The organism is Telluria mixta, from assembly GCF_029223865.1.
Lineage (GTDB): Bacteria > Pseudomonadota > Gammaproteobacteria > Burkholderiales > Burkholderiaceae_D > Telluria > Telluria mixta.
The window spans coordinates 2,746,861-2,856,440 of sequence record NZ_CP119520.1 but is presented as its reverse complement, the minus strand read 5'-3'; the positions used below and the strand labels follow the sequence as shown (position 1 = coordinate 2,856,440).

Annotated in this window: 114 protein-coding genes (2 of these 114 only partly in view); 45 read left to right on the top strand and 69 right to left on the bottom strand. The window is 65.8% G+C overall.

All coding sequences use genetic code 11. The features are described from left to right. The 5 genes from accB to P0M04_RS12780 all read left to right on the top strand — a co-directional run. Nucleotides 1–61 carry the 3' portion of an acetyl-CoA carboxylase biotin carboxyl carrier protein gene (gene accB, locus P0M04_RS12800; RefSeq protein WP_259450841.1) on the top strand. 404 nt of this gene lie to the left of the window's left edge, so only the last 61 of its 465 coding nucleotides appear in the window; the start codon falls outside the window, past its left edge; it ends in the stop codon at nt 59–61. A gap of 73 nt (nt 62–134) precedes the next feature. Beyond that, nucleotides 135–1,529 (top strand): acetyl-CoA carboxylase biotin carboxylase subunit, encoded by a 1,395-nt coding sequence (accC, locus tag P0M04_RS12795; RefSeq protein ID WP_259450840.1) that lies wholly within the window; start codon nt 135–137, stop codon nt 1,527–1,529. Continuing rightward, on the top strand, nt 1,526–2,479 hold the full coding sequence (gene prmA, locus P0M04_RS12790; RefSeq protein ID WP_259450839.1) for a 50S ribosomal protein L11 methyltransferase: 954 nt from the start codon (nt 1,526–1,528) through the stop codon (nt 2,477–2,479). Before accC ends, prmA begins: the two co-directional genes overlap by 4 nt. Nucleotides 2,480–2,482: 3 nt before the next feature. Beyond that, complete coding sequence (locus P0M04_RS12785) at nt 2,483–3,838, top strand: DUF3426 domain-containing protein (RefSeq protein ID WP_259450838.1); 1,356 nt, start codon at nt 2,483–2,485, stop codon at nt 3,836–3,838. An 8-nt stretch (nt 3,839–3,846) separates the two neighbouring features. Further along, nucleotides 3,847–4,785, top strand: coding sequence for a carbohydrate kinase family protein (locus P0M04_RS12780; protein ID WP_259450837.1), 939 nt, complete (start codon nt 3,847–3,849; stop codon nt 4,783–4,785). Nucleotides 4,786–4,857: 72 nt separating this feature from the next. On the opposite strand, the gene P0M04_RS12775 is transcribed toward P0M04_RS12780, so the two are convergent. The 6 genes from P0M04_RS12775 to P0M04_RS12750 form a co-directional block, all read right to left on the bottom strand. Then, nucleotides 4,858–5,385, bottom strand: a complete 528-nt coding sequence (locus P0M04_RS12775; RefSeq protein WP_259450836.1) for a YggT family protein — start codon at nt 5,383–5,385, stop codon at nt 4,858–4,860. A 75-nt stretch (nt 5,386–5,460) separates the two neighbouring features. Beyond that, nucleotides 5,461–6,744 carry a transcriptional regulator gene (locus P0M04_RS12770; protein WP_259450835.1) on the bottom strand — a complete coding sequence of 428 codons (1,284 nt, stop codon included), beginning with the start codon at nt 6,742–6,744 and terminating at the stop codon, nt 5,461–5,463. A gap of 707 nt (nt 6,745–7,451) precedes the next feature. Continuing rightward, complete coding sequence (locus P0M04_RS12765) at nt 7,452–9,107, bottom strand: glycosyltransferase family 4 protein (protein ID WP_259450834.1); 1,656 nt, start codon at nt 9,105–9,107, stop codon at nt 7,452–7,454. Beyond that, the gene (locus P0M04_RS12760) at nt 9,104–10,384 is read right to left on the bottom strand and encodes a glycosyltransferase family 4 protein (protein WP_259450833.1); all 1,281 of its coding nucleotides are present in this window, start codon (nt 10,382–10,384) and stop codon (nt 9,104–9,106) included. The genes P0M04_RS12765 and P0M04_RS12760 overlap by 4 nt, the downstream gene beginning before the upstream one ends. A 128-nt stretch (nt 10,385–10,512) precedes the next feature. Then, the gene (gene pgeF, locus P0M04_RS12755) at nt 10,513–11,217 is read right to left on the bottom strand and encodes a peptidoglycan editing factor PgeF (protein ID WP_259450832.1); all 705 of its coding nucleotides are present in this window, start codon (nt 11,215–11,217) and stop codon (nt 10,513–10,515) included. Nucleotides 11,218–11,284: 67 nt separating this feature from the next. Then, nucleotides 11,285–12,199, bottom strand: coding sequence for a LysR family transcriptional regulator (locus P0M04_RS12750; protein ID WP_259450831.1), 915 nt, complete (start codon nt 12,197–12,199; stop codon nt 11,285–11,287). Between the two features lie 118 nt (nt 12,200–12,317). On the opposite strand from P0M04_RS12750, the gene P0M04_RS12745 reads away from it, so the two are divergent. Then, nucleotides 12,318–13,232 (top strand): alpha/beta fold hydrolase, encoded by a 915-nt coding sequence (locus P0M04_RS12745; protein ID WP_259450830.1) that lies wholly within the window; start codon nt 12,318–12,320, stop codon nt 13,230–13,232. Nucleotides 13,233–13,283: 51 nt separating this feature from the next. On the opposite strand, the gene P0M04_RS12740 is transcribed toward P0M04_RS12745, so the two are convergent. The 9 genes from P0M04_RS12740 to P0M04_RS12700 all read right to left on the bottom strand — a co-directional run bounded on the left by P0M04_RS12740 (nt 13,284) and on the right by P0M04_RS12700 (nt 24,893). Continuing rightward, nucleotides 13,284–14,387 carry a ribonucleotide-diphosphate reductase subunit beta gene (locus P0M04_RS12740; RefSeq protein WP_259450829.1) on the bottom strand — a complete coding sequence of 368 codons (1,104 nt, stop codon included), beginning with the start codon at nt 14,385–14,387 and terminating at the stop codon, nt 13,284–13,286. A gap of 83 nt (nt 14,388–14,470) precedes the next feature. Beyond that, entirely contained in the window at nt 14,471–17,383 is a 2,913-nt protein-coding gene (locus P0M04_RS12735; RefSeq protein WP_259450828.1) for a ribonucleoside-diphosphate reductase subunit alpha, read from the bottom strand. Between the two features lie 436 nt (nt 17,384–17,819). After that, entirely contained in the window at nt 17,820–19,253 is a 1,434-nt protein-coding gene (locus tag P0M04_RS12730; protein WP_259450827.1) for a sigma-54-dependent transcriptional regulator, read from the bottom strand. Nucleotides 19,254–19,255: 2 nt separating this feature from the next. Next, nucleotides 19,256–20,983: a sensor histidine kinase gene (locus P0M04_RS12725; RefSeq protein WP_259450826.1), complete on the bottom strand. Its 1,728-nt coding sequence runs from the start codon at nt 20,981–20,983 to the stop codon at nt 19,256–19,258. An 8-nt stretch (nt 20,984–20,991) separates the two neighbouring features. Beyond that, nucleotides 20,992–21,291 carry a PP0621 family protein gene (locus tag P0M04_RS12720; RefSeq protein ID WP_259450825.1) on the bottom strand — a complete coding sequence of 100 codons (300 nt, stop codon included), beginning with the start codon at nt 21,289–21,291 and terminating at the stop codon, nt 20,992–20,994. Then, nucleotides 21,288–22,091 (bottom strand): cytochrome C assembly family protein, encoded by an 804-nt coding sequence (locus P0M04_RS12715; RefSeq protein ID WP_259450824.1) that lies wholly within the window; start codon nt 22,089–22,091, stop codon nt 21,288–21,290. The genes P0M04_RS12720 and P0M04_RS12715 overlap by 4 nt, the downstream gene beginning before the upstream one ends. A gap of 178 nt (nt 22,092–22,269) precedes the next feature. Continuing rightward, nucleotides 22,270–23,064: an ABC transporter ATP-binding protein gene (locus P0M04_RS12710; RefSeq protein ID WP_259450823.1), complete on the bottom strand. Its 795-nt coding sequence runs from the start codon at nt 23,062–23,064 to the stop codon at nt 22,270–22,272. 2 nt (nt 23,065–23,066) lie between these two features. After that, complete coding sequence (locus tag P0M04_RS12705; RefSeq protein WP_259450822.1) at nt 23,067–23,900, bottom strand: ABC transporter permease; 834 nt, start codon at nt 23,898–23,900, stop codon at nt 23,067–23,069. 18 nt (nt 23,901–23,918) lie between these two features. Then, nucleotides 23,919–24,893 carry an ABC transporter substrate-binding protein gene (locus tag P0M04_RS12700; RefSeq protein WP_259450821.1) on the bottom strand — a complete coding sequence of 325 codons (975 nt, stop codon included), beginning with the start codon at nt 24,891–24,893 and terminating at the stop codon, nt 23,919–23,921. A 250-nt stretch (nt 24,894–25,143) separates the two neighbouring features. Between P0M04_RS12700 and ffh the strand changes: the two genes are divergently transcribed. The 3 genes from ffh to P0M04_RS12685 all read left to right on the top strand — a co-directional run bounded on the left by ffh (nt 25,144) and on the right by P0M04_RS12685 (nt 28,128). Beyond that, on the top strand, nt 25,144–26,511 hold the full coding sequence (gene ffh, locus P0M04_RS12695) for a signal recognition particle protein (protein ID WP_036238185.1): 1,368 nt from the start codon (nt 25,144–25,146) through the stop codon (nt 26,509–26,511). A gap of 234 nt (nt 26,512–26,745) precedes the next feature. After that, on the top strand, nt 26,746–27,150 hold the full coding sequence (locus tag P0M04_RS12690) for an SWIB/MDM2 domain-containing protein (RefSeq protein WP_160409423.1): 405 nt from the start codon (nt 26,746–26,748) through the stop codon (nt 27,148–27,150). Between the two features lie 84 nt (nt 27,151–27,234). Then, on the top strand, nt 27,235–28,128 hold the full coding sequence (locus tag P0M04_RS12685) for a LysR substrate-binding domain-containing protein (RefSeq protein ID WP_259450820.1): 894 nt from the start codon (nt 27,235–27,237) through the stop codon (nt 28,126–28,128). 11 nt (nt 28,129–28,139) lie between these two features. On the opposite strand, the gene P0M04_RS12680 is transcribed toward P0M04_RS12685, so the two are convergent. Both P0M04_RS12680 and P0M04_RS12675 read right to left on the bottom strand, forming a co-directional pair. Next, nucleotides 28,140–28,790 carry a lytic transglycosylase domain-containing protein gene (locus P0M04_RS12680; RefSeq protein WP_259450819.1) on the bottom strand — a complete coding sequence of 217 codons (651 nt, stop codon included), beginning with the start codon at nt 28,788–28,790 and terminating at the stop codon, nt 28,140–28,142. Next, entirely contained in the window at nt 28,790–30,523 is a 1,734-nt protein-coding gene (locus P0M04_RS12675) for a proline--tRNA ligase (RefSeq protein ID WP_259450818.1), read from the bottom strand. The genes P0M04_RS12680 and P0M04_RS12675 overlap by 1 nt, the downstream gene beginning before the upstream one ends. Nucleotides 30,524–30,732: 209 nt before the next feature. Here P0M04_RS12675 and P0M04_RS12670 point away from each other — a divergent pair, with 209 nt between their 5' ends. The 3 genes from P0M04_RS12670 to P0M04_RS12660 all read left to right on the top strand — a co-directional run bounded on the left by P0M04_RS12670 (nt 30,733) and on the right by P0M04_RS12660 (nt 32,525). Further along, nucleotides 30,733–31,431, top strand: coding sequence for an RNA pyrophosphohydrolase (locus P0M04_RS12670; protein ID WP_259450817.1), 699 nt, complete (start codon nt 30,733–30,735; stop codon nt 31,429–31,431). 109 nt (nt 31,432–31,540) lie between these two features. Continuing rightward, entirely contained in the window at nt 31,541–32,029 is a 489-nt protein-coding gene (locus tag P0M04_RS12665; protein WP_259450816.1) for a hypothetical protein, read from the top strand. 70 nt (nt 32,030–32,099) lie between these two features. Continuing rightward, nucleotides 32,100–32,525 (top strand): DUF1841 family protein, encoded by a 426-nt coding sequence (locus P0M04_RS12660; RefSeq protein ID WP_036238314.1) that lies wholly within the window; start codon nt 32,100–32,102, stop codon nt 32,523–32,525. Between the two features lie 73 nt (nt 32,526–32,598). Here the strand turns inward: P0M04_RS12660 and P0M04_RS12655 are convergent, their stop codons facing one another. Both P0M04_RS12655 and P0M04_RS12650 read right to left on the bottom strand, forming a co-directional pair. After that, the gene (locus P0M04_RS12655) at nt 32,599–32,955 is read right to left on the bottom strand and encodes a c-type cytochrome (protein WP_259450815.1); all 357 of its coding nucleotides are present in this window, start codon (nt 32,953–32,955) and stop codon (nt 32,599–32,601) included. Between the two features lie 10 nt (nt 32,956–32,965). Further along, nucleotides 32,966–33,304 (bottom strand): c-type cytochrome, encoded by a 339-nt coding sequence (locus tag P0M04_RS12650; RefSeq protein ID WP_105376421.1) that lies wholly within the window; start codon nt 33,302–33,304, stop codon nt 32,966–32,968. 229 nt (nt 33,305–33,533) lie between these two features. Here P0M04_RS12650 and P0M04_RS12645 point away from each other — a divergent pair, with 229 nt between their 5' ends. The 3 genes from P0M04_RS12645 to P0M04_RS12635 are packed head-to-tail and all read left to right on the top strand — an operon-like array spanning nt 33,534 to nt 36,154. Beyond that, nucleotides 33,534–34,388 carry an AAA family ATPase gene (locus tag P0M04_RS12645; protein ID WP_056124282.1) on the top strand — a complete coding sequence of 285 codons (855 nt, stop codon included), beginning with the start codon at nt 33,534–33,536 and terminating at the stop codon, nt 34,386–34,388. Then, nucleotides 34,385–34,972 carry a GNAT family N-acetyltransferase gene (locus P0M04_RS12640; RefSeq protein WP_259450814.1) on the top strand — a complete coding sequence of 196 codons (588 nt, stop codon included), beginning with the start codon at nt 34,385–34,387 and terminating at the stop codon, nt 34,970–34,972. The genes P0M04_RS12645 and P0M04_RS12640 overlap by 4 nt, the downstream gene beginning before the upstream one ends. Before the next feature lie 12 nt (nt 34,973–34,984). Continuing rightward, entirely contained in the window at nt 34,985–36,154 is a 1,170-nt protein-coding gene (locus tag P0M04_RS12635; RefSeq protein ID WP_259450813.1) for a vWA domain-containing protein, read from the top strand. Here the strand turns inward: P0M04_RS12635 and P0M04_RS12630 are convergent, their stop codons facing one another. After that, on the bottom strand, nt 36,155–36,745 hold the full coding sequence (locus tag P0M04_RS12630) for a CPBP family intramembrane glutamic endopeptidase (RefSeq protein WP_259450812.1): 591 nt from the start codon (nt 36,743–36,745) through the stop codon (nt 36,155–36,157). A gap of 106 nt (nt 36,746–36,851) precedes the next feature. On the opposite strand from P0M04_RS12630, the gene P0M04_RS12625 reads away from it, so the two are divergent. The 3 genes from P0M04_RS12625 to P0M04_RS12615 all read left to right on the top strand — a co-directional run bounded on the left by P0M04_RS12625 (nt 36,852) and on the right by P0M04_RS12615 (nt 39,688). Next, complete coding sequence (locus P0M04_RS12625; RefSeq protein ID WP_259450811.1) at nt 36,852–38,042, top strand: cation:proton antiporter; 1,191 nt, start codon at nt 36,852–36,854, stop codon at nt 38,040–38,042. Beyond that, nucleotides 38,032–39,150: a YbdK family carboxylate-amine ligase gene (locus tag P0M04_RS12620; protein WP_259450810.1), complete on the top strand. Its 1,119-nt coding sequence runs from the start codon at nt 38,032–38,034 to the stop codon at nt 39,148–39,150. The genes P0M04_RS12625 and P0M04_RS12620 overlap by 11 nt, the downstream gene beginning before the upstream one ends. Before the next feature lie 91 nt (nt 39,151–39,241). Then, nucleotides 39,242–39,688 carry an SRPBCC family protein gene (locus P0M04_RS12615; RefSeq protein WP_259450809.1) on the top strand — a complete coding sequence of 149 codons (447 nt, stop codon included), beginning with the start codon at nt 39,242–39,244 and terminating at the stop codon, nt 39,686–39,688. Here the strand turns inward: P0M04_RS12615 and P0M04_RS12610 are convergent. Next, nucleotides 39,678–40,016 (bottom strand): antibiotic biosynthesis monooxygenase family protein, encoded by a 339-nt coding sequence (locus P0M04_RS12610; RefSeq protein WP_259450808.1) that lies wholly within the window; start codon nt 40,014–40,016, stop codon nt 39,678–39,680. The two genes, P0M04_RS12615 and P0M04_RS12610, sit on opposite strands and share 11 nt — an antisense overlap. Then, a complete protein-coding gene (locus P0M04_RS12605; RefSeq protein WP_259450807.1) occupies nt 40,013–40,318 on the bottom strand; it encodes an NIPSNAP family protein in 306 nt (101 codons plus the stop codon). The genes P0M04_RS12610 and P0M04_RS12605 overlap by 4 nt, the downstream gene beginning before the upstream one ends. Before the next feature lie 73 nt (nt 40,319–40,391). On the opposite strand from P0M04_RS12605, the gene P0M04_RS12600 reads away from it, so the two are divergent. Further along, nucleotides 40,392–41,066, top strand: coding sequence for an ArsR/SmtB family transcription factor (locus tag P0M04_RS12600; protein WP_259450806.1), 675 nt, complete (start codon nt 40,392–40,394; stop codon nt 41,064–41,066). Here the strand turns inward: P0M04_RS12600 and P0M04_RS12595 are convergent, their stop codons facing one another. Both P0M04_RS12595 and P0M04_RS12590 read right to left on the bottom strand, forming a co-directional pair. Then, on the bottom strand, nt 41,067–41,414 hold the full coding sequence (locus P0M04_RS12595) for a hypothetical protein (protein WP_259450805.1): 348 nt from the start codon (nt 41,412–41,414) through the stop codon (nt 41,067–41,069). 81 nt (nt 41,415–41,495) lie between these two features. Continuing rightward, the gene (locus P0M04_RS12590; RefSeq protein WP_259450804.1) at nt 41,496–42,110 is read right to left on the bottom strand and encodes a LysE family translocator; all 615 of its coding nucleotides are present in this window, start codon (nt 42,108–42,110) and stop codon (nt 41,496–41,498) included. 81 nt (nt 42,111–42,191) lie between these two features. Between P0M04_RS12590 and P0M04_RS12585 the strand changes: the two genes are divergently transcribed. Continuing rightward, nucleotides 42,192–42,644 (top strand): Lrp/AsnC family transcriptional regulator, encoded by a 453-nt coding sequence (locus tag P0M04_RS12585; RefSeq protein WP_259450803.1) that lies wholly within the window; start codon nt 42,192–42,194, stop codon nt 42,642–42,644. Here P0M04_RS12585 and P0M04_RS12580 read toward each other — a convergent pair whose 3' ends face one another. Next, a complete protein-coding gene (locus P0M04_RS12580) occupies nt 42,645–43,622 on the bottom strand; it encodes a gamma-glutamyl-gamma-aminobutyrate hydrolase family protein (protein ID WP_259450802.1) in 978 nt (325 codons plus the stop codon). It lies immediately after the preceding gene. 295 nt (nt 43,623–43,917) lie between these two features. Between P0M04_RS12580 and P0M04_RS12575 the strand changes: the two genes are divergently transcribed. Further along, nucleotides 43,918–45,918 carry a DNA topoisomerase IV subunit B gene (locus P0M04_RS12575; RefSeq protein WP_259450801.1) on the top strand — a complete coding sequence of 667 codons (2,001 nt, stop codon included), beginning with the start codon at nt 43,918–43,920 and terminating at the stop codon, nt 45,916–45,918. A 115-nt stretch (nt 45,919–46,033) separates the two neighbouring features. Continuing rightward, nucleotides 46,034–48,373, top strand: a complete 2,340-nt coding sequence (gene parC / locus P0M04_RS12570) for a DNA topoisomerase IV subunit A (protein WP_259450800.1) — start codon at nt 46,034–46,036, stop codon at nt 48,371–48,373. 55 nt (nt 48,374–48,428) lie between these two features. On the opposite strand, the gene P0M04_RS12565 is transcribed toward parC, so the two are convergent. The 7 genes from P0M04_RS12565 to P0M04_RS12535 all read right to left on the bottom strand — a co-directional run bounded on the left by P0M04_RS12565 (nt 48,429) and on the right by P0M04_RS12535 (nt 54,156). After that, nucleotides 48,429–49,786, bottom strand: a protein-coding gene (locus P0M04_RS12565) for an IS3 family transposase (RefSeq protein WP_259450799.1) whose coding sequence is annotated in 2 segments (ribosomal slippage) — nt 48,429–49,307 and nt 49,310–49,786 — 1,356 coding nt in all. Because the reading frame shifts where the segments join, the coding sequence is not laid out codon by codon here. A 76-nt stretch (nt 49,787–49,862) separates the two neighbouring features. Beyond that, complete coding sequence (locus P0M04_RS12560; protein ID WP_259450798.1) at nt 49,863–50,399, bottom strand: hypothetical protein; 537 nt, start codon at nt 50,397–50,399, stop codon at nt 49,863–49,865. A gap of 154 nt (nt 50,400–50,553) precedes the next feature. After that, nucleotides 50,554–51,066, bottom strand: coding sequence for a hypothetical protein (locus P0M04_RS12555; protein WP_259450797.1), 513 nt, complete (start codon nt 51,064–51,066; stop codon nt 50,554–50,556). 85 nt (nt 51,067–51,151) lie between these two features. Then, nucleotides 51,152–52,564, bottom strand: coding sequence for an IgA Peptidase M64 (locus P0M04_RS12550; protein WP_259450796.1), 1,413 nt, complete (start codon nt 52,562–52,564; stop codon nt 51,152–51,154). 14 nt (nt 52,565–52,578) lie between these two features. Further along, nucleotides 52,579–53,247: a hypothetical protein gene (locus P0M04_RS12545; RefSeq protein WP_259450795.1), complete on the bottom strand. Its 669-nt coding sequence runs from the start codon at nt 53,245–53,247 to the stop codon at nt 52,579–52,581. Between the two features lie 32 nt (nt 53,248–53,279). After that, entirely contained in the window at nt 53,280–53,762 is a 483-nt protein-coding gene (locus P0M04_RS12540) for a GNAT family N-acetyltransferase (protein ID WP_259450794.1), read from the bottom strand. Beyond that, entirely contained in the window at nt 53,752–54,156 is a 405-nt protein-coding gene (locus P0M04_RS12535) for a rhodanese-like domain-containing protein (protein ID WP_259450793.1), read from the bottom strand. Before P0M04_RS12535 ends, P0M04_RS12540 begins: the two co-directional genes overlap by 11 nt. 89 nt (nt 54,157–54,245) lie before the next feature. On the opposite strand from P0M04_RS12535, the gene ftrA reads away from it, so the two are divergent. Continuing rightward, a complete protein-coding gene (gene ftrA / locus P0M04_RS12530; protein ID WP_259450792.1) occupies nt 54,246–55,208 on the top strand; it encodes a transcriptional regulator FtrA in 963 nt (320 codons plus the stop codon). A 73-nt stretch (nt 55,209–55,281) separates the two neighbouring features. Next, on the top strand, nt 55,282–55,923 hold the full coding sequence (locus tag P0M04_RS12525) for a DNA-3-methyladenine glycosylase I (protein ID WP_259450791.1): 642 nt from the start codon (nt 55,282–55,284) through the stop codon (nt 55,921–55,923). Here P0M04_RS12525 and P0M04_RS12520 read toward each other — a convergent pair. From P0M04_RS12520 to P0M04_RS12510, 3 genes are all read right to left on the bottom strand, one after another. After that, the gene (locus tag P0M04_RS12520; RefSeq protein ID WP_259450790.1) at nt 55,892–57,112 is read right to left on the bottom strand and encodes a cyanophycinase; all 1,221 of its coding nucleotides are present in this window, start codon (nt 57,110–57,112) and stop codon (nt 55,892–55,894) included. The genes P0M04_RS12525 and P0M04_RS12520 overlap by 32 nt on opposite strands. A 67-nt stretch (nt 57,113–57,179) precedes the next feature. Further along, on the bottom strand, nt 57,180–57,623 hold the full coding sequence (locus tag P0M04_RS12515) for a GNAT family N-acetyltransferase (RefSeq protein ID WP_259450789.1): 444 nt from the start codon (nt 57,621–57,623) through the stop codon (nt 57,180–57,182). Between the two features lie 94 nt (nt 57,624–57,717). Then, nucleotides 57,718–58,317 (bottom strand): hypothetical protein, encoded by a 600-nt coding sequence (locus P0M04_RS12510; RefSeq protein WP_259450788.1) that lies wholly within the window; start codon nt 58,315–58,317, stop codon nt 57,718–57,720. A gap of 152 nt (nt 58,318–58,469) precedes the next feature. Between P0M04_RS12510 and argH the strand changes: the two genes are divergently transcribed. Genes argH through P0M04_RS12495 form a run of 3 tightly spaced genes read left to right on the top strand, consistent with a single transcriptional unit; the run spans nt 58,470 to nt 60,832 of the window. Further along, nucleotides 58,470–59,867, top strand: a complete 1,398-nt coding sequence (argH, locus tag P0M04_RS12505) for an argininosuccinate lyase (protein WP_259450787.1) — start codon at nt 58,470–58,472, stop codon at nt 59,865–59,867. Between the two features lie 37 nt (nt 59,868–59,904). Continuing rightward, a complete protein-coding gene (locus P0M04_RS12500) occupies nt 59,905–60,144 on the top strand; it encodes a hypothetical protein (RefSeq protein WP_259450786.1) in 240 nt (79 codons plus the stop codon). Between the two features lie 16 nt (nt 60,145–60,160). Then, nucleotides 60,161–60,832 carry an HAD-IA family hydrolase gene (locus P0M04_RS12495; RefSeq protein ID WP_259450785.1) on the top strand — a complete coding sequence of 224 codons (672 nt, stop codon included), beginning with the start codon at nt 60,161–60,163 and terminating at the stop codon, nt 60,830–60,832. Nucleotides 60,833–60,848: 16 nt separating this feature from the next. Here the strand turns inward: P0M04_RS12495 and P0M04_RS12490 are convergent, their stop codons facing one another. Genes P0M04_RS12490 through paaA form a run of 13 tightly spaced genes read right to left on the bottom strand, consistent with a single transcriptional unit; the run spans nt 60,849 to nt 73,066 of the window. Beyond that, nucleotides 60,849–61,442 (bottom strand): cupin domain-containing protein, encoded by a 594-nt coding sequence (locus P0M04_RS12490; RefSeq protein ID WP_259450784.1) that lies wholly within the window; start codon nt 61,440–61,442, stop codon nt 60,849–60,851. Between the two features lie 42 nt (nt 61,443–61,484). Then, nucleotides 61,485–63,536 (bottom strand): phenylacetic acid degradation bifunctional protein PaaZ, encoded by a 2,052-nt coding sequence (paaZ, locus tag P0M04_RS12485; protein ID WP_259450783.1) that lies wholly within the window; start codon nt 63,534–63,536, stop codon nt 61,485–61,487. Nucleotides 63,537–63,546: 10 nt separating this feature from the next. Beyond that, the gene (gene paaY, locus P0M04_RS12480; RefSeq protein WP_105376452.1) at nt 63,547–64,140 is read right to left on the bottom strand and encodes a phenylacetic acid degradation protein PaaY; all 594 of its coding nucleotides are present in this window, start codon (nt 64,138–64,140) and stop codon (nt 63,547–63,549) included. Nucleotide 64,141: 1 nt separating this feature from the next. Continuing rightward, entirely contained in the window at nt 64,142–65,347 is a 1,206-nt protein-coding gene (gene pcaF / locus P0M04_RS12475; protein ID WP_259450782.1) for a 3-oxoadipyl-CoA thiolase, read from the bottom strand. Between the two features lie 12 nt (nt 65,348–65,359). Beyond that, the gene (paaK, locus tag P0M04_RS12470) at nt 65,360–66,670 is read right to left on the bottom strand and encodes a phenylacetate--CoA ligase PaaK (protein ID WP_259450781.1); all 1,311 of its coding nucleotides are present in this window, start codon (nt 66,668–66,670) and stop codon (nt 65,360–65,362) included. A gap of 16 nt (nt 66,671–66,686) precedes the next feature. Next, complete coding sequence (gene paaI, locus P0M04_RS12465; RefSeq protein WP_259450780.1) at nt 66,687–67,118, bottom strand: hydroxyphenylacetyl-CoA thioesterase PaaI; 432 nt, start codon at nt 67,116–67,118, stop codon at nt 66,687–66,689. Beyond that, on the bottom strand, nt 67,111–68,598 hold the full coding sequence (gene paaH, locus P0M04_RS12460; protein WP_259450779.1) for a 3-hydroxyacyl-CoA dehydrogenase PaaH: 1,488 nt from the start codon (nt 68,596–68,598) through the stop codon (nt 67,111–67,113). The genes paaI and paaH overlap by 8 nt, the downstream gene beginning before the upstream one ends. A gap of 1 nt (nt 68,599) precedes the next feature. Further along, nucleotides 68,600–69,391 (bottom strand): 2-(1,2-epoxy-1,2-dihydrophenyl)acetyl-CoA isomerase PaaG, encoded by a 792-nt coding sequence (paaG, locus tag P0M04_RS12455; RefSeq protein WP_259450778.1) that lies wholly within the window; start codon nt 69,389–69,391, stop codon nt 68,600–68,602. 13 nt (nt 69,392–69,404) lie between these two features. Continuing rightward, nucleotides 69,405–70,484: a 1,2-phenylacetyl-CoA epoxidase subunit PaaE gene (gene paaE / locus P0M04_RS12450; RefSeq protein WP_259450777.1), complete on the bottom strand. Its 1,080-nt coding sequence runs from the start codon at nt 70,482–70,484 to the stop codon at nt 69,405–69,407. A gap of 7 nt (nt 70,485–70,491) precedes the next feature. Continuing rightward, the gene (gene paaD / locus P0M04_RS12445; RefSeq protein WP_259450776.1) at nt 70,492–71,019 is read right to left on the bottom strand and encodes a 1,2-phenylacetyl-CoA epoxidase subunit PaaD; all 528 of its coding nucleotides are present in this window, start codon (nt 71,017–71,019) and stop codon (nt 70,492–70,494) included. Then, complete coding sequence (paaC, locus tag P0M04_RS12440; RefSeq protein WP_259450775.1) at nt 71,019–71,774, bottom strand: 1,2-phenylacetyl-CoA epoxidase subunit PaaC; 756 nt, start codon at nt 71,772–71,774, stop codon at nt 71,019–71,021. The genes paaD and paaC overlap by 1 nt, the downstream gene beginning before the upstream one ends. 7 nt (nt 71,775–71,781) lie before the next feature. Continuing rightward, nucleotides 71,782–72,066, bottom strand: coding sequence for a 1,2-phenylacetyl-CoA epoxidase subunit PaaB (gene paaB / locus P0M04_RS12435; protein WP_036238302.1), 285 nt, complete (start codon nt 72,064–72,066; stop codon nt 71,782–71,784). 10 nt (nt 72,067–72,076) lie between these two features. Next, nucleotides 72,077–73,066: a 1,2-phenylacetyl-CoA epoxidase subunit PaaA gene (gene paaA / locus P0M04_RS12430; RefSeq protein ID WP_259450774.1), complete on the bottom strand. Its 990-nt coding sequence runs from the start codon at nt 73,064–73,066 to the stop codon at nt 72,077–72,079. 103 nt (nt 73,067–73,169) lie between these two features. Between paaA and paaX the strand changes: the two genes are divergently transcribed. Then, nucleotides 73,170–74,096 carry a phenylacetic acid degradation operon negative regulatory protein PaaX gene (gene paaX, locus P0M04_RS12425; RefSeq protein ID WP_259450773.1) on the top strand — a complete coding sequence of 309 codons (927 nt, stop codon included), beginning with the start codon at nt 73,170–73,172 and terminating at the stop codon, nt 74,094–74,096. Here the strand turns inward: paaX and P0M04_RS12420 are convergent, their stop codons facing one another. Beyond that, nucleotides 74,097–74,351, bottom strand: a complete 255-nt coding sequence (locus P0M04_RS12420; protein ID WP_259450772.1) for a DUF2442 domain-containing protein — start codon at nt 74,349–74,351, stop codon at nt 74,097–74,099. It abuts the gene before it with no gap. 106 nt (nt 74,352–74,457) lie between these two features. On the opposite strand from P0M04_RS12420, the gene P0M04_RS12415 reads away from it, so the two are divergent. Then, a complete protein-coding gene (locus tag P0M04_RS12415; RefSeq protein WP_259450771.1) occupies nt 74,458–75,594 on the top strand; it encodes a M14 family metallopeptidase in 1,137 nt (378 codons plus the stop codon). 3 nt (nt 75,595–75,597) lie between these two features. Here P0M04_RS12415 and nfsB read toward each other — a convergent pair whose 3' ends face one another. From nfsB to pmbA, 3 genes are all read right to left on the bottom strand, one after another. Then, nucleotides 75,598–76,251 carry an oxygen-insensitive NAD(P)H nitroreductase gene (nfsB, locus tag P0M04_RS12410; RefSeq protein ID WP_259450770.1) on the bottom strand — a complete coding sequence of 218 codons (654 nt, stop codon included), beginning with the start codon at nt 76,249–76,251 and terminating at the stop codon, nt 75,598–75,600. Between the two features lie 68 nt (nt 76,252–76,319). After that, on the bottom strand, nt 76,320–77,327 hold the full coding sequence (locus tag P0M04_RS12405) for a DUF4214 domain-containing protein (protein ID WP_259450769.1): 1,008 nt from the start codon (nt 77,325–77,327) through the stop codon (nt 76,320–76,322). 92 nt (nt 77,328–77,419) lie between these two features. Further along, nucleotides 77,420–78,772 (bottom strand): metalloprotease PmbA, encoded by a 1,353-nt coding sequence (gene pmbA, locus P0M04_RS12400; RefSeq protein WP_259450768.1) that lies wholly within the window; start codon nt 78,770–78,772, stop codon nt 77,420–77,422. A 94-nt stretch (nt 78,773–78,866) separates the two neighbouring features. Between pmbA and yjgA the strand changes: the two genes are divergently transcribed. Genes yjgA through P0M04_RS12380 form a run of 4 tightly spaced genes read left to right on the top strand, consistent with a single transcriptional unit; the run spans nt 78,867 to nt 80,939 of the window. Further along, nucleotides 78,867–79,469: a ribosome biogenesis factor YjgA gene (gene yjgA, locus P0M04_RS12395; RefSeq protein WP_259450767.1), complete on the top strand. Its 603-nt coding sequence runs from the start codon at nt 78,867–78,869 to the stop codon at nt 79,467–79,469. Further along, the gene (gene mog / locus P0M04_RS12390; RefSeq protein WP_259450766.1) at nt 79,453–80,073 is read left to right on the top strand and encodes a molybdopterin adenylyltransferase; all 621 of its coding nucleotides are present in this window, start codon (nt 79,453–79,455) and stop codon (nt 80,071–80,073) included. The genes yjgA and mog overlap by 17 nt, the downstream gene beginning before the upstream one ends. Continuing rightward, nucleotides 80,070–80,738, top strand: coding sequence for an alpha/beta hydrolase (locus P0M04_RS12385; RefSeq protein ID WP_259450765.1), 669 nt, complete (start codon nt 80,070–80,072; stop codon nt 80,736–80,738). Before mog ends, P0M04_RS12385 begins: the two co-directional genes overlap by 4 nt. A gap of 3 nt (nt 80,739–80,741) precedes the next feature. Continuing rightward, nucleotides 80,742–80,939 (top strand): hypothetical protein, encoded by a 198-nt coding sequence (locus P0M04_RS12380; protein WP_259450764.1) that lies wholly within the window; start codon nt 80,742–80,744, stop codon nt 80,937–80,939. Between the two features lie 6 nt (nt 80,940–80,945). On the opposite strand, the gene P0M04_RS12375 is transcribed toward P0M04_RS12380, so the two are convergent. From P0M04_RS12375 to P0M04_RS12355, 5 genes are all read right to left on the bottom strand, one after another. Continuing rightward, nucleotides 80,946–81,971 carry a S41 family peptidase gene (locus P0M04_RS12375; protein WP_259450763.1) on the bottom strand — a complete coding sequence of 342 codons (1,026 nt, stop codon included), beginning with the start codon at nt 81,969–81,971 and terminating at the stop codon, nt 80,946–80,948. A 25-nt stretch (nt 81,972–81,996) separates the two neighbouring features. Then, nucleotides 81,997–82,734 (bottom strand): LytR/AlgR family response regulator transcription factor, encoded by a 738-nt coding sequence (locus P0M04_RS12370; RefSeq protein ID WP_259450762.1) that lies wholly within the window; start codon nt 82,732–82,734, stop codon nt 81,997–81,999. Then, nucleotides 82,731–83,762: a sensor histidine kinase gene (locus tag P0M04_RS12365; RefSeq protein WP_259450761.1), complete on the bottom strand. Its 1,032-nt coding sequence runs from the start codon at nt 83,760–83,762 to the stop codon at nt 82,731–82,733. The genes P0M04_RS12370 and P0M04_RS12365 overlap by 4 nt, the downstream gene beginning before the upstream one ends. A gap of 8 nt (nt 83,763–83,770) precedes the next feature. After that, nucleotides 83,771–84,334, bottom strand: coding sequence for a transcriptional regulator (locus P0M04_RS12360; protein WP_259450760.1), 564 nt, complete (start codon nt 84,332–84,334; stop codon nt 83,771–83,773). Nucleotides 84,335–84,451: 117 nt separating this feature from the next. Continuing rightward, complete coding sequence (locus P0M04_RS12355) at nt 84,452–85,006, bottom strand: carboxymuconolactone decarboxylase family protein (RefSeq protein WP_259450759.1); 555 nt, start codon at nt 85,004–85,006, stop codon at nt 84,452–84,454. A 101-nt stretch (nt 85,007–85,107) separates the two neighbouring features. Between P0M04_RS12355 and P0M04_RS12350 the strand changes: the two genes are divergently transcribed. Continuing rightward, on the top strand, nt 85,108–86,442 hold the full coding sequence (locus tag P0M04_RS12350) for an aspartate aminotransferase family protein (protein WP_259450758.1): 1,335 nt from the start codon (nt 85,108–85,110) through the stop codon (nt 86,440–86,442). 20 nt (nt 86,443–86,462) lie between these two features. Here P0M04_RS12350 and P0M04_RS12345 read toward each other — a convergent pair whose 3' ends face one another. From P0M04_RS12345 to P0M04_RS12335, 3 genes are read right to left on the bottom strand one after another with little or no spacing between them, the layout of a single operon-like run. Continuing rightward, nucleotides 86,463–87,314, bottom strand: coding sequence for a fumarylacetoacetate hydrolase family protein (locus P0M04_RS12345; protein ID WP_259450757.1), 852 nt, complete (start codon nt 87,312–87,314; stop codon nt 86,463–86,465). Next, the gene (locus P0M04_RS12340) at nt 87,283–88,590 is read right to left on the bottom strand and encodes an MFS transporter (protein ID WP_371877352.1); all 1,308 of its coding nucleotides are present in this window, start codon (nt 88,588–88,590) and stop codon (nt 87,283–87,285) included. The genes P0M04_RS12345 and P0M04_RS12340 overlap by 32 nt, the downstream gene beginning before the upstream one ends. 16 nt (nt 88,591–88,606) lie before the next feature. Beyond that, on the bottom strand, nt 88,607–90,013 hold the full coding sequence (locus P0M04_RS12335; protein WP_259450755.1) for a KamA family radical SAM protein: 1,407 nt from the start codon (nt 90,011–90,013) through the stop codon (nt 88,607–88,609). 297 nt (nt 90,014–90,310) lie between these two features. Between P0M04_RS12335 and P0M04_RS12330 the strand changes: the two genes are divergently transcribed. Both P0M04_RS12330 and P0M04_RS12325 read left to right on the top strand, forming a co-directional pair. Further along, nucleotides 90,311–90,769, top strand: coding sequence for a cache domain-containing protein (locus P0M04_RS12330; protein WP_036240497.1), 459 nt, complete (start codon nt 90,311–90,313; stop codon nt 90,767–90,769). Between the two features lie 82 nt (nt 90,770–90,851). Next, entirely contained in the window at nt 90,852–92,555 is a 1,704-nt protein-coding gene (locus P0M04_RS12325) for a methyl-accepting chemotaxis protein (RefSeq protein WP_259450754.1), read from the top strand. A 4-nt stretch (nt 92,556–92,559) separates the two neighbouring features. Here the strand turns inward: P0M04_RS12325 and P0M04_RS12320 are convergent, their stop codons facing one another. Continuing rightward, nucleotides 92,560–93,129 (bottom strand): DNA-3-methyladenine glycosylase, encoded by a 570-nt coding sequence (locus tag P0M04_RS12320; RefSeq protein WP_259450753.1) that lies wholly within the window; start codon nt 93,127–93,129, stop codon nt 92,560–92,562. A 150-nt stretch (nt 93,130–93,279) separates the two neighbouring features. Here P0M04_RS12320 and P0M04_RS12315 point away from each other — a divergent pair, with 150 nt between their 5' ends. Together P0M04_RS12315 and P0M04_RS12310 are read left to right on the top strand one after the other, a co-directional pair. Next, a complete protein-coding gene (locus P0M04_RS12315) occupies nt 93,280–94,152 on the top strand; it encodes an HDOD domain-containing protein (protein ID WP_259450752.1) in 873 nt (290 codons plus the stop codon). A gap of 82 nt (nt 94,153–94,234) precedes the next feature. Continuing rightward, the gene (locus tag P0M04_RS12310; protein ID WP_259450751.1) at nt 94,235–95,413 is read left to right on the top strand and encodes a tetratricopeptide repeat protein; all 1,179 of its coding nucleotides are present in this window, start codon (nt 94,235–94,237) and stop codon (nt 95,411–95,413) included. Between the two features lie 51 nt (nt 95,414–95,464). Here the strand turns inward: P0M04_RS12310 and infA are convergent, their stop codons facing one another. Continuing rightward, a complete protein-coding gene (infA, locus tag P0M04_RS12305; RefSeq protein WP_259450750.1) occupies nt 95,465–95,728 on the bottom strand; it encodes a translation initiation factor IF-1 in 264 nt (87 codons plus the stop codon). A gap of 266 nt (nt 95,729–95,994) precedes the next feature. Here infA and P0M04_RS12300 point away from each other — a divergent pair, with 266 nt between their 5' ends. After that, nucleotides 95,995–96,480, top strand: a complete 486-nt coding sequence (locus P0M04_RS12300; RefSeq protein WP_259450749.1) for an RICIN domain-containing protein — start codon at nt 95,995–95,997, stop codon at nt 96,478–96,480. A 5-nt stretch (nt 96,481–96,485) separates the two neighbouring features. Here the strand turns inward: P0M04_RS12300 and P0M04_RS12295 are convergent, their stop codons facing one another. The 6 genes from P0M04_RS12295 to P0M04_RS12270 all read right to left on the bottom strand — a co-directional run bounded on the left by P0M04_RS12295 (nt 96,486) and on the right by P0M04_RS12270 (nt 104,263). Continuing rightward, nucleotides 96,486–96,977: a DNA-deoxyinosine glycosylase gene (locus tag P0M04_RS12295; RefSeq protein WP_259450748.1), complete on the bottom strand. Its 492-nt coding sequence runs from the start codon at nt 96,975–96,977 to the stop codon at nt 96,486–96,488. 100 nt (nt 96,978–97,077) lie between these two features. Continuing rightward, nucleotides 97,078–98,583: an efflux transporter outer membrane subunit gene (locus tag P0M04_RS12290; protein ID WP_259450747.1), complete on the bottom strand. Its 1,506-nt coding sequence runs from the start codon at nt 98,581–98,583 to the stop codon at nt 97,078–97,080. Nucleotide 98,584: 1 nt separating this feature from the next. After that, a complete protein-coding gene (locus tag P0M04_RS12285; RefSeq protein WP_259450746.1) occupies nt 98,585–101,800 on the bottom strand; it encodes an efflux RND transporter permease subunit in 3,216 nt (1,071 codons plus the stop codon). Between the two features lie 27 nt (nt 101,801–101,827). Continuing rightward, the gene (locus tag P0M04_RS12280; RefSeq protein WP_259450745.1) at nt 101,828–103,039 is read right to left on the bottom strand and encodes an efflux RND transporter periplasmic adaptor subunit; all 1,212 of its coding nucleotides are present in this window, start codon (nt 103,037–103,039) and stop codon (nt 101,828–101,830) included. 139 nt (nt 103,040–103,178) lie between these two features. Further along, on the bottom strand, nt 103,179–104,039 hold the full coding sequence (locus P0M04_RS12275; RefSeq protein WP_259450744.1) for an alpha/beta hydrolase: 861 nt from the start codon (nt 104,037–104,039) through the stop codon (nt 103,179–103,181). Further along, the gene (locus P0M04_RS12270) at nt 104,036–104,263 is read right to left on the bottom strand and encodes a hypothetical protein (RefSeq protein ID WP_259450743.1); all 228 of its coding nucleotides are present in this window, start codon (nt 104,261–104,263) and stop codon (nt 104,036–104,038) included. The genes P0M04_RS12275 and P0M04_RS12270 overlap by 4 nt, the downstream gene beginning before the upstream one ends. A gap of 157 nt (nt 104,264–104,420) precedes the next feature. Between P0M04_RS12270 and P0M04_RS12265 the strand changes: the two genes are divergently transcribed. The 6 genes from P0M04_RS12265 (at nt 104,421) to P0M04_RS12240 (ending at nt 108,234) form a co-directional block, all read left to right on the top strand. Beyond that, nucleotides 104,421–105,371, top strand: a complete 951-nt coding sequence (locus tag P0M04_RS12265) for a LysR family transcriptional regulator (protein WP_259450742.1) — start codon at nt 104,421–104,423, stop codon at nt 105,369–105,371. Between the two features lie 45 nt (nt 105,372–105,416). Beyond that, nucleotides 105,417–105,848 carry an Mpo1 family 2-hydroxy fatty acid dioxygenase gene (locus P0M04_RS12260; protein WP_259450741.1) on the top strand — a complete coding sequence of 144 codons (432 nt, stop codon included), beginning with the start codon at nt 105,417–105,419 and terminating at the stop codon, nt 105,846–105,848. 16 nt (nt 105,849–105,864) lie between these two features. Continuing rightward, a complete protein-coding gene (locus tag P0M04_RS12255; RefSeq protein WP_259450740.1) occupies nt 105,865–106,320 on the top strand; it encodes an outer membrane lipoprotein in 456 nt (151 codons plus the stop codon). 48 nt (nt 106,321–106,368) lie between these two features. Further along, on the top strand, nt 106,369–107,310 hold the full coding sequence (locus P0M04_RS12250; protein ID WP_259450739.1) for a DMT family transporter: 942 nt from the start codon (nt 106,369–106,371) through the stop codon (nt 107,308–107,310). Then, entirely contained in the window at nt 107,307–107,798 is a 492-nt protein-coding gene (locus P0M04_RS12245; protein WP_259450738.1) for a GNAT family N-acetyltransferase, read from the top strand. Before P0M04_RS12250 ends, P0M04_RS12245 begins: the two co-directional genes overlap by 4 nt. Before the next feature lie 244 nt (nt 107,799–108,042). Next, a complete protein-coding gene (locus P0M04_RS12240) occupies nt 108,043–108,234 on the top strand; it encodes a hypothetical protein (RefSeq protein WP_259450737.1) in 192 nt (63 codons plus the stop codon). Here the strand turns inward: P0M04_RS12240 and P0M04_RS12235 are convergent. Then, nucleotides 108,222–109,580 carry the 3' portion of an ABC transporter permease/substrate-binding protein gene (locus tag P0M04_RS12235; protein ID WP_259450863.1) on the bottom strand. 186 nt of this gene lie beyond the right edge of the window, so 1,359 of the gene's 1,545 nt are visible here — the last part of the coding sequence; its start codon lies beyond the right edge, outside the window; its stop codon occupies nt 108,222–108,224. The two genes, P0M04_RS12240 and P0M04_RS12235, sit on opposite strands and share 13 nt — an antisense overlap.

Genomic DNA, 109,580 nt, shown 5'->3' with positions numbered 1-109,580 from the left:
GATCCTGGTGGAAAACGGCCAGCCCGTCGAATTCGGCCAGCCGCTGTTCGTGATCGGCTAAACGTCTCCGGCGCGGTCGTCCGACCGCGCCCTCCCGGCATGCTGCCGGCACTCAAAGAAACACCGAACTTACCATGTTTGAAAAAATTCTAATCGCCAACCGTGGTGAAATCGCGTTGCGTATCCAGCGCGCCTGCCGCGAGATGGGCATCAAGACGGTCGTCGTGCACTCCGAGGCGGACAAGGACGCCAAGTACGTGAAGCTGGCCGACGAGTCCGTCTGTATCGGCCCGGCTCCGTCCGCACAAAGCTACCTGAGCATGCCGGCGATCATCAGCGCGGCGGAAGTCACGGACGCCGAAGCGATCCACCCCGGCTACGGCTTCCTGTCGGAAAACGCCGACTTCGCCGAACGCGTCGAAAAATCGGGCTTCGTGTTCATCGGCCCCCGTCCGGAATCGATCCGCATCATGGGCGACAAGGTCGCGGCCAAGCAGGCCATGATCCGCGCCGGCGTGCCGTGCGTGCCCGGTTCGGACGGCGCCCTGCCCGACGATCCGAAAGAGATCATCCAGACCGCGCGCCGCGTCGGCTACCCGGTGATCATCAAGGCCGCCGGCGGCGGCGGCGGCCGCGGCATGCGCGTCGTGCACACGGAAGCCGCGCTGCTGAACGCCGTCGCGATGACCAAGACCGAAGCCGGCACCGCGTTCGGCAATCCGGAAGTCTATATGGAGAAGTACCTGGAGAATCCGCGCCACGTGGAAATCCAGATCCTCGCCGACGAGCACAAGCAGGCCGTCTGGCTGGGCGAGCGCGACTGCTCCATGCAGCGCCGCCACCAGAAGGTCATCGAGGAAGCGCCGGCACCGGGCATCCCGCGCAAGCTGATCGAGAAGATCGGCGACCGCTGCGCCGAAGCGTGCCGCAAGATCGGCTACCGCGGCGCCGGCACGTTCGAATTCCTGTACGAGAACGGCGAGTTCTACTTCATCGAGATGAACACCCGCGTGCAGGTCGAACACCCGGTCACCGAAATGATCACCGGCATCGACATCGTGCAGGAACAGATCCGCATCGCCTGCGGCGAGCGCCTGCGCTTCCGCCAGCGCGACATCATGCTGTCGGGCCATGCGATCGAGTGCCGCATCAACGCGGAAGACCCGTTCAAGTTCACGCCGTCGCCGGGCCGCATCACCGGCTGGCACCCGCCGGGCGGCCCCGGCATCCGCGTCGATTCGCATTCGTATGCCGGTTACTACGTGCCGCCGCACTACGACTCGATGATCGGCAAGGTCATCGCCTACGGCGCCACGCGCGACCAGGCGATCCGCCGCATGCAGATCGCGTTGTCGGAAATGGTCGTCGAGGGTATCCTGACCAACATCCCGCTGCATCGCGAACTGATGGTCGACGCCCGCTTCATCGAAGGCGGCACCAACATCCACTACCTGGAGCAGAAGCTGGCCCACAAGCCGGACCTGCCGAAGGATGGCGCGATCGGCGCCAAAGCCGAGGCCGAACAATGAGTTGGACCGAAGTCATCATCGAGATCGCACGCGAGCATGCCGAGGGGCTCTCCGACGCCCTGATGGAAGCGGGCGCGCTGTCGGTCTCGGTGGAAGACGCGGACGAAGGCACGGACGCGGAAAAACCCCTGTTCGGCGAACCGGGCATGGTGCCCAAGGAAGCCGCCTGGGACCACAGCCGCGTCGTCGCGCTGACGGACGAGGATGCCGACCAGGGCGCGATCGTGGCAGAAGCTGCGGCCGCCATCGGCTTGCAGCAGGCGCCCGCGTTCGCGACGCGTCCCGTCGCGGACGCCGACTGGGTGCGCCTCACGCAATCGCAGTTCGAGCCGATCCACATCGGCAAGAACATCTGGGTCGTGCCGAGCTGGCACGAAGCCCCGGATCCCGATGCGCTGATCCTCGAAGTCGACCCCGGCCTCGCATTCGGCACGGGCAGCCATCCGACCACGCGCCTGTGCATGGAATGGCTGGAAGCCCACCCGGCGCCCGGCAAATCCGTGCTGGACTACGGCTGCGGCTCGGGCATCCTCGCGATGGTCGCGAAGAAGCTCGGCGCGGCGGACGTCACGGGTGTCGACATCGACGAGCAGGCGATCGAATCGGCGAAGCTGAACGCGGAACGCAACCGCTGCGAGATCGACTTCTACGTGCCGGACGACTTCGTCGCCTCCACGCACGGCAACGAACGTTTCGACATCGTCGTCGCGAACATCCTGTCGAGCCCATTGAAGCTGATGGCGCCGATGCTGTCGGGACGCGTGGCCGACGGCGGTTTCCTGATCCTGTCGGGCGTGCTGGCGCGCCAGGCCGAGGAAGTGGCTGCCGCGTACGCACCTTTCATCAAGCTGGGCGTCTGGGCCGAGTTGGACGGCTGGGTCGCCCTCCACGGGCAGCTCGGCGCGGCGTCTGCACCGGGAGCACGTGCTACGGCCGACGGCAGCAAATAAGGCATGGCGCTCGCCACCCAGTGCCCGCATTGCCACACCACGTTCCGCGTCGCCGCGGACCAGCTCAAGCTCCGCGGCGGCATCGTCCGCTGCGGGTCTTGCCAGCGCATCTTTGACGGCAACGCCCACCTGATCGACCTGGACAAGCCGGCCACGCCGGCGCCCGTCCAGGAAGACGACGCGCTGCCCGTCTACACCCTCGACTTCGACCACACCTTCGATCCGCTCGGCATCCTGCCGAAGCCTGCCGACGACGTGCCCGAGCCCCCGCGCGCGCACGTGTGGCGACGCGCGCCCGAGGCCGAGGAAGCGCCGGAAACGGCCGCAGTCGAAGCGCCGGTTGCGGCGGACTACGCCCCCGCGGACCGCGTCGAACCGCAACTGGAAGCGGTGGTCCACGCGGCGCCCGATACCGAACCGGAGCCCGAGCCCGAGCCCGCCGAAGACGTCGTCGCCGAACCGCCGCCTGCAAGCGCGTACGCGCCCGCCGACCGCATCGAACCGAGTTTCGACCTGCCGGTGACCGAGGAAATCGTCGCCCAGCCGCTGCCGGACTACGAACCTGAAGCGGAGCCGGAGCCGGAACCGGAGCCGGAGCCGCAACCCGAGCCCGTCCCTGAACCGCCCGCGCCGCCATCCGACGCCCCGCCCTTCCTGCCGCTGCGCGCATCGGCCGCGAGCGAACCGCCCGCGCCGGCACCGGCGATGATCCCGCCCGTGGTGAAGCCGGCGCGCAGCAAGGCCGCGCGTGCCACCGAAGCGCGCGGACGGCGGTCCAAGCTGACGCCGACGAAGATCGAACCGCCGAAGCTGCGCCTCGCGGCCGAGGGCGATACCGACGAGCCGGAGTTCGTCAAGCGCAGCCGCCGCCAGGAACGCATGGGCCGCACGCAGCGCATGCTGATGGCGGCGGGTGCCGTCGTGCTGCTCCTCATGCTGCTGGCCCAGGCGGTACTGGGCTTCCGCAACACGCTGGCCGCGCAGCATCCGGGCCTGAAACCGGCGCTGGGGGCCGCGTGCGCTGTCCTGGGCTGCCGCGTGGAGCTGCCCGCGCAGGCCGAGAACCTCGTCATCGAGACGGGCGAACTGACCACGCTCGGCCCGAACACGTACGCACTCAATACGCTGCTGCGCAACCAGGGCAGCCTCGTGCTGGCCTGGCCCAGCATCGAGCTCGAGCTGACCGACGCCAGCGACAAGCCGGTGCTGCGCCGGGTGCTGGCGCCCGCCGACTACCTGCCGCGCGGCACGTCGCCGGCCAGCGGTTTCGGCCCGCATTCGGAGCAACCGGTCACGCTGCATTTCACGCTGGATGGCCTGCAGCCGTCCGGCTATCACACTTTCGTTTTCTATCCTTGAGACTTCCAATGACCAAGACCTCGCTGATCTGCGGCTCGATCGCCTTCGACAAGATCATGCAATACCATGGCCGTTTCGGCGAAACCCTGCTGGCCGACCAGCTGCACCGCGTGAACGTCTCGTTCCTCGTGCCGACCTTGCGCACGGAATACGGCGGCTGCGCCGTCAACATCGCCTACAACCTGAAGCTGCTGGGCGGCGAGCCGCTCATCATGGGCACCATCGGCCAGGACGGGGGCGACTACCTCGACCGCATGGAGCAGCAAGGCCTCGCCACCAACGCGATCCGCACCATCGCCCACGCGTACACGGCCCAGTGCTTCGTCACGGCCGACCTGGACGGCAACCAGATCAACGCGTTCCACCCGGGCGCGATGCAGTTCTCGCACGAGAACAGCCTGGCCGACTACCTGCCGCTGCGCGTGGCGATCGTCGCGCCGGACGGCCGCGACGGCATGATCAAGCACGCGCGCGACTGCGCGGAACGGGGCGTGCCGTTCATCTTCGACCCGGGCCAGCAGCTGCCGATGTTCAACGGCGACGAACTGCTGGCCTTCATCGGCCAGGCCAGCTACCTCGCCTGCAACGACTACGAATTCGAGATGGTGATGGACCGCACGGGCCTGCCGCTGCAGGACATCGCGGCGCGCCTGGACGCGCTCATCGTCACCCGCGGCGAGCACGGTTCGGACATCTATGCCGGCGGCGAGCACCACAAGATCCCGGCCGTGCCGGCGGCCAGCGTGGTCGATCCGACGGGCTGCGGCGATGCCTACCGCGCCGGCCTGCTGTTCGGCATCGCCAATGACCTCGACTGGCCCACGACGGGCCGCCTGGCCAGCCTGCTGGGCGCCATCAAGATCGCCCACCAGGGCGGCCAGAACCACAGCTTCACGCCTTCGGAGATCGCGGATAAATTCGAAGCAGCCTTCGGCTACCGCTTCTAACGCTCGAGGCAAAAGAAAAAGCGCGCCGTCCCTCGCGGGACCGGCGCGCTTTTTTATCGGCAGTGGCCAGGGTCAGATGTAGAACACCTGACGCAGCAGATACTGCGCGATCTGGATCAGGATGAAAGCCACCAGCACCGACAGATCGAGGCCACCGACCGGCGGGATCACGCGGCGCAGCGGGCGCAACAGCGGGTCGTTGAGCGCGTGGACGAACGGCGCCAGCGGCGCATGCGGATTGACCCAGCTGAAGATCACCTCGATGATCAACAGGCCCATGAAACCGTACAGGATCCAGTCGAGCAGGCGGACCACGGCGATCAGCACGACGGCCTGGCCGCTCGTCCCGGCCAGCAGCAGGATCGAAGACGCCACCAGCACCACGAGAAACGCGCCCAGCAGGCTGGCCCAGTCGTAACCGCCCGCGCCCGGCACGATTCGGCGCAGCGGGCGCACGAGCCAGTCGGACAACGTGAACGTAAATTGCGCGATGGAAGCCGGCGGACGCACGCGGGTCACCTGCATCCAGAAACGCAGCAGCAAGACGCCACCCAGCACACCGGCCGCGGTATCGACGATCAATTTAAGAATGGGCAGCACGAGGACTCCTTGAAAAAAAAACCGCTGTGTGAAAGCTCACACAGCGGTATTTTGCCTGAACCAGGCAGGAATGGCTTACGGACGGCTGCTGGTCGGGAACGGCCATGCTGCCGGTGCGATCACCGACTTGGCGGCCGGTGCCGGGGCTGCAGCTGCGCCGCTGTCCTTGCTGTCGGTCTTGGCTTCGGCTTTCGTCTCGGCCTTGGTGTCGGCCTTGGTTTCAGCTTTCGACTCGGCCTTGGCTTCCGGCTTGGCTTCAGCCTTGGCTGCGGTCTTGCTTGCGGTCTTCTTGGCGGCCGGCTTCTTCGCAGCAGCAGCGGCTTCCGGCTTCGCTTCAGCCTTGGCGGCCGGCTTGGCGGCGGCTTTCTTCACTGCCGGCTTGGACTCGCTTTTGGCGGCAGGCGCTGCGGCCTTGGTGGCTGCGGTCTTGGTCGCTGCAGTCTTCTTGGCAGCCGGCTTGGCGGCGGCGGTCGACTTGGCGGCGGTCTTGGTTGCAGCCGGCTTGGCGGCGGCGGTCGACTTGGCAGCGGTCGACTTGGCAGCGGTCTTCTTCGCAGCCGGTTTGGCGGCGGCGGTCGACTTGGCGGCAGTCTTGCCTGCTGCTTTCTTCGCAGCCGGTTTGGCGGCAGCCGTCGACTTGGCGGCGGTCGACTTGGCAGCGGTCTTCTTCGCAGCCGGTTTAGCGGCAGCGGTCGACTTGGCGGCGGTCTTGCCTGCTGCTTTCTTGGCAGCCGGTTTGGCGGCAGCGGTCGACTTGGCAGCGGTCTTTTTGGCGGCCGGTTTGGCAGCAGCGGTCGACTTGGCAGCAGTCTTCTTGGCAGCCGGTTTAGCGGCGGCGGTCGACTTGGCAGCAGTCTTCTTGGCAGCCGGTTTGGCGGCGGCGGTCGACTTGGCGGCAGACTTCTTGGCTGCCGGTTTGGCGGCGGCTTTGGTTGCGGTCGACTTGGCTGCGGTCTTCTTCGCTGCCGGCTTGGCGGCGGTGGTCGACTTGGCTGCAGTCTTCTTCGCTGCCGGTTTAGCGGCGGTGGTCGACTTGGCGGCGGTCTTGGTTGCAGCCGACTTGGTCGCGGTCGACTTGGTTGCAGCGGCTTTCTTTGCAGCCGGTTTAGCGGCGGCGGTCTTGGTTGCTGCGGCTTTCTTTGCTGCCGGTTTGGCGGCGGCGGTCGACTTGGCGGCGGTTTTGGTTGCTGCCGATTTAGCCGGTGCTTTGGTAGCGGCGGCTTTCTTTGCAGCCGGCTTCGCAGCGGCTTTAGCGGCTACGGTTTTGGTTGCGGGTTTATCTGCTGCTGCCTTAGCGGCCGGTTTGGTGGCGGCTTTTGCAGCCGGTTTTGCTGCTGGTTTCTTCGCGGCGGTTGCCATTTTCTGTTCTCCTTCTCTGCGATGAGAAATTACGCTACATGGTTTGAACCCGTCCAACCCGGTCTGCTTGGTCGGGCGAATTATTCATCGGCGCAAACGCGGCGTTTGCGTCAATGAATCCGGCACCAGCCGAACTGCCGCGGCAATTCGATAAAACCCGTAAAACATCCGGGCATTCATCGCCGATTTACGCTATACTGTGTTTTCATACAGTATTCGCTCAATCGCTCACTGCGGCACCTCGGCTAATCGTCGTCGCCGACGACCTAAACGACTAAAGTCCGATGGCTCACTGCGCTGTCCACATCGCAGCCCGCTGGCCGCGAAAAGAAAAAGCCGCCATACCCGACGTTTATCAGGCAATGCGGCTTGTTCTTTTCGCTAAGCTTACGTGCATACTGAATGAATCAGCGTCCCATTTATGATCGGTTTGTTTCCCGTTGAACGCCTCGAAAATCGGCGTCTTCACGTTTTGACAAATTCAATCACGTAAAGTACACGAAAACCTTGTCAGTGCGCAACCCGCACACAGTATTTTTCATGTCTTTTACAGGTGAACCAGCGATAACCTCAACCGAAACGATCGCTGCGATAACGTTTGATTCCTTCCTCGTCTTGCTTGGTCTCCAAAAACAAGCGCGCAAAACAATGCGCATTACGTTACTACGATTTCGCATAAAGCCTTTATTTAAAGGCGATATTCGAAATCAGTCCTCCACTGCGGTGATACGCAGCAAGTCCATCTTGCACAGCCACGCGAGTCCGCGCAGCAAAGTGGGCCGGTCGCAAGGTCCGAGCGCGTCGAGCAGCTCGTCGACCTGCGTGGGCCGCGATTCGATCGATCCGAAGATCTGTCCAAACTCTTCCAGCGTCGGCAGCGACGCGTGCGCGAAGCGGTTGATCGCGAGCTCGCGATACTGGCGCAGCAGCGCGAGCGATGCGTCCGGCGCGAGTTCCACCATCGACGCCGGCGTGATCCGCATCGTCGGATACGTGGCGAACAACTCGAACGGATCGAGCCGGTCCGGCACGACCGTGGGCAGCGCGGGACCCAGCGCCGCATCGGCGCGGCGCCGTTCGTCGAGCTCGCGCCACAACGCGCGGTAGCGCCCGAACACGACGGCCCAGTCGAATTCCGCGCGCACGCGCCGGCGTGCGTTCTCGCCCAGTTCGCGGCGCAGCGCGGCATCGCCGACGAGGCGCGCGCATGCCTGCGCGAGGGCCGGTCCATCCACCGCGACCGCCTGGCTCGTGTGGCCGCAGTACGCGTCGTAGCTGTCCACGCCATCGTCGTAGCGCTGCGCGAGATCGAGCCCGGCGCCCGCATCCGGCATCACGGTCGGGATGCGATAGCCGTCCACGCCGTCGCGCACGGTGTCGCGGTAGCCGTTCCAGTCGCTGACGATGCACGGCAGGCCCGCCGCCATCGCTTCCAGCGGCGTCAGGCCGAAGGTCTCCTGCACGTTGTCCGCGAGCGAGATGAAGACGTCGGCGGCGGCCCAGGCGTCGAGCTGGTTCGCGGCCACGCGGCCGTTCAGCACCGACAGCGTCACGGATGGACACAGTTGCGCGGCCGCCTCGTGGAAGGCCCTGTCGATGGCCTCGTTGGCGAACCAGCCGCACAGCACCAGGTGCACGCGCCCACCACCCTGCGCCGCCGCTTCGAGCGCCGCGAACATCTGTTGCGGATGCGCCTTCGCGTGGAACGACAGGCGGCCGAGGAACAGGAACGCGACGTCGCCGGCCTCGAGCCCCAGGCGCCGGCGCACGGCGTCGCGGCGGGATGCGTCGACGTCGAAGTCGGCGGCGTGCACGCCGAGCGGGATCAGGGGCAGCTGCGGCATTTCGAAGCGCTGGGCACCGAGGCGCGCACTCAAATACTCGGCCTGGCGCTCGAGCACGCGGCGCACGCTGTCGCGCACGACGCGCGACGTGCAGATCACGGCATCCCAGCTGCGCACGGGCGCCACGAGCAGGCCGGCGAGACTCGTCATCACGGCATGGCTGGCCGTCGTGTGCGTAATGCCGCACAGGCTGTAGCGGCGCTCGCCGAGCCCCTGGCGGCGCCACGCGAGGCGTTCGATGCCGGGCGCGGGGTGATACAGCGTGCCGTAGCGCTCCAGGTCCTGCGGGCGCCCCTGCGCGATCCAGTCGACCTGGCCCTTGTAGCCGTGTTCGCGCAGCAGGCGCTCGCCTTCGGCCGCGTGGGCCTGGCCGCCGGCGAAGCAGCCGACCGACTCGAGTCCGGGCGCCGTCGCGATCGCGCGCAGCAACCCGGCGCCGGCGGCCTGGCGGCCCATCAGGCGCGGGCCTGCCGTCGAGTAGCCGTCGGGGGCGTAGTGGAAGGCGAAGCGGTCCGTCATGCGCCCTCCTCCGCCTGCGTGCGCTCGTCCTTGCGCTCATCCAATGGCTTGAGCAGGTCGAGGTAGACCGGCAGGCCGACCGTTTCGAAATCGTAGCGCGTGCGCACCGTCTCGCGCCCGGCCTGGCCGATGGACGCGATCTCGGCGCGGCGCGCGATGAGGTCGAGCGCGCGGTCGGCGAGCAGCGCCGCGTCGAAGAACGGCGTCAGGAAGCCGTTCTCGCCGTCGCGGATCACTTCCCGCACCGGCGCGGTATCCGAGCCCAGCACCGGCACGCCGACGGCCATCGCCTCCAGCATCGACCAGGACAGCACGAACGGATACGTCAGGTAAACGTGCAGACTCGATACCTGCAGCGCGCTGCGGTAGGTGGCATACGGCACCTTGCCGAGGAAGTGCACGCGCGACCAGTCGACGGCGTCGCCGTGCCCGTCCAGCTCGGCCTTGAGGGCCTCGCGGTAGCTCGCATGGCCCTGCGGCGGACGGCGGCCGTAGCTGACGCCGTCGCCGCCGATGACGACGACCTGCAGCGCCGGATTCCCGGCCAGCAGCCGCGGCAGGCTGCGCATGAAGATATGGAAGCCGCGGTAGGGTTCGAGGTTGCGCGCGACGAACGTCAGCACCGGCTGCGCGCGCGTGAGCACGGCGCCGCCGGGCAGTTCCAGCCGCGCGTGCGGGTCGGGGCTCAGTTGCTGGGTGTCGATGCCCTCGTGGACTTCGCGGATCTTGCCGCGCAGTTCAGGCGGATGCACGCCGCGCTGCCAGGCCGTGGGCGCGACACCGTCGTCGGCGGCCAGCAGCGACTGCATCAGCACGGAATTCTTGATGCGGATGCGCAGGCGGTCGTCGAAGCTCACCGGATACTCGGGATCGAAGCCGACGTCCAACCCGCTTGCCGCCCACCAGAACTCGCAGAACACGACGAGGCGCGCCTGCGGGAACACGTCCTTGACGAACAGGGCTTCGCCCCAGCCGGGGTGGCACACGACGACGTCGGGCGCGAAGCCGTCCTGCTTCAGCGCCACGCACACGCGCGCGACGGCCTGGCCTCGGCGCACGCATCCTTCGAAGTGACGCAGGTAGTGATGGGTCTTCTCGCCCGGACCGTCCGGCCTGGCGTAGCCGATCGTCCGCACCTTCGGCCCCGCGCTTTCGCGCCGCACCGCAGTCTCTTCGCCGATCGCGACGACGTCGAAGTCGGGCCGCGTCTGCAGATACCGCATCAGCCGGCGAAACTGGCCCGGCAGATTCTGGTGGATGAAGAGGACTCGGATCATGACGTTCGGTTCGCGTGACGACGACGACAAGTTGGAATTGAACGCATGATAGCCTCAGACTCCGCGTCGTGGCGCGACGCACGTGCAAAATCGTGAAGAATGCGTGCGTTGGACCACGCAAGATGGCATCAACGTATCGTCGAAGGTACGGACTCACGGTCCGCGATGGCGATCGCGGACCAGTGCACATCGACCACGGGCGTGCGCGTTGCGCGGTCGCGGCGGTAGCTGTGGAAGGTCCAGCGTCCATCGGCGCGCGTGTGGCACATCGTGCATTCGCCCCGCCTCGCCACGGCCTCCACGCCCGCGCGTTCGAGCTGGCGGCGCACGATCGCGGGCAGGTCGAGCCGGCGCGGCTGCGGCGCGACAAAGCCGGGCGCAAGGTCCCAGCGCTCGACGAAACCGTCGATGACTTCCTGTCCCACTTCGTAGCAGCACGCGCGCGCGGCCGGACCCAGCGCCGCGATCCAGTCGCCGGGATCGCCGCCGCGCGCACGCACGAGGTCCGCGAATGCCGTGACGATGCCGCCCAGCGCGCCGCGCCAGCCCGCGTGCAGCGCCGCCACTTCGCGCCCGTCGCGCCGCGCCAGCAGCACCGGCACGCAGTCGGCGGTGGCGATGGCCAGCAACAGGCCGGGCCGGTCGGTCAGCATGCCGTCGGCCTCGCCGCAATCCTCTTTCGCCGCCGTCACGACCGCGATGCGCGTGCCGTGGCGCTCGTGCTGGATGGGGCGGCGCGGCCAGTACCCGGGCAGCAGCGCGGCCATGTCGTCATGGCGCGTGCCGAAGCCGTGCACGATGGCGGGATGGTCGAGGAGCGGGCTGGTGAACATGGCGGACTGCGGAGGGCGAGGTCGAAGTGGCGGCAGCATAGCATGACCGCGGCCGGGAATTCCTGTACTACATAGAGTCCTTGCACTCGGCTTCCCAGTACGGCGGATCGCCGAACGCCTCCCTCAGCCACGCGCCCAGTGCGCGCAGCTTCGCGGACGGATGCTGGCCGTCCGCGTGCGCCATATAGATGTATTCCTGCTCGGCCTCGACGCCGACGTCGATGACGCGCAGCGTCCCGGCCCTGAGTGCGCCGCTGACGATGAAGATCGGCAGCAGTGCGATGCCCAGCCCGGCGAGTGCAGCGTCGCGCATCATGTCGCCATTGTTCAGCACCATGCCGGGCCGTCCGCGCACGATGCGGGTGTCGCCCTGCTGCGCGAAGCGCCAGTCGGCCCCGCCGCGGTGCATGTAGAAGATGCCGCGGTGACCTTCGAGTTCTTCCGGCGAGCGGGGCGTGCCGTGCCGGTCCAGGTAGGCGGGCGCAGCGACGAGCACGCGCCGGCTGGTCGCCAGCCGCCACGCGACGAGGTAGTTATCTGCGATCGGGCCGTGGCGGACGATGGCATCGAATCCGTCCGAGGTCGCGTCGACCCGGCGGTCGTCCAGCTCCAGCGTCAACTGGATGTCGGGGTGTTGCGCGAGAAACGGATAGAGCGCGGGCCCCAGGTGCATGCGGCCGAACGTCACGGGCGCGGAGATGCGCAGCGGACCGCTCAATTGCCCGCGCCGCTCGGCCAGGTCGGCCGCGGCCTCCTGCACGTCGCGCACGATGCGCACGGCGCGCGCGAGGAAGGCGACGCCATCCTCGGTCAGCGACAGCTTGCGCGTGGACCGCTGCAGCAGGCTGGCGCCGAGCGACCGCTCCAGCTCGACGAGGCGCTCGCTGACGACGGAACGCGACACGCGCAACCGGCGCGCCGCTTCGCTCAGGGACCCGCTTTCGGCCACCATGACGAACGTGGCGATGCCTTCCAGTTTCATGGCCGTTCCCCTTTGTTCGGCGTTTCCGAATTGCTGTTGCGGTATTTGGTGACTAGTCCGGCCGCTCATCCTAAACCATAGTGGCAGTCACCCCAACGTCCATCAACCAGGAGCCCCCATGTTCTACCGTATTGCAGCCGTTCTCTCGCTTGCCGTGGCACTGAGCCATCCCGCCACCGCCGCCGTCCAGCCCTTCCCACCCGCTTTCAAGGCGCAGACCATCCAGGCCGGCGACGCCGCGCTGCACGTGGTCAGCGGCGGCCACGGCCCCGCCGTCGTGCTGCTGCACGGCTTCGGCGACACCGGCGCCATGTGGTCGCCGCTGGCCGCCCGCCTGGCGGCACACCACACTGTCGTCGTGCCGGACCTGCGCGGCATGGGCCTGTCCTCGCACCCGGCCGGCGGCTACGACAAATGGACGCAGGCCGGCGACGTCCGGGCCGTCCTCGACAAGCTCGGCATCGACCACGCGGTCGTCGTCGGCCACGACATCGGCACGATGGTCGCGTTCGCCTACGCCTCCCGCTATCCCGACAAAACGGACCGGTTGGTTGTCATGGACGCGCCCGTGCCCGGGATTCCGCCGTGGGAACAAATCCTGCGCAATCCGCTGCTGTGGCACTTCTCGTTCGGCGGCCCGGACGCCGAGCGCCTCGTCGCCGGCCGTGAGCGCATCTACCTGGACCGCTTCTGGAACGAATTCGCCGGCGACCCGAAGAAGGTCGACGAAGCGACCCGGTCTTATTATGCGAAGCTGTACGCCCGCCCCGGCGCCATGCACTCGGCCTTCGCGCAATTCCTCAGCTTCCCCAAGGATGCCGAGGTCAACCAGAAAGTCGTCGCCAATAAACTGACTATGCCCGTGCTGGCGATCGGCGGCGCCAAATCGTTCGGCGCCAACGAGGCCGTCGTGATGCGCAATGCGGCCACCAACGTCACCGAAGCGGTCATCCCGGATGCGGGGCACTGGCTGATGGAAGAGGCGCCGGAGGCGACCATGAAGGCGATCCAGGGGTTTGTCGACGGAAAATAAAAAAACCCGCCAGTTGGCGGGTCTTATCCTGGGTGGGCGGACGCGCCGGGATCAATCCCAGTTCAGCGCGCCACCGGTCTGGTACTCGGTCACGCGCGTCTCGAAGAAGTTGCGCTCCTTCTTCAGGTCGATCATCTCGCTCATCCACGGGAACGGGTTTTCCTCATTCGGGAACAGCGCATCCAGGCCGATCTGGACGGCGCGGCGGTTGGCGATGAAGCGCAGGTAGCCCTTGAACATGGCCGCGTTCAGGCCCAGCACGCCGCGCGGCATCGTGTCTTCGGCGTAGCGGTATTCCAGGTCGACGGCCTGCAGGAACAGCTGCTTGATCTCTTCGCGGAATTCCGGCGTCCACAGCTGCGGGTTTTCCATCTTGATCGTGTTGATCAGGTCGATGCCGAAGTTGCAGTGCATCGATTCGTCGCGCAGGATGTACTGGTACTGCTCGGCGGCACCCGTCATCTTGTTCTGGCGGCCCAGCGCGAGGATCTGCGTGAAGCCGACGTAGAAGAACAGGCCTTCCATCAGGCAAGCAAACACGATGATCGAGCGCAGCAGCTTCTGGTCGTTTTCCAGCGTGCCGGTGTGGAACGTCGGATCGTTGATGACTTCGATGAACGGGATCAGGAACTGGTCCTTGTCGCGGATCGACGGGATCTCGTTGTAGGCGTTGAAGATTTCCTTCTCGTCCAGGCCCAGCGATTCCACGATGTACTGGTACGCGTGGGTGTGGATCGCTTCCTCGAACGCCTGGCGCAGCAGGTACTGGCGGCATTCCGGCGCCGTGATGTGGCGGTAGGTGCCCAGCACGATGTTGTTGGCGGCCAGCGAGTCGGCGGTCACGAAGAAGCCCAGGTTGCGCTTGACGATGCGGCGCTCGTCTTCGGTCAGGCCGTTCGGGTTCTTCCACAGTTCGATGTCGCGCTGCATGTTCACTTCCTGCGGCATCCAGTGGTTCGCGCAGCCGGCCAGGTATTTGTCCCACGCCCATTTATATTTGAACGGGACCAGCTGGTTGACGTCGGTCTTGGCGTTGATGATGCGCTTGTCGTCCGCGTTCACGCGCTTGGCGACGTCGGCGGCGCTGGCTTCAGGATTGACGGCGGCGGCGGAGGCCGGTGCGGCGGCCGGTTCATCGTCCCAGGAGAGAGCCATGATGTTTTTCCTTCTTGAATTCTTTTAGCGGCATCGCCCGGGAGGCCGGGCGATGCGGGGTTACGTTTAGGGGTCTAATCTATTTACTGGCAGGCTTCGCACTCGTCGAAGCCCGCATCGCCCGGCCGCAGGTAGCAGGCCGCGCCGTCCACGACGTCCGGAGCAGCTGCTGCCACCGGTGCCGCCGGTGCAGCGGCCGCAGGGGCAGCCGACAGACCGCCATCGACCGCCACGGCGTTCAGGGCGCCGGTACGGGTGGTCGACTTCTCCATGTGCGTCGCGGCGATCGTGCGCAGGTAGTAGGTCGTCTTCAGGCCGCGCAGCCAGGCCAGTTTATAGGTCTCGTCCAGCTTCTTGCCGGAAGCGCCAGCCATGTAGATGTTCAGCGACTGGGCCTGGTCGATCCACTTCTGGCGGCGCGACGCGGCTTCCACCAGCCACTTCGGCTCGACTTCGAACGCCGTGGCGTAGATGTCGCGCAGGTCTTGCGGGACGCGGTCGATGCGCGACAGCGAGCCGTCGAAGTATTTCAGGTCGTTGATCATGACCTCGTCCCACAGGCCGCGCGCCTTCAGGTCGCGCACCAGGCAGGCATTGATCTCGGTGAATTCGCCCGACAGGTTCGACTTCACGTACAGGTTCTGGAACGTCGGCTCGATGCAAGCCGACACGCCGATGATGTTCGAGATGGTCGCGGTCGGGGCGATCGCCACGCAGTTCGAGTTGCGCATGCCGAACTGTTTGATGCGGTTGCGGACGATGCTCCAGTCCATCGATTCCGACGTGTCCTGCTCGAGGTAGCCGCCGCGCTCTTCGGCCAGCAGCTTGATCGAGTCCTGCGGCAGGATGCCGCGGTCCCACAGCGAACCTTCGTACGACTGGTAGCGGCCGCGTTCCTCGGCCAGCTCGGTCGATGCCAGGTAGGCGTAGTAGCAGACGGCTTCCATCGAACGGTCGGCGAATTCCACGGCTTTATCCGATGCGAACGGCACGCGCATCATGTGCAGGCAGTCCTGGAAGCCCATGATGCCCAGGCCGACCGGACGGTGGCGCATGTTCGAATTCTTGGCCTTGTCGACGGCGTAGTAGTTGATGTCGATGACGTTGTCGAGCATGCGCATCGCCGTGCGGATGGTCTTCTGCAGCTTGACCACGTCCAGCCCGTCGCCCTTCATGTGGGCCGGCAGGTTCACGGAACCCAGGTTGCAGACGGCGATTTCCTCTTCGTTCGTGTTCAGCGTGATCTCGGTGCACAGGTTCGACGAGTGCACGACACCGACGTGCTGCTGCGGCGAGCGGATGTTGCACGGATCCTTGAACGTGATCCACGGGTGGCCCGTTTCGAACAGCATCGACAGCATCTTGCGCCACAGGTCGAGCGACTGCACTTTCTTGTACACGGTCATCTCGCCGCGGGCGGCCTTTTCTTCGTACTTCAGGTAGGCTTCCTCGAACGCCTTGCCGACCTTGTCGTGCAGGTCCGGCGCTTCCGACGGCGAGAACAGGGTCCACTCGCCCTTTTCCATCACGCGCTTCATGAACAGGTCCGGAATCCAGTTCGCGGTGTTCATGTCGTGCGTGCGGCGGCGGTCGTCGCCCGTGTTCTTGCGCAGGTCGAGGAATTCCTCGATGTCCAGGTGCCACGTTTCCAGGTAGGCGCAGACGGCGCCCTTGCGCTTGCCGCCCTGGTTGACCGCGACGGCGGTGTCGTTGGCGACCTTCAGGAACGGCACGACGCCCTGCGACTTGCCGTTCGTGCCCTTGATGCGCGAGCCGAGCGCACGCACCGGGGTCCAGTCGTTGCCCAGGCCACCAGCGAATTTCGACAGCAGCGCGTTTTCCTTGATGGCGTCGTAGATGCCTTCCAGGTCGTCGGCGACGGTGGTCAGGTAGCACGACGACAGCTGCGAGCGGCGGGTGCCCGAGTTGAACAGCGTCGGGGTCGAGCTCATGAAGTCGAACGTCGACAGCAGGTTGTAGAACTCGATGGCGCGCGCTTCGCGGTTCTCTTCACGCAGCGCCAGGCCCATCGCGACGCGCATGTAGAACGCCTGCGGCATCTCGATGCGGGTTTCGCGGATGTGCAGGAAGTAGCGGTCGTACAGGGTCTGCAGGCCGATGTAGCCGAATTGCAGGTCGCGGTCGGCGACGATCGCCTTGGCCAGCTTCTGCAGGTCGAACTTGCCCAGTTCCTCGTCCAGCAGCTCGGCGTCGATGCCCTTGGCGATGTATTGCGGGAAGTAGGTGACGTATTCGGCGGCGGCGCCGGCCTGCGGCACGTCCTTGCCGAAGATCTCCTTGCGGATCGAGTGCAGCAGGATGCGCGCGGTGACCTGGCTGTAGGCCGGGTCCTTTTCCATCAGCGCGCGCGCGGCCAGCACGGCCGACTTGTGCAGTTCCTCGACCGGCACGCCGTCGTACAGGTTCTTGACCGTCTCGGCCAGGATCGCGTCGGCGTCGACGTGCTTTTCCAGGCCGGCGCAGGCGGCGTTGATCAGGGACGACACTTCGTTCATGTCCAGCAGGCGGCGTGCACCGCCGTCGACCACGTGGATCTGCGGCGCGGCGATCTGCGTCGTGCCGGCGGCTTCCTTGGCGGCGCGGCGCTCTTCCATGCGCTTGGCACGGTACAGCACGTATTCACGCGCGACGTCATGCTCGCCCGAGCGCATCAGGGACAGTTCCACCTGGTCCTGCACATCCTCGATGTGGAAGGTACCGCCGTTCGGCTGGCGGCGCACGAGCGCCGCGACCACGTTGTTCGTCAGTTGCGCGACCAGTTCGCGGATGCGCGCCGACTCGCGGCCCTGCTCGCCATTGACGGCCAGGAACGCCTTGGTCATCGCGACGGCGATCTTGCTCGGCGCGAACGGCACCACGGCGCCGTTACGGCGGATGATGCGGTAGTCGCTGCCCGCGACCAGTTCGTCCGCGCTCTTGCCTGCCGTCGTAGCTGCCGCGACGGGGTTGATGGAAATGTCCGAAGATGTTTGCATTGAGCCTCCCAGCATTGGCGTCACAGACTGCCACCGCCTTCACGAATAAGGTAGATATGGACCCCTCGGAGTGAATCCAGGGAACGCTGCCAACTCATCAAAATTGGCAACTCGATAACTTTCTGCCGATAAAAAATAGGAGCTGCAATGTTGAGAAAACGCTTTTGCGCTCCTACTCCGTCTGTTCGGCATTAAGGCCGTTGACCACTAGATGTAGTAGACAACGGCCTTACAGACCTAATTGTAGTCGATGTCCGCGATTTTTATGAGCTCTGCGAGTAAGATTTTTTTCTTGACATCGATCAGTGCCGATACCTGAAGCCTCCACGGCGAAGTAAGCACTAACATTGAATTTGTAGCGCGAATTCGTGTGCTTATTAATCGTGCAAAATCGGCCCATTTGGCGTTGCTGCGTTGGCGAAAAGACCACGCAGGTTTAAGGCTCCGGCGCGTGGATGTCCAGTTTCTGCATCTGGTAGCGCAGCTGCCGGACACTGATGCCGAGCAGGCTGGCGGCCTGCGTACGGTTGAACTGGGTCTGGTTCAGCGCGCGCAGGATGATGTCGCGCTCGACCTGGCTCAGGTAGTCCGGCAGGTTGCTCGGCAGCGCATCGTCGGCCAGCTGCGGCGGCGGCGCGGCCTGCTCCAGCTCCAATTTCGGCTCCGGTGCCGCGCTCACTGGCGTCTGCGGCGGCGGCGGCACGACGGCCGCGTCGCCCAGCTTCGCGCCCTTCAGCAGCAGGTCGCCCGCCTCGATCACGCCGTCGTCGGCAAACGCGAGCGCGCGCTCCAGCACGTTTTCCAGCTCGCGCACGTTGCCCGGGAACGCATAGCCGCGCAACGCTTCCAGCACGCCGGGACCCAGTCTCGCCCCGCCCGGCCCGGCCAGGCGCGCGAGGATGGCGTCCACCAGCAGCGGCAGATCGTCCAGGCGCTCGCGCAGTGGCGGCAACGTCAGTTCGATGACGTTCAGGCGGTAGAACAGGTCCTGGCGGAAGCTGCCGTTTTCCACACACTTCGCGAGATCCTTGTGCGTGGCGCTGATGATGCGCACATCGACCGGTTCCTCGACCGTGGCGCCGATCTTGCGCACGCGCCGCTCCTGGATCGCGCGCAGCAGTTTCACCTGCATCGCGAGCGGCAGGTCGGCCACCTCGTCGAGCATCAGGGTGCCGCCGTTGGCGGCCTGGAAGAAGCCGTCGCGTTCGTCGTTCGCGCCCGTGAACGCGCCCTTGCGGTAGCCGAAGAACTCGGCCTCCATCAGCGCCTCGGGAATCGCGCCGCAGTTCACGGCGACGAACGGTTTGCCCGCGCGCGCGCCCTGGGCGTGGATTTCGCGCGCGGCCAGTTCCTTGCCGCTCCCGGATTCGCCGTTGATGGCGATCGGCGCCTGCGAGCGGGCCAGCCGCGCGATCTGGGCACGCAGCGCCTGCATCGCGGGCGATTGCCCGATCAGGCGCGACGTTTCTCCGGCCTGGCTGGCGGCCGGCGCGGCCGCCGGCTCGGACAGTTTCAATGCCGCGCGCACCATCGCACGCAGGTCGTCCAGCACGACGGGCTTCGACACGTAGTCGAACGCGCCGGCCTTCAGCGCCACGACGGCATTCTCGGCGCTGCCGTACGCGGTGATCACGGCGATGGGCGTGCTTTTGTGATTGGCCGCCACCTCGCGCACGAGCTCCAGGCCCAGGCCGTCGGGCAGGCGCATGTCGGTCAGCACCAGCGCAAACGACTTTTGTCCCAGCAGCGTACGCGCCTCGCGGACGGTCGCGGCGCTGTCCACGTCGAGCCCCATCTTGAGCAGGGTGATCTCGAGCAGCTCGCGCAGGTCGGGTTCGTCGTCGACCACCAGGATGCGGGGTGAGCTCATGCCTATCTTTCCGTGACGTCGTCTCTAATAGTATTGTCTTGCCCGGACGAGGCGGCGAACGTGATCACGAAGCGGCCGCTGGCCTCGCCCATGCCGTCGGGCGCGCCGGGCCGCACGTCCTCGGTGCGGTATTCGTAGTCGAGCCTCGCGCCGTTGTTCAGGCACAGCTCGCGCGCCAGGTACAGGCCCAGGCCCGTGCCCTTGCTCGACGTCGTGTAGAACGGTTCGAACAAATGCGCGCGCACTTCCGGCGTGATCCCGGGGCCGTCGTCCTGCACGTGCAATTCCATGCGGCCCGTCGCATCGAGCACCGGCACCACGCGGATGCTGGCCGGCTTGCCGCTCGCGTAGCGGATCGCGTTGCCGAGCAGATTCACGAGCACTTCGCGCAGGTGCAGGCCGTCGAAACGCACGGACCGCCCGCCCGCATCGCCCACCCACACTATATCACCGGCCATGTCGTGCATTTCCGTGAACTCGGCGCGCAGCTCGGGCAGGAAGTCGTCCAGCGCCACGGGCGTGCCGTTCGGCTGCACCTTGCGCGACAGTTTCAGGATGTCCTCGACCATGCGGTTCACGCGCGCCACGTTGTCGTTCACGATGCGCAGCAGGCGTGTCTCCGCCTGGCCGTGCATGTCCTCCGCCAACAGTGACGTCGCATGCCCGATCGCCGACAGCGGATTCCTCACCTCGTGCGCGATGCTGGCCGTCAGACGGCCCATCGATGCGAGCTTGAGTTGCTGCGCCTGGTTTTCGATGGCACTCACGTCCTGCAGGAAGACGAGGCTGCGCTCGGCCGTGCCCTCCGGCGTGTCCACGCGCGCGAAGCGCAGCTTCAGGTGCACCGGCTGGTCGAGGCGGCCGCGCACCGGACCGTCCGTCTCGTGCCAGCGCTTGACGGTGACGAAGCCGCCCGTCACCGCCGCCGGCGCGTCCATGCAGCGGCCGACCCAGTCCGTGAAACGCTGTGCCACCGGCTCCAGCGCCGGCACGTCGGTCAGCCGGAAGGTGTTACCGTCCTCGCCCGGCTGCATCTCCAGGCCGAGCATGCGGCGCGCCGCCGGATTGCCGCCGAAGACGGTGCCGTCGCGTCCCAGCACGAGGATGCCGTCATCCACGTCATCGACGACGATGCGGTAGATCGCCTGCTGGATGCGCAGGTCGGCGCCGCGCCGCGCGGCCAGCTCCTCCTGCTTGATGAGACGCGCGGCCAGGCGGTTCACCACCAGCACCACCGCGAAGAACGCGGCGCCGGTGAGCCCGGCCTGGGTCAAGGGCGGCTCGTCCGCGCGCACGAAGATCACCCAGGCGCTCTCGCCCAGCACGAACAGCGTGGCCAGCGCGGCCGAGAACAGGGCCAGCACCAGCGGCGCGAGGATCGCGGCGCCCGCCAGCGGGAACAGGTACAGCAGCGCGAGGCCGCTGCGCATGCCGCCGGCGGCAAGGTACAGCAGCGAGATCGCGACGATGTCGACGATGACCTGGGCCGACAACTGCCACAGGAAGCGCCGCCGCCAGCGCTGGGCGACGACCGCGAACAGCAGCGCGGCGAGCACGTAGACGATGCACGTCTCGGCATACGCGGTACCGTCGACGCGTCCGCGCCGCACGTCGATCGACAGGTACAGCAGCAGCACGAACGCGATCACGATGCGCGTGACCGTCAGCGTTTGCAGCGAGCGCCAGAACGTCGAGCGCGACTCGGCGGAAAGGGAAAGCCGGCTCGCCATGCGGCGGCTTACCGGGCCTGCTGGTGCGCCTCGCGCGCGTGCGCCGTGCCGCAATAATCGCGGCCATCGGCCCGCACGGCTTCCGACGCCGGGAAATAGACGCCGCAATGGGCGCAGCACAGCATCGTCTCGGACTGGTCCTCGACGCGGCGCCACGCCCTGGTGTCCCCGCCGCTGGATGCCGGCGCCGGCCCGGAGGCCGGATTGACTGCGGGGCCTTGTGCGCGCGTCATCGCGGCGCGCAGTTTGCTGCGGATGGCGGCCACCACGAGGATGACGAGCGCAATCCAGAAAAGCAGTCGCGTCATACGAACCCCCGGTGCAGAACGACTTCGAAAACGAACCGGCTGCCGACGTAAGCCAGCGCCAGCGTGGCGAATCCCGCCAGCGTGAAGCGCAGCGCGGTCTTGCCGCGCCAGCCGCGCCAGCGGCGTCCGGCCAGCAGCGCGGCGAACAACACCCACGACAGCAGCGCGAAAAAGTTTTTATGGTCCCAGCGCAGCGCGCGGCCGAACAGCTGTTCGGAGAACACGATGCCCGACAGGACGGTGAGACTGAGCAGGATGAAACCGATGCCGATCATGCGGAACAGCAGCCGCTCCATCGTCAGCAGCGCCGGCAACTGGTCGAGCGCGCCGGTGAACCAGCCCTGCTTCGCGCTCTTCGTATGCAGACGCGCCTCCTGCAGCGCCATCAGCACGGCGTGGAACGCGGCGATCGTGAGGGTGCTGTACGCCGACACGGCAACCGCGACGTGCCAGCCGAACGCGGGCGACTGGGCCTGCACGGGCATCAGGTTGCCGGGGAACAGCGGCGGCAGGATCGCCGCGACGGCCGCGCACGGCATGACCATGCGGCGCATGCCGTCCAGCGCGAAGTTGCGGTTTTCGATCCAGTAGGCGGCGACGGAAATCCACAGCGCGGCCGACAGCATGAAGGCAAAGCCGACGCGCAAGGTGCCGTTCGACACGATGTCCGGCCACAGCGCGGCGCCGTGCACGGCCCAGGCCACGGCGGTGACGGCCGAAATGGCCGAGCCCTGCCGCGACGGCAGCAGGGCACATACCGCGTACAGGATTGCCGCGGCGATGAATAGGGTGAGTTGCATACGCGCGAGTCTACACCATCCGACAGGGGGAAGGTTGGGTTGTCAAAGGGATAACCTGAACCCGTCGTTCCCGCGCAGGCGGGAACCCAAGTTCGTCGCGGACCACAAGCTTTGGTTACGGCTGTTCACGCAAATTAGGTTCCCGCCTTCGCGGGAACGACGTTTCAAGTTACGTGGCTCAGTCGACCGCAGCCGCCTTGATTTCGGCATCGTGATGGCGCTGCTGCTCCTCCATCACCATGAGCCCCAGTTCCCGCTTGAGCGCATTGAACTCGGGCGCGGCCGGATCGCGCAGGCGCGGCAGGTCGACGAGGATGTCGCGCTTGATCGTGCCCGGCCGGTACGTCATCACGACGATGCGATCGGCGAGGTAGATCGCTTCCTCGATGCTGTGCGTGACGAAGATGACGGTCTTCCTCAACTCGGCCCACAGGCGCAGCAACTCGTCCTGCAGGTTGCGCCGCGTGAGGGCGTCGAGCGCGCCGAACGGTTCGTCCATCAGCAGGATCGGCGAATCCAGCGCCAGCACGCGCGCGATCGCCACGCGCTGGCGCATGCCGCCGGACAGGTCCTTCGGATAGCGCTTCGCGAAATCCTCGAGCGACAGAAGTTTCAGGAGCTCACCCACGCGCGCGGCGATCTGGGCGCGCGGCATGCCCTTGATCTCCAGGCCGAAGCCGACGTTCTGCTCCACCGTCATCCACGGGAACAGCGCATATTCCTGGAAGACCATGCCCCGCTCCGGCCCGGGGCCGGCGACGGGCACGCCGTCGGCCAGCACCCTGCCCGACGTGGGCGGCGCGAAGCCGGCGATGGCGTTCAGCAGGGTCGACTTGCCGCAGCCGGACGGTCCCAGCAGACAGACGAACTGCCCGTGCGGGATTTCGAGCGAGATGTCCTGCAGCGCGACCATGCGGCGGCCGTCGCCGTCGAACACTTTACTGACGTTGTCGATGACGATGTGCGCAGTCATGTTCAGTGCTCCAGGCCGCGGTGCCAGCGCAGCAGATAGTTGTTCAGCTTGTTCATCCCGGCGTCGATGGCGAGGCCAAGGAGGCCGATCGTGATCATGCCGGCGATGATCTTGTCCGACCAGAAGTACTCGCGCGCCTCCGAGATGCGGAAACCGAGCCCGTTGTTCACGGCGATCATCTCGGCCACGATCACGACGATGAACGCCGTGCCGATGCCGATGCGCATGCCGGTCAGGATGTACGGCACGGCCGCCGGCAGGATCACGCGCAGGAACATCGTCGGCCCGCTCGCGCCCAGGTTGCGCGCCGCGCGCAAATAGATGCCGTCGACCTGGCGCACGCCCGCGATGGTATTCATCAGCACCGGGAAGAAGGCGCCCAGCGCGATCAGGAAGAAGGCCGGGGGGTTGCCGAGGCCGAACCACAGCATCGACATCGGGATGTAGGCGATGGGCGGGATAGGGCGCAGCAGCTGGAACAACGGATTCAGCCAGGCATACGCGATGCGGCTCGCGCCCATGGCGAGGCCGATCGGCAGCGCCAGCGCGGCGCCGACGAGGAAGCCGACGATCACGCGGTACATGCTGCCGATGGCGTCGGTGATCAATTCGCCGGAAACCATCCACGCGAGCCGCCCGCCGCCGTTGGCCTCGTGCCAGGCCGGGTAGTCCTGCAGCGGCAGCAGGTACGCGATCCACTTGTGCCAGACCTGCAGCGGGGACGGCAGGACGTTCCCGTTGACCCATCCCATGCTCGCCACCCACTGCCAGATCGCGATCGCGACGACCGGCACGACCAGGCCGATCGCGATGTCCTGCCACCTGCGTTTCACCATCTCCGCTCCTCGCGTGGTTTACTTGATGTTCAGGCTCTTTTTCGCCTCATCCAGCAGATCGGTCTTGACCCAGTCCTTCGCCACCGGCGGCTTGGCCATCCGGCCGACGCCCGTCTTGACCATGATGTCGGTGGTCGTCTGGATGTGTTCCGGCGTGATGTCGTAGGTATAGGGCGAATTGCTGATCGCGTCGTCGAAGTCGTCCTTCGTGATCTGACCCTTGAACACGACTTCGCGCACGTATTTCTCGGCCAGCGCGCGGTCGCGGATGAAGGCGCTCGTGGCCATCACGAAGCAGCGCATGAATTTCTCGGCCACCGGGCGCTTCGTGTCGTGGAATTTCTCGGTCATGACCATCGTCCGCACCGGTTCGCCGATCGGCGTGTCGTACGGTTTCAGCACCTCGACGCCGAAGCCCTTGTTGATCGCCTGCGACGACTGGGGCTCGGATTGCATCATGACGTCGATGTTCTTGCCCAGCAGCGCCTGGTTGAGATCGGCGTACGCCAGGTAGATGATCTGCACGTCCTTGCCGGGCGCCGCGTCGGCGGTGAGGCCCGCCTTCTGCAGCTCGGCCATCAGGAGCACTTCCTGGATGCCGCCGCGCGTCACGCCCACCTTCTTGCCCTTCAGGTCCTTCACGCTCTTGACGTTGGCGTCCGCCCGCGCGACGAGCCGGGCGCCGCCCTTCGCGAAGCCGGCCACGACATAGATCGGGGCACCGCCGGCGCGGCCCGAGATCGCGGCCTCGGACGCCGTCGTGCCGACGTCGAGCTCGCCCGCGATGATGGCCTGCATCACGTCCAGGCCCTTCGCGAAGATGCGCTCCTCGACCTTGATCCCGCACTTGGGCGCGATCTCCTTGATATATGACACCGCGCCGTAGTGCGCGAACTTGAGGTTGCCGAGGCGGACCACGTCCTGCGCCTGGGCGCCGCTCGCGGCCAGCAGCGCGGCGATGGCGAGGGTCTTGCCGAACACGTGTGCTTTCATTGCCTGTCTCTCCGATTGGGGGTAGAACTTTTATTGGAATGAACTGCGTGACGCCTCTGGAACATAAACTCGAAGCAATACATTGTCAAACCGCCCAATCAGGTTTTACCAAGAATCAAATCGATAGGTTGACTGGACGCGTTGCGAATGGCTGAATTGGGGTCTTGACCGGGGAAAACCCGCCCCGACATGGGGTAAAATGGCGTGTTGCGCGCCCGCCGCTTATATATATCAGTACAAAAGGTAGAACATGCTGGATAACCTGACACAACGCCTTGCCAAGGTCGTCAAGACGATGCGTGGCGAGGCCCGCCTCACCGAGGCGAACACCGCAGAGATGCTGCGCGAAGTGCGCCTGGCGCTGCTCGAGGCCGACGTCGCGCTGCCGGCCGTGCGCGAATTCATCGCCAAAGTGAAGGAAAAGGCACTGGGCGAGGAAGTCATCGGCTCGCTGTCGCCGGGCCAGGCCCTCGTCGGCGTCGTGCAGAAGGAACTGGGCGCGCTGATGGGCGCCGACCTCGGTCCGGACGCGTCGCAGCTGTCGTTCGCGCAGCAGCCGCCGGCCGTGATCCTGATGGCCGGCCTGCAGGGTGTCGGTAAAACGACCACCACCGGCAAGCTCGCCAAGTACCTGAAGGAAGAGAAGAAGAAAAAGGTCCTGACTGTCTCCGCCGACGTCTACCGCCCCGCCGCAATCGCGCAGCTGGAATCGGTGACGAAGCAGGTCGGCGCCGACTTCTTCCCGTCCACCGCCAGCGACAAGCCGGTCGACATCGCGAAGAACGCGATCGACTGGGCGAAGAAGCACTATCACGACGTCGTCATCATCGACACGGCCGGCCGCCTGGCCATCGACGAGGCGATGATGCAGGAGATCGCCGCCGTGCACGCGGCCGCGAACCCGATCGAGACGCTGTTCGTCGTCGACGCCATGGTCGGCCAGGACGCGATCAACACGGCGAAAGCCTTCAACGACGCGCTGCCGCTGACCGGCGTGATCCTGACGAAGCTCGACGGCGATTCGCGCGGCGGCGCGGCGCTGTCCGTGCGCCACGTGACGGGCAAGCCGATCAAGTTCGCCGGCGTGTCGGAAAAGCTGGACGGCCTGGAAGCCTTCGATCCGGCCCGTATGGCCAACCGCGTGCTGGGCATGGGCGACATCCTCGCGCTGGTCGAGGAAGCGCGCAAGGGCGTGGACATGAAGGCCGCGGCCGACATGGCCAACAAGATCAAGTCGGGCGGCAAGTTCGACATGAACGACTTCCGCGCCCAGCTCGCGCAGATGAAGAAGATGGGCGGCATGGCCGGCCTGCTCGACAAACTGCCGGCCCAGTTCCAGCAGGCCGCGAGCGGCGCCAACATGGACCAAGCTGAAAAACAGGTGCGCCGCATGTGCGGCATCATCGATTCGATGACGCCGCTCGAGCGCGCCAAGCCGGAACTGATCAAGGCCAACCGCAAGCGCCGCATCGCGGCCGGTGCCGGCGTGCAGGTGCAGGAAGTGAACCGCATGCTGACCCAGTACGAGCAGATGAACACGATGATGAAGAAGCTCAAGGGCGGCGGCCTGATGAAGATGATGCGCGGGATGAAGGGCATGATGCCAGGTATGCGCTGATCATTGATCCATCTCTAAAAAGCCGTGCGCGACCACCGTCCCGCACGGCTTTTTTGTACTTGGGATGCCTGTTTTTTCGCTCTAGAGAGGCCCGGGTAACACAACGGGCTGTTTTAGGGCTTGTAAGAGTGAAAAAATTTCGAAAAAGACTTGCACGAACACTAAAACCCTACCAATATAAGCCGGGTGCGCTCACGCGCAAATTTCCATGTGTTCCGTTTAGGAGGCTCGAAGATGGCAACAGCCAAAAAAACCACCGCAGCGCCCGCGAAGAAAGCCGCTGCCAAGCCTGCTGCGGCGGCAAAGCCGGCAGCGAAAAAGGCAGCAGCTCCTGCCAAAGCAGCAGCACCGAAAGCAACCGCAGCAGCAAAGAAGCCTGCCGCGGCACGCAAGCCCAACGCCGCTTTCATGAAAGAGATGACCCCGTCCGCAACGCTGGCCGCCGTCGTCGGCGCGAAACCGCTGCCGCGCACGGAAGTGACCAAGAAGGTCTGGGATTACATCAAGGCGCAAAACCTGCAGGACGCGGCCAACCGCCGCATGATCAACGCCGACGACAAGCTGAAAGCCGTCTTCGGTGGCAAGGCGCAGGTATCGATGTTCGAAATGACCAAGCTGATCTCGGATCACCTCAAATAAGAACATCCGGCTGGTTGCCCCACTGGCCCCGATATAAAAAGCCCCGGCGAGCCGGGGCTTTTTGCTTTGCATGACATGCCTCATATGAGATTCGACCTGGTCGACCTGCAGCTGTTCCTGCACGTGCTGGACGCCGGCAGCATCACGGCCGGCAGCCGGCGCGCCCACCTGGCGCTGGCGTCCGCGAGCGAGCGTATCCAGCACATGGAAGAAACGCTGGGCGTGCCCCTGCTCGTGCGCGGCCGGCGCGGCGTGCAGCCGACGGCCGCGGGCCTCGCCCTGCAGCGCCACGCCCGCCTCGTGTTCCAGCAACTGGCGCGCCTGCGCGCGGAACTGGGCGAGCACGCGGCGGGCCTCAAGGGCCAGATCCGGCTGCTGTGCAATACGGCGGCGCTGTCGGAATATCTGCCGGAGCGGCTGGCCGGCTTCATGGCGCGCCATCCGGACGTCGACATCGACCTGGAAGAACGCACCTCCAGCGACATCGCGCGCGCGGTGCGCGAAGGCGGCGCGGACCTCGGCATCGTGGCCGACACGGTCGACCTGTCCGGCCTCGAGACCTTCCCGTTCTGCACCGACCGCATCGTGGCCGTCGCACAGCCGGCATTGGCGCGCACGCTCGTCACGCAGGAGGGACAAGCGGTGACGTTCGCGCGCCTCGTCGATTTCGACCACGTCACGCTGACGGGCGACAGCGCCCTGTTCCGCTACCTGAGCCAGCTGGCCGAACGCGCCGGCCGCACGTTGCGCGCACGCGTGCGCCTGCGCAGCTTCGACGCCGTGTGCCGGATGGTGGAGAGCGGGGTCGGGATCGGCCTGGTGTCCGAACCGGCCGCGCGGCGCTGCGCCCGCACGATGGACATCGCCGTGCTGGAGCTGGCCGACGCGTGGGCGGTGCGCCAGCTGTCGCTGTGCATGCGCAGCTTCGAGGGGCTGCCGCGGCATGCGCAGCAGCTGATCGAGGAAATCAGGGCGTAGGGTGAGAAAAATCAGCGGCTGGACACCATCAAGCCCTGCTTGAATTCCCAGTTCTTCCACGCCGCGAGCACCGCATTCGGATACTCGGGCTTGCCGCGGCTGCCGTTGTAGCGGCCGAGGGCGAGATACAGGTTGCCGCCTTCCATGTCGATGTACATGCGCAGGATCGAGCAGCCGTAGCGCAGGTTCGTCTGCATGTCGAACAGCGCGCGGCGGTTCGAATCGCCGATCACCTTCGTCCAGAACGGCATCACCTGCATGTAGCCGCGCGCGCCGACCATCGACACGGCGTACTTGCGGTACGCCGACTCGACCTGGATCAGGCCCAGCACGAGCCCCGGATCGAGGCCCGCGCGCGTCGCTTCGTACCACGCGATCTCGAGGAATTCCGTGCGCGTCTGGTCGTCCGGCAGGCGGCGCTTGAGCCGCGCCGACATCGCGTCGAACCATTGCTGGTAACGGACGCGCGCGACCTCGTCGCGGAAGGCCGGCTTGGGCGGCCGGCCATCGCGGATGGCGTTTTCGAGCGCGAGCCGGACCGAATCGGCAAGCGCTTCTTCTTTCTGGTTGCCGGCCTGCGCCGCGCCGCTGCTCATCAGTGCAGCGGCGAGCAAGACCGGGCCGAGCCGGGCTGCTGCCCGGCCAATCAACCGTCGTGCCATCACTTGCCCAGCTTGCCCTTGATGAAGCCGACCATGTCCGCGGCGGGAACGGCGGTCGCTTCGGCATCGCGGCGACCCTGGTATTCCAGGTTGCCTTCCTTGAGGCCACGCTCGCCGATCACGACGCGGTGCGGCACGCCGACCAGTTCCCAGTCGGCGAACATGGCGCCCGGACGCAGGCCGCGGTCATCGACGATGACGTCCACGCCGGCTGCCTGCAGCTCGGCATACAGGCGATCGGTTTCGGTCTTCACCAGATCGCTGCGGTCATAGCCCATCGGGCACAGCACCAGCTCGAACGGCGCGATGGCGTCCGGCCAGATGATGCCCTTGTCGTCGAAGTTCTGTTCGATGGCGGCGCCCAGGATGCGGGTCACGCCGATGCCGTAGCAGCCCATCTGCATCGGCGCCGGCTGGCCCTTCTCGTCCAGGTAGACGCAGTTCATCGCGGCGGAGTACGCGGTACCCAGCTGGAACACGTGGCCCACTTCGATGCCGCGCTCGATCGCGAGCTGGCCCTTGCCGTCCGGCGAAGCATCGCCTTCGACGACGTTGCGCAGGTCGGCGACGAGAGGTTCGGCCACGTCGCGGCCCCAGTTGGCGCCGGTCAGGTGGTACTCGGCCTCGTTGGCGCCGCACACGAAATCGGCCATGTTGGCGACGGTGCGGTCGGCCACGACTTTCACCGGCTGCTTCGTGCCGATCGGACCCAGGTAGCCCGGCACGGTGCCGTAGGCTTCCAGGATCTCGGCTTCGCTGGCGAAGCGGAAGTCCTTCAGGCCCGGCACTTTCGTGACCTTGACTTCGTTCAGTTCATGGTCGCCGCGCAGCAGCAGCAGCCAGTTTTCCTTGACCTGCCTGCCGTCGACGTCGTTCTCGACCGTCAGCGCGATCGACTTGACGGTCTGGTCTAGGCCGATGCCCAGCAGCTTGGCGACGTCTTCGCACTTGGTCGTCTTCGGCGTGGAGACTTTCGTCAGCGGCTGCGTCGCGGCGCCGCGCTGGGCGATCAGCGGCAGCGCCTCGGCCGCTTCCATGTTGGCGGCGAAATCGGAGTTCGGGCAGTAGACCAGCGCGTCCTCGCCGGTGCTGGCGATCACGTGGAATTCGTGCGAGCCCGTGCCGCCGATGGCGCCGTTGTCGGCCGCCACCGCGCGGAACTTCAGGCCGAAGCGGTTGAAGATGCTGACGTAGGCGTCGAACATCGTCTGGTAGGACTTCTGCATGCCTTCGACGTCACGGTCGAACGAGTACGCGTCCTTCATCGTGAATTCGCGGCCGCGCATCAGGCCGAAACGGGGACGGCGCTCGTCGCGGAACTTGGTCTGGATGTGATAAAAATTCAACGGCAGCTGGCGGTACGACTTGACTTCGGTGCGCACGACGTCGGTCACGACTTCTTCCGAGGTCGGCTGCAGCGCGAAGTCGCGGCCGTGGCGATCCTTGAGGCGCAGCAGTTCCGGCCCCATCTTGTCCCAGCGGCCCGTCTCCTGCCACAGCTCGGCCGGTTGCACCAGCGGCATCAGGAGTTCGATCGCGCCTGCCTTGTTCATCTCTTCGCGGATGATGCCCTCGACCTTGCGAATCACACGCAGGCCCAGCGGCATGTACGTGTAGATGCCGGAGCCGAGTCGCTTGATCATCCCGGCGCGCATCATCAGTTTATGGCTGACGATCTCGGCGTCGGAGGGCGCTTCTTTGAGCGTTGAAATAAAAAATCGTGAGGCGCGCATATCGGTGAATTCTTTTTAAAAAGAGAGGGTTATAATCGACCTAATTTTAAAGGATTAGCTGGCTGATGCATCCAATCTTTATACAAATGGGTCCTAAACACGTGGTGCATGCTGTTGTTCCTGTGCAGGTTGCGCGACAGACGTATCTGGATTGCTAGGTAAAAACGTAAGTAAGAGGGATCAGCCGGCAGAAAGTTTCGAGGTGAATTATGCTCGATCGTGAAGGGTTTCGCCCCAACGTCGGCATCATCCTGCTGAACGCCAACAACGAGGTGTGGTGGGGCAAGCGGGTGCGTGAGCATTCTTGGCAATTTCCGCAAGGGGGTATCAAATACGGCGAGACGCCGGAACAGGCGATGTACCGCGAGCTCGAGGAAGAAATCGGCCTGCGCCAGGAGCACGTCAAGATCGTGGGCCGGACCCGCGACTGGCTGCGCTATGAAGTGCCCGACCACTTCATCAAGCGCGAAGTGCGCGGTCACTACCGCGGCCAGAAGCAGATCTGGTTCCTGCTGCGTATGGTGGCACGCGACAACGACGTCAACCTGCGCCTGACCGACCATCCCGAGTTCGACGCCTGGCGCTGGCACGATTACTGGGTCCCGCTGGACGTGGTCATCGAATTCAAGCGCGACGTGTACCAGCGCGCCCTGCAGGAACTGTCGCGTTTCATCACGTGGCCCGCGAACGGCGAACGCCGCCACAGCTCGCGCTACCTGCGCCAGCCGCACGAGCGGCGCAGCCAGGGCGGCAATGGCAACGGTGGCAGCAAGCCGGCGGCGAATGCCGCGAACGCCAACGCCAACGCCAGCAGCAAGGCGGTGGCGGTGGCCAGCAAGGCCATCGCCGACGCGGCCGGCAGCTCCAAGATGGTGTTGGCGCAACAGGGTGTGACGCGCAAGGAGTGACCGGCGCGAGTAGCGCAGAAGCAACGCAACAAAGGCAAAGCAGCCGTGCGAGCGGTTGTCTTTGCCTTTTTTACGTTTAATGTTTCAATTTTGTTAAAGTTTCTCTCTTATGAAACTGATCGCCACCCGCCGCGGCCGCACCGATAAATACGACGACCTTCTCTGCGTGCGCCGCGACGGCAGCACGACCGGCTGCGCGATGCCGCGCCAGGGCATCCTGCCGCACGACCTCGTGCACTACGTCGTCGAGTCCACGCTCGGCTGGTGCCACGCCTTCTACGGCATGATCGCAGCGGGTGCCGACATCGGCCCCGCGATGGAACAGGCGCACGATCCGGGCAACGCGGCGCTTGCCGACCAGGCCATCCATGCGGAAGCCGTCGTCGAGAGCCTGCAGGCGCAGCTGTGGAGCGGCACGTTCGACGCGGCGATGTTCGACGAAGGCGTGCGCACGGCGTGCACGGGACGCGGCCGCAGCGTGCCGACACTCCCCGCGGATATCGGCAGGCGGCTGTTCGACGCGGTGCTGGCGCTCGACGCGCGCTGGCAGCAAGTGCCCTGGCACGGCACGCTCGAGCTGGACCTGCCGGATCTCTGACCGCGCAGCGAGGCCGGCGCCATCGCGCTACAATGACGCCCTTCCTCCTGGTTTTCCGACGGTTTTCTCCATGTTCACCCCCTCCTCCAACGACGTCCGCCGCTTTTTCTGCGAGGCCTTGCGCAAGCGCCGCGCGGGCGAGATCCTGACCCCGATGGACGCCATCGCCGCCGACTGGATCGAGCAGCATCCCGAATACCACGACGAGCTGACGGACGCGGATGCGGCGGTGGCGCGCGACTATTCCGTCGAAGGCGGCAAACCGAATCCGTTCCTGCACCTGTCGATGCACCTGTCGATCACGGAACAGGTGTCGATCGACCAGCCGCGCGGCATCCGCGCCGCCTACGAGGCGCTGGCCGCGCGCGTGGGCGAGCACGAGGCGCACCACGGCATCATGGAATGCCTGGGCGAGATGATCTGGTCGGCGCAGCGCCACGGCACGCAGCCGGATACCGACGCGTACGTGGAGTGCGTGCGCAAGCGCGTGCGCTGAGCAGACACTCCCGTAAAAAAATCCCTCGACCCGGCCATGCCGGTGCGAGGGATTTTTATTGGACGAAGCCTGATCAGCGCTTCGTGACGAGCGCTGCAGGCAGGCTTTGCAGGTAGGCGGCGATGTCGGCCATGTCGCGATCCGACAACGGCTGGGCCATGCCGGCCATGATCGGGTTGTTGCGGCCGTTGGCGGCTTTGTTGCCGCGCTTGTACGCCGTCAGCGCGTGCACGAGGTAGTCGGCATGCTGGCCGGCCAGCTTCGGATAGCTGGGATCGATCGGGGTCTTGTAGTCGGCGCCGTGGCAGGACGCGCAGTTGTATTTTTTCGCCAGTTCGGCGCCGTTGGCGGCATTGCCCGAAGCCAGTGCCTGGCCGGACAGGGCCAGCGAGGCGGCGCCCAGGGTCAGCGCGACGATCAGTTTATTCATGGCGCGCTCCTTACTTGGACGGGGTCTGTTGCGAATAATAGGCGGCGATGTCGGCGATGTCCTGGTCGGACAGGCTGGCCGCGATACCACGCATGGACGGGTGGTTGCGGTCGCCTTTCTTGTATGCCTGCAGCGCTGCTTCGATGTACTTCGCCGACTGGCCGCCGATCTTCGGTACGCGATAGACTTCAGGGAACGTGCCCTTGTATTCGGGGATGCCGTGGCAGCCGATACACTGTTCGATCTTGTTGGGTGCTGCCTTCGGATTGCCGACGATGTCGGCTGCGCCGGCCGTGCCGGCCATCGAGGCGCCGGCTGCCAGCACGAGTAATGCTGTTGAAATTTTCATGGATGACCTATCGTTGGGTTGAATCGATAGGGCGCCTTGCGACCCGTGCGGCGGCAGCAGGTTTTCTAGACCCCCGGTACTGCAACTGCAATGGCATTTTTGCCACGATCCAATCGATTCTATCCGAAGAATATAGTCGAGTCCATTGGGCAGCGCAGCATGGACGCCCTGCCCGCGTCGCGGTTCTGGCATATACTCGTCGGCATCTCCCTAGCACCGAGTCAGGCCCATGCACGCACCCCGACGCTTCGAAGGCAGCGACAACTACGTCGCCACCGCCGACCTGAAACTGGCGGTCAACGCCGCCCTCACCCTTGCCCGGCCCCTGCTGATCAAGGGCGAACCCGGCACCGGCAAGACCATGCTGGCCGAAGAGGTCGCGGCCGCGCTGGACATGCCGCTGCTGCAGTGGCACATCAAGTCCACGACGAAGGCCCAGCAGGGCCTGTACGAATACGACGCCGTCTCGCGCCTGCGCGATTCGCAGCTGGGCGACGAGCGCGTGCGCGACATTCATAACTACATCGTCAAGGGCGTGCTGTGGCAGGCATTCACGGCGCCGGAGCCGGTCGTGCTGCTGATCGACGAGATCGACAAGGCCGACATCGAATTCCCGAACGACCTGCTGCGGGAACTGGACCGCATGGAGTTCTACGTGTACGAGACGCGCGAGATGGTCGTGGCGAAGCACCGCCCCCTCGTGATCATCACGTCGAACAACGAGAAGGATCTGCCGGACGCCTTCCTGCGCCGCTGCTTCTTCCACTACATTAAATTCCCCGACCGTGACACGATGGCGGAAATCGTCAAGGTCCACTACCCGACCCTGAAGGCCGACCTGCTGTCCGCCGCGCTGCAGAGTTTTTACGAACTGCGCGACGTGCCGGGCCTGAAGAAAAAGCCGTCGACGTCGGAATTCCTCGACTGGCTGAAGCTCCTGCTGGCAGAGGACATCCCGGCGGAGATCCTGCGCAGCCAGGACGGCAAGACGATCGTGCCGCCGCTCGCGGGCGCCCTGCTGAAGAACGAGCAGGACGTGAGCCTGTTCGAGCGCCTGGTGGCGATGGCGAGGCACAACCGATGATCCACGTCGATCCCGTCACCCTCGAATTCAACGGCGTGCGCCTGGAGCCGCTCGCGCTGCACCACCTGGACGGCCTGCGCGCGGCGGCGGCGGACGGCGAACTGTGGAACCTGCGCATCACGTCCGTGCCGGAGCCGCAGGATACGGAAGCGTATATCCGCACGGCGCTGGAAATGGGTAACCGGGTCGCCTTCGCCGTCGTCGACGCGTCCAGCGACACGGTGATCGGCACGACCAGCTACCACGACATCATGCCCGCGATCGACCGCGTGGAGATCGGCTACACCTGGTACGCGAAGAGCCGCCAGCGCAGCCACGTCAACACGAGCTGCAAGCTCCTGCTGCTGTCGCACGCGTTCGACACGCTGGGCTGCGCCGTCGTCGGCCTGCGCACCGATAATTTCAATTATGCGTCGCAGGCCGCCATCGAGCGCCTGGGTGCGAAGAAGGACGGCGTGCTGCGCCACCATGCGCCGCGACGCGACGGGACGGTGCGCGACACGGTCATGTACAGCATCGTGCGCGGCGAGTGGCACGAGATCAAGTCGCACCTGCACTATCGCCTCGCGCGCCACGCAGAGTAAAAGAGGCGCGGCATGCTGATCGACTTCTTCTTCACCTTGCGCGACGCGAAGGTCCCCGTCTCGATCAAGGAATTCCTTACCTTGCTGGAAGCGCTGCAGAAGCAGGTGATCGCGCCGTCGCTCGACGAGTTTTATTATCTCGCGCGCCTGACCTTGGTGAAGGACGAAGCCCATTTCGACAAGTTCGACCGCGCGTTCGGCGCCTTCTTCAAAGGCATCGAGACGGTATTCGACGCAAAGGCCGACATTCCGCTCGACTGGCTGATCAAGCGGCTGGAGCGCGAACTGACGCCGGAGCAGAAGGCAGAGCTGCAGAAGCTCGGCTACGACAAGCTGATGGACCGCCTGCAGGAACTGCTGAAGGAACAGAAGGAGCGCCACGAAGGCGGCAACAAGTGGATCGGCACGGGCGGCACGTCCCCGTTCGGCAACGGCGGCACGAATCCCGAAGGCATCCGCATCGGCGGCAAGGGCGGCAACCGGTCTGCCGTGAAAGTCTGGGACCAGCGCACCTACCGCGACTATGACGGCGAGCGCGAACTGGGCATCCGCAACATCAAGGTCGCGCTGCGCCGCCTGCGCCGCTTCGCGCGCCAGGGCGCGCCCGACGAACTGGCGCTGGACGAGACGATCCGCTCCACCGCCAACAACGCCGGCTGGCTCGACATCAAAATGCAGCCGGAGCGGCGCAACCGCATCAAGGTGCTGATGCTGCTGGACGTGGGCGGCACGATGGACGACCACATCGAGCGCACGGAAGAACTGTTCTCGGCGGCGAAGGCCGAGTTCAAGCACATGGAGTTCTACTATTTCCACAACTGCGTCTACGACCACCTGTGGAAGAACAACCGCCGCCGCCACGCCGAACGCTTTCCCACGTGGGACGTGCTGCGCACCTACCCGCCCGACACGCGCCTGATCTTCGTCGGCGACGCGACGATGAGCCCCTACGAGATCCTCGCGCCGGGCGGCTCCGTCGAATACGCCAACGACGAAGCGGGCGCCGAATGGCTGGCGCGGTTCTGCCACGCGTTTCCGAAATTCGCCTGGCTGAACCCGGAGCCGGAGCACCTGTGGCAGTACCGGCAGTCGATTGCCGTCATCCGGCAGATCATGGGCAACCGCATGTTCCCTGTGACGATCGACGGGCTCGAACGGGCGATGCGGCTGCTCAGCAAGTAATCACCGGGCGCGTACTGCGGCACGCACGATCAGCAGGCCGATGATGTCGATCCACAGGTGCACGAGCACCGCCGCGATCCAGCCGACGTACTGGTAGACCAGGCCCAGCGCGACGCTGCCGCCGAACACCCCGGCCGCCTGCGCCAGCGTGGCGAAGTCGAGCCGGCGGAAGCGGTACGCGGGCGTGTGCGTCACGACGAAGATCAGCGACGTGATCCAGATGCCCAGCAGCGGCTGCAGCGCCGCGCGGAACAGCGTCTCTTCGCCGATGGCGGCGGCCAGCGCGATCCACAGCGGATTCAGGCCGCGCAGGTCGAGGCGCGCATAGCTCGCGATCGTGTCGGTGGTCGACTTCGCTCGCGCCGTCAGGCGGAACATGACGTACGAGCCGACTGCGGCCAGCAATGCAAGACCCTGCCCGATCAGCAGTTGCCACATCGGCGCCATCGGACCGCCGAACGCGGCCAGCGGATCGCGCTGGCCGAACCAGATGATGGGTGTCGCCAGCAGGCAGAACATCAGGCACGTGAGCACCTGGGCCGTCAGGCGGATCGGAGGGCGCGGGGCCGGGGCGGAGATCGATTGGGTCATGCGGCATTCTAAAGCGCCACTTCCTCAATTCCTACATGTAATCGTGCGCACATATCCCTCTTGTAGAATCGGTCGCAAGTATTAACATTTTGGCAAAGGAGCAGGCATGCAAGAATTCCTGTCTGTCCTGACCAGCCTCGCCTGGCCCTTCGCAATCACGCTGGCCTGGCTGGTCGGTGAATTCGGGCAGCGCTGGACGGGCCTGCCGCGCATCAGTTTCTATGGCCTCGTCGGCTTCATCCTGGCCGCGCCCCAGCTCGGCGTGCTGCCGCTGCCGGAAGGCGGCACGACCCTGCTATTGGCGGACGTCGGGTTCGGGTTGATCCTGTTCGAGCTGGGCTACCGCATCAACCTGCGCTGGCTGCGCACGAATCCGTGGATCGGCATCACGGGCCTCGTCGAAGCGGGCCTGACGTTCGTCGGCGTCTACCTCGTCGCGAATGCGTTCGGCGCGGCGCTGATCGACCGGCTGATGCTCGCGTCGCTGTCGATGGCGACGTCACCCGCGACCGTCGTCCGCGTGATCAACGAACAGAAAAGCTCGGGCCAGGTGACGGAACGGGCGCTGCACCTGTGCGCGCTGAACTGCGTGCTGGCCGTGTTCGCGTTCAATGCCACCGTCGGCCTGTGGATCTTCCGCACGTTCGAGGACGTCGGCGACGCACTGTGGAACAGCCTCGTCGTGCTGGGCGTCTCGGCATTCACGGGCGCCGTGTTCGGCCTCGTCGTGCCGGGCGTCCTCCGTCTGCTGGGCAAGCTGGCGCAGGATGCCACCGTCGCCTTCGCGCTGGCCGTGATCCTGCTCGTCGCGATCACGTACGCGCTGGGCCTGTCGCCCGTCGTCGCGGCGCTCGCGTTCGGGCTGACGGCGCGCCACCGCCGCGTCGCGTTCAGCCAGGCGCAGCGCAATTTCGGCGCGCTGGGCGAGCTGCTCACCGTCGTGCTGTTCGTGTTCGCGGCGTCCACGCTCGACTGGCGCCGCGTGTGGGCCGGCGCGGCGCTCGCCGTCGCCCTCGTGCTCGTGCGCCTCATTGCCAAGACGGCTGGCGTGACGGCGTTCGCGCACTTGTCCGGCATCTCTTGGCGCAAGGGTATGCTGACCGGCGTGGCGCTGACGCCGCTGTCCGTGTTCGTGATCCTGCTGATCGAGCATGCGCGCCACGCGGGCGTGCAGGTCGTCGAGGAATTGCGCGCCGTGGCCGCCGTCACGATGCTGCTCGAAGTGTTCGGTCCCATCATCCTGCAGCGCGCCCTCGTGTGGGCGCGCGAAGCGCCGGAGTCCCATCATGCCGCTTGAACCCTTTGCCACCTCGGCACCGCTGACGTTCGGCGTGGAGCTGGAACTGCAGCTCGTCAGCCTGTCCGACTTCGACCTCACGCCGGCCAGCCCCGACCTGATGCACCTGTTGAAGCGCAAGCCGTTTCCCGGCAACGTGACGCCCGAGATCACGGAGAGCATGATCGAGATAAATTCGAGCGTGCAGACCGACTACCGCACGCTGCTGGCCGAGCTGCTGGAGATCCGCGACACGCTGGTCGCCGCCGGCGACGTGCTGAACATCGGCATCGCCGGCGGCGGCACGCATCCGTTCCAGCACTGGTCCGAGCAGCGCATCTCGGCCAAGCCGCGCTACCAGGAATTGTCGGCGCTGTACGGCTACCTGGCCAAGCAGTTCACCGTGTTCGGCCAGCACGTGCACATAGGCTGCGCCAGCGGCGACGACGCGCTGTTCCTGCTGCACGCGCTGTCGCGCTACATCCCGCATTTCATCGCCCTGTCCGCGTCGTCGCCGTTCGTGCAGGGGCACGACAGCGGCTTCGATTCGGCGCGCCTGAATTCGGTTTCGGCCTTCCCGCTCAGCGGCCGCGCCCCGTTCACGCTCAGCTGGGCCGATTTCGCCGACGTCTACTTCGCCAAGATGGAGCGCACGCGCATCATCAGGAGCATGAAGGATTTTTACTGGGACCTGAGACCGAAGCCGGAATACGGCACGATCGAGCTGCGCGTGTGCGACACGCCGCTCACCGTCGAACGGGCCGCCGCGCTCGCGGCCTACCTGCAGGCGCTGTGCCGCCACCTGCTCGAACGGAAGGAAGCGCCGCCGCTGGAAGACGACTACCTCGTCTACAACTACAACCGCTTCCAGGCCAGCCGCTTCGGCCTCGACGGCGTGATCACGCATCCGAAGACGTATGAACAACTCCCGCTGCGCGAGGACATCATCGCCACGCTGGACCTGATGGAGCCGCACGCGCAGGCGCTGGGCAGCCTGGACGCGCTGCTGCACCTGGCCGCGACGGCCAGCGACGGCGGCGACGCGAGCTTCCTGCGCGGGCAGCACGAACGCCAGGGCAGCACGGAGGGCATGGTCGACGCGGCGATCCGGCGTTTCCGCGGCCGCTAATAAAATTTTCATGTTGCGTGTCGATCCGGCGGTCTCCCGTTCGTCGTAGGATCAGAGGATGTCCTCTGCCACCCACACGAAGGAGACCATCATGTCCACGAATACCGTCGAGTTGCACCGCGTCCTGAAATCCACCGCCGACCGCGTCTACCGCGCCTTCCTGACGCCGGCTGCCGTCGCCAAGTGGCTGCCGCCGCACGGCTTCACGTGCACCGTGCACGAACAGGACGCCCGTGTCGGCGGCCGCTACCGGATGTCGTTCACGAATTTCACGACGGGCGGGAGCCACTCGTTCGGCGGCGAATACCTGGAGCTGGAACCGGGCAAGCGCCTCGTCTACACGGCCGAATTCAACGATCCCAACCTGCCCGGCCGCATGCAGACGACCGTGCAGCTGCGCGAAGTCTTCTGCGGCGTCGAGATCAAGGTCAGGCAGGAAGGCATCCCGGCCGCGATTCCCGCCGAGATGTGCTACCTCGGCTGGCAGGAATCGCTGCAGCTTCTCACGCAGCTCGTCGAACCCGAAATCAAGGAGTGACGAGGTCGGACGGCACCTCGTCGCGCTCGTGCAACCCGTAATCGCGCACGACGGCGGCCACGCGCAGGCGGTAATCGGCAAAGATGCCAGCCCGCCCGGCCGCCTGCATCGCCCGGTGCGCGGGCAAGGTGCGCCAGCGTTTGACGGCTTCCTCGTCGCGCCAGAACGACAGCGACAGCATCTTCTCCGGCCGCGTCAGCGATGCGAAGCGCTCGATGGAGATGAAGCCGTCGATCGCTTCCAGCTCGGGACGCAGCGCGGCGGCCGCGTCCAGGTAATCCTGGCGCTTGCCGGACGCCGGTTCCACTTCGAAGATCACGGCGATCATGCGACGTTTTCCAGGAACGTGCGCTCCTCGCGCAGGATGAAGCGTTGTTCACGCGCGAACTGGAAGTTCGCCACTGCCTCTTCGTCTTTCTTCAAGCGCAGCCGATACGCTTCGTAATCGGCCAGGCTGTCGAAGCCGACGAGGCCCCACGCCTCGTAATTGGTGCCTTCGTGCGGCAGGAAGTAGCCGAGCAGGCGGCCTCCCAGCCTCGGGATGATGCGGCCCCAGTTCTCGGCATACTCGCGGAAGGCGTCGCGCTGGATGGGGTCGATCTCGTAGCGGATGAAACAGGTGATGGGCATGATGGCTCCTCGTAACGTTGAAGCCCCATGGTAGTCACTGGCCCTGGGCCGATGCTTCGGCTAAGATCGAAGTATGAGAGACGGACCGAATATCGCGAACATCGCCGCACTGATCGGCGACCAGGCGCGCGCCGAAGTGCTGAACGTGCTGATGAGCGGCATGGCGCTGACGGCGACGGAGCTGGCCGACGCCGCCGGCGTCACGCGCCAGACGATCAGCACACATCTCGCCAAGCTGCGCGAGGCGGGCCTGCTCGCCGTCGAGGCGCAGGGCCGGCACCGCTATTTCCGCATCGCCGATGCCGACGTCGCGCATTTGCTCGAATCCATGATGGGCATCGCGTTCGGCACGGGCGCCGTGCGCGTCCGTTCCAGTCCGCGCGAGCCGGCGCTGCGCAAGGCGCGCGTTTGCTACGACCATCTGGCGGGCGAACTCGGGGTGCTCGTCTACGAAAGCCTGGCCCGGCGCGGCGCGTTCGCGCTGGATGCGGGCGGCGTCGCGCTCACGGAGGCGGGCCGCGCGCTCGTCGCGCAACTGGGCATAGCTCCGCTGCCCGCCGCCACGCGCCGGCCGCTGTGCCGGCATTGCCTGGACTGGAGCGAGCGCCGCCATCACCTGGCCGGCGCCCTCGGGACGGCGCTGCTGGACCGCTTCCAGCAACTGGGCTGGGCGCGCCGCGTGCCGGAGTCGCGCGTGCTCGCGTTCAGCGCGGACGGCGAGGCGGCATTGCGCGCCTGGCTGGACTGATCAAGCCAACGACGGCCGGCCTTGCCCCAGGATCCGCGCCAGCAGCGGGCGCTTGATGGGCGCCGGCAGGCCGCGGTCGACGAGGCCCGCCCATTTCACGCTCAGTTGTTCGCACGTGGCGCGCAGCACCGGATCGGCATCCGGCAGGCGCGCCAGCGCATTCAGGTGACGCTCGATTACCGAGGCCAGTTTCACGCACGGACCGTCGCCGCTCGCGCGGTCGCAGGCATCCGCATTGTTCACCGTGTATTGCGACATCAGGTGCAGCAGCGCCGCCACGAGCAGTTCGTGGCGCGTGGTACGCCGCCCGTTCGGCGCGTTCAGTTCGTCCAGCAGATCGTCTTCCATAAGACCTCCTCGAAGTTTAGATGAGAATGATTCTCGTTTCGATTATGGATCGGGACGATGCTGAACGCAAGCGCAATCTGCTTACTGCCGGACCAGCGCCATGAATCCTGCCGCCACGAGGACCATGCCGCCGGCCGAGCCGTCGATCACCCGACGCCGGGTGTCGCTGAGCCGGCGCCGCCCCACCCGGCCCAGGGCCAGGCACAGCGAGGCGTACACGACCGCGCACCAGAACATGAAGGCCGCCGACAGGACGACCGCCTGCAGGGTCGTGTTCCCGTGCCGGTCCATGAACTGGGGCAGAATGGCGACATACACCATCATTCCTTTCGGATTGAGCAGGGACGTGAGAAAACCCTTGCCGAGCTGGTTCGTCACCTGTCCCTGGGGTACGACGAGCTCGCCGGAGCGCAACGCCGCCCGGATCAGCTTCGAGGCCAGGTAAATCAGATACGTGATACCGACCCAGCGGATCGCCTCGAACAGGACGGGTGACGCCGCCACGACGGCGGCGAGACCGAGCGCGACGAGAAAGGAATGGACGCAGTAGCCGAGCAGCACGCCCGTCGTGGCGCGCAGTCCGGCCGGCGTGCCACCGGACATCGCTTGCGACGCAATGAACAGGATGTCCGGGCCGGGCGTGCACACGAGCGGCAGGACGGTCGCGGAAAACAGCAGGAGGGTATGTGTATTCATGACGACAGCGTACTGCGCCGCGCCAAAAATGTGCTTCCTGACTCTTGTCAAAAAACGCGCATATCAGGCAACATCTCTCGCATGGATGAATATGACCGAAAGATTCTTGCGGAACTACAGAAAGACGGACGACTTTCTCTCACCGACCTGGCAGAACGCATCGGCTTGAGCCTGTCGCCATGCCATCGGCGCGTGCGCGCACTGGAAGACGCGGGGATCATTGCCGACTACCGGGCGACCATCGCGCCGGCGGCCGTCGGACTCAATTTCTCGGCCATCGTGTTCGTCACGCTGCGCGCCACCGACCGGGACAGCGTACGTGCCTTCGAAGAAGGCGTGCCGGGTGTTCCCGAAATCATCCAGGCACAGCGCCTGTTCGGCGACCCGGACTACATCCTGAACGTCATCACGACGGACCTGGCGGCGTACCAGAAACTGTGGGACGACAGCCTGTCGACCTTGCCGAACGTGTTGCGGCTGACGTCGACGCTCGTGATGAAGAGCGTCGTGCAGGGCCGGCCCCTGCCGCTGTGATCAAAGGCGCGTTTCGCGTGCGGCGCGCAGGAATTCATCCAGCACCGGCGTGCAGTCGAGCAGGTCGCCGCCCGTGGCGCGGTGGAATTCCGGATGCCATTGCAGGCCCATCACGAACGGCGCGCGCTGGTAGCGGATCGCCTCGACGACGCCGTCCGGCTCGGACATCGCTTCCACGTGGATGTCGCGCCCGAGGTCCTTGACGGCCTGGTGGTGGATCGAGTTCACGACGGCGCGCTCGTGCTTGGGGAACATCTTGCGCAGCGACGATCCGTGCGGGAAGACGATGGCATGGCGGTGCGCGTCGTAGATGTCGTGCACGTGCGGCTGGGCGCCGGCAACGTTCGTCACGATATCCTGGTGCAAGGTGCCGCCGAATGCGACGTTGATCAGCTGGCAACCGCGGCAGATGCCCAGCACGGGCTTGCCCGCGTCGACGAATTCGTGCAGCAGTTCCAGTTCGTAGACGTCGCGCGCGCGGTCGCCGCTCCATTCGGGCCGCGTCGGCGCTTCGGAATACGTCATCGGCGACACGTCCGCCCCGCCCTGCAGCACGAGACCGTCCAGGTGGCGCGCGTAATGACGCATCGTGATATTGCTGGGGTGGAGTAACCCGTTCGTATTGACGGTCGGGACCATGAACACCAGCACGTCGCGCGACATCACCCATTGCGCGATCGATTCTTCCAGGTATTGCAGGTTCTTGCTGCGCAGGCCTTTCGCGCCCTCTTCCGGGTGGAAGATGCGGGCAGAGACGCCGATGCGCAGCGTGCGGCGCATGAAGTCGCGGTTGAACTTGTCGGCCAGGGCGCGCCAGCGCGAGCGCAACACGCGGCCGGCCAGGTTCAGCGGCGTGTCGTCGGTACGCAGGTAGCGCGACGCATTGCCGCCGGCGCGCCGGTCGGGCACGCGCGGTGGCGGGCCGGCTTCGGCCGGTTCGTTCGGTTCGTCGATGTGCTTGTCATTGTCCAAAGCCATGGTCTCAATATATCCTTGCGACGGTCGCGCACGATTCGTTTTAAAAAAAATATCGTTTTAGTAATGAAATGCCCGCAGCCACCCGTATATGCACAGGATGCCGGGATGCCGCAGACTTGGCAATCCGCGCAACGAACACTTGCAAACTTGCGCTTAACAGGCAAAAATACTGTATTTCCATACAGTTGTTTTGCCGGCGTGCCGCGTCCCGTCCCGTAGAACCCACCGCGTGAAGTCGCTTATTTTCCGCGCGACAAGATAGAATGCGCAGCATTCGAATGATTGAAGATCAAGCATGGCCACCAAGAAACCCGCACCCGATTACAGCGAATCATCCATCCGCGTCCTGAAAGGACTGGAGCCCGTCAAGCAGCGTCCGGGCATGTACACACGCACCGAAAATCCGCTGCACATCATCCAGGAAGTGATCGACAACGCCTCGGACGAGGCGCTGGGCGGCCACTGCAAGAACATCGACGTGACGATGAACGCGGACGGTTCCATCACCGTCGAGGATGACGGCCGCGGCATCCCGGTCGGCCTGCACCCGGAAGAAGGTGTCTCGACCGTCGAGATCGTGTTCACCCGCCTGCACGCCGGCGGCAAGTTCGACAAGGGTTCGGGCGGCGCCTACGCGTTCTCGGGCGGCCTGCACGGCGTGGGCGTGTCCGTCACGAACGCGCTGTCCAAGCGCCTGGAAATCACCGTGTGGCGCAAGGACGACGACGGCAACGGCGTGCACAAACTCGTGTTCGCCGACGGCGACGTCATCGAGCCGCTGACCTCCGAGCCGTTCGAACGGGGCGGCAAGAAGAACGGCACGCGCGTCACCGCCTGGCCGGACGGTAAATATTTCGACTCGCCGAACATCCCGATGAGCGAGCTGCAGCGCCTGCTGCGCTCGAAGGCCGTGCTGCTGCCGGGCGTCACCGTCACGCTGACGAATGCGAAGACGGGCGACACCCAGACCTGGCGCTACGACGAAGGCCTGCGCGGCTACCTGACGGAAGCGCTGGCGCAGACGGCAGGCGGCGGCCAGACCGTGATCCCGCTGTTCGAAGGGGCGCAATACGCCGCCGCGGGCGATGAAGGCTTTGCCGAAGGCGAAGGCGCGGCGTGGGTCGTGGCCTGGACCGAGGAAGGTTCGGTGGTACGCGAATCCTATGTCAACCTGATCCCGACGGTCAGCGGCGGTACGCACGAATCCGGCCTGCGCGACGGCCTGTTCGGCGCCGTGAAGGGCTTCGTCGAGATGCACTCGCTGCTGCCGAAGGGCGTCAAGCTGCTGCCGGAAGACGTGTTCGCGCGCGTCTCGTTCGTGCTGTCGGCAAAAGTCCTGGACCCGCAATTCCAGGGCCAGACGAAGGAACGCCTGAACTCGCGCGACGCGGTGAAACTCGTGTCGGCGTTCACCAAGCCGCCGCTCGAACTGTGGCTGAACCAGCACGTCGAATACGGCCGCAAGCTGGCGGAACTCGTCATCAAGCAGGCGCAGTCGCGTCTCCGTTCGCTGCAAAAGGTCGAGAAGAAGAAGTCGTCCGGCGTGGCCGTTTTGCCGGGCAAGCTGACCGATTGCGAATCGACGGACATCACCCGCAACGAGCTGTTCCTCGTCGAGGGCGATTCGGCGGGCGGTTCCGCGAAGATGGGCCGCGACAAGGAATTCCAGGCGATCCTGCCGCTGCGCGGCAAGGTCCTGAACACGTGGGAGACCGACCGCGACCGCCTGTTCGCGAACAACGAGATCCACGACATCGCGGTGGCGATCGGCGTCGACCCGCACGGCCCGGACGACAACCCGGATATCTCGGGGCTGCGCTACGGGAAGATCTGCATCCTGTCCGATGCGGACGTCGACGGCTCGCACATCCAGGTCCTGCTGCTGACGCTCTTCTTCAAGCACTTCCCCGCTCTTTTCAAGAACGGCCACGTGTGCGTCGCGCGCCCGCCGCTGTACCGCGTGGACGTGCCGGCGCGCGGCAAGAAGCCGATCCAGAAGCTGTACGCGCTGGACGACGGCGAACTGCTCGCCATCGAGGACAAGCTCAAGAAGGAAGGCCTGAAGGAAGGCGTGTGGAGCATCTCCCGCTTCAAGGGCCTGGGCGAGATGAACGCCGAGCAGCTGTGGGAAACGACGATGAACCCGGACACCCGCCGCCTGCTGCCGGTGGCCTTCGGCGACTACGGCCTGGCCGAATCGTCGGCGCGTTTCAACATGCTGATGGGTAAAGGCGAAGCCGCCGCCCGCCGTGCATGGCTGGAAGAGCACGGGAACGAGACGGAAGCGGATATCTGATAAGCAAAAAAATTGGGTCCCCGCCTTCGCAGGGACGACGGTCTTACGGCCAACAAAATTAGCACGTCGTTCCCGCGCAGGCGGGAACCCAAGTTTGCATGAACGAACAAACAAAATGACCCAAGCAAGCCTCTTCGAACAAACCACTCCCCCCGGCGGCGGCGGCGACGACGCCGAGACGCTGACCCTGTCCACCTTCGCGGAACGCGCGTACCTGGACTATGCCGTCTCGGTCGTCAAAGGCCGCGCGCTGCCGGACGTCTCGGACGGCCAGAAGCCCGTCCAGCGCCGCATCCTGTACTCGATGAACGAACTGGGTCTCGGCCCGACCGCGAAGCCGCGCAAGTCCGCGACCGTCGTCGGCGACGTGCTCGGCAAGCTGCACCCGCACGGCGACCAGTCGGTGTACGACGCCCTCGTGCGCATGGCCCAGGACTTTTCGCTGCGCTACCCGCTGATCGACGGCCAGGGTAACTTCGGCTCGCGCGACGGTGACGGCGCCGCGGCGATGCGTTACACGGAAGCCCGTTTGACGCCCGTCTCGCGCCTGCTGCTCGACGAGATCGACATGGGCACCGTCGACTTCCAGCCGAACTACGACGGTTCGAGCGAGGAACCGCGCACGCTGCCCGCGCGCCTGCCGATGCTGCTGCTGAACGGCGCATCCGGCATCGCGGTCGGCATGGCGACCGAGATCCCGTCGCACAACCTGCGCGAAGTGGCCACCGCCGCCGTCGCGATGATCCGCAATCCGAAGATCACGCATGCCGAGCTGATGACCTTCATGCCCGGTCCGGACTATCCGGGCGGCGGCCAGATCATCACCCCGGCGTCCGCCATCGCCGACATGTACGCATCGGGCCGCGGCTCGATGAAGGTGCGCGCGCGCTGGAAGATCGAGGAACTGGCGCGCGGCCAGTGGCAGGCCGTCGTCACCGAGCTGCCGCCCGGCGTGTCGGCGCAGCGCGTGCTGGAAGAGATCGAGGAACTCACGAACCCGAAGATCAAGGTCGGAAAGAAGACCCTGCTGCCCGAGCAGCTCACGCTGAAGCAGACGATCCTCGGCGCGCTGGACGCCGTGCGCGACGAATCCGGCCGCGAAGCGCCGGTGCGCCTCGTGTTCGAGCCGAAGTCGAAGAACCAGGACCAGACCGAATTCATGCTGATGCTGCTGGCGCACACGTCGCTGGAAACGTCGGCTCCGATCAACCTCGTGATGATCGGCGGCGACGGCCGTCCGCGCCAGAAGGGTCTCACCGAGATCCTGCAGGAATGGATCGAGTACCGCTTCGTCACGGTCCGCCGCCGCACGGAATTCAAGCTGGGCAAGGTCAACGACCGCATCCACATCCTGGAAGGCCGCGAGATCGTCCTGCTGAACATCGATGAGGTCATCCACATCATCCGCAACTCGGACGAGCCGAAGGCCGCGCTGATCGACCGGTTCAAGCTGTCGGAGCGCCAGGCCGAGGACATCCTCGAGATCCGCCTGCGCCAGCTGGCGCGCCTGGAAGCGATCAAGATCGAGCAGGAGCTGGCCGAACTGCGCGGCGAAAAGGAAAAGCTGGAAGACATCCTCGAGAACCCGTCGTCGATGAAGCGCCTGATCATCCGCGAGATCGAGGCCGACTCGAAGCAGTACGGCGACGACCGCCGCACCTTGATCGAGGAAGCCCAGAAGGCCGTGGCCGAGCAGAAGATCATCGACGAGCCGGTGACCGTCATCGTGTCCGAGAAGGGCTGGGTGCGCGCTCGCACCGGCGTCGGCCACGATCCGGCCCAGTTCACGTTCAAGGCGGGCGACTCGCTGTACGGCGCGTTCGAGTGCCGCACGGTCGACACGCTGCTGTGCGTCGGCGACAACGGCAAGGTGTATTCCGTGCCCGTGGCCGCCCTGCCCGGCGCGCGCGGCGACGGCGTGCCCATCACGACGCTCGTCGACCTGTCGGGCGGCGGTCGCATCCTGTACTACTACGTGGGCCCGGCCGAGACGCGCCTGCTGCTCGCGACGACGACCGGCTTCGGCTTCATCACGAAGGCCGGCGACATGATCACGCGCCTGAAAGGTGGTAAATCGTTTATCACGCTGGACGACGGCGCCGTGCCGCTGGCGCCGCGCGTCGTGGTGGACAATGCGGGCGCCATCGCCTGCCTGTCCGAAAAGGGGCGCGTGCTGGTGTTCGGCATCGACGAAATGAAGGTGTTGCAGAACGGCGGCCGCGGCGTGATCCTGATGGGCCTGGAGCCGAAGGAAAAGCTGCTGGCCGTGCAACCGATCAGCCAGAAGGGCCTGAACGTGGTCGGCACCTGGGCCGGCGACAAGCCGCGCACGGTGGAGTTGTTCGCGTCCGGCCTGGAGCCGCACTTCGGCAAGCGCGCCAACAAGGGCAAGCCGTTGTCGGCCAAGCTGAAGGCGAAAGACCTCGCGATGCGTACCACGGGCGACGGCGCCTGATAACAAAAAAACGGACCCGCGTGAACTGACCCCATAAAGTTGGACAGTTAGTTTGCTAGGCAGCCACGGCCTGAGTCCTGTACTGAGCAGGGCTCAGGCCTTTTAGTTTGAGTTTGATGCGTTCGTGATTGTAATAGTGGATGTAGTCGGCCAGGCCGGCGCGTAACTCGTCTACGCTGTTGAATCTGTTCAGGTAGAAGAACTCGGACTTGAGTATCCCGAAGAAGCTTTCCATGGCTGCATTGTCATGACAGTTGCCTTTGCGGGACATGCTTTGTACAAGTTCCCGCTCGCGCAACTGACGTTGGAAGGCGGGCATCCGATATTGCCACCCCTGGTCGGAATGCAGCATCGGCCTCTCATGTGGCTGCAGCCTGGCCAGTGCCGTCTTGAGCATCGAGCTCACCATATCGAAGACGGGACGTTTGTTGGTTTCAAAAGCGATGATCTCGCCGTTGTACAAATCCAGTATCGGCGACAGGTACAGCTTTTCACCCGCAACGTTAAACTCGGTCACGTCCGTCACCCACTTCTGATTGGGTGCTTCGGCCTTGAATTGGCGCTGCAGCTCATTCGGTGCGGCCTGGCCCACATCGCCCTTGAATGAGCGGTACTTCTTCGGTCGCACAAGCGACTTCAGACCCAGCACGCCCATCAAACGCTGGACCACCTTGTGATTGACCACATACCCCAATTGTCGGACGACAGCCGTGATACGTCGGTAACCATAGCGTCCCTTGTGACGCTCGAAGACGGTTTTGATCGTGTCCTTCAGGTCGTTGTACTTGTCGTCCTGATGCCGCAAACCTAGCTGGTAATAGAACGTGCTGCGCGACAGTTGCGCCGCCATGAGCAAACCAGTGATTGGATATTGTTGCCTTAGTTCCTGCACTATTTGCGCTTTTTCGGCGGCACTTGCTTTGGCCTGGCTTGAACTAAGGCTTGCAACTTTTTTAGGTACGCATTCTCCATGCGCAGATAGTCCAACTCGGCCTGCAGATCTTCCCGAGACTTCTCATTGTCGGGTTTCGACTCTGGTTTTGCTGGACCTACTGACATGACTTTTGGCCTTCCTCGTGGGCGTGCCGTCAGGCCATCCAGCCCTTCTCGGCGGTATTCTCGCTCCCAAACAATCAAGCTACCCGGGCTGCGGATGTTAAACAATGCGGCCGTCTGGCCAAGTCCGAGAGCATTGTCCCACATGTGCCGAAGCACCAACAGTTTGAACTCGGCGCTGTAATGGCTGAACTTCTTCTTCAGTCCATCCACACCGTGAGCCCGGAACGACATAACCCATCGTCTGAGCATCTCATGGTCCACCCCATGCTGCTTGGCGACCGACTTGTAACCAGCCGCCCCACCTAAGTATTGCTGTACCAACGACAGCTTGAAATGCTCGTCGTACTTCGCCATGAAAAAACCCCAAAAGTTGGTGTCCAACTTTTGGGGTTCAGTTCACGCGGGTCCGTTTTTTCATGGGTGCCCTGGGTTACTTGGCGGCGTCCTTATGTGCTTCGGCGGTGGCTTCGGCACGCTTTTCGTTGGCCTTGGCATGGGCCTTGGCTTTATCGGCGTTGGCGTCCACGATCTTCTTCTGGGCCTTTTCGTCGGCCTTGATCATGGTCTTCTGGGCGTCGTAATTGGCTTCGGCAGCCTTTTCCTCGGCCTTGGCAGAGGCCTTGGCCTTGTCTTCCGGGTCAGCCTTCGCGACCTTTTCATTGGCCTTGTCGACTTTCTTCACGGCCTTGTCGTGTGCCTTGGCCTTCTTCTCGTTGGCCTTGTCGACGGCCTTGTTGATTTTCTCATCCTGCTTCGACATCTCCTTGGCTTCCTTCTCGTTAGCCTTGGCGATTTTCTTGTCGGCATCGGCATTGCCGGTCGACGTCGTGCCGGCCGTGCCGCTCTGGCCCGACGCCATCGTGGTGTCGGTGGTGGTCGTGACCGGGGTCGCCGGTGCGGTCGTGGATTGCGCGTAAACCGAGGTGGCGAACAGGCCGGCGATCAGGGTGGCGAGCAGTTTATTCATCGTAGTTCTCCTGAAGATTATGGTGGGGCGCGCCGTAACGCACCAATATGTTTTTGTTAAGTCAGGACTTCAGAATATGCTTCGGACAACTTCCGCTCTGTTCGCCAGCGCACGCAGTACATACTGGTCATCATCCAATTTGTGACAAGATTTTTCAGCGCTCGGCCGCCTTCTCTGCCCCCTTGCGCTTCGACTCGGCGTGCTTTTTCCGGCTTGCCTTGACGGACGCTTCCGTCTTCATGCGGCTGCCCGGCGGCTCTTTCACGGACCGCGCGTTCGCTTTCATGACTTCGCTCTCGGCCTTCGTACCGGCCTTGCCGCGCCCGCCGGTGGCGGCCGCATCGGTGTCGGTGTTGTTGGGCGCCGTCGTGTTGGTGGCCTGGGCATTCACGTTGTCGGCCTTGCCCGGCGCGGCATTGATCACGGCCGTGCTTTTGCCGACGACCTGGCCTGCATTGTTGATGCCGGCGGCCTGGCGGCCCGTGGCGTCATGCGCGGAACCGGTGTTCGCCGTGCCGTCCGTGCGCAGGCCCGTGCCGGACACGCCCGCGGCCGTGGTGTTGTGGCCGGACACAGCCTGGCCGATCGGCGCCGTGTTGGCGGTGGTCTGGGCCCAGGCCGACGACGCCAGCAGGGCGCACGCAAGGGTGGGGAGAAATTTTTTCATGATGATCCCGTTTCGTAGGTGATTAGTCGAAACGAGGATAGGTGCGCCGCGCGGGTCACTCTGTTCGGCAGCGCACCCGCCGGTGCTACTTGTTGGCCGGGCGGCCCGCGTACAGGTCGATGATGTCGCTGATGCCGTCCTGGCAGACGGGGCAGAACTCGCCGCTGCGGTCGAACATGATGCATTGCATGGCCGGACGGTAATAGCCGGTCGCCTCGTAGTTCGCTCCCTCGAACGCGCCGATCGCCTTGCGGTATTTTGCCTGCGCAAACAGGGCATTCGAGTGCGCCAGGTCTTCGCGGAACAGCGCGCTCATCTCCGATTCCGGCCGGTTGGCCGCCCGCAGCGCCGCACGCTTTTTCTGGTACTCGCGCGAATACGCTTCGTACTCGGCCTTGGGCCACGGCGTGGGCAGCGGCGTGCCGGCCTGCACGTATTGCGTCCACTTCAGGTGGGCCGGATCGCGCAGCGCCGTCACGTTCGGTTCCCACGGCTCCATGCGCGCGCCGCTGGACTGGTAGGCGACGGGCGACGTGTAGTACTCGTCGGCCAGCCCGGCAAAATGGTGGCCGAACTCGTGCACGAACAAATAATCCGTCCAGTCGTTGTTCGCGGCCGCCGTGCTGAACTGGCCGAAGATGCCGCCACCGCCATACGTGTCGTTGTTGACGAGGATTTCGATGAACTCGTACGGCGCGTATTGCGCGATGTCGCGCAGCGCCCGATTGTCCAGGGTCAGTACATAGCGCTCGCTGCCGAAGATGTCGTAGCGCGTGCCCAGCGCGGACGCGTGGTGCACGCCCGTCGACGGCCGCGACACGCCCGATTCCCGCGTCGGCACGGCCAGTGCCCACACGTTGAAATCGTTCGCGCGCTCCTTGAACGGCGACACCTCGAACAGGTGCTGCGCGAGGCGGCGCACGGCCGCTTCGAACTTCGGCATCTCGGCCTGCGTATAACCGTCGCCCAGCACGAGCAGGTCGACCTTGCGTGGCGACGGCCCGCCGACCTTGATCGGGATCGGCTGCGCGGGCGCGGGCCCCTGTGCGCGCACGACGTCCTGCGCATCGGTGTCGACGTCCACGCTCCACGCGACGGAGAACTGGTTGCGCTCGTCGCGCTTCAGGATGCGCACGCGCACGGGGCGATCCGGCTTCGGAAAGCGCACGGATTCGTGGAACCCACGGCTGAGCTTGTTCGCCTCTTCCGTCGTTTTCCACTCGCCGAACACCGTGGAAAAGTCGCGCGAATACAACAAGTCTCCCGTCTTCGCATCGGCCACCTCGACGCGGTTGTTGCCGCGGTTGGTGTCGTCGAACGGACGCGCCGTGTCGCCCGGCCACGGCAGCGGTTCGATCAGCACGCGCTCGATGGCGTACTGTTCGGATAGTGCATTGCCGCTGTGGATGTAGTCGACGCGGACGGTAGCGGGCTGGGCGGCCAGCGCCAGCGCGGGGAAGGCGCAGGCGGCGAGCAGGGTCGAGAGCGATCGGATCATGATGTTCTCCGTCGTCAATGCGCCGAAGCCACTGCAGCGTCGGCCTTGGGCAGGCTCTTCAGCAAGCCGTCCAGGTTGCCGTCGACGCTGCCGTACGCGCTGCGTATCTGGGTCAGCGTCTTGAGCATCTGGTGCGGTGTCGCGATACCCGTTTCGAGATCGCTCAGCATGTCCATCATGCGCGGGCCGTCGAGGAAGTTCGCGCCGCCAGAGGCCGTAAGCGTCCGTATCTCGCGGATATCGGCATAGGCCGTCACATAGCGCTGCAACTGCTCGTCCGGCATCCATGTCACGGCCTGGTTGGCGACGGCGGCATCCCATGCTTCGTGGCGCAGCGTGGGCACCTGGATGCCGAGGGTGATGCCTCTTTTCCAGTCGGTCTTGAAGCGCGCCATCAACACGTCGTCCGCGACCTTGTCGTGGATGCCCTTCAACAGTTCGGCGCGCACCCGTTCGACTTCCTTCAGATCGCTCTCGTTATGCGCGAGCACGTTCTGAACGTCCTTCGCGTTGAGACGCAGTTCCGCCTCGATCTTCTCGGCCGCCTCGTGCGCGAGGTGCTTGTGGTGGATGGTCTGTACGGCGTGCTCGAGTGCGAGGGCAGTGAGGATACTGATGACGATCATCACGTACTCGCCGCCGAACTCCTTCAGCTTCTTCGATTTCGGAACTTCGAAATGCATGGTCAAACCCGCGGAGATAGGAAAGTTGCAATCTAGCGCAGGTTTGGCTTTCTGACAATCAATCGCCAGTGTTCCCAGTCGGGATCCGGCGCGCCGCCGAAGCGGCGGTACAGGCGTTTCGCGGCCTCGTTGGTGGGCAGAACGAGCCACGTGATCTGTCCCGCGTCGATGCGTTCCGCCTCGCCCCGCAAGCCGGCAAGCAGGTCCGCCGCGATGCCTCGGTTCCGGTACGCCGGGTCCACGAACAATTCCTTCAGCGTCACGGTCGGGCGCAGGTCGAACGTGAACGCCTGGACGAGCCAGACGGCATAGCCGGCAAGCCGACCATCCTCCCCTTGCGCGACGAGGATCCCGCACTGGGCGCCCGGCCCGAAGGCACGGGCGCACAGGTCGCGGGCCGTCACCCGGAACCGGGGCAAGTAGCCCTCGAAGGCCGCCAACGCGCGCATCATGCCGATGAGCGCCTCCGCGTCGTCCGGCCCGGCCGGCCGGATCGGACAAGCGTTACTCGCCATGGCCGGTCGCGAGCGCGAACCCTTCGTCGATCCAGCCCGTGACCCCGCCGATCATCAGCTTGACGGGCCGCCCCAGCTTCGCCAGTCGGTACGCGGCGCGGTGCGCGCCGTTGCAATGCGGGCCGGCGCAATAGACGACGAACAGGGTGTCCAGCGGATAGTCGCGCAGCTTCGCCTCCACGATCTTCCCGTGCGGCATGCTGATGGCCTGCGGCACGTGGCCGCGCGCATACAGGTCGGGGCTGCGCGCATCGAACAGGACGAAATCCTGCCTGCCGTTAGCGATGGCGTCGTGGACGTCCCAGCAATCCGTCTCGAATTCGAAAGCGGTGCCGAAGTGGGCGATGGCGCGGTCGCTGCCGGCGGCAGGGATGGCGGATACGGATGAGGTCATGGGTTTCTCCTTGCAGTGAGACGCCAGTGTCGCAGCCGCGGCGCCTCCCCGGCAGTGCCTTGCGCGACAGAAATTGGTAACATCGCGCCATGAACCATCATGTCGCCATCGTCGCCTACGACGGCCTGTGCACCTTCGAATTCGGCTGTGCCATCGAACTGTTCGCCCTCGAGCGCCCGGAGCTGGGCGTGCGCTGGTACAACCACGCCGTGTGCGCCGTCGAGCCCGGTCCGCTGCGCGCGATGGGCGGCCTGACCGTGCATGTGCCGCACAGCCTCGACGCGCTTGCCCACGCGGACACCATCGTCATCCCCGGCTGGCGCGACCGGTACGAAGCGCCGCCGGCCGCCCTCGTCGACGCCCTGCGCGCGGCGCACGCACGGGGCGCACGCCTCTGCTCGATCTGCTCGGGCGCGTACGTGCTCGCGTACGCCGGCCTGCTCGACGGTCGCCGGGCCACCACGCACTGGCGCTACCTGGACGACCTGCACGCCCGCTTCCCGGCCATCGCGATCGACCCGGACGTGCTCTACGTCGAAGATGGGAACATCGTCACGTCGGCCGGTTCCGCAGCCGGCCTCGACATGTTGCTGCACCTCGTGCGCGCCGACTTCGGCGCGGAGGTCGCGAACCGGGTCGCGCAACGCCTCGTGATCCCGGCGCATCGCGACGGCGACCAGGCGCAGCGCGTCGCGCGTCCCGTGCCCGATGCCGGCGTGGACACGATCGCCCGCCTCATGGACCACGTGCGCGAAACGATCCGCGCCGGGCACACGGTGGCCTCGATGGCGGCCGAGGCACGCCTGGGGACACGCACCTTCCAGCGCCGCTTCAAGGAAAGAACGGGCCTCGCGCCGCTCGGCTGGCTCGTGCGCGAGCGGGTCGCCCTGGCCACGCAGTTGCTGGAGTCGCGGCCACAACTCGCCATCGATGCGGTCGCGGACCTGGCCGGGCTTGGCTCGGCCGAATCGCTGCGCCGGCATTTCCGCGCGCACGGCCTGGCGCCGCCGGGACAGTATCGCCGCCAGAGCAACGAGCGGGCCATGTCGTGACTTTTGGAGAGACCGATCGGGGATTTCGTCATTACAATAAAAAGTCTTGTCGATTCGATCGGATGGTCCAAACATGAGTTCGATGTTCATAGCCGCAGACGGCCAGCCGCGCTGCCGCTGGTGCGGTGCCGCGCCCGAGTTTTTGCACTATCACGACACCGAATGGGGCTTCCCGGTCAGCGACGACCGGCGCCTGTTCGAGAAGATCTGCCTGGAAGGGTTCCAATCCGGACTCAGCTGGCGCACCATCCTCGCCAAGCGCGAGAATTTCCGGGCCGCCTTCGATGGGTTCGACTTCACCCGGGTCGCGGAATACACCGACCGCGATGTCGCGCGGTTATTGGCCGACGAAGGCATCGTCCGCCATCGCGGCAAGATCGAAGCCGTGATCAACAACGCCCGCATGGCACGAGACCTCGTCGCGCGCGAGGGCTCGCTGGCCGCGTTTTTCTGGCGCTACGAACCCGACCCCGCGCAGCTCGCCGCACCGCAGACGGCGTCCACATCGGCGGAGGCCGTCGCCCTGTCGAAGGACCTGAAGAAACTGGGCTGGAAGTTCGTCGGGCCGACGACCGTGTACGCGTTCATGCAGGCGATGGGGCTGATCAATGACCATGCCGAACAATGCGTCGTCCGGAACAAGGTCGCGCAGGCACGCGGGCGATTCGCGCGCCCGCGCGGCGCTATTTGTACTGATACAGCGGACGCCGGATGAGGATCGGCCGGATATCCAGCCGCACGTTGTAGATCGAATAGGATTCCATCGACGACGACTGGTAGCCGGCGCTGTCGTCCGTGCGTGTAAAACGGAATTCGAAGCCGAGGTCGGGCTGGACGCCGTTCGGGCTGCCGAGCGTGATGCCGATGGCGTCCGGCTGGTCGCTGTCGATCAGCTTGCTCATCAGGTCGACGACGGTGCTGTTGCCGAGGATGTCGGCGGTGAACAGCGGTTCGCGATAGTAGGGCCGCGACGGATCGAGCTTGTTGTCGGCCTTGTCATCGGACGGCGTGCATTCGCGGGTGACGATATTGAAGTGGTCGCCGTTGTCGAGGTAGCTGACGCGTACATTGGTCACGTTGAACGCGCCCTCGTGCACGATCGCGTTTGACAGGTCGAGCACGAGCGCGCCCTTGTAGCCGATCACCTCGACGTCGCGGTTGGGCAGCACGACCATCGCCGTGTCCTCGTCGATGCCGAGGCCCAGCTTGTAGCCCTTCTTGAGCATGGCCGGCAGCATGCGCGCGAAGCGGCCGCGCACGAGCAGGTGCTGGTCGATGAAGACGTCGTCGCCGACGAAGCCGAGTCCGTCCGTGATCTCCTCGCCCTCTTCCACACCCAGCTTGAGCGTGGCCAGCACGGTGCGGGGACGCCCGAACATCGTGCTGCTCATGATGGCGGCACCGGCGCTGGAGCCAGCGATCACGCCGCCGCGCCGGTACATGTCCCACAGCGCGTCGAGCACCCGGGTATTGCTGCCGTCCTCGTGGCGCAGCGCGCGCGTGATGCGGCTCTGGTCGCCGCCCGCGAAGAACGCGCCGTTCGCGCCGCGCACGGCCTCGGCCAGGCCCCTGTCATCAGCCGCGGCCTGGTAGTTACTGCCGGACAGCTTGACCGCGACGGGGACGAAGAATGCCTTGGCGCCATAGCTGTTGAGGCGCTCGACGAGGCTCTTGCCGGACCGTTCCGGCGTGCCCGATGCCGACGCGAACACGGCGATGCGCGCCCCCTTGCCGCCCGCGAGCTGGATGATGCGTTCCCACACGGGACCGTTCGAGGGGCGCAGATTGCCGCCGATGATGACGAGGGATCCCTTGGGCTGCGCCGCAGCATCGGCAGCGGCGCACCAGGGCGCGCCGGCCAGCAGCAGCACGGCCAGAATAAGACGCAACGCGGACCGAACCATAAAACCCTTCCCGACTTCGACAAACAGTAAGCCTGATTGTAGAGGACCGGCAGCGTGTTGCGTCCGGTCAGGAAAGATATATGTTCGGGTAGTAGCGCTCCATCAGTGTGTCCGGACGCTCGGGCGGCGCAAAGCCGAAGCGGGCAAACAGGCTGTGCGCGTCGTTCGTGTTGAGGGTGAACCGGCGCAAGCGCTGCAGGCTCGGATGCTCCATGACGATGCGGATCAGCTGCTTGGCGTAGCCGCGCCCGCGGTACTCGGGCACGACGAAGACGTCGCACAGATGGGCCATCGTCGCATAGTCGGTCATGACCCGCGCGAACGCGATCTGCCGGCCGTCGAGGTAGCCGCCGAAGCACAGCGAATTCTCGATCGAGCGCTCGACCACGGTACGGGAAATGCCGACGGCCCAGGTCGACTGCTCGCTGAGGAAGCGGTAGATCATGGGAATATCGAGCGTCGTCCGGTCCGTGCTGACCTGGAAACTGGAATCGTTGGTGGTTGGAATCATGGACACGCCAAACCGTCAATCTGGTAAAAAAACCAATTCTAGCCCCGTTCCGGCCTGCATGGACGTTTGCGCCAATCGTGCGTGCATGAACCGTTCAACGCCTGGGCAGATAGCGTTCCGGCAGGCGCAGCGATGCATCCTCGGCGCGCCACAGTACGTTCACGATCCACCAGCGCTTGCCGTCGTTGTATAGCTGAATGCTGTTGATGCCGCGCTGAAACGGTTCGGCGTCCCCGCGCGCGTGCCGCGACTCGTACGTGCTGAACACGTGCACGATCTGGCCGAACGTCTCCGTGGTGCGCGCCGCCTCGCGCTCGAAAAAGCCCATCGTCGCGAACGCCTTCGCGTTACGGACGATATAGTCCTCGACCGTCATGGCACGCAGAGCGTACACGCCCTCCGGCCGCGCACCGACGGCCATCAGCCTGCCTTCCGGCGCGAACAGCGAGCGCATCCGGTCCCAGTCGCGCGGCTGGCCGGCCGTGCCGGAGATGACGTCGTACAGCGCGGCAACGATGCCGTCGACGGTGGCGACGTCGGCCGGACGGGCGGCCGGGCTCGCGGTCGGGCTTGAGGCGGGCGTTGCCGCGGACGTGGTCGCTGCGGCCGGTGCCGGCGGCACCTGTTGCTGGGCATGCGCCCCGCCCACGATCGCCATCGCCGCAATCCAACCCATCCAGTCTCGTGCCTTCATGTCCGTCTCCCGTCTTTATATTGTGGAATTGCCAAGAACAGCGACATGATCGGACATTTGCGGACGAAAGTCACCGGGGCGCAATCGCCGGGGTAAGGCTGCACAGTTTATAATCAGGAAATCCAAGAAAATCCCGTCACCCGTCTCCCATCATGACTGATCAATTTGCCAAAAAAGCGGAAGCCTGGTCGGCCCGCTTCTCCGAACCCGTCTCCGACCTCGTCAAGCGCTACACCGCGTCGGTCTTCTTCGACAAGCGCCTGGCCCTGTTCGACATCCAGGGTTCGCTCGCCCACGCCGAGATGCTGGCCGCCCAGGGCATCATCAGCGCCCAGGACCGCGCCGAGATCGAGCGTGGCATGGCCCAGATCCGCGGCGAGATCGAAGCCGGCCAGTTCGAGTGGCTGCTCGACCTGGAAGACGTGCACCTGAACATCGAAAAACGCCTGACGGAACTGGTCGGCGACGCCGGCAAGCGCCTGCATACGGGCCGTTCCCGTAACGACCAGGTGGCGACCGACATCCGCCTGTACATGCGCGCCGCCATCGACGACATCCTCGCCCTCTTGAGAAGCCTGCGCGGCGCCCTGACCGATCTGGCGGAACGCAACGCGGACACCATCATGCCGGGCTTCACGCACCTGCAGGTCGCGCAGCCGGTGACCTTTGGCCACCACCTGCTGGCCTATGTGGAAATGTTCGGCCGCGACGCCGAGCGCATGGCCGACACGCGCCGCCGCGTGAACCGCCTGCCGCTGGGTGCCGCCGCCCTGGCGGGCACCACCTTCCCCATCGACCGCCTGCGCGTGGCCAAGACCCTCGGTTTCGAAGACGTCTGCCACAACTCGCTCGACGCTGTATCTGATCGCGATTTCGCCATCGAGTTCACGGCAGCCGCATCGGTCTTGATGATGCACATCTCGCGCATGTCGGAAGAGCTGGTGACGTGGATGAGCCCGCGCATCGGCTTCATCGACATCGCCGACCGCTTCTGCACCGGCTCGTCGATCATGCCGCAGAAAAAGAACCCGGACGTGCCAGAACTGGCGCGCGGCAAGACGGGCCGCGTCTACGGTCACCTGATGGGCCTGCTGACCCTGATGAAGGGCCAGCCGCTCGCGTACAACAAGGACAACCAGGAAGACAAGGAACCGCTGTTCGACACCGTCGACACCGTGCTGGACACGCTGCGCATCTTCACCGACATGGCATCCGGCATCACGGTCAAGCCCGAGAACATGCGCGCTGCCGCGCTGCAGGGCTATGCGACGGCGACCGACCTGGCCGACTACCTCGTCAAGAAGGGCCTGCCGTTCCGCGACGCCCACGAAGCCGTGGCGCATGCCGTGCGCGCTTGCGACGACGCCAAGTGCGACCTGTCGGAAATGTCGCTGGAGCGCCTGCGCGAGTTCTCGCCGCTGATCGAGCAGGACGTGTTTGCCGTGCTGACGCTGGAAGGTTCCGTCGCGGCGCGCGACCACGTGGGCGGCACGGCGCCGAATCAGGTGCGCGCGGCCATTGCGCGTGTCCGGGCACAATTGGCGGAATAAGGACATCCCAGGGTGTCCGCCCTGACGGAGGACACCCATGCAACGCTACGGCAACCAGAGCCGCGAATCCGGCGTCGTCGCCTACGACATCGACGCCGGCCAGATCATCGTCCAGTTCAGGAACGGCGACCGCTATCTCTACACGGAAGACAGCGCCGGCGCCGCCAACATCGCCAGGATGCAGGAACTGGCCAGGGCCGGCCGCGGGCTGTCGAGCTTCATCAGCCAGCACGTCCACGACCACTACGCCCGCAAGATCAACTCGCGCCGACTGTAACCCACAAGAAAGATCCATGACCGCAACGCCAGCCCTGCCCCAACGCGACTTTTCCGCCTTCCTGTTCGACATGGACGGCACCATCCTCACTTCCATCAAGGCCGCCGAGCGGGTCTGGGGCGACTGGGCCGCCAGCCACGGGCTCGACGTGGCCGCCTTCCTGCCCACCATCCACGGCAAGCGCACCGAGGAAACCATCCGCGCGCTGGAACTGCCGGGCGTCGACCCGGTGGCGGAAGCGGCGCGCATCACCCTGGCCGAGATCGAGGACGTAGCCGGCATCGAAGCCATCGAAGGCGCCGCCGCGTTCATCGCCAGCCTGCCTGCCGGGCGCTGGGCCATCGTCACGTCCGCGCCGCGGGCGCTGGCCGAAGCGCGCATCGCCGCGGCCGGCCTGCCGCTGCCGGCCGTGCTGGTGGCCGCCGAGGACGTCGAACGGGGCAAGCCCGCGCCCGATCCGTTCCTGCTGGGCGCACGCAAGCTGGGCGTGAAGCCGGAAGACTGCCTCGTGTTCGAAGACACGCTGGCCGGCCTGCGTTCGGCCTTTGCTGCCGGCATGGACAGCATCGTCGTGACGGTCACGCACACGCATCCGCTGGACACCGACGTCGTCGCGGTACTCGATTACGCGGATCTGCGCGCCGTGACGACGGCCGACGGCCTGCTGCGCGTGCAGCGCCGGCCGTAACCTCCAGAAAAGTCCGCTAGCGGGGTTCGTCCGGAACGATGCCGGCCTGTTCCCCGTGGTCGGCCCGGAACACCCGCGGGTCCAGCGTCTTTTCGTCCGTTTCGAGCGAAGCGGCTTTCGCCGCAGCCGGCATGGACGAGGTGCGCGTGTCGCGCTTGGGATACGGCGTACCGTCGCGGTGGGAATAACTGTTGGTCTTGCCGTCATACACGAGGTCGATGTCCGGATACTCGGCCTTATCCTCGGGAATGCGCGAGCCCACGCACAGGAACAGCGCATTGCCCCAGCCCCGGTTGATGAGCTGGTGGCCGTTCGGCCGCCCGGCCGGGAAGGCCGCGCAATCGCCCGCGCGCATCAGGGTTTCGCCTTCGTCCGTGACGAGCGTCAGCTCGCCGGAGACGACCATCACGAATTCGTCCTCATGGCTATGCCAGTGGCGCTGCGACGAGGCGGCGCCGGGCAGCAGCTCGACGAGGTTGACGCCGAACTGCGTCAGGCCACCGGCGTCGCCCAGCGCCTGCTTGCTGCGGCCATTGACGGCTTCGGCAAAGGGATCGGGATACCCGGTACCGGTCAGCACGGGAATACTGCTCAGGTCTAGCCGCGACATGACTTTCTCCTTATCAGTTTCACGCGCGGCCTTGGCGTTTCCTCAGCCGCGTTTTTGCACCAGCGTCAGGATATCGTAACTTGCGACGAGTTCGTCGTTCTGATTCGTTACCTGCACGTCCCACGCCACCACGCCCTGCCCCCGTCCCTGGTCGTCCGTGCGGTTGCGGTCGACCTTGCGCTTGCACGTGAGGCGCGCGCGGATCGTGTCGCCGATCGCCACCGGCGCCACGAAGCGCAGGTTGTCGAGGCCATAGTTCGCCAGCACGGGGCCAGGCGCCGGCGACACGAACAGGCCCGCCGCCGCCGACAGCACGAAGTAGCCGTGCGCGATGCGCTTGCCGAACTGCGTGTCCTTCGCCGCGATCTCGTCGAAGTGCATGTAGAAATAATCGCCCGAGACGCCGCCGAAGTTGACGATGTCCGCCTCGCTGACGGTACGGCGGTGTGTCAGCAGGGAATGGCCGATCTCCAGGTCTTCGAAATAACGACGGAACGGGTGCACGTCCGATTCCTTGACGGCCGCGCCGCGCACGTATTCTCCCGTGACGGCCGCCAGCATCGTCGGCGAACCTTGCACCGCCGCCCGCTGCAGGAAGTGTTTGACCGCGCGGATACCGCCGAGTTCCTCACCACCGCCGGCGCGGCCCGGTCCGCCGTGCTTGAGCATCGGCAGCGGCGAGCCGTGGCCCGTGGAGTCCACGGCCGCGACGCGGTCGAGGATGTGCACGCGGCCATGCGACGCCGCGGCGACCGGCACCGCATGCGCCGCGATGGCCGGGTCCTTCGTCACCAGCGTCGTCACGAGGCTGCCCTTGCCGCGGGCGGCCAGCGCCAGCGCTTCGTCGATGTCGCGGTAGGTCATCATCGTGCTGACGGGGCCGAACGCCTCGATGTCGTGGACGGCATCGTTGACCATCGCGTTCCGGCACAGCAGCAAGGTGGGCGCGAAGAAGGCGCCGGCAGCAGCACCTTCGCCGACAGGATTGAACCCGTCGCGGGCGCTGAACAGCACCTCGTTGCCGCGCGCGAGCATCTCGACGCGCTCGCTGACGTCGCGCTGCTGGTCCAGCGACGCCAATGCACCCATGCGCACGCCCTCGACCTTCGGATTACCGACGACGATCTTCGCGAGGCGTGCACGCAGGCGTTCGCCGACGACGTCCGCCAGGTGCCCGGGCACGATCACGCGGCGGATCGCCGTGCACTTCTGGCCCGTCTTGCCCGTCATCTCGCGCGCCACTTCCTTGACGAACAGGTCCAGTTCCTCGTCGTCGGGCGTGACGTCCGGCGCGAGGATGGCCGCGTTCAGCGAATCCGCCTCCGCCGTGAACGGCACGGATTCGCGGATCAGGTTCGCATTGCCGCGCAGCTTCGCGGCCGTGTCGGCGGAGCCCGTGAACGTGACCGCATCGAAACCGTTCAGGCGGTCCAGCAAATCGCCGGTCGAGCCGATGACGAGCTGCAGGCAGCCTTCCGGCAGCAGTTCCGACTCCATCATCATCTTCACGACGGCATGCGTGAGGTAGCTCGTCGCGGTGGCCGGCTTGGCGATGCACGGCATGGCCGCGAGGAAGCTCGGCGCGAATTTTTCCAGCAGGCCCCAGATGGGAAAATTAAAAGCGTTGATGTGCACGGCGACGCCGCCGCGCGGCACGAGAATGTGCGTGCCCGCGAAGCCGCCCCGCTTGCCGAGCGCCATGGCCGGACCTTCGTGCATCACGTTCGACGACGGCAGTTCGCGCCCGCCGATGCTGGCATAGGCGAACAGCGTGCCGATGCCGCCTTCGACGTCGACCCAGCTGTCGGGCCGCGTGGCGCCGGTCAGGTGCGAGATCTCGTACAGCTCTTCCTTCCGCTCCATCAGGTAAGCCGCCAGGGCCTTCAGGCGCTGGGCGCGCTTCTGGAAGTCCATCTGCATCAGCGCCTGCACGCCCGTCCTGCGGGCATACGTGACGGCTTCGCCGAAGTCGATCCGGTCGGCGTGCGTGTGATAGATCAGCTGGTTGTCCAGGGCGCTGTGCAGCGGCTGGTGCGCTTCGGTGCCGAGCCAGCGGCCGGCGATCAGGCTTTGCAGGGTGGTGGGGGTGTGCATCCTCGTCTCCTCATTGTTTTGGCTTGTGCGGCTCGTCGAACACGATGCGCTGCCGGTCCGGTTCCACTTCCGTCAGCGCCTCGACTTCACGCATCGTCTTCATCGACCTGACGTTCAGGTCGTGGTACTGCCGCGTGCCATAGCTCTTCCACGCGATCTCCTCGTCCGACACCGCCCGCACGATCTTCGCCGGCGCGCCCAGCACGAGGCTGCGCGGCGGAATCACCATGCCGGCCTTTACGAACGCGGCCGCGCCGACGATGGATTCCGCACCGACGACCGCCTTGTCCATCACGACCGCATTCATCCCGACCATCGCGTTGCGTCCCACGCGGCAGCCGTGCAGCACGGCGCCATGGCCGATGTGGCCGTCCACTTCGACGACCGTGTCGTCTTCCGGAAAGCCGTGCATCACGCACGTGTCCTGCACGTTCGCGCCCTCTTCCAGGATCAGCCGCCCGAAGTCGCCGCGCAGCGACGCCAGCGGCCCGACATAGCAGCGCGGACCGACGATCACGTCGCCGATCAGCACCGCCGTCGGGTGTACGTACGCCGTCGGGTGTACGACGGGACGCAAGCCGTCGATTTCATAGACCTTGACCATCTCAGATCCGTTCCACGATCAGGGCGATGCCTTGGCCCACGCCAATGCACATCGTGCACAGCGCGTAGCGGCCACCCGTGCGGTGCAACTGGTTGACGGCCGCCGTCACGAGGCGCGCGCCGGAGGCACCCAGCGGGTGGCCGATGGCGATGGCGCCGCCGTTCGGGTTCACGTGCGCGGCATCGTCCGGCAGGCCCAGGTCGCGCAGCACGGCCAGGCCTTGCGACGCGAACGCTTCGTTCAACTCGATCACGTCCATCTGGCCGATCGTGAGGCCCGTCATTGCCAGCAGTTTCTTCGTCGCGGGCGCGGGGCCGAAGCCCATGATGCGCGGTTCCAGGCCCACCGTCGTCATGCCGACGATGCGGGCGTGCGGCGTCAGGCCATACTTGTCCACGGCCGCGCCGGAGGCGACCAGCACGGCGCAGGCGCCGTCGTTGACGCCGGACGCGTTGCCCGCCGTGACCGTGCCGTCCGGCGTCACGACGCCTTTCAGACGGGCGAGCGATTCCAGGGTCGTGTCCGGGCGTGGATGCTCGTCGGTATCGAATACCCGCGACTCCCCTTTTTTACCGTGCAGCGTGACGGGGACGATCTCGTCCTTGAACACGCCGGCCGCCTGCGCCGCCGCCCAGCGCTGCTGGCTGCGCAGCGCAAACGCATCCTGGTCGCCGCGCGCGATGCCGAAGTCGCGCGCCACGTTTTCCGCCGTCTCCGGCATCGAGTCGATGCCGTACTGCGCCTTCATCTTCGGATTCACGAAGCGCCAGCCGATCGTCGTGTCCTCGATCTTCGCCGTGCGCGAGAACGCGCTGTCGGCCTTGGCCATCACGAACGGGGCACGCGTCATGCTCTCCACGCCACCGGCGATGATCAGGTTTGCCTCGCCGGCACGGATGGCGCGCGCCGCGCTGCCGACGGCATCCAGGCTCGAACCGCACAGGCGGTTGATCGTGGAACCCGGCACGGAAGGCGGCAGGCCGGCCAGCAGCGCGGCCATGCGCGCGACGTTGCGGTTGTCTTCGCCGGCGCCGTTCGCGCAGCCGTACAGCACGTCGTCGACCTGCGACCAGTCGATGCCGGGATTGCGGTCGACGAGCGCGGCGATCGGCAGCGCGGCCAGGTCGTCCGCGCGCACGCCGGACAGGGCGCCGCCGAAGCGGCCGAACGGGGTGCGGATGGCGTCGACGATGAATGCGTCAGTCATTTTGAAGTCTCCTCAGTTGTTCTTGGGCCGCTTGTCGACGACGCGGCGCGCCTTGCCCGTCAGCGAGCGCTCGATGCCTTGCGCGGGCAGCAGGGTCACGGTCGTCGTCACGCCGATGTAGGTCTTGATGCGGTGCTGCAGGTCGCGGGCCAGCGCGTCCGCGTTATCCGCGCCGCCTTCGCGCAGTTCGCAATGGACGGCCAGCGCATCGAGGTGGCCGTCGCGCGTGACGACGAGCTGGTAGTGCGGCGCCAGCGCCGGCATCTGCAGGATCAGTTCCTCGACCTGGCTGGGGAACACGTTCACGCCGCGGATGATCAGCATGTCGTCCGAGCGGCCATTGATGCGGCCCATGCGGCGCATCGAGCGCGCGGTCGGCGGCAGCAGTTTCGTGAGATCGCGCGTGCGGTAGCGGATGATCGGCAGCGCTTCCTTCGTCAGCGACGTGAAGACCAGTTCGCCCTCTGCGCCGTCCGGCAGCACCTCGCCCGTGTCCGGGTCGATGATCTCGGGATAAAAATGGTCTTCCCAGATCACGGGGCCGTCCTTCGCTTCGATGCATTCGCTGGCGACGCCGGGGCCCATCACTTCCGACAGGCCGTAGATGTCGACGGCATCGATGCCGGCGCGTTCCTCGATCTCGCGGCGCATGGCATCCGTCCACGGCTCGGCGCCGAAGATGCCGACCTTGAGCGAGGACGCGGCCGGATCGAGCCCCTGGCGCCTGAATTCCTCGACGATGTTCAGCATGTACGACGGCGTCACCATGATGATAGCCGGTTTGAAGTCCTGGATCAGCTGGACCTGCTTTTCCGTCTGTCCGCCCGACATCGGCACGACCGTGCAGCCCAGGCGCTCGGCGCCGTAGTGGGCACCGAGACCGCCCGTGAACAGGCCGTAGCCGTAGGCGATGTGCACCATGTCGCCTGGTCGTCCGCCCGCGGCGCGGATCGACCGTGCGACGACGCCGGCCCACGTGTCGATGTCGCGCTGCGTGTAGCCGACGACGGTCGGCTTGCCCGTCGTGCCGGACGATGCGTGCACGCGCACGACCTGCTCGCGCGGCACGGCGAACAGGCCGAACGGATAATTGTCGCGCAGCGTCTTCTTCTCCGTGAACGGGAATTTCGCCAGGTCGGCCAGCGTCTTCAGGTCGTCCGGATGCACGCCCGCCTCGTCGAACGCGCGGCGGTAGTGCGGCACGTTGTCGTAGGCGTGTTTCAGGCTCCACTTCAGCCGTTCCAGTTGCAGGGCCTGCAGTTCGTCGCGGCTGGCGCGCTCGATCGGGTCGAGTTCACCGGGTTGCGGGATGCGTTGGACCATCGTTGTCTCCTCCGTTTTACATGTCGACGACGTGCCCGGCGACGCGGTGCGACTTCCCGCGGAACAGCGCGACCTTGCGCCCGTCCTGGTCCGTCACGACGACGTCGTAGACACCCGTCTTGCCGGCCAGCGCCTGCTCGACCGCTTCCGCCACGAGCACGTCGCCCGCGCGTCCCGGCGCGAGGTAGTCGATCGTGCAGCCGGCACCCACGGTATTGAAATTGTGCGAGTTGCAGGCGAATGCGAACGCGCTGTCGGCCAGCATGAAGATGTAGCCGCCGTGGCAGGTGCCGTGGCCGTTCAGCATGTCCTCGCGCACCCGCATGCGCATGCGCGCGAAACCGGGGCGGATCGCATCGAGCGTCATGCCCAGCGCCTGGCTGGCCGGGTCGCGTTCGTACATCGTCTTGCCAGCCAGTTCGGCCAGCGCTTGCGGATCGCTATGCATGGATGCGGGCTCCCTCGGGGTTGGCGGCCAGCTTGCGGCGCAGCAGCGGCGACACGCGGTAGCGGTCTTCGCCATACGTGGCGCCCAGGTTGGCCAGCACGGTGAACACATGGCGCAGGCCGACGGCATCGGCCCACGCCAGCGGGCCGCGCGGATAGTTCACGCCCTTCTGCATCGCGATGTCGACGGCAGCGGTGGAGCACACGCCCTGGTTGACGGCGTCGAGCGCCTCGTTGGCCAGCATGGCGACGGTGCGCATCACGGCCATGCCCGGCACGTCGTCGAGACGCGACACGGTGAAGCCGGCCTGCTGGAACAGGCCGACGGCGGCGTTCCAGGCAGCGTCGCTGCACTGGTCCGCACGGGCCAGCGCGATGCGCGTGGCCTTGGCCGGGTCGAGCAGCAGGTCGAACAGGATCGTGTCCGGGCGGGCCTCATCAAGAGCACGCTGCGTGGCGCTGCGGCCGTCGGTCAGGAAGATCGTAGCGGCGCCCTCGGCGGCGCGTAGGCGTGCGTTCAGGGCATGGGTCACCGGATCGGCTCCGCCAAGCGTCGCCTGCGCGGCCCCCTGCTGCGCGGGCTCGGCCTGCGCCTGCGGCATTGCGACGTCGTCGCCGTAACGATAGAAGCCGCGGCCCGTCTTGCGGCCCAGGAAGCCGGCATTCACCAGTTCCTGCTGCACGACGGACGGCGCGAAGCGCGGATCGCCGTAATAGGCGTTGAAGACGGATTGCGTGACCGAATAATTGACGTCGTGGCCGATCAGGTCCATCAGCTCGAAGGGACCCATGCGGAAACCGCCGCAGTCGCGCATCACCGCGTCGATCGTGGCCGGATCGGCCGCCTGTTCGAGCAGCAGGCGCAGCGCCTCCGCATAATACGGGCGCGCCACGCGGTTGACGATGAAGCCCGGCGTGGACTTCGCGTGCACCGGGTTCTTGCCCCAGGCGGAGGCCGTCGCATGGACGGTATCGGCGACGGCCTTGTCGGTGGCGACACCGGAGATCACTTCGACCAGCGCCATCAGCGGTACCGGATTGAAGAAGTGCATGCCGACGAGGCGCTCCGGACGTTTCAGCGTCGCACCGATCGCGGTGACGGAGATCGACGACGTGTTCGTGGCCAGGATACAGTCCGGTCCGACGACACCTTCCAGGTCGGCGAACAGCGCGCGCTTGACGTCGAGGTCTTCGACGACCGCTTCGACCACCAGCGCGGCATCCTTCGCTTCGTCGAGCGTGCGCATCGCGTGCAGGCGCTCGCGGGCGAGATCCGCTTCCGCCGCGCCCATGCGGCCTTTTTCGACGAGCCGCGCGAGGGCCTTGACTATGCCCGCAATCGCCCGCTCGACGGCTTCCGGGCGGGTGTCGAACAGCCGCACGGTATGGCCCGCCACGGCCGCCACCTGGGCGATGCCGGAGCCCATCGCGCCGCTGCCGATGACGGCGACGACGCTGTTCTTTTCCAGTGCCTGGGCCATCTTATTCTCCCTTGAACTCGGGCTGGCGCTTGGCGATGAACGCGGCGACGCCTTCGCGGTAATCGTGGCTGTAGCCCAGTTCGCGCATCATCTCCGCTTCCAGCTGCAGCTGCCGTTCCAGCGTATTGCCCCAGCTTTCCCGCATGGCCCGCTTCGTGAACGCCAGACCCTTCGTCGGCGCGGTGGCGAAATGGCGAGCCATGGCCAGCGCTTCGTCCATCAGCGACTCGTCCGGCACGCAGCGCCAGATCAGGCCCCATTGTTCGGCCTTCTCGGCCGGCAGCTTGTCGCCCAGCAGCGCGAGGCCCATGGCGCGCGCCGGTCCGACGAGGCGCGGCAGCGCCCACGTGCCGCCCGTGTCGGGGATCAGGCCCAGCTTGCAGAACGCTTCGATGAAGGACGCCGATTTTGCGGCCAGCACTATGTCGCACGCGAGCGCCAGGTTGGCGCCGGCGCCGGCAGCCACGCCGTTGACGGCGCAGATCACGGGCAGCGGCAGGCTTTTCAGGGTGAGCACGAGCGGGGCGTAGAATTTTTCGACGGATTCGCCCAGGTCGACGCCGGGCGCGCCCGGTTCCACCGCGCGGTCGTTCAAGTCCTGGCCCGCGCAGAAACCGCGGCCGGCGCCCGTCAGCAGCAGCACGCGCACGGACTTGTCTTCCTCCACGCGCTTCAAAGCGTCGCGCACTTCCAGGTGCATCGCCTGGGTAAAACTGTTCAGGCGTTCGGGGCGGTTCAGGGTCAGCGTGGCGATGCCCTGTTCGATCGTGAACAGGATCGTTTCATAGGTCATGCGTGTCTCCTTTTTATTCCACGACGTCGAAATCGACGACGACCTTGTCCGTCACCGGGAAGCTCTGGCAGCTCAGCACGAAGCCGCGCGCGACCTCGTAGTCTTCCAGCGCGTAGTTGACGTCCATGTCGACCTGCCCTTCGCGCACCTTGCAGCGGCACGTCGAGCACACGCCGCCCTTGCACGAGTAGCGCATGTCGAGGCCCGCGCGCAGGCCGGCGTCGAGGAGCGATTCCTTGTCGCGGTCCATCGTGAAGCTGGCGTGGTTGCCGTCCATGATCACGGTGACTTCCGTGTGGTGGTGCGTTTCGCCGGCGGCCTGGCGGCGCGGCTTGCGCGGCTCTTGCGCGGCGCCGGCCGCGAACAGTTCGATGCGGATGCGCTCCTTCGGCATACCCGCTTCCTGCAACGCGGCGGACACGCCGTGCATCATGTCTTCCGGACCGCAGATGAACGCGTAGTCGACGTCTTCCACGCGCAGCCAGCGCTGGAACAGCTGGCGGCATTTGTCCTGCGTGATGCGGCCGTTGAACAGCTCGATGTCCTGCTGCTCGCGGCTCATCACGTAGACGAGGTTCAGGCGTTCCAGGTACTGGTCCTTCAGCTCGGCCAGCTCGTCGCGGAAGATCACGGACGACGACGCGCGGTTCCCGTACAACACGGTGAAGCGGCTGTGCGGCTCGGCGATGAGGGTCGTCTTGACGATGGAGAGGATCGGCGTGATGCCGCTGCCGGCCGCGAAGGCCAGGTAATGGCGGCGGCTGTCCGGCTCCAGCGGCAGGTTGAAGCGGCCTTCCGGCGGCATTACGTCAAGTGTGACGCCGGGCCGGATGCACTCGTTGGCCCAGGTCGAGAACAGCCCGCCCTGCACGCGCTTGATGGCGACGCGCAGCTTGTCGTCCTGCACGGCCGAGCAGATGGAGTAGGAGCGGCGCACGTCCTCGCCGTCGATCATCGCGCGCAACGTGAGGTGCTGGCCCTGGCGATACTGGAACGCGTCGCGCAAGTTGGGCGGCACATCGAAGGTGACGGCGATGGCGTCGCGCGTCTCGTGCTTCACGTTCGCCACGGTCAATGGGTAGAACTTGCTCATGTGGGCCTCAATGGCATTTGAAATAGTCGAACGGCTCGCGGCAATCCAGGCATTGATACAGCGCCTTGCACGGGGTCGAGCCGAACTGGCTGGTGAGACGCGTGTGCATCGATCCGCAATGCGGGCAGGCCACGTCAGGCTGCTGGATCGCGTGGCGCTTCACGCCGCGCGTCAACGCGCTGATGTCGACCACCTGCTGCACCGGCGGCGCGATGCCGTAGCCCTTCAGCGCGGCCTTGCCGGCGTCGCTCATCCAGTCCGTCGTCCACGCGGGCGATAATCGGGTGACGATGCGCAGACTGTCCACGCCGCGTGCGCGCAAGGCCTTGTCGATGTCTTCGGCGATGACTTCCATCGCGGGGCAGCCGGAATACGTCGGGGTGATCGTGACGACGCATGCGCCGTCGTCGTCCACCGCCACATCGCGCACGATGCCCAGGTCCACGACGGAGATCACGGGAATCTCCGGATCCGGGACCTCGCCCAGCCAGGACCACACCCGGTCGGCCGTGATCGGTGACGCGGCCGCGGTCATCACCATTCCACGCCCGGGTAGGCGCGCTGCAGGAACTGCATCTCGGCGAGGATGTAGCCGAGGCGCTCGGTATGCCGGCCCTGCTTGCCGCCACGCTGGACGTACGCATCCACGGGCGGCATCGTCAGCGTCGCTTCGTCCAGCACCTCGGCCACGTGGGCCAGGAATGCATCGCGCAGCGGTTCCGCAGCCGGCGCGACGCCCTGCGCGACCATGGCCAGGTCGACGTCGTCGTAGAGGAACATCTCGCCGGCGTAGGTCCACAGCTCGTCGAGCGCGTCCTGCATCTTGCGGTGGCTGACGTCCGTGCCGTCGCCCAGGCGGACGACGAGGTCGCCGCTGCGGCGCAGGTGGTACGTCACCTCCTTGATCGATTTTTCCGCGATCTCCGCGATGCGGCGGTCGCTGGACGACAAAAGGCCACGCATCAGGAAGTAATGCCATGTATCGAACAGGAACTGGCGCATCAAGGTCTGCGCGTAGTCGCCGTTCGGCTGCTCGACGAGCAGGCAGTTGCGGAAGTCGCGCGTGTCGCGCAGGTACGCGAGGCGGTCCTCGTCGCGGCCGTGGCCTTCGATCTCGCCGGCGTACGTGAGCCACATCCGCGTCTGGCCCAGCAGGTCGAGGGCGACGTTGGTCAGCGCCATGTCTTCTTCCAGCGCCGGGCCCTTGCCGCACAGCTGCGACAACTGCTGCGACAGGATCAGCGCATTATCGCCCTGGCGTAAAAGATATTCGAACTTGTTGGCGTCCACGGCCGCCTCACAGGTTCTTGACGTCTTCCGGCATCGGGAAGAACGTGGGGTGGCGATAGACCTTGCTGTTCGACGGCTCGAACAGGGCATCCTTGTCGGCCGGGCTGGACGCGACGATGTCGGCGGCTTTCACCACCCAGATCGACACGCCTTCGTTGCGGCGCGTGTAGACGTCGCGCGCATTGTTGATCGCCATCTCCGCATCCGGCGCGTGCAGGCTGCCCACGTGCTTGTGGGCGAGGCCGTGCTGGCTGCGGATGAAGACTTCCCACAGGGGCCATTCTTTGCTCATTCTTGTCTCCTTATGCGGCCGCTTTTTTTGCGGCCTGCTTGTCGGCATGCGCGACGAGCGCGTCGCGGAACCATGCCCCATCCTCGTACGCCTGCACGCGGGTCCGCAGCCGGTCCTTGTTGCACGGGCCGTTCCCTTTCAGGACGTTATAAAACTCTTCCCAGTCGATCTCGCCGAAGTCGTAATGACCGCGTTCCTCGTTCCATTTGAGGTCCGGATCGGGAATCGTGAGACCGAGGAATTCGGCCTGGGGCACGGTCTGGTCGACCATGCGCTGGCGCAGCTCGTCGTTCGAGAACAGCTTGATGCGCCACTGCGTCGATTGGGCGCTGTTGACGGATTCGGCATCGGAGGGGCCGAACATCATCAGCGACGGCCACCACCAGCGGTTGAGGGCATCCTGCGCCATCGCCTTCTGCTCGGGCGAGCCCTGGGCCAGCTTCATCATGATGTCGTAGCCCTGGCGCGCGTGGAACGACTCTTCCTTGCAGACGCGGATCATCGCCCGTGCATACGGACCGTACGAGCAGCGGCACAGCGGGATCTGGTTGATGATGGCCGAGCCGTCCACCAGCCAGCCGATGGCGCCGATGTCGGCCCACGTGAGCGTCGGGTAATTGAAGATGCTCGAGTACTTGGCCTTGCCCGTGTGCAGGGCGGCCAGCAGCTCGTCGCGCGACACGCCCAGCGTCTCCGCGGCGCTGTACAGGTACAGGCCGTGGCCGGCCTCGTCCTGGATCTTGGCCAGCAGGATAGCCTTGCGCTTCAGCGTGGGCGCGCGCGTCACCCAATTACCCTCCGGCAGCTGGCCGACGATCTCGGAATGCGCGTGCTGGGAAATCTGGCGGATCAAGGTCTTGCGGTACGCCTCGGGCATCCAGTCCTTGGCTTCGATCTTCACGCCGGCGTCGATGCGCGCCTGGAATGCCTGCTCTTCCCCGCTCATGTCGGCGCGGGTCTGGACCTGTTTCAGGCCGGTTTCCACCATCTGGGCATACATGATCAGTCTCCGATTGTGCTCTGTCTCAAACCATAATACGATACAAGAATAGCGATGTATAGCGAAATTTTGAATCATATTGAGACCGGGTAAAATCGCCGCCATGACCCAGCCCAGCAGCCAACAGTGGATCAACCACTTCCTCGAGACCGACCCGCCGCGTTCCAAATCCCTCGTGATGACGATCTTCGGCGACGCCATCGCGCCGCACGGCGGCCGCCTGTGGCTGGGCAGCCTGATCGAGCTGGTGGCGCCGCTCGGCGTCACGGACCGGCTCGTGCGCACGAGCGTGTTCCGTCTCGTGCAGGAAGGCTGGCTGGTCGCGAACCGTGAAGGCCGGCGCAGCAGTTATGCGCTGCAGCCCGACGCCGCGCCCCGCTTCGCGCGCGCCAACCGCCGCATCTACGCGCCGCCCGGTGTCGACTGGGACGGCCGCTGGACCCTGCTGCTGGCGCCCAACGGCAGCATCGACAGTGCCTTGCGCGCGGCCGTGCGCAAGGAGCTCGAATGGGAAGGGTTTGCGATGCTGGCGCCCGGCCTGCTGGCGCATCCGGCGGCGGACCCGGACGGCGTGGCCGAGGTGCTGCGGCGCGTGGACGGCGGCGGCAGGATCTTCGTGTGCGCCGCGACGGAACTGCCGGGTGTCGGCGCGCGTCCGCTGGCCGAACTGGTGCGCGAAGGGTGGGACTTGTCCGCCGTCGTGGCCGGCTACCGCCGCTTCATCGAGGCATTCACGCCGCTGCTCGACCTGCTCCGCGCCGAACCGGCGCCGGATCCGCAGCAGGCCTTCGTCGTGCGCACCCTGCTGATCCATGCGTACCGCCGCGTCCAGCTGCACGATCCGATGCTGCCGCTCGCGCTGCTGCCGCAGCCGTGGCCGGGGTCGGAGGCCTATGCGCTCGCGCAGGCGATCTACCGCCTGGTGTGGGCACCGGCCGAGCGGCATCTGATGGACGTGCTGCGGCGCGAAGATGCGGCAGCGCAGGAGGCGGATGCGGGACTGGCCGAGCGGTTCGGCGGACTGGGCTGATCAGCAATCCAATGCGAACTGCGCCGCCGCCATCGGATGACGGATGCGGTCCAGCGCCAGTTCCAGGTCGAGCCCGGGCCAGTACAGGCATTCCCCGCCCCATTGCTGGATATGGCACAGCTGCGCCACGGTGGCGTGCTCGAACCAGGGGAACAGCGCGAACGGCACGTACAGCTCTTCGTCGCGGCAGCGCAGCCAGAAGCCGCGCCGGTCGATGCTCGTGATTTCCGGACGCGCCACACGGATAGTCATCATGTTCCCTCCCCCTCGATGAGGCCAAGCGGGAACAGTAGCAAACCATTCGGCATCATCCTTTAAGCGGTATCATGCCGCCTCACACCCAACAACAACAGGACGCACCATGTCTATCAAGATCAGCACCCAGTTCGACGCTGGCGCCATCGAGGTCGTGAACGCCACGAGCGCCAACGCCATCGACCTGAACATCCGCAAGGACTCCCACGCCGACATCACCCAGTGGTTCTACTTCCGCCTGCAGGGCGCGCAGGCGCAGCCGTGCACGATCCGCCTGCTCAACGCCGGCAAGTCCGCGTATCCGAAGGGCTGGGAAGACTATCACGCGATGGCCAGCTACGACCGCGTGAACTGGTTCCGCGTGCCGACCGGCTTCGACGGCCAGGTGCTCACCATCGAGCACACGCCCGCCATGGACAGTGTCTATTACGCCTATTTCGAACCGTATTCATGGGAACGGCACCTGGAGCTGCTCGACCGCGCCCAGCTGTCCGAACACGTGCGCATGCTGGACCTCGGCTCGACCGTCGACGGCCGCGACCTGAACCTGCTCGTCATCGGCGACGAGGCGGCGAACAAGAAGAAGGTGTGGGTCATCGCGCGCCAGCACCCGGGCGAGACGATGGCCGAGTGGTTCGTCGAAGGCATGCTCGACGCCCTGCTCGACCCGGCCCACCCGTTCGGCCGCCAGTTGCTGAAAGAGACCGTGTTCTATGTCGTGCCGAACATGAACCCGGACGGGTCCGTGCGCGGCAACCTGCGCACGAACGCGGCCGGCGCCAACCTGAACCGCGAGTGGCTGAATCCGTCGCTGGAACGCAGCCCGGAAGTCTTCCTGGTCCGCAAGAAGATGGAAGAGACGGGCGTCGACCTGTTCCTCGACGTGCATGGCGACGAGGGCCTGCCCTACGTCTTCATCGCCGGCAGCGATGCCCTGCCGACCTTCTCGGCGGAACAGGCCGCCGCGCAGAAGGCATTCTCGGACGCCTTCATGATCGCCAGCCCGGACTTCCAGGATGTCCACGGCTACCCGAAGGAGCCGTACACGGACGAGGTGCTGACGATGGGTTCGCCGTACGTGACGCACGCATTCGGCTGCCTGTCGCTGACCCTGGAACTGCCGTTCAAGGACAACGCCAACGACCCGGATCCGCAGGTCGGCTGGGACGGCGCCCGCAGCGCGCGCCTCGGCGCCGCGGTGCTGCAGCCGGTGCTGCAGGCCGTGCGCCGGCTGGGGAAGTAACGCTTACAGGAAGGTGAACACCTGTTCCTGCGTGAGACGCGATTTCGGCAGAGACGCGTTGAAATCGCTGTCGGCGTGGTAGCCGAAGCTCAGCAGGACGAGGCTGGACAGGCCCTGTTCGTGCAGGCCCAGCTCAGCGTCCAGCGCGGCCGGGTCGAGGCCTTCCATCGGGGTCGTGTCCACGCCCAGCGTGCTCGCTGCCAGCATGGCGTTGCCCAGCGCGATATAGGCCTGCTTCTCGAACCACTGCGGCAGGTCCTTCAGCGTGTAGCGGTGCAGGTTGACGTAGCCCTGGCGGCCCTTGGCCTGGCCCGCCTTCGCGGCATCGTCCTTGAAGCGGCCATCACGCTGTTCCTGCTCGAGCAGGCGCTCCAGGTGGCCGCCTTCGGCGTCGACGCGCGTGCAGAACAGGATCACGTGCGACGCATTCAGGATCTTCGCTTCGTTGTAGCTGTACGGACCCTGCACGCCCTTGGCCAGGCGCGCCTTCGCTTCCGGCGTGCTGGCGACGATGAAGTGCCAGGGCTGCGAGTTCACCGACGACGGGCTGTTGCGCAGCACTTCGTAGATCTGCTGCATCGTCTCTTCGGGGACACGGCGGGTCGGGTCATAGGCCTTGGCGGTGTAGCGCTTGCGGGCGGCGGCAAGAATGTCCATCGGGTTCCTTTCAAAAATGCGTATCTGCACATTATTGCAGGAACCCGAATAACGCGTGCGAGCGCGCGTCAGACGGTCATGATGGGCGTATCGAACACGAGGCCGCTGCCGATCAGCTGCACGCTCAGGTCCACGTTTTCCTTGCTCTCGCTGATGGCGGCGAGCACCTCGGCGTTGGTGGCGGCCTTGCGGTCCAGGACGCCCGTCCAGAAGTCCAGGCCTGCCTGTTCCGGCGCGCGGTGCAGGATGTGCTCGTAATACTTGCCCACGAGGTCGCGGTTGGACAGACCGGTACCATACAGCTGTCTGTACTCCGCCGACTTGATGAAGGCGTCGGCGATCGTCGCCAGCGTTGCGCCCCCCGCATCGATCTGGTGCGTCCAGTAATCCAGCCCCGCCTCGTCCGGCTTGCGGTCGAGCGCCGCCTGGTACATGCGGAAGATCCGGCCGCCCGTGTCGTCCGGGGTGATGAGCGCCACGTCCTTGTCGGTGAAATACACGCGCTCGACGTTCTTCAGGGTGTCGCTGCCGCCCGTGCCCTTCTGGTCCGCGATCGTCCACCCGTCGTCCGTGCGCTCGATCCGGTAGTTGGCGTAGGCACCCTTGTAGATGACGGCGTCGAAACCGGCGCCGCCGTCGATCACGTCGCTGCCCGCATCGGCGCCGATGCGGTCGTCGCCGCCGCCGGCGCGGATGATATCGCTGCCCGCGAAGCCTTGCAGGAGATCCTTGCTGGCGCTGCCGACGATGGTGTCGGAGCCGGCCAGCAGCGCCGCGTAGATCTGGGTGTCGGTGGTGGCCTTGAGGACCGTGGCCACGAATTGCCCGGCATCGATGGTCAGGTCCGTCCCCTGGAACACGGGGAGGCCGGAGTAGCCTGTCTGGGTCAGGAGTACGGAGGTCGCGGTGCCGCTCACCTCGCCGGCCGGTCCGATCGCGAAGTTACCCTGGATGCTCAGTTGCTGGAGCCCGTTTTCCAGCGTGACGCTGCCGGACGCGGTCGAGATGAGTTTCCATTGCACGGCCGTGCTGCCGATCAGGTCGAGATACGGGCCGAAAGCCTGGAATGTTGCCATGACGTCTCCCTTGAAACCGAAAGTCGTCAATGTAACATATAGTCAATATGGTTTTTGCAATAGATTGTCGCGAACTGTCGAGAAATGTGAAATCAGTTGCCCGCGATGACCATTTTCTCGATCAGGATCGAGCCGGTCGACTTGTTCCCGCGCGTCAGCACGTCGTTGCCGATGCCGACGATCGCCTGGAACATGTCCTTCATATTGCCCGCGATGGTGATTTCCTCGACCGGGTACTGGATCACGCCGTTCTCGACCCAGTAGCCGGACGCGCCGCGCGAGTAATCGCCCGTGACGTAGTTCGTGCCCTGTCCCATCAGTTCCGTGACGAGCAGGCCGGTGCCCATCTTGCGCAGCATGCCCTCGAAATCGTCGGCGATCTTCGTGTCCTTGGAGATGATTTCCAGGTTGTGCGAGCCGCCCGCGTTGCCCGTCGTCTGCATGCCCAGCTTGCGGGCCGAATACGACGACAAGAAATAGCCCTGCAGCACGCCGTCGCTGACGACCTTGCGACGCTGGGTGCGCACGCCCTCTTCGTCGAACGGGGCCGAGCCCACGCCGCCGATCAGGTGCGGGTCTTCGACGATCTGGATGTGCGACGGGAAGATGCTGCTGCCCAGCGAATCGAGCAGGAAGCTCGATTTACGGTACAGGGCGCCGCCCGAGGTTGCCTGGACGAACGCGCCCAGCAGGCCGGCGGCCAGCGGCGCCTCGAACAGCACGGGGCACGTGCGGGTGTCGAGCTTGCGCGCGTTCAGGCGCGCGAGGGCGCGTTCGGCGGCGTAGCGGCCGATCTTTTCCGGATCGCCCAGTTTCTTGGGATCGCGCGCCGACGAATACCAGTCGTCGCGCTGCATGTTGGCGCCCTTGCCCGCGATCGGTGCGACGGACAGCGTGTGGCGCGAGAACGGATAGCCGGCGCAGAAGCCGAGCGAGTTGGCCGCCACGAAGTGCGACTGCTGCACGTAGACGCTCGCGCCCTCGCTGTTGGTGACGCGCTTGTCGACGGCGAACGCGGCCGCCTCGCAGCGCTGGGCAATGACCACGGCGTCCTCGGCGCTGATGTCCCATGGGTAACACAGGCGCAGGTCGCGCGGGTTGGTTTCCAGCAGGTCGGCATCCGGCAGGCCGGCGGCCGGGTCCTCGGCCGTGAAGCGGGCGATGTTGTACGCCGCCTCGACGGTGGCGCGCAGCGAATCGCGCGAGAAGTCGGACGTACTGGCATGGCCGCGACGCTTGCCGCTGTAGACGGTCACGCCGATGCCCTTGTCCTTGTTCTGCTCGATGGTCTCGATCTGGCCCTTGCGGACCGTCACCGCCAGCCCGCTACCCTCGCTGATCTCGACCGACGCATCGCTGGCGCCCGTTTCTTTTGCAATGGCAAGCACGTCCTGTGCAAGCTGCTTGAGCTGATCCTGGGTATGGGTGAAGACGGAGTCGGTCATGTGCGTTTTTCGTAGCGAGCCCTAAAACAGTTATCATAGCAGCCGTTTACTGTTTTTACCGGCCGGCCGTGCGCCAGACCGAATCTAGATCATCATGCCAAATGCCAACCGCGGCTCCGTCGGCTTCCGCTCCGACGAGTTCGACCAGGAATACGACCGGCCTTCCAAGTCCGAACTCAAGCGCCAGAGTAACGAGCTGCAGAAGCTCGGCGAACAGCTCATCGAGGCGCCGCGCGATCGCGTGAAGCGCGTCCCGATGCCGGACGAAGTCCGCGACGCCATCCTCATGTGCCAGACCATCACCAACCACGAAGGCCGGCGCCGCCAGCTGCAGTTCGTGGGCAAGTTGATGCGCTCGCTCGACGAGGAAGAGGTCGCCGTCATCCAGCGCACCATCGAAAGCTGGAAAGGCACCTCCAAGGCCGAAGCGGCCGCGCTGCACGCACTGGAGCGCCGCCGCGACAAGCTGCTGGCCGACGACAAGGCCCTCACCCAGCTGCTGGAAGAACACCCGGACCTGGACGTGCAGCACCTGCGCACCCTGATCCGCAATGCGCGCAAGGAACAGGCGGAGAACAAGCCGCCCAAGGCCTACCGCGAAATCTTCCAGATCCTGAAGGACCTGGCCAAGGCGCCGAAAGCTGCCGCCGATGAGGGCGACGTCGAGGAAGACGAAGACGATGAGTCTGGACAATAAAGTCGAAGAGCTGGTCGTCGGTCTGGTGTCGGTCTCGGACCGCGCCAGCGGCGGCGTCTACGAGGACAAGGGCATTCCCGCGCTGCGCGAGTGGCTGGAAGCCGCGCTCGTGACGCCGTTCCGCGTCGAGACGCGCCTGATCCCGGACGACCGCGCCAGCATCGAGCAGACGCTCGTCGAGCTGGTCGACACGGTTCGCTGCCACCTCGTCCTGACGACGGGCGGCACGGGCCCTGCCCGGCGCGACGTCACGCCGGAAGCAACCGTCGCCGTGGGCACGAAGGAGATGCCCGGCTTCGGCGAGCAGATGCGCCAGATCAGCCTGCACTTCGTGCCGACCGCGATCCTGTCGCGCCAGACGGCCGTGATCCGCGAAACCACGGACCACGCCGCGCTGATCATGAACCTGCCGGGCCAGCCGAAGTCGATCAAGGAAACGCTGGAAGGTTTGAAGGGTGCGGACGGCAATAGCATCGTCGGCGGCATCTTCGCAGCCGTCCCGTACTGCATCGACCTGATCGGCGGCCCATACGCCGAAACCGACCCGGCCGTCTGCAAGGCCTTCCGGCCGAAATCGGCGCAACGACACAAGGACACCGCATGAGCGACCTGCTCGAACACATCCAGATCGAGACCAACGACAACCCGGACATCGCCATCATCTGGATGCACGGCCTGGGTGCGGACGGCAACGACTTTGTGCCGATGGTGCGCGAACTGGATCTGACCGGCCTGCCCGGCATCCGCTTCATCTTCCCGCACGCGAACACGATGCCGGTGACCATCAACAATGGCTACGTGATGCGTTCCTGGTACGACATCACGGGCCTGGAGCTCGGACGGCGCGAGGATGAGAACGGCCTGCGCGCCTCGCAGAAGGACATCGAAGCCTTCATCGAGCGCGAGAAGGCACGCGGCATTCCCGCATCGCGCATCATCCTGGCCGGCTTCTCGCAGGGCTGCGCGATGACCATCCAGACGGGCCTGCGCCATCCGGAACCGCTGGCCGGCCTGCTGTGCCTGTCCGGCTACGTGCCGCTGTCGGCCAACGTGGCGACCGAACGCACCGACGCCAGCAAGTCCACGCCGATCTTCATGGCGCACGGCCGCTACGACAACGTGGTGCCGTTCAACCGCGCGGAAGCGTCGCGCGACCTGCTCGTCTCGCTGGGCTACCAGCTCGAATGGCACGAATACGCAATGCAGCACACGCTGTGCCTGGAAGAAGTCCAGCACATCTCCGCGTGGCTGAAGAAAGTACTGGGCTGAATCATGGCAAAGAAAGAGGAACTCGACGACGAGACGCTGGCGCTGATTCACTGGTGCATCGAGGTCGAACATCACCTCGTCGCCGGCGGCGCCACGCAGAAGCAGGCGCAGGAACACATCGAGGAACAGGTCGAGTGGTTCACCGACATGTTCTACGAAGGCCTCACGCCGGAACAGGCCGCGAAGGAAGCGCTGGCGTAAGCGAGCTTACTCGGGCCGGCAGCGCGGCGAATTGGCGGCAGCCCATTCCGCGGCCGTCCTGAGCGACGCTTCCACCGGCTCGCCATTCGGAGCGGGCTGCATGGGCGCGATGCCGCCCCGGAAGACCGGGCCGTCGACCAGCGCGGAGCGCGCCTGCGTCAACACGAACAGCGCGCCGTCCGGCAGTGTGTACGTCATGTTTGCCGTCGACATCCCGGCCGACGTTTGCCCGAACGTCCGCACCCTTGTCTCCCCCATCAACGCGACGAGCAGCATCTCGCCGGCGCTTGCCGTACGGGCGCCGACCAGCACGGCCAGCGGACCCGTCGCGAAGGAGACGAACGGATTCACGTGGCCGGGCGCATCGCGGCCGGCCTTCGATTCGAGATAGCCGCGGTGTACCAGCGGAATCGCGTTGCCGTCGCGCTCCACCCAGCGAGCCTTGTTCGCGTCGCCGAACAGCGGGTACATCGCGATGAGCGGCGGCCAGCCGTTGCCGCCCGTCTGTTCACTCAGGTCGACGACGAGGGCGCAGGCCGCACGGCTACCGTGAAGCGCAGCCGCCTCGTCGTACACGCCTTGCACGTAGGCCGACATGGCCTCGGGCGCGGAGGTGGTGATGGGCGGAGGCACGAAGCGCAACACCGTGCCGCGGGTCGTCGCGACGAGCTGGAACATCGGCACACGCGGCCCGGCCGGCGCGGCGCCGGTGAACTGTCCCGGCGCCACGGGCGGCATCACGAAAGAGTGTTTGTCGGTGTCCAGCGTGGCGAGCAGGCCGTTGATGCGCGCATACAGGTCGGCCCGGTCGACGTCCTGCGCCTTGCCGTCGACGAACGCCAGCAAACGCCGCTTCGCCTGCGCATAGTCTTCCTGCCGCAGCGGATACATGCCCTTGCTCTCGACCAGTTCGATGGTCCGCGTGGTCACGTCGCGCGCCAGTGCCAGGGTCATGGTCTCCGCGGCGCTGGCGGCGCAGGCCGCGACAAACGACAGGGCGCAAACGGCCGCCCGCAACAGGTTGCGATTCATGGTGTCTCCTTGTTGGATGACGCGGCTACATGCCGCGGAACAGATATTGGAAGCGCTGGCTGACAGGGAGGCGCGCGGGATGCCCGCGCAGGTGCACCCAGAGGGCGCCATCTTCGGCGCGCGCGGCGCTCGCGATGCGGCGCACGGCGACCATGTAGCCGCGGTGGATCTGCCAGAACGCGTCCGGGTCGAGCGAATCGGTCAGCTCCTTCAGGCTCAGACGGATATGGGCTTCCAACCCGTCCGTCACCACGCGCGTGTACTTGGCATCGGCGCAGAAATACACGACGTCGGCCAGGTCGATGAAGTGGATCGTGTTGCCGACCGTGGCCTGCAACCAGGCCGGCGCTTTGGGCGTGGGCTGCAACCGGGACACGAGATGTGTGAGGTCCGGCGGCGGTGACGCGAGGCGCGCGCGCACGCGCTCGACCGCGCGCGCGACGCGTTCCAGCGCGATCGGCTTGACCACATAATCCACGGCCCCTTCGTCGAACGCGGCCAGCGCATGTTCGCCGTAGGCCGTCACGAACACGACGTGGGTCCGTGCGCCGAACACACGCGCCACTTCCAGGCCGTCCAGGCCCGGCATGCGGATGTCGAGGAAGGCCACGTCCGGCATCCATTCACGGCCCTGGCGCAGCGCCTCGATGCCGTCCTGCGCGGCCGCGATCTGCGCCTCGGGCCACAACCGTTCGAGGGCCTCGACGAGTTCCGCGCGCAGCAGCGGTTCGTCGTCGGCAACGAGGATGCGGGGGGCCGTCATGCCGCCAGCTCCACGCTTGCCGCCGCGGGCAGCGTCAGCACCGCTTCCGTCAGGCCGCCGTCGCCACGGCGCAGGACGAAGCCGGCGCGCATGCCATACAGTGCTTGCAGGCGCTGGCGCAGGTTGCGCAGGCCGACGCCGCTGCCCAGCGTCGCCTCTCCGATCCCCGCGCCGTCGTCGGCGACGACGATGGTCAGCACGTCGCCGTCGCGCACAGCCGTCACGGCGATACGCACGGTGCCCGGCTTCGGCTCGAGGCCGTGGCGCACGGCGTTCTCGACGAGCGTCATCAGGAGCAGCGGCGGCATGGAGACGGCCGCCAGCGCGGGCGGGCAATCGAGCCGGTATTGCAGGCGCTCGCCGAAGCGGATCGCCATCAGCGCCAGATAGTGGCCGGCCAGTTCGAATTCGCGGCCGAGGGTCGACGCCTGGCTGCGCATGTCCGGCAGCGCGCTATGCAGGTAGGCGATCAGGTGTTCGAGCATCTCGACGGCGCGCGGCGGCTGGTGCCGTGCCAGGTAGCGCGTGTTGGCGAGCGTGTTGTACAGGAAGTGCGGTTCGACCTGCGCCTGCAGCGCTTTCAGTTCGGCCGCGAGCGCCGCGTTGCGCAGGTCGGCCAGTTGCTGCGCGTGGGCGCGGGTGCGGGCGAACCACAAGGGCAGGCCGAGGACGGTCACGTTCACGCCCAAGACGCAGGCCAGCAGTTGCTGGTCGGGCAGCGCGTGGACGTCCCATGCCGCGAGCACGCCTTGATATGCCGGCAGCACGGCCCACGCGGCGGCGCCGGTCGCGAACAACAGCAACACCGTGGCGCCGGTCCAGCCGAGCCGGCGCGCGGTCAGCAGCAACGACGCGCAAGCGACGAAACCGGGCACCACGATCGCAACGAACAGGGCGAACAAGGCATGGCGCTGGAGGAGCAGCGTGCCGCCCGCGACGAGCGCCAGGCACAGGAGGCTGAGCAGCCCCTGGCGCCATGAGCAGCCGTACAGGCGGCGGATGGCGCGGGCGCAGTCGTCGTCGGTCATCGATTCGCTCAGAGGGTCGGCGCGGTCGGGATGGCGGCATCCGGCGGCATCCGGTCGACCGGGACCTCGCGGCCGACGGTCTCGAACGCGACCGGCTCCATCCACACCTGGCCCGTGCCGCCGCCGATGGCGCCGAACACGATCAGCGCCGCGTTGTCCGGAACATCCAGCACGATGCTGCGCTCCTGCCAGCCGGTAGTGCCCTTGACCGGCTGGCTCTTGGTGTTATAAAAGGCGATCGACTTGCCTTCATGCGTATCGACACGCATCCACAATCCCGCCCAGTCGCTCATCGCCTCGGTACGCAGGCGCGCGCGGAACCGCACGCGCTGGCCGAGGTAGCGCTGCGCCTGGACAGGTTGGACCAGGGCTGCCCACGCCTTGGGATCGTTCGTCTTACTGCGCAAGAACTTGGCCCCGCGCCCTTCCGGCGACGTATCGACGCCGGCCGTGAACTTGTCGGGATTCGCACCGGTCACGTGCCAGCTCGGCGGCAACGGCGCGGGCGTCGCGGCCAGCGCGAGGACGGTGGTGGCGGCCGCCGCAGCGGCGAGGATGTAATGGGGTTTCATCGGCTTGTCTTTCACGCGTGGTTGGGAGCCATCACTATGCCGTCGGCGCGATCGGCGCGCGGGGCCATGCGACGGACGGCCGCCGCGCCGCGACGGGCGCGGCTTGACGCCGACGAGCTAGTCGGGCAGCGGCGCTGCACTCGACGCCGGCGCTTCCGTGCGCGCCGTGTTCATCACCATGGCGAGGAAGGTGTAGTAGCCGTTCACGCCCATCAGGTCGACGACGCCCTGCTCGCCGAACAGCGCGAGCGCGTCGTCGTAGACGCGGTCCGACACGCGCTTGTGGCGGTGCAGTTCAATGCAGAAGTCGTAGACTACCGCTTCGTCGACGAGCAGCGCGGCCGGCCGCTCGCGCCGCGCGATGGCCTGGACAACGTCCGGCGGAACGCCCACCTGCTGCGCGATCGGCGCGTGGATCGCCCACTCGACCTGCTGGTCCCATTCGCGCGCCGTGACGAGGATCGCCAGCTCCGACAGGCGCACGCCGATGGCACTGCGGTACCGCAGGTACTCTCCGACCCGCTGCGCATGCCCCATCAGTTCGGGACTGCGCAGCAGCGGCACGAACGGGCCGTACAGCGCACCGCGCGGACCATTGACGATCTCCTGGGCTGCGGCGCGCTGGGCGTCGGTCCAGTCTTCCGGCGGAATTGGGCGGAGGCGGTCTGTCATGACGAAAATATTCGCATGCCTTGAGGCAAAAATCAAAAGAATCCGGACGGTTCCCGCTTATTTTCAATCCTTGTCAATCGTCAACCTTTGGGGAGCTTTGAATGACGCGAATCCTGCATCGCAGCCTGCGCCAGACGCCGCCCGTCGCGGTCGGCGGCGCGGGCGTCTACCTGTACGACAGCCACGGCCGCAGCTACCTCGACGCCAGCGGCGGCGCGGCGGTGTCGTCGCTCGGACATGGCCATCCCGACGTGATCGCGGCCATGCACCGCCAGATCGACCAGTGCGCCTACGCCCACACCGCGTTCTTCACGACCGAAGTGGCGGAGCAGCTGGCCGACCGCCTGGTGGCGAACGCGCCGGCCGGCATCGAGGGCGTGTACCTCGTGTCGGGCGGGTCCGAAGCGATGGAGACGGCGCTCAAGCTCGCGCGCCAGTACTTCGTCGAAGGCGGAGAATCCAAACGCTCGCTGTTCATCGCCCGGCGCCAGAGCTACCACGGGAATACGCTGGGCGCGCTGGCCGTGGGCGGCAACGAATGGCGGCGCCAGCCGTTCGCGCCGCTGCTGATCGACGTCGAGCGGGTATCGGCCTGCTACGAATACCGCGGCCGGGCCGAGGACCAGACCGTCGACCAGTACACGGCGATGCTGCTGGACGAACTGGAAGCGGCGATCCTGCAGGCCGGCCCCGACCGCGTGATCGCGTTCTGCGCCGAACCCGTCGTGGGTGCGACCGGCGGCGCGATCCCGCCCACGCCCGGCTACTTCCGCGGCGTGCGCGCGCTGTGCGACAAGTACGGCATCCTGTTCATCGCCGACGAAGTGATGTGCGGGATGGGCCGCACGGGCACGATGTACGCGATCGAGCAGGACGGCGTCGCGCCCGACCTGATCGCCGTGGCGAAAGGCCTGGGCGCGGGCTACCAGCCGATCGGCGCGGTGCTCGTGAACGGCGCCATCATCGAACGCCTGCGCGCCGGCAGCGGCGCTTTCCTGCACGGGCACACCTACATCGGGCATCCGGTGGCGGCAGCCGCGGCCCTCGCCGTCCAGCAGGTGATCGAGCGCGACGACCTGCTCACGCAGGTGCGCCTGCGCGGCGCCCAGCTGCGGGCCATGCTGGACGAGGAATTCGAAGACCACCCGCACGTGGGCGACATCCGCGGCCGCGGGCTGTTCCTGGCACTGGAGCTGGTGCGCGAGCGCGCCGACAAGACGCCGTTCGCACCGGAGCTGAAACTGCACGCGGCGATCAAGGCGCGCGCGATGGAGAACGGGTTGCTGGTGTATCCGATGGGCGGCACGATCGATGGCCGGCACGGCGATCATGTGCTGCTGGCACCGCCGTTCGTCGTCACGCAGGGCGATCTGGGCGAGATCGTGGGACGGCTGAAGGCGTCGGTGGAACAGGCGTTGAAGCAGGTGGCGACGTAATCATCGCCACCCTGCGCGGATCAGGCCTTGGGATACGCGAGCACTTCCTGCTGCTGCTCGCCCAGCCCCGCGATCCCGAGGCGCAGCTTGTCGCCCTTCTTGAGGAAGCGCTGCGGGCTGCGGCCGAGGCCCACGCCCGGCGGCGTGCCCGTGGTGATGATGTCGCCCGGCTCCAGGGTCATGAAGCGCGACAGGTAGCTGACGATTTGCGCCACCGTGAAGATCATCTTCGACGTATTTCCGGTCTGCACGCGCTTGCCGTTCAGGTCGAGGTACAGGTCGAGGTCCTGCACGTCGAAGATCTCGTCCTTCGTGACGAGGAACGGGCCGACAGGGCCGAACGTGTCGCAGCCTTTGCCTTTATCCCACTGCGAACCGAGTTCGAACTGGTAGGCGCGTTCCGAGACGTCGTTGACGACGCAATAGCCGGCCACGTATTTCAGCGCATCCTTCTCGTCGACGTACTGCGCGCGCGTGCCGATGACGACGCCCAGCTCGACTTCCCAGTCGGTCTTCTTGGAGCCTTTCGGCAGCTGGATGGGATCGTCCGGGCCGTTCAGGCAGGACGTCGCCTTCATGAACATGATCGGTTCCTTCGGGATCGGCGCCCCGACTTCGGCCGCGTGGTCGGAGTAATTCATGCCGATGCCGATGAACTTGCCGATGCCCTTGACCGGCACGCCGAAGCGGGGATTGCCGCGCACGACCGGCAGCGTTTTCCAGTCGACCTTGGCGAGCTTGCGCAACGCCTTTTCCGACAGCACCGACGCATCGATGTCCTCGATCACGCCGGACAGGTCGCGCAGGCGGCCTTCCTCGTCGAACAGGCCCGGTTTTTCCTTACCGGGGCGACCGTAACGTACCAATCTCATAGTCTTCCTTCTGGGTGAGCATAACGATGCCGCATTTTACTTGACGGCGCCGAAGGAAGTCGTGGAAGTACCCGAGCAGGCCAGGCATCTGCAGCGCCACCAGCACGCCGAACGCGACGCGGTAGGCGAGCGCCGGGAAGTGGCCGGCGGCATCCGGACGCCACAGGCCGACGATCAGCCCGAACCCTGCCTGCACGAGGAACGCGCCGATGAAGATCAGGAGATTCAGGCAGGTGGCGGCGCGCCCCGTCAGCGTGCGCGGCAGGCTCTGGGCCACGATCGCATATTCGATGCCGGTGATCGTCCCCACGAGCGTGAACAGCACCGACAGCAACTGCAGGCTGGGACGCCAGTTGAATACGATCGCCGCCTGCACGAGGATGAAGAGAAACACGCCGACGGCGGCCACGTCCAGCGCCTCGATGCCGCGCCGGCCCGCCCACTCCGTGATCATGCCGACGGCGATGGCGCCGAAGATCACCGATGCCATGCCCATGTACAGCAGGTAGGCGACGGCGGCGTCGGGAAAACGGGCCACGTCGGACAGCCAGCGTCCGATCCACAGGCCCTGGATGCCGAAGAAGATCGCATGCGGCACGAGCACCAGCGAGATCGTCGCGCGGAACGCGGGCGCTCGGTACACGTCCAGCACCGAGCGCACGGTCGGCAGTGCGCCGCCGGGTGCCTTCGACCTGGGCGTGATGAGCCAGATCAGCAGGCCGCTGCAGGCCGTGAGCAGTGCCAGCAGCATGAACAGGCCGCGCCAGTCGACGTGCTGCAGCAGCATCCGTACCGGCATGGTGCTTGAGGCCGCACCCAGCCCGCCCACGGCGATCAGATAACCCTGCACGGACGGCAGGCGCTTGGGCGAGATCCACGTGGCGATCGCCTTCACGGCCGACATGAAGCACCCGCCCAGGCCGCAGCCGATGACGGCGCGCGCCAGCACCAGCTGGCCGAACGAACGGCCGGTGGCGAACAGCAGCGCGCCCGTCGCCGCCAGCATCAACAGGATCACCTGCACCTTGCGCGGGCCGTAGCGGTCGAGCGCGATCCCGACCGGCAGCTGCACGAGGGCGAACGCGAAGAAGAACGCGCTGGTGAGGAGGCCGAGCTGGCCCGGCGTCAGCGCGAGCGCGCCGACCAGATGCGGCGCCAGCACGGCGTTCACGTTGCGCAGCAGCGACGACAGGTAATGCCCCAGCGCGAACGGCAGGAACACGTAGAAAAACACTGCCACCCCGTTGAGGCGCGACTCGCTCTGGTCGGTTTCCATGGACATCTCCTGCGGGTCAGGCCGCGTCGGGTTGACTGTCGCTGGCGCGCCGGTCGTGCGCGTTGACAGCCTGGATCGGGATCACCCGGCCCGCCGCGCCAACGGCGTCGTGGTCGTCCTCGCCGCCCTCGAAGAAGAACTTCTTGCGGCCGAACGCGGGCTTCAGGTGATCGAGCCAGGTGGCGTCGGGATCGTATTTCGCGAAGAACGGCCGGCGCACCCAGTCCGGATTGCGCGCCTGCAGGAACTGCAGCGCGAACAGCTTTTCGCCGTTGATGGTAACGACGCCGTCGATCACGACCTTGCCCGGAAATGCGCTCATCGACGGCCCGCGCACGGTGCGCGACAGGCCCGACACCATGCTGTACGCGGCCTGGAAGATCTCGTGCGCGCGCGCCAGCGGCAGCGCGAAGTACTCGCGCGGCCCCGTGTCCCGTTCGACGAACATGTAATAAGGGATCGCACCCAGGCGCACGCCCGTCGTCCACAGCTCGGCCCAGCTGTTCGGGTCTTCGTTGATGTGGCGGATCAGCGGGCCCTGCATGCGCAACGTGGCGCCGGTGCCGACGATGCGCTTGACGGCCTGCTGGGCCACCGGCTGGCGCAACTCGACGGCGTGGTTGTAATGCCCCATCAGCGCGAGGTTCTTGCCGGCGTTGACGACTTTTTCGAACAGGCGCATCAGGTCGTCGCTGTCCTTGTCCGACACATAGCGCTGCGGCCAGTACGCGACCGACTTGGTGCCGATGCGGATGTTCTGGATATGTGCCAGTTCGGGCGCCAGCAGCGGTTCGATGAATTCGGCCAGCGAGCGCGTATTCATGATCATCGGATCGCCGCCCGTGATCAGGACATCCGTCACGTCCGGATGCGTGGCCAGGTAGGATACCAGTTCCGTGGACTCGCGCGCATCGAACTTCATCTCTTCCATGCCCACGAACTGCGGCCAGCGGAAGCAGAAGGTGCAATAGGCGTGGCACGTCTGGCCCGCGCTGGGGAAGAACAGCACCGTTTCCTTGTACTTGTGCTGCAGGCCCTTGAGCGGCGCATCGTTCACGCGCGGCACGTTGTGCGTCATCTGCCCCGCCGGGTGCGGGTTCATGCGCATGCGGATGTCGTGCACGAGCTTTGCGATGGCGGCATCGTCCTTCCTGACGAGCACGAGGTCGCGCAACTGCTCGTATTCGCGCGCCGGCAGCATGTCGCGGTGCGGGAACGTCAGGCGGTAGATCGGATCGTCAGGCACGTTGCTCCAGTCGATCAGCTGCTCCATCACGTATTCGTTCGTGCGGAAGGGCAGCACATGGGAGACCACCTGCACCGCTTCCTGCAGGTCGGGGCTCAGCCATTGCCATTGGCGGGCGTTCTGGATCGACTGGCGGGTATAGGGCTTGAACTTGGCGGGGGTTGCGTCGAGGGTCACGGGATTTCTCCTGAGGGAAGTGGTTGGTGGCAGCAAAAGGTGACGCATGGAAATAATTGCCGACAGGAACCGATGGTAGAGAGGCGCCATGAACCCAGAATTGCCCCGAGTCAAGTTCGAATGCCGTTTATCACTAATTTCCACATGCACTGCGGAAGATCAGCGTTCGCCTTGCGGCCGCACATCGGACGCCACTTGCGTTAGCACAACAGCCCGTCTGGGGCCGCGGCGTAGAGTACGAAATGCAAATAGGCAACATTCAGACCTATCTTTTTTCCCTTCCCGAAAGGACATCCTATGAAGCTGACCGCAACCGTAGTCGCTACCGCCCTGACCCTGTCCTGCGCCGGCGCGCTGGCGGCCGAACCGACCGAGAAAGATGCGATCGCCATGGCCGAGCGCGGCGCCGCGATGGTCAAGGCCAAGGGCAAGGAAGAAGTCATGAAACGCATCACGGCCAAGGATCCGGACTTCGTCCAGGGCTCGCTGTACATCGACATGCGCGACGTCAAGACCGGCATCGTGCTGGCCCATCCGTACAACCCGTCGATCGTCGGCAAGGACTTGACGGACGTGCCCGATGCGAACGGCAAGAAATACCGCCGCGAGATCATCGAACTGGCCGCCGCCAAGGGCAAGGGCTGGGTCGACTACCAGTACAAGAATCCGACCACGGGCAAGATCGAACCGAAGACGACGTACATCCTGCTCGTCGACGGTGTCGTGCTCGAGGCCGGGCTCTACAAGAAGCAATAGGTCATGCGCGCGGGCGGCATGCCCGCGTTCGTTGTTCGAGCGGGCGGCATGCCCGCGTTCTTTTTTTACGCGGGAGCGCAACATGCTGAAAAAACTGAGGATCGGTCCCAAGCTGCTGCTGGCGCCCGGCATGGTGCTGGTGCTGCTCTTGATGCTGTCCGGTGCCGCCTGGTACGGGATGGTGCGCCAGAACGCGTCGCTGGAAAACATGGTGCAGGTCCGCGCGGCGCGCCTGAAAAACGTGGCCGACGTGGCGGGCGACGCCAAGTACGTCCACGCGAACGCTTATCAGCTGCTGGCCTGGATCAACGGCAGCTTCGCCAAGAACCGCCTCGATGCGCTGATCGCCGACATCGGCAAGCGCCACGCCGCCGTGCAGGCGCAGTTGCAGGAACTCGCACGCACGACCGAAGGCGCGGAACGCAAGCCGGTCGACGCGTCGCTGGCCGCGCTGGCCGCCTACCGCAAGGCGGTGCAGGAGACCATCGAGATGGCGCAGGTTGACCAGTCGATCGCCACCAACTCGATGCAGAAAGCGGAAAAGGAATTCATGGTGCTGAACCAGCAGCTGGCCCAACTGGCCACGCTGGAAAAGACGCTCAGCGAACAGGCCTATGCCGCCGCGCGCACGGAATTCCACAACCTGGGCACGTGGATGGCCATGCTGGTGCTGCTGTCGATCGCCGCGTCGCTGGCCGTCACGATGTTCGTGCGCCGCGCCATGCTGCGCGACATCGGGACCATCTCGGCCGTCATGGGCGAGCTGGCCGAAGGCCGCCTGTGCGCGAGCGCCCACAACGACGGCCGCGACGAAATCGCCGACACGGCGCGCGCGCTCGACCAGACCATCGCCAACCTGAACACGACCTTGCGCAGCGTGCTCGATTCCGTGCGGTCGATCGACACGGCATCGAAGGAAATCGCCAGCGGCAACCTGGACCTGTCGACCCGCACCGAGCTGCAGGCCGGTTCCCTGCAGCAGACCGCGAGCGCGATGGAGACGCTGACCCAGGCCGTGAAAGGCAATGCCGACAACGCCCGCCTGGCGACGGAACTCGCGGCCGAGGCGGCGCGGCTGGCAGCGCGCGGCGGCCAGGCAGTCGACCGCGCCGTCGCCACGATGGAATCGATCCGCGCCAGCTCGCGCAAGATCGTCGAGATCACCGGCGTCATCGACGGCATCGCGTTCCAGACCAACATCCTCGCGCTGAACGCGGCCGTGGAAGCGGCGCGCGCCGGCGAACAGGGACGCGGCTTCGCCGTCGTGGCCAGCGAAGTGCGTACGCTGGCGCAGCGCTCCGCGTCCGCGGCCAAGGAGATCAAGGCGCTGATCGCCGATTCGGTGGCGATCATCGACAACGGCAGCGCGTCCGTCAACGAAGCCGGATCCAGCATGGGCAGCGTGGTCGCGTCGGTGCAGCAGGTGAACGACATCATCAACCGCATCAGCGCCGCCAGCAGCGAACAGGCCGACGGCATCGCCGACGTGAATCGCGCCGTCGGCCAGATGGACGACATGACGCAGCAGAACGCCGCACTCGTCGAGCAGGCCGCGGCGGCGGCGGCCAGCCTGCACGAGCAGACCGTCAACCTGGCGCGCGCCGTGGCTATCTTCCGCATCGAGGATGCTCAGGACGACGCGGCACCGGGCCCGATCGAGCGGCGCGCGCCGGACAGCCCGATGCGCGGCCGGCCTGCGCTCGCGCATCACGCAACGGAAGACGAAGAAGAAGCGCCCCGGACGCAGGCAAACGGTGCGCGAGCGCGTGCCGCCAACGGCCGCTGACCGTTCAGCGGAACGGCTTGCTGACCCAGCGCGATCCGGCCAGGCCGAACCGCCAGGGCACGTCGACGGCTTTCGATATCCCGATGCGCGGCCCGCTGACCACCTCGATGCCTTGGGGTGCCGGCGCCAGTTCGAACGGCGGCGCGGCCAGCGACTGGCCGTTCAGTGCGCGCGTCACGCCCAGCGCCTGGCACAGCTTGCCGGGTCCGGAACACAGCAGCCAGTGGTCGCGCGTGCCGCGCCGCTCGACCATCGTGTCGATGCCTGTCACGGGTTCGAGCGCGCGGATCAGCACCCCGGCGCCATGGCCCTCTTCCCGGCAGACGAAGTTCAGGCACCAGTGGATGCCGTAGGAGCGGTAGACGTAGGCGTGGGCCGGCGGTCCGAACATGGCGAAGTTGCGGTCGGTCGGGCCGGAATAGCTGTGCGAGGCGGGATCTTCGCCGTCATAGGCCTCCGTCTCGACGATGCGGCCGCCGACGCCGTCGACGAGCACCGTGACGCCGATCAGCTGGCGTGCGACCAGGTGCGAAGGTGCTAGAAAATCAATGCCGGCGAGGATGGTTGAGGACATGGGGCAATTCTATATTGTTAAGATTTGACAGGTCGCACTGTCGGTTTTGCTACACAAAAGCAATACTTTGCTGCAACTTCAATGGCACTGGTTTATAGTGACAAACTTCGCATGGATTTCCGTGCAGCATCATTGTGTTCCCTTCCCGTCATGAGTACAGCAGCCGCCCTTGCGCGCCCGAGCGCCGTCGCCGAGGATCCCGTCGACGCCCTGATCAAGTCGATCCGGATTCCGCCGCGGCCCAGCCTGCTCGCCGACCTGCAACGGGAACTCGGCTCGGAAGATCCGAGCCCGGCCGCCATCGGCCGCATCGTCGCCAGCGACGTCGGCATGTCGGGCGCGCTGCTGAAACTTGCCAATTCATCCATCTTCGGCGGCCGGCGCAAGGCCAAGTCGATCGAGCAGGCAATCCTGTTCCTGGGCATTAACCAGGTTGCGTCCCTGATGACCGGGTTGCTCGCGCGCCAGGCGATTCCGGCCAACGGCGCCGCGCTGGCCAGCTTCTGGGAAGTGTCGAGCCGCCGCGCCGAGGCGATGGTGTTCCTGTCGCGCCGCCTGCGCATCGGCGAGGCGGACGTGGCGCACACTTTCGGCCTGTTCTGCGACACCGGCGTGCCGCTGCTGATGGACCGCTTCCCCGACTACGCCGCCACCTACGCCGCCGCGTCGCTGGAGACGGAACGCCCGTTCACAGCGCTGGAAGAAGAACGCCACAACACGAGCCACACGGCCATCGGCACCCTGCTGGCGCGCAACTGGGGGCTGTCGGAGGACGTCTCCTGGTCCATCCTGCACCACCACGATTACGCGGTGCTGGACGACGCCGACACGGCGCCGGCGGTGCGCTCGCTCGTGGCGCTGTCGCTGCTGGCCGAAAGTGCGATCCGCAAATACCAGGGCGACGCCGAATCGCTCGAATGGAACAAGGGCGGCGCGCGGGCGCTCGCCTACCTGGGCCTCTCCGACGAGGAAACGGCCGAGCTCCTCGACGAGCTGCACGAAGCCTTCCACGACGACCAGTAGCGCGTCTTTACTTCCGCCCCGGACCGGCAGATACTTCATTCATAAGAATGAGAATCGACGAATCGCCGGCCGAGGAGGAGACATGAACCGCCTGGCGTCCCTGCTGCTGGTATTACCCTTGTTGCTTGGCGGCTGCGCCAGCACACCGCAACTGAACGCCCCGCCGCCGCTGTTCGCCGACGCGTCGTTCAAGCCGCCGTCCGAACCCATCGGCGCGCAGAACCTGTTCACGCTGACCCCCGCCATGCAGGCGTACCTGCACAGTCCCGCCTTCGAAGCGCATCTGCGCGGCAAGGGACTGGAACGGGGCCTGATCGACGCGCTGTACAGCAAGACCGACCTGAAACTCGAATACGATGCCAGCCGCACCCGCACGGCCGCCGAAACGTACGAGGCGCGCGCCGGCAACTGCCTGTCGCTCGTCGTCATGACGGCCGCCTTCGCGCGCGAGCTGGGCATGACGGTGCGCTTCCGCAGCGTGCTCGCGGACGAGACCTGGAGCCGCGACGGCGGCATCTACCTCGTCTCCTCGCACGTCAACATCGCGCTCGGCCACCGCAAGCGCAACGGCCTGCTGTACGACGAGACGTCGGAACGCGAACTGGTCGTCGACTTCCTGCCGCCGCCGGAAGCGAGCCGCTTCCACACGCGCCAGCTGGAAGAAGAAGACATCATCGCGCTGTACCTCAACAACCGCGCCGCCGAATCCCTCGTGCAGGGCAAGGTCGACGACGCCTACTGGTGGGCGCGCGCGGCGGTGGCGACCAATCCGCCGAGCGCGATCGCCTACAACACGCTGGGCGTCATCTACCAGCGCCACGGCGATCTCGTCATGGCCGAACGGGCCTTGCGCACGGCCCTCGAACGCGAGCCGGAAAGCGTCGTCGTGATGCAGAACCTGGGCCCCCTGCTGGCCGCGACGGGCCGGACGGCCGAAGCGGCCGAGATGGCGCGGCGCGTGGCCAGCATCGAACCGGTCCCGCCGTTCCAGTACTTCGACAAGGGCATGGTGGCGCTCAAGGCAGGCGACTACGACGGTGCGCGCAAGCTGTTCGAACGCGAGGTCAAGCGCGCGCCCTACTACGACGAATTCCACTTCTGGCTGGCGGTGACGCTGCTGCAGCTGGGCGAGGCAAAAGAAGCGCGCGAACAGCTTGCGCTGGCGATCGACACGAGCACGAAGTCCGACAATCGCCAGCTGTACTCGGCCAAGCTGGCGCATTTGCGGCGCCAGAGCGCGAACAGCGTGCGGCTGTACTGAGAAAGCAAAACGGCCGCGCAATTGCGCGGCCGTTCGATGGATCGTTGTCGATCAGCGGCGGCGCTGGCGCGCAGCCGACGGCGTGAAGTTGCCGCGGGTTTCGAGATGGCGGAACACGATGCGGCCCTTGTTCAGGTCATACGGCGACATCTCCAGCGTGACGCGGTCGCCGGCAATGATGCGGATGTGGTTCTTCTTCATCCGGCCGGACGTGTACGCGACCAACCGGTGACCGTTCTCAAGGTCCACGCGGAAACGCATCTCCGGCAGCACTTCGGTGACCTTGCCATTCATTTCGATCAGCTCTTCTTTCATGGTTTTCCTTTCGATGTAGCCCCTGCCCCTTCGTACGGCATGCGCCCGGGATAGCGAAATAGCTATCGCAGCGTCATCCTCGGGACGCTGGTCACGCATTGCCTGCTGGGTCGGGAAAAGCGGCGCCGGCCTGGTTCGTGGCGCCGTGAACGGGGATGGAACCGATATGGGGACGTTGCTGTGAAAAAAAAGGGGCAAAATCCCTAAAAAGTTAATAAATTGCAAGAAACTGTCGTGTTACGCTTGTGGCAATAAAGGAGAAAACAATGCGCCGACTGCTGCCCCTCTTGCTCGCTGCCGTTTCCCAAGGCGTCAGCGCAAACCCGTCCACCGTGACCCTGCACACCGACTTTACCGGGCGCACCAACTGCCTCGATATCGTCAACGCGGGTGACCATGATCAGTTGCGCATGACTCGCTGCGGCCCCTATTCGGGCCAGACGTGGGAAATCGTGCCGGACGCCGGGAGCAGCTTTGTGCGTCTGCGGACACGCTTTACTGGCGCGGACATGTGCCTGGACGTGGTCAATGACGGCAGCAACGACCAGGTGCACATGGCGTCCTGCGCCAACGTGACGGGCCAGCAGTGGCACATGGATCAGACAGGCCCCGGCCAGGGCGTGCGTTTGTGGAACCAGTTCACGGGCCTGGCCAAATGCCTGGACATCGTCAACGATGGCAGCGGACGCGTGCAGCTTGCTTCATGCGGCAATTATTCCGGCCAGTTCTGGAGCAAGCGCGGTTCCCGCTGAACCATTTAATGACCGAGCAACTGCCTCCAGATTGCCAGCTTCTGCTCGAACGTCAGCGCCATGTGCGCTGGCGACGATGACGGCAGTACGACGGTCCGATAGCCCTGCTCCGCAAATTGCGGCGCAAACTTGCCCGACGTCTGCCCATTGAACCCGACCGTCTCCAGCTCGGGACACAACCGGTGCAGCCGTTCGAAGTCGTTGGCCGCCGGGTTGCGGATCGCGGAATCGAGACTGCCTTCGCGCTCGCATGCGGCCAGTACGTCCCACAGGCCGAAGCGGTGCGCGATGACGCGCGGCAGGCGCTCCGCATACGGCAACGAATAGAGATCTTCGCCGACCAGGGCGCCGACCAGTTTCCAGAACTGGTTGCGCGGGTGCGCGTAGTACTGCTGGGCGGCGAGCGATGCGGCGCCCGGGAAGCTGCCCAGGATGAGGATGCGGGTATCAGGCGCGATGACGGGGGCGAGCCCGGTGAGCGGGGAAGAATCGGTCATGGCGCGATTCTAGCCCGCGCACGAAAAAAGCGGCGATACGCTTTCACGTACCGCCGCAAAGGGCATTACCGGAATCACAGTAAGGCCAGGGACTTCGTCTTCAGTTACGCGCCTGCGCCGTATCGTCCACACGGGCAGCGGCATCCCAGCCGCCACCCAGCGCGCGGATCAGCGCCACGGTGGTGATCGCACGGTCGCCATGCAGTTGGACCGCGTTGCGCTCGACGGTCGCCAGGTTGCGCTGGGCGTCCAGCAGTTCGAGATAGCTGCCGCGGCCCGCGTCATACAGCTTCTGCGCCAGGTCGGCCGAGCGGCGCGCGGAAACCACCGCCGCTTCGAGTTCGGCGCTCTGCCCTGCCAGGATGCGCAGGCCGGCCAGGTTGTCCTCGACTTCGGCGAAGGCCGTCAGGACGCTCTGGCGGTACGAACCCACCGCTTCTTCCAGCGCGGCTTCGCTGCGCACGATGTTGCTGCGGTTGCGGCCACCGTCGATCAGCGGCATCGACAGCGCGGCGCCCAGCAGCCACGAACGGCTGCTCCACTTGAACACCTCGGCGAAGCTGGTGCCGACACCACCGGCGCCCGCCGACAGGTTCAGCGCCGGGAACATCGCGGAGCGTGCCACGCCGATGCGCGCGTTCGCCGCTTCCATCGAGCGCTGGGCGCTGGCGATGTCGGGACGGCGCTCCAGCAGCGTGGACGGCAGGCCGGCCGGGATCAACGGCAGCGCGGCGGCGTCACTCAGCGGCGCGGACGGCGCGGAGAAATTCGACGCCGGCTTGCCCAGCAGGACGGCCAGCGCGTGTTCCGCCGTGGCGCGCTGGCGCTGCAGGCCGATGGCTTCCGAACGCGCCGTCGCCAGTTCCGTCTTCGCCCGCGACAGGTCGAATTCGCCGATGTCGCCCGCGTCGAAGCGGCGACCCGTCACGCGCACGCTTTCTTCGCGCAGCTGCACCGTGTGGTTGACGGTCGCGATTTCCGCATCCAGCGAACGGAGGCGGAAATAGGTCTGCGCCACGTCGGCCTGCAGCGACAGCAGCACCGAGCGGTACGTCGCTTCCACCGCGCCGGCATCGCCGCGCGCGGCCGCCACGTTGGACGACACGCGACCGAACAGGTCGACCTCGTAGCTGGCCGACAGCCGCGCCGAGTACGTGTTCGCGGCCGGGACGTTCGTGCCCTTTGGCAGGCCGGCTTCCAGCGGCGACAGGCGGGCGCGCTCGGCGCCGACGCCCACGCCGACCTGCGGAATGCGGTCCGCTTCGGCGATACCCGCGATGGCGCGCGCCTGCTTCACGCGGGCGGCGGCCACCGTCAGGTTCTGGTTGTTCGCGGTCGCTTCCGCGACGAGACCATTCAGCGTCTCGTCGTTGAAGGCGCGCCACCATTCGCCGCGCGGCTGGGCTTCGGCCGGACGGCCGACGGTCCACGTGGTGCCGTCGGCGGCGCTGCGCACATCATTCGCCGCAGCGGCGGGCGCGGTTTGCGATTCCTTGAACGCCGTCGGCGTCGTAATACTTGGCTGCTTGAATTCCGGGGCGGCGCACGCCGTCAGCAGCAGTGCCGCCATCAGCGGGGCTACACCCCTTGCAATCATCGTTTTCATATCAGTTTCCTTCCAGTGCCGGTGCCTGGTCGCCGCCGACGGCATTCGGTGCCGTGTCGTGGGAATGGGCGTGGGCATGCTTCGGCTTCTCGAAACGCTTGGCCAGGGTGCGCAGCAGGACGTAGAACACCGGCGTCAGGAACAGGCCGAAGAACGTCACGCCCAGCATGCCGGCGAACACGGCGACGCCCATCGCGTGGCGCATCTCGGCACCGGCGCCGTGCGACAGCACCAGCGGCACCACGCCCATGATGAACGCGATCGACGTCATCAGGATCGGACGCAGACGCAGGCGGCAGGCTTCCAGCGCGGCGTCCACGATGCTGCGGCCGTGGTGTTCCAGCTCCAGCGCGAATTCCACGATCAGGATCGCGTTCTTCGACGCGAGGCCCACCAGCACGAACAGGGCGATCTGCGTGAACACGTTGTTGTCGCCGCCGGTGAGCTTGACGCCGATGAGGGCGCACAGGATCGACATCGGCACGATCAGGATCACGGCCAGCGGCAGCGTCCAGCTTTCGTACTGCGCGGCGAGCACGAGGAACACGAGCAGCACGCACAGCGGGAACACGTACAGCATGGTGTTACCGGCCAGGATGTCCTGGTACGTCAGGTCCGTCCATTCGTACGAGATCCCTTTCGGCAGCGTGGCCTTGACGATTTCTTCCATCGCGGCCTGCGCCTGGCCCGACGACACGCCAGGTGCCGGGCCGCCATTCAGCTCGGCGGCGACGTAGCCGTTGTAGCGCTGCACGCGATCCGGACCATACGTGTCCTTGACCTTCATGAGCGAGGACAGCGGGATCATCTCGCCCTTGTCGTTGCGGACCTTCAGCTGCGCGATCTGTTCGCGCTGCGAACGGAACGGCGCATCCGCCTGCACGCGCACCTGGTACGTGCGGCCGAACTGGTTGAAGTCGTTCACGTACAGCGAGCCGAGGTTGATCTGCAAGGTCTGGTTGATCTCGGCCAGCGGCACGCCCAGCTGCTTGGCTTTCACGCGGTCGACGTCGGCGAACAGCTGCGGCACGTTGATCTGGTAGCCCGAGAACACGCCCTGCAGGCGCTTGTCGGTCCACGCCTTGGCCTGGACGGCCTGCACGGCTTTATACAGCTCGTCGTAACCGACGCCGGCGCGGTCTTCGATCATCATCTTGAAGCCGCCCGTCGTACCCAGGCCGTTGACCGGCGGGGGCGACAGCACCATCACGAACGCGTCCTCGATGGCGCCCATGCGCTTGTTGATCTCGGCGGCGATCGCGTCGGCGCTCTGCTCCTTGCCTTTACGTTCGTCGAACGGTTTCAAGGTGGTGAACACGATGCCGGCGTTCGGCGCGTTGGTGAAGCCGTTGATCGACAGGCCCGGGAACGCGACCGACGATTCGACGCCCGGGATCTGCTTGGCCACGTCCGACATCTTGCGGATGACGGCGTCCGTGCGGTCCAGCGAGGCGGCGTCCGGCAGCTGCGCGAAGCCGATCAGGTAAGCCTTGTCCTGCGCCGGCACGAAGCCCGGCGGCACGGCCTTGAACATGAAGATGCCGGCGATGGCGAGCAGCACGTACACGCCCAGCGCGGCGCTCTTGCGCTTCAGGACACCCTTCACGCCGCCTTCATAGGCATGCGACGAGCGGCCGAAGAAGCGGTTGAAGCCCTTGAAGAAGCGACCGAACACGGCGTCCATCATGCGGGTCAGGCGGTCCTTCGGCGCGTGGTGCGACTGCAGCAGCGCGGCCGACAGTGCCGGGGCCAGCGTCAGCGACGAGAACGCGGAGATCACGGTCGAGATGGCGATGGTCAGCGCGAACTGGCGGTAGAACTGGCCGGTCAGGCCCGACACGAACGCGATCGGGATGAACACGGCGCACAGCACGAGGGCGATCGCGATGATCGGGCCGGAGACTTCCTTCATCGCCTGCACGGTGGCGTCATGCGGATTCAGGCCGTTCGCGATGTTGCGCTCGACGTTCTCCACGACGACGATCGCGTCGTCCACCACGATACCGATCGCCAGCACAAGGCCGAACAGCGACAGCGTGTTGATCGAGAAGCCGCAGGCGAGCATCACCGCGAACGTGCCGACGACGGACACCGGCACGGCCAGCAGCGGGATCACCGAAGCGCGCCACGTCTGCAGGAACACGATGACGACGATGGCCACCAGGATCACGGCCTCGATCAGCGTGTGGATCACGGAGTTGATCGACTCACGCACGAATTGGGTCGGGTCGTACACAATGCTGTATTCGACGCCTTCCGGGAAATCTTTCGACAGCTCCTTCATCTTGGCGCGCACGTCGGACGACAGTTGCAGCGCGTTGGCGTTCGGCGCCTGGAAGATCGGGATCGCCACGGCCGACTGGTTGTCCAGCAGCGCGCGCAGGGCGTACGAGTTCGAGCCCATTTCGAGGCGCGCGACGTCCTTCAGCAAGGTGGTTGCGCCGTCGGCATTCGTCTTGATGACGATGTTGCCGAACTCCTCGACCGACTGCAGGCGGCCCTGCGTGTTGACGGTCAGCTGGAAGTCCGCGCCTTTCGACGGGCCCTGGCCGACGACGCCGGCTGCGACCTGCACGTTCTGCTCGCGGATGGCGTTCACGACGTCGCTCGCGGTCAGGTTGCGGGCGGCGACCTTTTGCGGATCGAGCCAGACGCGCATGGCGTAGTCGCCCGAACCGAACAGCTGGACTTCGCCCATGCCGTTGATGCGCGCGAGTTCGTCCTTGACGTTCAGGGTGGCGTAGTTGCGCAGATAGAGGTCGTCATAGCGGCCGTCCGGCGAGCGCAGGTGGACCACCATCGTGATGTTGGGCGAGCTCTTGACGGTCGTGACGCCGATCTGGCGCACCTCGTCCGGCAGGCGCGGGAGCGCGCGCTGGACGCGGTTCTGCACGGCCGTCTCGGCCTGCTCCACGTTGGTGCCGATTTTAAAAGTCACCGTCAGCATCAGGGCGCCGTCGGAGGTGTTCTGCGACGTCATGTACAGCATGTTTTCGACGCCGTTGATTTCCTGCTCCAGCGGCGTCGCGACGGTTTCCGCGATGACCTTCGGGTTGGCGCCCGGGTACTGGGCGCGCACCACCACGGAGGGCGGCACGACGTCCGGGTACTCGGAGATCGGCAACTCGAAGATCGAGATGAGGCCGGCCACGAAGACCAGCACCGACAGCACGGCCGCGAAGATCGGCTTGTCGACGAAAAAGCGTGAGATGTTCATTTGTTCTTGTCCCTCGGTCTTATGGGATTACTTCGTGTCTGCCATGGCCAGCTTCGCGTCCTTGGCGGGCGCCTTGGCCGGCGCCAGCGATGCGACCATCGGCACGACCTGCGCCGTGATGGGTGCGCCCGGATGCACGCGCTGCAGGCCGTTGACGACGATCTTCTCGCCCGGTTTCAGGCCGGCGCGCACCACGCGCAGGCCGTCGACGACGGGGCCGAGCTTCACTTCGCGGTACTCGGCCTTGCCGTCCGCGCCCACGACGAACACGAACTTGTGGCTCTGGTCCGTGCCGATGGCGCGGTCCGTGATCAGCAGCGCAGGCTTGGCTTCGCCGCCGCCGATCTGCACGCGGGCAAACAAGCCGGGGGCCATGCTGCGGTCCTTGTTCTCGAACGTGGCACGCATGCGCACGGAACCGGTCTGCGAGTCGAGCTGGTTGTCGACGAATTCCAGCTTGCCCTCGTGCGGGTAGCCTTCTTCGTTGACGAGGCCCACCTTGACCGGCACCGACTGGCCGTCGTGCGCCTGCTTGGCGACGCGCAGGTAGGTCTCTTCATCGCCGTCGAAGCTGGCGTAGATGCGGTCCAGCGACACGACCGACGTCAGCACGGCCGATGCGTCGACCAGGTTGCCAAGGGTGATCTCGGCCTTCGAGACGCGGCCGTTGATCGGCGCGACGACGCGGGTGTACGACAGGTTCAGGCGGGCGGCTTCGGCCTGCGCTTCGGCGGCGCGGGCGGACGCGTCCAGTTCCTTCTGGCTCGACAGGCTCGCATCGTATTCGCGCTGCGCGATCGCCTTGTCGCCCAGCAGGCGCTCGGCGCGCGCCAGTTCCGTGCGGGCCAGGTCGGCCTTGGCGCGGGCCGATTTCGCAGCCGCGATGGCGCGCTCGGCTTCGGCCTGGTACGGACGCGGATCGATCACGAACAGCACGTCGCCCTTTTTCACTTCGGCGCCCGGCTTGAAGTTGACGGCGGTGATGTAGCCGGAGACGCGCGGACGGATCTCGACGCGCTCGATGGCTTCGAGACGGCCCGAGAATTCCTGCGTTTCGGCGACCGGCTTTTCGAGCACGGCGGCGGCGGACACGGGCGGACCTGCCTGCGCCTGGCTTTGCGCCTCGGCGGCCTTGCCGGTCGCATCCGAGCATCCAGCGATCAGGGCCGCGACGCCGGCTGCGCCCAGCGCCAGCACGACGGGTCGCACGGCCATCTGGAATTGTTGAATCGTTTTCATGGTTAGCCCTCCGGTTATTAACTAGCTTTTAATGATTGGACGAAAACGGTCCTTTCCAGGCTTTTGCAGGAAAAGACAGGTCTCCCGTGCCTCGCAGGCACGTATTTATGGTTGGTGGTGAATCTTGAGAACTACGAGGTCAACAGCTTGCCGGTTCGTCTTCCTCGTCGAGGCCGGCAATGAAGTTGGCAATCTCGCTCAACGCATGGCCCCGACAGGCACATGTGTCGCGCGCATTCGGTTCCTGCAGGCGTTGCGCCGCCTGCAAGCGTCTGACCGTCGTCGGCACGCCCGACTGGATCAGTTTGCCGCCGTAGGCTTCCGCTTCGTCGCGCAGCGGGTCGTCCTCGATCGACAGGATCAAGGCCGGCGGCAGGTTCTTCAAACGGCTCGACTGCAGCGGCGATGCATACGGATGGCTGCGGTCGGCCGCGTGCGGCAGGTAGCCCCGGTAGGCGGCGGCGCATTCGTCGAACACCTTCGCCTTGTCGGGGCAGGTCGGCATCTCGCGCATCGAGCAGGTCGACAGGCCCGGGTCCAGCATCGGCATCAACAGGATCTGGCCGGCCAGCCGCGGCGCACCCCGGTCGCGCGCCATCAGGGTACACACGGCGGCGAGGTTCGCGCCCGCCTCGATGCCCGCGACCAGCATGCGCTTGCCGGTCCAGCCGAGCTTCGTCTTGTTCTTCTTTGCCCACAGCAGCACGGCATGCGCATCTTCCGCGGCGGCCGGGAACGGCTTCACCGTCGCCAGCGTATAGGTCGACGACAGCACGACCGGATACCCGCTCGCCTCCGACAGGTGGCGCAGGAACGGATCCGCGTCTTCCAGGTCGCCGTCGACGAAGCCGCCGCCATGGAAGAACACGATCAGCACATCGCGCTTGCCGTCGACGGCAGCCTTGTACAGGCGGGCGGCCAGCGGTCCTTCCGCGCCCACGACCTGCAGGTCGCGTACCGCCAGCGTATGGCCGTCGTCGGCTTTGCGTGCAACGCTCATCGACGCCCCTCGCGATTCACCTCGTTCGATGCCACCAGCACGGCCGGGATCGCGGTCGCATCGCATTGTTCGCCCGTGGCGACGACATGGAACAGCGCATCGTATCCGCGTGCCTCGGCACCGGCCGCATGCGCGTACTCGTCGGTGAGTACCGTGCCTGCCATGGCCACTACGCCGAGTATCAGCCCGAACACTGCCGCGATTCCATCGCGATGCGCTTTCATGATCCTCTCCTTGGGTGTGTCAAATATCGAAACTATCAGCTACCGTACCGACACTATAGACTTCGACTAGAATCTAATAAATAGCTCAATTGCGAATCCATTGTTCAGATTTTTGAACAATCACGCATTCTCACCATTTACATGATGCTGATTTGACATGAACAAGCTACAAGCGATGGAAGTCTTCGTGCAGGTCGTGGACGCCGGCAGCTTCACGCGGGCGGCCGAGATGATGAACCTGCCCAAGGCGACGGTGTCGACGCTCGTGCAGGCGCTCGAGGGGGCACTGTCGGCCAAGCTGCTGCACCGGACCACGCGCCAGGTGACGGTGACGACGGACGGTGCCGCCTATTACGAACGCTGCCTGCGCATCCTGTCCGACGTGCGCGACGCCGAGGAATCGCTGTCGCGCACGCGCCTGTCGCCCAGCGGCCGGCTGCGCGTCGATGCGCCGACAGGGCTGTCGAGCGAGATCCTCGTGCCCGCCCTGCCCGACTTCTTCGAGCGCTATCCCGACATCATGCTGGAACTGGGCAGCTCCGACCGTCCCGTGGACCTGGTCGAGGAAGGCGTCGACTGCGCCGTGCGCGGCGGCGCCTTGGGCGACACGAGCCTGATCGCGCGGCGCGTGGGCGTCGTCAACTTCCTGACGGCGGCGTCGCCCGCGTACATCGCGCGCCACGGCATGCCCCAGCACCCGCGCGAACTCGAGCGCCACCGCTGCGTGAATTATTTCTCGGCCAAGACGGGCAAGATCTTCGACTGGGATTTCAACCGCGGCGACGAACGCATCGAGGTGCCCATGCGCGGCGTGATCGCGCTGAACGATTCGAACGCCTACGTGGAAGCGGGGCTGGCGGGCCTCGGCATCATCCAGATGACGGACTACCTGCTCGACAAGCACGTGGCGACCGGGCGCATGGTGCAGGTGCTCGCGGACTGGCGCAGCGATCCGCTGCCGATCCACGTCGTGTATCCGCAGAACCGCCACCTGTCCGCGAAGGTGCGCGTGTTCGTCGAATGGGTGGCCGAGCTGTTCGCCGCGAATCCCTACATGCACATGGGTGCGTTGCCCCGTGTCTCTGCGCCGGTCCCCGTTGCGGCGTAATCACGGGTGTAGAATCGAAAACACAATAACGGCCAGGAGACCACGATGTCCCGCACCATCGACGTGCTGCTCGACCAGTACAGCGACAGCCACCGCAATCCGACCAACGAGCTGATCCATATTGTGTGCGTGCCCGTGATCGTGTTCACGCTGCTGGGCATCCTGTGGAGCATCCACCCGGCCGTGGCCGTCGTCGCGGTGCTCGCGGCGCTCGTGTATTACTTCCGGCTGTCGCCGCCGTTCGCGTTCGGCATGCTGCTGATGAGTGCCGTGATGCTGGCCCTGCTGGCGCTGATGCCGCCGTTCACCGTGCTGCCGCTGTCGATCGCGATCTTCGTCGTCGCGTGGATCGGCCAATTCATCGGGCACAAGATCGAAGGCAAGAAACCGTCGTTCTTCGACGACCTGCGCTTTCTGCTGATCGGTCCGCTGTTCGTACTTGGTTTTTTGTATCGTCGCCTCCATGTTGCTTATTAATTGCTTTGGAGTGAACATGAAACGCATCGCCATCCTCGCCCTCGTCCCGCTGACCGCCCTGCTCGCGGCGTGCGCGGGTCCGTCGAATTCGGGCAGCGTCTACAGCAGCTACCAGACGATGAATGAACAAGTGGTGCGCATGGGCACCGTGGAATCCGTCCGCAACGTGACGATCGCCAATCCCGAATCCGGCGTCGGCACGATGGCCGGCGCCGCGCTGGGCGGCCTCGGCGGTTCGCAGGTCGGCGGCGGCAACGGCTCGGCCGCCGTCGGCATCCTGGGCGCCGTCGCGGGCGGCATCATCGGCAACCGCGTCGAGAACCAGGTCAACAACCGGGCCGGTTTCGAAATCACCGTCAAGCTCGACAACGGCGAACTGCGTTCCATCACGCAGGCGGCCGACGAGATGTTCAGGCCGGGCGAGCGCGTACGTTTGCTCAGCAACGGGTACACGACGCGCGTGACGCACTGACATTTACCACCGGCCACGACAGTAGAGGGATCGCGATATACTTTCGCGATGCCCTCCTACGTCCTCTTCACCATCGCGTCCCTGATCTGGGGATCGACTTTCTTCGCGATCACGCTCGAGCTGGGTGAAGTTCCGCCCGCGGTGTCGGTCGTCTACCGGTTCGCGCTCGCGTCGCTGACGCTGTTCGCGTACTGCCTGCTGCGCGGCGACAAGCTGCGGCTGCCATGGCGCGTCCAGCGCTGGACCCTGCTGCAAGGTTTTTTCACCTTCTGCGTGTCGTACGTCTGCACGTACAACGCCGAACAATATGTCGTATCGGCGCTCGTCGCCGTGCTGTTCGCGCTGATGGTGTTCTGGACGCCGATCTGCGCGCGCATCGCGTTCGGCACGCCGATCCCGCGCCGCACGTGGGGCGCCGGCGCGGCGGCCATCGCCGGTGTCACGCTGCTGTTCTGGCACGCGATCGGCACTGAACTGCGCCACTTGGGCCAGGGCGGGCAAGGCCATTTCACCCTCGGCCTGCTGCTTGGCATCGCCGCGTCGATCGCCAGCTCGGCCGGCAGCATCGTCGTGGGCAAGGTGCGCGAGGAATCGAACAACCTGGTGCTGACGACGGGCTGGTCGATGTTCTGGGGCACGTGCATGGTCGCCGTGTGGTGCCTCGCGACAGGCCAGGAATTCATCATCCCGCGCACGGCCAGCTATGTACTGGGCTTGCTGCACCTGTCCATCTTCGGCTCGGTCGTCGCCTTCATCTGCTACTTTACGCTGATCAACCGCATCGGCTCGAACAAGGCTGTGTACATCGGCGTGATCACGCCCGTGATCTCCGTGCTGCTGTCGATCAAGCTCGAACACTACCGTCCCGGCCTCACCGAATGGCTCGGTATGGCCGTCTGCCTGGGCAGTGTCGCCTGGGCCTTGCGAGCGCCCGCGGCCAAGCCGGCCGCTTCCGTCAACCTCAACGATTGCATCGAAACGACTCCATGACTCTTGATACCACCTTCGCGATCCGCCCCGCCACCCCGGCCGACGTCACCCACATCCAATCGATGATCGTCGAGCTGGCCGTGTTCGAAAAGCTCGAGCACCTCGTCGTGGCGACGGAAGAGAAATTGCACGAAGGCCTGTTCGGCCCGCATCCGGCCTGCGAAGCCATCGTCGGCGAAGCGGATGGCGAAGTCGTCACGTTCGCCCTGTTCTTCCACAATTTCTCGACGTTCCTCACCAAGCGTGGACTGTATCTGGAAGATCTGTACGTGCGGCAATCGCATCGCGGCAAGGGTTATGGCAGCCGCATGCTGAAGCACCTGGCGCGCCTGGCCGTCGAGCGCGGCTGCGGCCGCTTCGAATGGTCGGTGCTGGACTGGAATACGCCAGCAATCAATTTATACAAAGCTATGGGCGCCGAGGTCATGCCCGACTGGCGTATCTGCCGTGTCACAGGCGCGCCGCTGGAAGCGCTGGCCCAAGGCTGATTCAGGCAAGAAAAAACCCACGGGCCGCTTCGCAGACCGTGGGTGAACCCATTCGTCGATGGGGAGGGGAGACTTGAATCCAACGGCTTCAATATAGTCTCCCCATCGCGGCATTTGCAGATTCCTTACAAATGCTTACCTCGGTAACAGAAAGCGGGATTTTTGTGGGCCGGGTCCGATTGAGTGATCACAAATTCAAGAACGCGTCGAGCGGGACAATGTGGTCACTGACGAGGACATGGACATGAACACGCCGACAAAATCGCATAGCATGTCGATCACCCGATGGGTCTACCGGGCCTGGCTCCGTTCCCGGATCGACACTTATAACCGCAGCCTGCACGCCATCGCCGTCCAGCGCGAAAACGATTTTCACGCGGAACGTATCCTGCACCGCGCGATTTCCACGACCCGTTCCAAACTTCAATCGCTGTAGCGCCGCCTCGCCAGGAGACGCTCGCACAGTTCGAACGCGGCCTGGGTCAGCAAGGCCAGCAACGCGGCCGGGATCGCGCCCGCCAGCAGCATGTCGTTGTCGTTCAGCGCGAGACCTGTCGTGATGCGTTCGCCGAAGCCGCCGGCGCCGATGAAGGCGGCGATGGTCGCCGTGCCGACGCTCATCACGGCGGCCGTTTTCACGCCGGCCAGGATCGTGGGCATGGCCAGCGGCAGCTCGACCTCGACCAGCGACTGCCGCCGCGTCAGCCCCAGCGCCAGCGCCGCCGTGCGCAGGCCGGACGGCATCTGCAGCAGCCCCGTGCACGTGTTGCGCACGATGGGCAGCAACGCGTACGCGCACAGGGCGACCAGCGCAGGGACCGTGCCGATGCGGCCGAGCAGCGGGATCAGGATCGCCAGCAGCGCCAGCGATGGCACGGTCTGCAGGACGCCGGCAATCGCCAGCACGGCCTGGCGCAGGCGCGGCACGAGGGCGGCGACGATGCCCAGCGGGATGCCGGCGACACAGCCCAGCAGGACGGCCAACACGACCAGCAGCAGGTGCTGGCGGGCCAGTGCAGCGAAGCCATTGCCGAACGTTTTGGCGAAGAGACCATCTCGCACGGTAGGGTGGACGGGTTTCCCGTCCACGCGTTCAATCGCCGGTCGAACGTCACGGCAATTCGACCGTGGGTTGGACGCGTGGACGGCTGAGCCGTCTACCTTACACGCAAGCCAGTCACGTGCAATTGTCGAGAAGCTTTTCCCATCCCGCTCGGCCGCTGCATTCATCGCGATCATGTCATCCGCCTTGATCGTGCCCTGCAATTGCTCAATGGCACGCCACGCCTGCGGAAACCGCTGCGGTACGTCGAGCCGGTACAGCAGCACGGCGTCATAGCGCGGAAAATATTGCTTGTCGTCGTCCAGCACGCGCAAGCCGTACTGGCGGATCTTGGCATCCGTCGAATAGATGTCGATGGCGTCGACCTGGCGCTGCGCCAGCGCCTCATATGCGATGCCGTGGTCCAGGCCACGCGGGTGCTGCGCCAGGCCGTAGCGCCGCGCGAGGCCCGGCCAGCCGTCCGCGCGGCCGAGGAATTCATGCGACAGCCCGATTTTCATGTCCAGATGCGCCGCCAGGTCGGACAGGCGCCGCACTTCGGCATCGCCGCGCACGGCCAGCGCATAGCCGTTGGAAAAGCCCAGCGGCACGGCCACGCCCAGGCCCAGCGGACGCAGGGCCGCGCGCATCGCGTCGAGCGACGTCGGCTGCGGATTCTTGAGGATTTCCAGGTCGATCGTGCCCAGGTATTCGAGATAGACGTCGATGGCGCCCGAGCG

Excerpts from the sequence above, each read along its gene's own strand:
- P0M04_RS12535 (WP_259450793.1), bottom strand. The coding sequence starts at position 54,156 with ATGACCTCATCCGTATCCGCCATCCCTGCCGCCGGCAGCGACCGCGCC.
- P0M04_RS12495 (WP_259450785.1), top strand. The coding sequence starts at position 60,161 with ATGACCGCAACGCCAGCCCTGCCCCAACGCGACTTTTCCGCCTTCCTG.
- P0M04_RS12635 (WP_259450813.1), top strand. The coding sequence starts at position 34,985 with ATGCTGATCGACTTCTTCTTCACCTTGCGCGACGCGAAGGTCCCCGTC.
- P0M04_RS12360 (WP_259450760.1), bottom strand. The coding sequence starts at position 84,334 with ATGAAACCCCATTACATCCTCGCCGCTGCGGCGGCCGCCACCACCGTC.
- P0M04_RS12785 (WP_259450838.1), top strand. The coding sequence starts at position 2,483 with ATGGCGCTCGCCACCCAGTGCCCGCATTGCCACACCACGTTCCGCGTC.
- parC (WP_259450800.1), top strand. The coding sequence starts at position 46,034 with ATGACCCAAGCAAGCCTCTTCGAACAAACCACTCCCCCCGGCGGCGGC.
- P0M04_RS12585 (WP_259450803.1), top strand. The coding sequence starts at position 42,192 with ATGGATGAATATGACCGAAAGATTCTTGCGGAACTACAGAAAGACGGA.
- P0M04_RS12260 (WP_259450741.1), top strand. The coding sequence starts at position 105,417 with ATGTCCCGCACCATCGACGTGCTGCTCGACCAGTACAGCGACAGCCAC.
- paaB (WP_036238302.1), bottom strand. The coding sequence starts at position 72,066 with ATGAGCAAAGAATGGCCCCTGTGGGAAGTCTTCATCCGCAGCCAGCAC.
- P0M04_RS12720 (WP_259450825.1), bottom strand. The coding sequence starts at position 21,291 with ATGACGCGACTGCTTTTCTGGATTGCGCTCGTCATCCTCGTGGTGGCC.
- paaK (WP_259450781.1), bottom strand. The coding sequence starts at position 66,670 with ATGGTCCAACGCATCCCGCAACCCGGTGAACTCGACCCGATCGAGCGC.
- P0M04_RS12590 (WP_259450804.1), bottom strand. The coding sequence starts at position 42,110 with ATGAATACACATACCCTCCTGCTGTTTTCCGCGACCGTCCTGCCGCTC.
- P0M04_RS12340 (WP_371877352.1), bottom strand. The coding sequence starts at position 88,590 with ATGGAAACCGACCAGAGCGAGTCGCGCCTCAACGGGGTGGCAGTGTTT.
- P0M04_RS12315 (WP_259450752.1), top strand. The coding sequence starts at position 93,280 with ATGAGTACAGCAGCCGCCCTTGCGCGCCCGAGCGCCGTCGCCGAGGAT.
- argH (WP_259450787.1), top strand. The coding sequence starts at position 58,470 with ATGACTGATCAATTTGCCAAAAAAGCGGAAGCCTGGTCGGCCCGCTTC.
- paaZ (WP_259450783.1), bottom strand. The coding sequence starts at position 63,536 with ATGCACACCCCCACCACCCTGCAAAGCCTGATCGCCGGCCGCTGGCTC.
- P0M04_RS12300 (WP_259450749.1), top strand. The coding sequence starts at position 95,995 with ATGCGCCGACTGCTGCCCCTCTTGCTCGCTGCCGTTTCCCAAGGCGTC.
- P0M04_RS12490 (WP_259450784.1), bottom strand. The coding sequence starts at position 61,442 with ATGTCGCGGCTAGACCTGAGCAGTATTCCCGTGCTGACCGGTACCGGG.
- P0M04_RS12240 (WP_259450737.1), top strand. The coding sequence starts at position 108,043 with ATGAACACGCCGACAAAATCGCATAGCATGTCGATCACCCGATGGGTC.
- P0M04_RS12645 (WP_056124282.1), top strand. The coding sequence starts at position 33,534 with ATGCACGCACCCCGACGCTTCGAAGGCAGCGACAACTACGTCGCCACC.
- P0M04_RS12370 (WP_259450762.1), bottom strand. The coding sequence starts at position 82,734 with ATGACGGCCCCCCGCATCCTCGTTGCCGACGACGAACCGCTGCTGCGC.
- P0M04_RS12625 (WP_259450811.1), top strand. The coding sequence starts at position 36,852 with ATGCAAGAATTCCTGTCTGTCCTGACCAGCCTCGCCTGGCCCTTCGCA.
- prmA (WP_259450839.1), top strand. The coding sequence starts at position 1,526 with ATGAGTTGGACCGAAGTCATCATCGAGATCGCACGCGAGCATGCCGAG.
- accC (WP_259450840.1), top strand. The coding sequence starts at position 135 with ATGTTTGAAAAAATTCTAATCGCCAACCGTGGTGAAATCGCGTTGCGT.
- P0M04_RS12705 (WP_259450822.1), bottom strand. The coding sequence starts at position 23,900 with ATGGTGAAACGCAGGTGGCAGGACATCGCGATCGGCCTGGTCGTGCCG.
- pgeF (WP_259450832.1), bottom strand. The coding sequence starts at position 11,217 with ATGTTCACCAGCCCGCTCCTCGACCATCCCGCCATCGTGCACGGCTTC.
- P0M04_RS12515 (WP_259450789.1), bottom strand. The coding sequence starts at position 57,623 with ATGATTCCAACCACCAACGATTCCAGTTTCCAGGTCAGCACGGACCGG.
- P0M04_RS12620 (WP_259450810.1), top strand. The coding sequence starts at position 38,032 with ATGCCGCTTGAACCCTTTGCCACCTCGGCACCGCTGACGTTCGGCGTG.
- P0M04_RS12550 (WP_259450796.1), bottom strand. The coding sequence starts at position 52,564 with ATGATCCGATCGCTCTCGACCCTGCTCGCCGCCTGCGCCTTCCCCGCG.
- P0M04_RS12525 (WP_259450791.1), top strand. The coding sequence starts at position 55,282 with ATGAGTTCGATGTTCATAGCCGCAGACGGCCAGCCGCGCTGCCGCTGG.
- P0M04_RS12380 (WP_259450764.1), top strand. The coding sequence starts at position 80,742 with ATGGCAAAGAAAGAGGAACTCGACGACGAGACGCTGGCGCTGATTCAC.
- P0M04_RS12415 (WP_259450771.1), top strand. The coding sequence starts at position 74,458 with ATGTCTATCAAGATCAGCACCCAGTTCGACGCTGGCGCCATCGAGGTC.
- P0M04_RS12780 (WP_259450837.1), top strand. The coding sequence starts at position 3,847 with ATGACCAAGACCTCGCTGATCTGCGGCTCGATCGCCTTCGACAAGATC.
- P0M04_RS12375 (WP_259450763.1), bottom strand. The coding sequence starts at position 81,971 with ATGAATCGCAACCTGTTGCGGGCGGCCGTTTGCGCCCTGTCGTTTGTC.
- paaX (WP_259450773.1), top strand. The coding sequence starts at position 73,170 with ATGACCCAGCCCAGCAGCCAACAGTGGATCAACCACTTCCTCGAGACC.
- P0M04_RS12745 (WP_259450830.1), top strand. The coding sequence starts at position 12,318 with ATGTTCTACCGTATTGCAGCCGTTCTCTCGCTTGCCGTGGCACTGAGC.
- P0M04_RS12325 (WP_259450754.1), top strand. The coding sequence starts at position 90,852 with ATGCTGAAAAAACTGAGGATCGGTCCCAAGCTGCTGCTGGCGCCCGGC.
- P0M04_RS12250 (WP_259450739.1), top strand. The coding sequence starts at position 106,369 with ATGCCCTCCTACGTCCTCTTCACCATCGCGTCCCTGATCTGGGGATCG.
- paaG (WP_259450778.1), bottom strand. The coding sequence starts at position 69,391 with ATGACCTATGAAACGATCCTGTTCACGATCGAACAGGGCATCGCCACG.
- ffh (WP_036238185.1), top strand. The coding sequence starts at position 25,144 with ATGCTGGATAACCTGACACAACGCCTTGCCAAGGTCGTCAAGACGATG.
- P0M04_RS12685 (WP_259450820.1), top strand. The coding sequence starts at position 27,235 with ATGAGATTCGACCTGGTCGACCTGCAGCTGTTCCTGCACGTGCTGGAC.
- P0M04_RS12355 (WP_259450759.1), bottom strand. The coding sequence starts at position 85,006 with ATGACAGACCGCCTCCGCCCAATTCCGCCGGAAGACTGGACCGACGCC.
- P0M04_RS12365 (WP_259450761.1), bottom strand. The coding sequence starts at position 83,762 with ATGACCGACGACGACTGCGCCCGCGCCATCCGCCGCCTGTACGGCTGC.
- P0M04_RS12350 (WP_259450758.1), top strand. The coding sequence starts at position 85,108 with ATGACGCGAATCCTGCATCGCAGCCTGCGCCAGACGCCGCCCGTCGCG.
- paaA (WP_259450774.1), bottom strand. The coding sequence starts at position 73,066 with ATGTATGCCCAGATGGTGGAAACCGGCCTGAAACAGGTCCAGACCCGC.
- P0M04_RS12710 (WP_259450823.1), bottom strand. The coding sequence starts at position 23,064 with ATGACTGCGCACATCGTCATCGACAACGTCAGTAAAGTGTTCGACGGC.
- P0M04_RS12520 (WP_259450790.1), bottom strand. The coding sequence starts at position 57,112 with ATGGTTCGGTCCGCGTTGCGTCTTATTCTGGCCGTGCTGCTGCTGGCC.
- P0M04_RS12605 (WP_259450807.1), bottom strand. The coding sequence starts at position 40,318 with ATGCCCATCACCTGTTTCATCCGCTACGAGATCGACCCCATCCAGCGC.
- P0M04_RS12690 (WP_160409423.1), top strand. The coding sequence starts at position 26,746 with ATGGCAACAGCCAAAAAAACCACCGCAGCGCCCGCGAAGAAAGCCGCT.
- P0M04_RS12555 (WP_259450797.1), bottom strand. The coding sequence starts at position 51,066 with ATGAAAAAATTTCTCCCCACCCTTGCGTGCGCCCTGCTGGCGTCGTCG.
- P0M04_RS12650 (WP_105376421.1), bottom strand. The coding sequence starts at position 33,304 with ATGAAAATTTCAACAGCATTACTCGTGCTGGCAGCCGGCGCCTCGATG.
- P0M04_RS12545 (WP_259450795.1), bottom strand. The coding sequence starts at position 53,247 with ATGCATTTCGAAGTTCCGAAATCGAAGAAGCTGAAGGAGTTCGGCGGC.
- paaY (WP_105376452.1), bottom strand. The coding sequence starts at position 64,140 with ATGGTCAAGGTCTATGAAATCGACGGCTTGCGTCCCGTCGTACACCCG.
- P0M04_RS12580 (WP_259450802.1), bottom strand. The coding sequence starts at position 43,622 with ATGGCTTTGGACAATGACAAGCACATCGACGAACCGAACGAACCGGCC.
- P0M04_RS12295 (WP_259450748.1), bottom strand. The coding sequence starts at position 96,977 with ATGACCGATTCTTCCCCGCTCACCGGGCTCGCCCCCGTCATCGCGCCT.
- P0M04_RS12560 (WP_259450798.1), bottom strand. The coding sequence starts at position 50,399 with ATGAATAAACTGCTCGCCACCCTGATCGCCGGCCTGTTCGCCACCTCG.
- paaE (WP_259450777.1), bottom strand. The coding sequence starts at position 70,484 with ATGAGCAAGTTCTACCCATTGACCGTGGCGAACGTGAAGCACGAGACG.
- P0M04_RS12245 (WP_259450738.1), top strand. The coding sequence starts at position 107,307 with ATGACTCTTGATACCACCTTCGCGATCCGCCCCGCCACCCCGGCCGAC.
- P0M04_RS12290 (WP_259450747.1), bottom strand. The coding sequence starts at position 98,583 with ATGAAAACGATGATTGCAAGGGGTGTAGCCCCGCTGATGGCGGCACTG.
- pcaF (WP_259450782.1), bottom strand. The coding sequence starts at position 65,347 with ATGACTGACGCATTCATCGTCGACGCCATCCGCACCCCGTTCGGCCGC.
- P0M04_RS12750 (WP_259450831.1), bottom strand. The coding sequence starts at position 12,199 with ATGAAACTGGAAGGCATCGCCACGTTCGTCATGGTGGCCGAAAGCGGG.
- P0M04_RS12255 (WP_259450740.1), top strand. The coding sequence starts at position 105,865 with ATGAAACGCATCGCCATCCTCGCCCTCGTCCCGCTGACCGCCCTGCTC.
- paaI (WP_259450780.1), bottom strand. The coding sequence starts at position 67,118 with ATGCATAGCGATCCGCAAGCGCTGGCCGAACTGGCTGGCAAGACGATG.
- P0M04_RS12275 (WP_259450744.1), bottom strand. The coding sequence starts at position 104,039 with ATGAGCGTTGCACGCAAAGCCGACGACGGCCATACGCTGGCGGTACGC.
- P0M04_RS12735 (WP_259450828.1), bottom strand. The coding sequence starts at position 17,383 with ATGCAAACATCTTCGGACATTTCCATCAACCCCGTCGCGGCAGCTACG.
- P0M04_RS12615 (WP_259450809.1), top strand. The coding sequence starts at position 39,242 with ATGTCCACGAATACCGTCGAGTTGCACCGCGTCCTGAAATCCACCGCC.
- P0M04_RS12765 (WP_259450834.1), bottom strand. The coding sequence starts at position 9,107 with ATGACGGACCGCTTCGCCTTCCACTACGCCCCCGACGGCTACTCGACG.
- P0M04_RS12310 (WP_259450751.1), top strand. The coding sequence starts at position 94,235 with ATGAACCGCCTGGCGTCCCTGCTGCTGGTATTACCCTTGTTGCTTGGC.
- mog (WP_259450766.1), top strand. The coding sequence starts at position 79,453 with ATGAGTCTGGACAATAAAGTCGAAGAGCTGGTCGTCGGTCTGGTGTCG.
- P0M04_RS12770 (WP_259450835.1), bottom strand. The coding sequence starts at position 6,744 with ATGGCAACCGCCGCGAAGAAACCAGCAGCAAAACCGGCTGCAAAAGCC.
- P0M04_RS12725 (WP_259450826.1), bottom strand. The coding sequence starts at position 20,983 with ATGGCGAGCCGGCTTTCCCTTTCCGCCGAGTCGCGCTCGACGTTCTGG.
- P0M04_RS12610 (WP_259450808.1), bottom strand. The coding sequence starts at position 40,016 with ATGATCGCCGTGATCTTCGAAGTGGAACCGGCGTCCGGCAAGCGCCAG.
- P0M04_RS12330 (WP_036240497.1), top strand. The coding sequence starts at position 90,311 with ATGAAGCTGACCGCAACCGTAGTCGCTACCGCCCTGACCCTGTCCTGC.
- P0M04_RS12665 (WP_259450816.1), top strand. The coding sequence starts at position 31,541 with ATGAAACTGATCGCCACCCGCCGCGGCCGCACCGATAAATACGACGAC.
- P0M04_RS12655 (WP_259450815.1), bottom strand. The coding sequence starts at position 32,955 with ATGAATAAACTGATCGTCGCGCTGACCCTGGGCGCCGCCTCGCTGGCC.
- P0M04_RS12405 (WP_259450769.1), bottom strand. The coding sequence starts at position 77,327 with ATGGCAACATTCCAGGCTTTCGGCCCGTATCTCGACCTGATCGGCAGC.
- P0M04_RS12600 (WP_259450806.1), top strand. The coding sequence starts at position 40,392 with ATGAGAGACGGACCGAATATCGCGAACATCGCCGCACTGATCGGCGAC.
- P0M04_RS12660 (WP_036238314.1), top strand. The coding sequence starts at position 32,100 with ATGTTCACCCCCTCCTCCAACGACGTCCGCCGCTTTTTCTGCGAGGCC.
- infA (WP_259450750.1), bottom strand. The coding sequence starts at position 95,728 with ATGAAAGAAGAGCTGATCGAAATGAATGGCAAGGTCACCGAAGTGCTG.
- nfsB (WP_259450770.1), bottom strand. The coding sequence starts at position 76,251 with ATGGACATTCTTGCCGCCGCCCGCAAGCGCTACACCGCCAAGGCCTAT.
- P0M04_RS12630 (WP_259450812.1), bottom strand. The coding sequence starts at position 36,745 with ATGACCCAATCGATCTCCGCCCCGGCCCCGCGCCCTCCGATCCGCCTG.
- P0M04_RS12320 (WP_259450753.1), bottom strand. The coding sequence starts at position 93,129 with ATGTCCTCAACCATCCTCGCCGGCATTGATTTTCTAGCACCTTCGCAC.
- P0M04_RS12540 (WP_259450794.1), bottom strand. The coding sequence starts at position 53,762 with ATGGCGAGTAACGCTTGTCCGATCCGGCCGGCCGGGCCGGACGACGCG.
- P0M04_RS12575 (WP_259450801.1), top strand. The coding sequence starts at position 43,918 with ATGGCCACCAAGAAACCCGCACCCGATTACAGCGAATCATCCATCCGC.
- P0M04_RS12730 (WP_259450827.1), bottom strand. The coding sequence starts at position 19,253 with ATGAGCTCACCCCGCATCCTGGTGGTCGACGACGAACCCGACCTGCGC.
- P0M04_RS12700 (WP_259450821.1), bottom strand. The coding sequence starts at position 24,893 with ATGAAAGCACACGTGTTCGGCAAGACCCTCGCCATCGCCGCGCTGCTG.
- P0M04_RS12285 (WP_259450746.1), bottom strand. The coding sequence starts at position 101,800 with ATGAACATCTCACGCTTTTTCGTCGACAAGCCGATCTTCGCGGCCGTG.
- P0M04_RS12740 (WP_259450829.1), bottom strand. The coding sequence starts at position 14,387 with ATGGCTCTCTCCTGGGACGATGAACCGGCCGCCGCACCGGCCTCCGCC.
- ftrA (WP_259450792.1), top strand. The coding sequence starts at position 54,246 with ATGAACCATCATGTCGCCATCGTCGCCTACGACGGCCTGTGCACCTTC.
- pmbA (WP_259450768.1), bottom strand. The coding sequence starts at position 78,772 with ATGACCGACTCCGTCTTCACCCATACCCAGGATCAGCTCAAGCAGCTT.
- P0M04_RS12265 (WP_259450742.1), top strand. The coding sequence starts at position 104,421 with ATGAACAAGCTACAAGCGATGGAAGTCTTCGTGCAGGTCGTGGACGCC.
- P0M04_RS12270 (WP_259450743.1), bottom strand. The coding sequence starts at position 104,263 with ATGAAAGCGCATCGCGATGGAATCGCGGCAGTGTTCGGGCTGATACTC.
- P0M04_RS12760 (WP_259450833.1), bottom strand. The coding sequence starts at position 10,384 with ATGATCCGAGTCCTCTTCATCCACCAGAATCTGCCGGGCCAGTTTCGC.
- P0M04_RS12680 (WP_259450819.1), bottom strand. The coding sequence starts at position 28,790 with ATGGCACGACGGTTGATTGGCCGGGCAGCAGCCCGGCTCGGCCCGGTC.
- P0M04_RS12280 (WP_259450745.1), bottom strand. The coding sequence starts at position 103,039 with ATGAAAACGATTCAACAATTCCAGATGGCCGTGCGACCCGTCGTGCTG.
- P0M04_RS12675 (WP_259450818.1), bottom strand. The coding sequence starts at position 30,523 with ATGCGCGCCTCACGATTTTTTATTTCAACGCTCAAAGAAGCGCCCTCC.
- P0M04_RS12385 (WP_259450765.1), top strand. The coding sequence starts at position 80,070 with ATGAGCGACCTGCTCGAACACATCCAGATCGAGACCAACGACAACCCG.
- paaD (WP_259450776.1), bottom strand. The coding sequence starts at position 71,019 with ATGACCGCGGCCGCGTCACCGATCACGGCCGACCGGGTGTGGTCCTGG.
- P0M04_RS12500 (WP_259450786.1), top strand. The coding sequence starts at position 59,905 with ATGCAACGCTACGGCAACCAGAGCCGCGAATCCGGCGTCGTCGCCTAC.
- P0M04_RS12640 (WP_259450814.1), top strand. The coding sequence starts at position 34,385 with ATGATCCACGTCGATCCCGTCACCCTCGAATTCAACGGCGTGCGCCTG.
- P0M04_RS12420 (WP_259450772.1), bottom strand. The coding sequence starts at position 74,351 with ATGATGACTATCCGTGTGGCGCGTCCGGAAATCACGAGCATCGACCGG.
- P0M04_RS12510 (WP_259450788.1), bottom strand. The coding sequence starts at position 58,317 with ATGAAGGCACGAGACTGGATGGGTTGGATTGCGGCGATGGCGATCGTG.
- P0M04_RS12595 (WP_259450805.1), bottom strand. The coding sequence starts at position 41,414 with ATGGAAGACGATCTGCTGGACGAACTGAACGCGCCGAACGGGCGGCGT.
- paaH (WP_259450779.1), bottom strand. The coding sequence starts at position 68,598 with ATGGCCCAGGCACTGGAAAAGAACAGCGTCGTCGCCGTCATCGGCAGC.
- P0M04_RS12715 (WP_259450824.1), bottom strand. The coding sequence starts at position 22,091 with ATGCAACTCACCCTATTCATCGCCGCGGCAATCCTGTACGCGGTATGT.
- P0M04_RS12345 (WP_259450757.1), bottom strand. The coding sequence starts at position 87,314 with ATGAGATTGGTACGTTACGGTCGCCCCGGTAAGGAAAAACCGGGCCTG.
- P0M04_RS12670 (WP_259450817.1), top strand. The coding sequence starts at position 30,733 with ATGCTCGATCGTGAAGGGTTTCGCCCCAACGTCGGCATCATCCTGCTG.
- yjgA (WP_259450767.1), top strand. The coding sequence starts at position 78,867 with ATGCCAAATGCCAACCGCGGCTCCGTCGGCTTCCGCTCCGACGAGTTC.